Origin of the sequence: Pseudoalteromonas sp. SWYJZ19 (genome assembly GCF_015864375.1) — a bacterium.
Classification (GTDB): Bacteria; Pseudomonadota; Gammaproteobacteria; order Enterobacterales; family Alteromonadaceae; genus Pseudoalteromonas; species Pseudoalteromonas arctica.
Map to the genome: position 1 here is coordinate 1 of NZ_JADYXI010000018.1, position 97,459 is coordinate 97,459.

Sequence of the window (97,459 nt, forward strand, 5' to 3'; positions counted from 1 at the left end):
ATACAACGCCAAACGCGTTTTATGTGATAGTGAAACACGCGAAGAAGTTAATATGACTAAAGTAGATATTACTTAGAAAGACTTAAAAAATATTATCAGATATTTTCCAAATTCAGTTAGTTTGTAGCGATACGAATTAACGCCCAAATTTGCTTGGTGACAATAGCGTTTTGGACCCACCTGATCCCATGCCGAACTCAGTAGTGAAACGAAACAGCGCCGATGATAGTGTAGCATTTGCTATGTGAAAGTAGGACATTACCAGGCTTAAAATTGCAGAAAGCCCGAATTTAACGATTCGGGCTTTTTTACGTCTGCAGAAAAGTAAAAATAGCACAATTAATGTACACTCATCCAACACCCATCATATAGGTCGGGCGAGCGTAGCGACTCCCGACGCTGATATACTGCGTAGCGTACCGACTTTATATTGTAGAGCGTCTGAATCTAATGATTCGGGCTTTTTTACGTCTGCAAAAAAGTGATTTAGGGATTCCTCTAGAGCGAAGGACTTCTTAGTAAATCATTTATATCGATCAGCAATAATATTTAATCAATTTGAGGGATTAAATCTGACGCTAACTGCGTTAAAAATCTCATATATGAAACAACTGAATAACGAATTCTTGCCCTTCTTTTATCGACTCCGCTTAGTTATTGCTCTAATCTCAATTTATGATCTGTTCAATTATGTAGTTTATAAAATGTGACAGAGCTCGTTTAGATAAAAATAGAATAATAAGGGTTTAATAATGAGTGAAATTGATAATCATCCACATGGCATTTTTTGTTGGTCAGAACTTTGTACGCATAATTGGAAAGATGGTAAGGCGTTTTATACATCATTATTTGATTGGGGGTATGACGATCAACCTATTGGGGAGGACATATATTACACCATGCTACAAAAGCAAGGTGGTGATATAGCCGCTATGTATGAAATGCCTAAAGAGCAAATTAGTGAAGGGATCCCAAGTCATTGGTTGGCTTACATTGCCGTCGACAATGTTGATGATTGTGCGCTAAAAGCTAAAGAACTAGGTGCTGAAGTTATTGCCGGTCCTCATGATGTTATGAATGCAGGACGAATGTTGATGCTAAAAGATCCTGTAGGTGCCACTGTTGCACTATGGCAAGGCAATGAGCATAAAGGTTGTAAGTACTTAGGTGAATTAAACACTCCTTATTGGCATGAGTTAGCAACCAGAAATAGTAAAGTAAGTAGAGACTTTTACTGTGCTTTACTAGGCTGGGAAAGTGAAATAAAGCCAATAGAAGGTATGAACTACACTTTATTTTTGGTTGATGGACAGCCAATTGCCGGTATGCTTGAGATGACAAGCGACTGGCCTGAAGATATTCCTGCTCATTGGATGATTTATTTTGCAGTAGAGAGCTGCGATGCAGCAGTAAATAAAGCCGCTAGCCTAGGTGGACAAGTATGTGTTCCTGCAACAGATATCCCCGATGTTGGTCGTTTTAGTGTTATATGCGACCCTCAAGGTGCTGTATTTTCGGTGATCGAATCTGTTATAGATGACGTTTAAACAGTTACATTAGCTTTAGCGTTAATTTACTCGCTAGTTTGTTATAATGCTCGCCAATTAAATCGTCAGAAAGTGCAGAGAACGCAATGGAATTTGAACAAAATAGCAATTTAACCCTTCCTTTATTTCTATTAGATGAATCATTAAGTAATAGAGATTTAGAGCAGCCTGATTTTGAAATATCAATTGGACTTGATGATGAGTTACTTGCTCAAATTTGCCAAAATCCAAGTGAAGATAGCAGTGTAGCTATTACCGTTAGCGGTTATGAGTTGCTTATAACTGATTCTCTGTATTTAAGTATATTAGAGCAAGAGCATGATGCGCAGATAACATTAACGCATGGGCCTCTTTTAAGTATTGTTTTGAATACTGAAGGTCAAAAAACATTCGTTTCCCCTCAAATGGATATGATGCCTACCTTCGATTTAGGTGACGAGGACGAATGAAAAAAATAATAATAAGTACATTCGTATTAATTATCCTTAGTGGCTGTGCTTACTTAGGTAATGCACATTACGATGATTTATTTGGCCCTGAACAAGCGCAAGAACGTATCGTTCCACATTCTACCCTTGCTGGAGCTGATTTTTTACAAAACGTAAAACCAGTACTCGATACCCGCTGCGTCGTTTGCCATGGTTGTTACGATGCACCTTGCCAGCTTAAGCTCTCATCCCCTGAAGGTATTGATCGAGGTTTGAGTAAAGAGCTCGTTTACGATGGAACTCGTTTATTGGCAACGACCCCAAGCCGTTTATTGTTTGATGCAACCAATACACAGCAATGGCGAGAAAAAAACTTTACGCCAGTGCTAAATGAGCGCGTACAAAGTGAAGAAGCAAACTTAGCGGGAAGTGTTTTATTTAATAGTTTAGTGTTAAAGCAAAGCTATGAATTACCAACTAATGAAGTGCTAGATGATGAATTTGATTTTTCATTAGGGCGTTCGCAAACCTGTGCAACAATGGGGGAGTTTGACCGATTAGCTGACGAGCAACCTCATGGCGGTATGCCTTATGGTTTACCTGGGGTTTCGCGCGAAGAGTTTAATCATTTACAGAACTGGCTTAAAAATGGCGGTAAAATGTCACATATTGAGCCACCAAGTAAGTATGATCAGAATAAAATAAAGGGCTGGGAAGCATTTTTAAATCAAGATAACTTAAAGTATCAGTTATCAGCACGTTATATTTATGAACATTGGTTTTTAGCACATATTTATTTTACGTCAGAAAACCCACAAAGCTTTTTCAAACTAGTTCGCTCAAGTACGCCTCCTGGTGAGGAAATAAAGTTAATTAATACACGTCGTCCATACGATGACCCTAAAGTTAGCCGTGTTTATTATCGTTTTATGCAAGAGCGTACAACCATACTTTCTAAAACGCATTTACCACTTGAGCTTAATGAAACTAAATTACTGCGTTTGTACGAGCAGTTTATTGCGCCAGATTATACAGTTACGCAAATGCCGAGTTATGAGCCTAAGTCAGCATCTAACCCATTTAAAACTTTTGAAGTTATTCCTATTAATTCTAAATATCAATTTATGCTTGATGAAGCAGAGTTAATTATTATGGGCTTTATAAAAGGGCCTGTTTGTCGTGGTCAGATTGCTTTAAATGTTATAAATGATCACTTTTGGGTGGCATTTGCTGATCCTGATAAGGTTGCGACTCCTGCTGTAGGGGAAATGCTAATGCAACATGAAGAAGCTCTAGAACTTCCTGCCGCAGAGGAAAGTAATGCGTTACCTATTTCTAGCTGGGTTAAATATTCAGTTCGTGAGAAAAAATATTTACAGGCAAAAGTTGAGCTTGCAAACGAAATGTTCAAAGGTGGCGAGCATCTTACAACTGACTTGCTTTGGAAAGGTGATGGGCATAATAAAAATGCTGCACTGACTATTTTCCGCCATTTTGATAGTGCAACTGTTGTTAAAGGTTTTATTGGTCAAGAGCCTAAAACCACGTGGATACTTGATTATGCGTTATTTGAACGTATTCATTATTTGCTTGTGGCAGGCTTTGATGTATACGGAAATATAGGCCATCAATTGGTTACACGTTTATATATGGATTTTTTACGTTTAGAGGGAGAGCAAAACTTTTTAGCTCTATTACCTGAGCACAAGCGTAATCAAATCAAAAAGCAGTGGTATCGTAATTCACCACCTGACTTATCTAAGTTCTTTAAAAGTAACCGAGAATTTAGCCAGCCCAGTGGTATTAACTATGAAACTGATGATCCACAGCATGAACTATATACCTTGATTAAAGAAGCCTTAGCGCCAGTTTTAAGTGAAAAATACAACTACACTGAAGTGGCAAAGCCGTTAAATGTAATAAGTGAAATGCCAGCAAAAGCGGTTAACTTATTACCTCAGCTTTCTTTTATACTTGTAAAGCAAGAAGATAATAGCCATAAGGGCTACACTATTATTCATCATAATGCGCACTACAATATATCTAGTTTATTAAACGAAGATGGCCAACGTGCTTATGATGAAGATACTGCGACTATTGTTCCTGGGTTTATCGGAGATTATCCAGCAGCTATTTGGTATTTAAATAACGAGCAGCAAGTAAATGCTTTTGCCGAGCAATTGCCTATGATGCAAATAGAAGCTGATTATGGTGCATTGAAATCTAAGTTTGGTATACGACGTACTCATCCACAGTTTTGGCAATACAGCGATATATTGCACGATACAGCTAAAAAATATCGTGGGATAGAATATGGAATGTTCGACTATAACCGTTTAGAAAATAGATAGTTAAATAGTTTTATTTTATTAGCCCAACTTTTTAGTTGGGCTTTTTTATTTAATAATCATTATTTAAGCTGCTTATTAGTTCTAAAAAATTGAGCTACACTTAAAACAAAAACAGGGCTTAGTATGTTTAAAGTTGTCGCGAATATCCGTACTCGTTACCGATGGGCATTAATAGCAATAGCACTATTAATAAGCACATCAGCATCACTTATGCAGTATTATTTTTCGGTGCAAAAATATGACGCAAAAATAATAAATATGGCTGGTAAGCAGAGAATGCTTTCTCAAAAAATAGCTTGGCATAGTAATGAGTTATTATTATCGGCAACAAATATTTCTGAGCATACTAAAGCGTTAAAGACATCAGTCGTATCATTCAAAAAAACTCATAATTACTTACTTTCAAAAAATGCTAATGGAGAGTATCAGTACCTTACACCTAAGCTTATTAAGCTATATACGTTAGCTCCTCATAAACTAGATTCCCAAGTTGCAACATATATCCAGCAAGCGGAAAATTTGCTTTATCAACAAGGCCAAGTAGATAAGCGTATATTCTCTGTAACTGAGGTTGAAGAGCTATTAAAGCAACTAGATCATGCAGTGAATTTATTTGAAGAGCAAGCTGTCCAAAAATTGAACTGGGTATCTAATCTTGAATTATTATTTTGGCTTATGGCGATGTTTTTACTACTTGTAGAGTTAAGGTTTGTATTTATGCCAATGGAAAAAGAAATAGGTAACGCATTGTCTAAATACCAAAAGCAAAAAGAGTTCGCTCAACAAGTGAGTCAAAATAAAGAGCATTTTATTGCCAGAGCAAGTCACGAATTTAGAACTCCTTTACAGGGTCTTATTACGTCTATTGAGGAGTTAAAGGTTTCTGATACGCAGCAAAGCGTTAAAACCCAAGCTAATTACTGTGCACTTAGGTTAATAGCCATATTAGATGAACTGCAGGACTTGCAAGCTTTAAGTACAGGTAAGTGGGTACCGCAATTTAAAAATGAAAACCTTCTAGAGTCGTGTAATAAAGTACTAATGGCTTACGAGCATGCTTGTCAGCAAAAAGGCCTAAAACTAGTTAGTTGTTTAGATGAATCATTAAATTGTGTATGTAAATTGGATCATCAACGTTTGCAGCATACGCTTACAGAATTAATCAGTAACGCTATTAAGTTTACGACAGAGGGTGAAATTACTGTCTCTGCAAAGCTTTTTAATAATGAACTTTGTGTCACTGTAAGTGATACTGGTTGTGGTTTTTCGAAAGAGATTACTGATCTTGAATTTGACTCATTTAAACAAACAAACCATTTTCAAGGATTAAGAACAGGTCTCACTCGGGTTCAGTATGTTGTAAAGGCGTTGCACGGTGAAATTACCTTCAAAAATAATGAAGCCCATGGGGCGCTGGTATCTTTGCACTTACCAATAATTGCCAGTAAAGCTCTCCCAAACCCTCGTAAAATAAATGACAAACTAAAGTGTTTAGTCGTTGAAGATAATCCATTAAATACTATATTACTGACCCGCATACTTAGCTTATTAGGTTTAAGCTATGATTGCGCTGAAAACGGCAAAGTCGCGTGCGATATGGTGAGTGAAAATCAATACGATATTGTTTTTATGGACTTAAATATGCCAGTAATGGATGGGTTTGAGGCGATTAAAAAAATACGCTCTGATCTTAATAAAGTAATGCCAATTATTGTTATAACAGCAAATACTTCACAAAATGATATAGAGCGAGTTTATGAATACGGAGCTAACCTCCATATTCATAAGCCAATAAGCCAGCAAGCAATTAAATACGCATTAAATAGTATTAGCGTTGCTAGGGCGTGTTGATCTTTGGTAGTTGAATTTGCAGCAGACTGTTTGGTTTTTAGGCAAGGCAGAGCCTATGTAGTGTGGTTATTCCCCATAAATAGGCGATAACGCAGCATAAATACCAAACATGCGCTGCCCATTGGGTTCTTTCTAGGGACGATTAACTCTTTGTTGCCTACATGGATGTAGGTAAGGGGCGTGAGCAGGACGCGGAAGCTTTGCTCGGTTTTTACTTAGCCCACTAGGTTACAAACCTCGCGCCGCGATTTAATCGCCCTTAGATTGAACAAATTTCAATCCACAAAGATCAACACGCCCTAGTGAAATAAATTAATTTTGCAGATAACAAGCTTGCTAAGCTCTTTTAATATGCGTTAACTTGCTGTTTTAAGGTTTATTAGGAAAAGTTAGTGCAGTCAATTACGCTTGAGCAATTTAATGGTTACTTACAAGGGCAAGGCAAAAGTCGTTACGACATATGCAACCTAGATTGGCAAGTGAATCTAGGAGAACATTGGCTGCTTCTAGGTGCTAATGGAGCCGGTAAATCTGCACTGACAGCTGCGTTAGTTGGTGAAGCTAAGTGCGAAAGTGGTAAGCGTATAAGTAGTATTAATAAGCTTATGCTCGTGTCTTCAGATTCGCATAAACAGTTACTAGTTCAAGAATTTGAGCATGAAAAGCACTCCCTCGTTAAAGACCTTATTTTTACAGGGCATAGTAATAATGATGAGTTATTAGCGCAGCTAATAGAATTATTTAAATTTAGCTCATTACTAAATAGGCATTTTAGAGACCTTTCAACGGGTGAAACTCGTAAACTCCTACTTATAAAAGCACTCAGCTCCCATAGTGAGTTAGTCGTACTTGACGAGCCATTTGATGGACTCGACGTACAATCTTGCCAGCAACTTAATAAAATACTCATAGAGCTTAGCCACACGATTACTTTTGTTTTTGTGCTAAACCGCTTAGACGAAATGCCTTCATTCATTACTCACTATGGTTATGTAAACCAAGGCTGCTTGTTACATACTTTAGCAAAGCCAAGTAGTGAGCAATTAAGTGACTTACTAAAACTACTTCATTTAGAGCATACTTCATTGGATGTGCCATCTCCTGATACCGAACAAGAGCAAAAGACATTCACTGGTAATACCTTAGTTAAATTGAGTAATGCTAAAGTTAGTTATAGTGACGTAAGCATATTCAAAAATCTCAATTGGACTATAAAAAAGCATCAGCATTGGCAGCTTACTGGAGCGAACGGTTCAGGTAAAACATGCCTATTAAATTTAATAACAGGTGATAACCCACAGTGTTATAACAATGACATTGAAGTGTTCGGTTTTAAACGCGGAACCGGGGAGAGTATTTGGGATATAAAACAGCATATTGGTTTTATATCTAACGCGCTACATATGGATTATCGCGTAAGTATATCGGCTTTAAATACTGTTATATCTGGTTTTTATGACAGCATAGGTTTATATCAAAAGCCGAGCGACGCACAAGTTAATATTGCTCAACAGTGGCTGGCATTTATTGGTTTAAGTGACAAGCAAAACACCTCATTCACCCAGCTTTCGTACGGCGATCAACGTATGCTTTTAATTGTACGAGCTATGGTAAAGCATCCAACGTTACTTATTTTAGATGAACCTTGCTTAGGATTAGATGAAGCAAACAGGCAACGTGTACTGCTACTAATAGAGAAAATTTGTGCTGCTAATACAAGTACTGTGATTTATGTAAATCATCATGCGGCAGACAAAATTAAAAAAATAGAGAATTACTTAAAAATGGAAGACTTTAATTAAAAGCTCAGAGAAAGGTTGAGCGAAAATTCACTCAACCCATTTTTATTTTAAAGACGAGTAACGCTAAAGCCTTTATCTCGTAGCTGTTTAAGTAACCCGTGTTTTTCAGGTAAATGCAGAGCACCTACGGCAATAAATAGTTGCTCGTTTGCTAAACGCGGTGTGAGTTGTTTAACCCAATTATTATTGCGGTTAGTTAGCATTACTTGCTCGCTAATTTCACCATAATTACTGTCATCAAAACTCATGTTGTAGTAATCGGTTAGTGTATCCATATCCCCGTTTTTCCAGGCATTAACTAATTTGATAAAGTAAGTATTAATATCGCTTAGCTGCTCAAAGGTTTCTTCAATCATTTCATTGCTTAATAGCGCCATGCCATCAAACATTTGCAGTTGTTGCTCTAGAGTTTCAAGCTCACCAATTTTTATTTTATGTTCTTTAGCGTAAGCAAGTACTTGCTTGTCTATGCCGGTTTTATCTGAATATCCTGCATTTTGAAATTCAATTTGCATCATAGTCACCATAACAGCCCAAGGCTTTAAGCCATTAAACATAGCAATATCAATCGACTTTTTAGCAAAGTAATTTTTTAGCTTGGTATAATTTTGCTTTGAAAGCTCAGTTTGTAATGTTTTACCGTCACTTAGCATCATAAATGGCATTGAGCGCTGTTGCATTTCAAGTGGTGTAAGTTTGCTTATATCAACTTCAACAATGACTTCTTTGCTTGCGCTAATTGCATCGGTTACATTTTTAGGTAAGCCTTTCATGCTGGCATCACCAACGTGTACAGTGCCAAATAAGTAAGAGCTGACGCCATTTTTTTCTATTTTATATAAGGCGGGAGCTGCATAGCTGTTAAGGCTAAATGTTATAAGTAATGCCACAATAAAAAAGTGGCTAATACGGGTAAGAGCATTCATGGTTTGTCCTTAAAATCTCGAAGGTTAGTAGTGTAAATACTAACCTAAATTTACTTCAGAGGTAACGTTAATATAAACGTTAACGTATTGCTTTCGGTATTACTGGCCGTGATAGTAAAGCCATTTAAGTTACATAAGCTCTGTACAATTGATAATCCTAAACCATGGCGCTGGTTATTAGTTCTAGATGAATCTAGCTGATAGAGCGGGTCAAAAATAGCAGTGAGCTGTTCACTACTTAGTGGTTTATTTACTTTGTTACTAACAGAGATGGTCATGTTTGTGCTGTTATTTACGGCAGTTAATTTAATTGGTGCCTCAGGGAGTCCATAAAATAGTGCGTTATCGATTAAGTTACATAAAATGGTATTTAAACTAAATTCGTCAGCATTAAGTGTAAACTCGTCAGTTATCTCATTATTTAAACGCGCTTTAATAGTTGGGTGCTTAAAGGTCAGCTCATCAACAATTTGATTTACTAGGTTATTTAGAATGATATTTTGTGCATTTAATTGCATTGCACTGCTACTTGAGCGCTGCAACAGTAATAGGTTGCTAACAATCGTTTTCATACGCTGTGAAATATTAAGCACATCACTGGTATAGGTGTCGCTAATGCGTCTATCGTCAGGGTAGCGAATAGCCACTTCTGAGAGGCTTATTAGTTCAGCTATTGGGGTTTTAAGCTCGTGTGCAATGTCGCTTGTTAGGCGTTTTTCATTACTATAGAGTTGCTGATTAACGGTAATAAACTTATTTAGCTCGTTACGTATAGGTTCTATTTCTTCTACTTTAAAGTCGCTTTCTATTGTTTGCGCAACACCGGTAATATCGAGTAACTTAATTTGGTCGTTTAAGTTGTGTAGCGGGTGCAGACCTTTATTTACAATACGTGTCACTAAATAGCGCACACCAAACACACCAAGTACACAGGTTAAAATAAAGACCACATCAATAATAATCAGTACTTTATTAAGTTCGGCTGTCGGCGCTGCAATCGCAAGAGTCATGGTATTAAAAACAGCAGAGTGAGTGGGGTTTCTATCGTCTTTTTGGGCTACAAAGTGACTTATAAGTGCGCGGCCATCACGCCCGTTAGGAAGCTCGTAATCTATAATTTTAGATTCGTTTATCGGCATTTCTAAAAAAGGTAGGTTAGCATTTTCATAAAGCTCTAATGAGTCCGAGCGCTCAAACACATCACGGCCATGCCATAATTGGTAAAACTCCGTGGCATCGGCTGCTTCATACTCCGACATAAACTCACCAGCAAAATCAAATTCAACCACGTTGTTGTCATCTTCAACTAAGGTTTTTAAGTAGTTAGCTTTGTTAGTTAAAGACTGATTGAACTGATCTTCCACCCAAGTATCAACACTTAAATCAACGGTTAAAAATATGGTGAACAAAATAACTGAGATCACAGCGCTAATATTATTAACGAGTTTACGTTTTATTGAGTGATTTTTATTTTTTTGTTGCGACATAACCAAATCCACGTTTATTTTTTATCGGGAGCTCGCCATCAAACTGTCTTACTTTTTTACGTATGGTTGAGATGTGTGCTTCAAGCGCATTTTTAGAGAGCATATCAAACTGACCTACCACCGCTTCACTTATAAGCTCGAGCCCTAATACTCGCTCTGGGGCGTTAAATAAGCATTCTATTATTTTGTATTCATTACGCGTGAGCTCAATGGCATGTTGCTTGTAGTGAAGAGTTTTAAGTGACAGATCTAATACGCAATCACCTACGGTAAGGGTATTTTGTTGGTTTTGCAGTGAACCACGACGAAGTAATGCAAGGACGCGAGCATGGAGTTCTTCAAACGAAAATGGCTTAGTTAAATAATCGTCAGCACCTTTCATAAGGCCGCTAATTTTATCTTGAGGCTCACTTCGTGCAGATAAAATTAGCACACGGCTTTGGCTATTACTGCTGCGCAGTGCTTGTAAAATACTCATGCCATCAACACTTGGTAGCATTAAATCAAGTACGAGGAGGTCGTAGTTTCCACTCAGTGCCATACTCAACCCTTCTGAGCCATCACCAGTTTCATCTACGGTAAAACCAAGGTTGCTAAGGCCAACTTGCAAGCTGCGTCTTAATGCTTCAGAGTCTTCAATAACGAGGATTTTCATGTTTACTCGGTTTATAAAAATAGCCTTGTTACTTTAACAAGGCTTTATTATCAAGTCACTGCAAGAATAATAACTAATGGTACCAGCCATTTGTGTAGGCTAAATTACCCAAGTTCGCGTGGGCTAGGGCTTTTTTAACTAACTGTTCATCGTTTTCACATGGCACAAGCTGGTTATTGCTATACGTATAGGTGGTTGCTGATTTTTGTGGTTGTAACACCACCACTTTATTATCGTGCATGTAGGCAAAGTTTTTGTCGTATTGCATCATTGCGCGTTGTTTGTTGTCGCTAATTGGCTTTGATAAATCATGACCTATCATAGGGTGCTTACCACTTGCGCCAATTAAAGACAGTAGAGTCACAGGAATATCGAGCTGGCTGGCTAGTTGGCTATCTCGTTTATGGGTAATATTTTTACCAAAAATAACGGCCGGAATTTTAAAGTGATCAACCGGTACTAAACTCGCCCCAGATACACGCGAGTCGTGATCGGCAATAACTATAAATACAGTGTCGTCCCAGTAGCTCGATTTTTTAGCTTTTTCGATAAACGTGCCTAGTGCGTAATCGGCATACTTTGCTGCATTATTACGGGTTTGTTTTTGTTTATCGTACAGCGTTATTTTATCGTCAGGAAAGTCATACGGGCTATGATTAGAGCTTGAGAATATAAGGCTAAAAAAGGGTTTGTTTTGATTTTTAAGCTTAGTAAGTTCTATGTCGGCCTGGTCGTACAAGTCTTCGTCTGATGCGCCCCACGAGCCATTAAAATCTATTTTATTAAAGTTATTTGTATCTACGATACTTTTAAAACCGTTGCCTAAAAAGAAGCTGCGCATGTTATCAAAATGGCTTTCGCCACCATAAATAAACTGCGTGTTGTAATTTTGCTTCGCTAAAAAATCAGCAATGGTAAAAAAGTCGCGTTGTGATTTATCAAGCTTAACAACCGCACGCGAAGGTGTGGGTGTAAACCCTGTAATTACCGCCTCAATCCCACGCACTGAACGTGTACCCGTGGCGTATAAATTATCAAACCCCCAGCCTTGTTTATAAAGGGCGTCTATATTAGGTGTAAGCGGTAAACCGCCAAGCGTGCCTACATAACGAGCACCTAAACTTTCTTGTAAAATAATGACTAAATTTTTGGGTTTACCTGTATTACTTGCGCCATGAAACGTTTTTGTAGGGGCGGTTGCATCACTAAATGTGCCTTGCGTATTTTGCATGTTACTACGCACAATGCTAAGCAATTCATCGGTGGGCATTTTACCGTAATAGTCTTGGCTTGATTGCTCATTAGAAAGTTGCTTAACTGCAAACGCGACGCTATAAAGGGAGTTAAGGGTTAAGTCGTTAAGTAAGTGATCGGTAGAGAACGAGACCATGGCGGGGTTAAGTGGTCTGTGCCCTAATGAGTTGCGGGCGCCCAAAATAGTTAAGCATACTAAAATGAGCGCTAAAATTGATTGGTTTAAGCCTGTTAGTGATGACTTGCTTTGCCATTGATTGCTAAATACTTTACTTGCAAATTTACAGCTTAAAACAAGTGCTATAACAACAATAAATACTTCTAACTTATAGCCTGAAAAAATCATTTTTGAGACTTCTTTAGGGTAAATTAAATATTCTATAAATAAGCGGTTTGGGCGTAAATCGTACTCGTTTATAAACGTAGGCGTAATCACTTCAAAAAAAACAAGTAAAGCAGACATCGTCACTAAATAAATTTTAATGAGGCCGCGTACTTTATTTTGCCAACCTACGCTTTGCATCAGTAAAGTAAGTAGTAATGCGGGCATAATAATGTAGCTTAGAGTGGCTATATCAACTCTTAAACCACCTATAAATATAGACAACCACGCATGCGATCCAAATACACGCTCCCCTTGCCATACACTTAATCCAAAGCGAGCAAGTGTTAAAAAGCTAAGTGCCAAAACAGTAAATACAACAAAAATCCATACAGGGCCAAGTGCATTTTGTATTTTAGGTATAAAAGTTAGCTTTATGCCCATAACACAGCCCACCAAATAAGAGCGGCAATTAGCATAGCTATAAACACGCTTGCAGAGGCAATATCTTTAGCTAGCCCCGAAAGCTCATGGTATTCGCTGCCAATCCTATCAACTACAACCTCAACGGCTGTATTTACCAGTTCAGCAAACAATACAAAAAGCAGGCTGGCTATAAGAAGTAATTTATCGCTTAGTGCAATTTCTTGTAGCCACACAAACACACCGAGTAACGAAAACAGTACTAGCTCTTGTTGAAACGCGGCTTCAAATCGACTCATCCATTTTAAGCCGTTAAAAGAATGGCTTAAGGTAAAAATAAGGCGCATTAAGCCTTGGCGTTTTATAACGGTTTTATTGCTCATAATTGTATTTCGCTTGGTGTTGTTTGGCAGCTAGCAAGTAAATCAAGCGATGCCTGATATGTTTTGCTCTTAATGCCAATTAAATTTAAAAGGGTGTGAAAAATATTGTTGTGTGAGCGCGCAGCGCGGGTGTCTAAATTAGCTAAACAGGTATTAGTAATGCGCTGGTTATGCTCATCAGCCCACATATAAAGGGGGACATGTGTTTGTGTACTTGGGGCAAAGCTATACGGAAAACCATGCAAATAAGCACCGGCTTCGCCAAGTGATTCACCATGATCAGAGACATATAAAAACTGCTTATCTATGTTGTTTGGCAGCGCTTTTAATTGCTCAATTACCTGGGCGTTAACAAAGTCGCTGTACGCAATTGTGTTGTCGTAGGTATTAACTAATTCATCGAGTGAGCAGTTTTGAATGTCGTTTCTATCGCACGTAGGCGTAAATTGCTTAAACTTATCTGGGTAGCGTTTAAAGTAGGTTGGCCCGTGTGAGCCCATCATGTGTAGGACAATAATGGTGTTAGCTTGGCTTAAATTAGCGAGTTTGCGTTTAAGTGGAGCAAGAAGTGCTTCATCAAAACAATATTTCCCATCGCAAAGCGTTGATGGGGTGGTTGGTATATCAATATTAACAACACGTGTGCATACGTTTTTACAGCCGCTGTTATTATCAACCCACAATACATCGCTGCCAGCTTGTTGTGCTAAGTCAATCAGGTTTTGTTGGTTGTCAGCTGCTAATCGATCAAAGTTATCTTGTGTTTGCAGTGAAAACATACACGGCACAGACACAGCAGTAGCGGTGCCACAAGACGCCACATTATTAAAATACGTCACATTGTACTTTTGTGTGTAAGAATTTGTGTTGCGCTTATAACCTTGATAAGCAAAGTTTTCTGCTCGTGCGGTTTCGCCAACAACCATAACGGTTACGCTGGTGGTGTTAGGCGCAATAAGAGTGGGTGTTGCATCTATATTTTTAAATTCTATATTGGTATACAGCAGCTGATCGCGCATATATTTATAACCGCTAGAGAGGTATTGAAACGGAATAATTTCTTTTTTCAAAATGCGGTTGTTACGACCAGTGGCTGCGTAATCGGCGTAAAAGTTAGCGACCACTAAAGCAATTAGCGTTAAGCAGGCAATAATAAGTTTTATGCGGCTAATCGCTTCTTGATGAGGGCGAGTAAAGTGTATTTTTACTTTGCTTAATATAAAAACAGGTAGCGCACAAAAAAGTAGTAAAAAGGCTATGAGCTGCGGGTTTAAATAGCTCAGCGCTTCGCTTGAATCGGTTTCGAACGTGTTTTGAATCATTGAATAGTCAAACACAACACCGTAATTTAATGAGCCGTAAAGCACGGCGCTCGAAATTATCAGTAAAAGATAGTTAATTGGTTTTAATAACCATCTAACCGACACTATCGAAAAGAAAATAATTAAAAGGCATAACAAAAGTAGCGGGACTGAAAGTAAAAATAGCCATGAAAAAGATGCAAGAGAGGTTATGGCGCTAAACGAACCTTGAATAAAAGGAATGTTTATAACTAAACAGTAATAACAGGCAATCATCACTACAAAGGCATTTGCACTACAGTGAATGTAAAACCGTTTACTACGATTTGGCTTTTTTTGTGCTGGTGTTTGACTAATTACGTTCATATTTAGGCTCGTTTAAAATAACAACGCCATGCTATGCAACAACACTTAAGAGTCGCTTAAGAGAACCTACGCATTACCTGAAGGTGATAAATAATTTTATTTATAAAAATATTCTTAAAAATTAATCAAACCTTAAATAAGGGATATAAGAATAGTGAATTTCTGAGAATAAAATTAGAGCATAAAAAAACCACTACTAGCTTGTATAATGAATTTTAAAACCTGATAAATTGCCTTTTAGTCTTTTTGTTAGATTAACTTTGGTGTTGACTTAAAGGGCCTAGCGCGGTACTAATATAAAAAGAGAGCGAAGGAATAACCTTCGCGATAATTGAACAAAATTTGGTATTAATTACATGCTTACAAACGCACTTAACCTAGTCCTGATTATTATCGTGGTGATTATTCCCGCGAGGGCTTCGTAGTGCTTTAAAAACTTAAGCATTAAAAAAGCCCTCCGCACTTAACCGTTCGGAGGGCTTTTTAGTTTTAAGGGCAAAGTTTTTAGCGTAAAAATGTAATTGGGTTGTCACTGAGGAATGAGGGTTTATTAATGACAGGCGCAGAACTAACAATCGACTTATTGGCCAAACACGGCGTAAATGAAGTATTTGGCTACCCAGGCGGAGCTATTATGCCAATTTACGATGCGCTGTATGGCGCGCCAGTCAAACACTACCTTACTCGTCATGAGCAAGGTGCAGGGTTTGCAGCTGTTGGTTATGCTCGCAGCACGCGTAAATTAGGTGTGTGTTTTGCAACATCGGGCCCAGGTGCAACTAACTTAATAACTGCCCTTGCTGATGCGATGATGGACTCAGTACCATTATTGGCGATCACCGGCCAAGTGCCTACTGCAGCTATTGGTTCAGATGCGTTTCAAGAAATAGATGTACTAGGTATGTCGCTTTCGTGTACTAAGCACAGCTACATGGTAGAACGAGCGGAAGACTTAGCAGAGATATTACAAGAAGCTATTCATTTAGCGCAAAGCGGCCGACCAGGTCCTGTACTTGTCGATATCCCAAAAGATATTCAAATGGCGCAAGTACCTTTTAAGCCTTGGCTTGCAGCTGATGAATACTTACCACAATTAGATTTAAATCAAGTTGCTATTGCTAATCAATTACTTAGTGAAGCAAAGCAGCCTGTAGCGTACGTAGGCGGTGGTGTACAAGCCGCTGACGCGCAAGACGAGTTAATGCAGTTTTTAAATAAAACGCAAATGCCGGCTGTATCAACACTTAAAGCATTGGGCAGTGTACTACCTGATTACGAACACTACTTAGGTATGTTAGGTATGCATGGTACTCAAGCGGCTAATATTGCTGTGCAAGAATGTGATGTGCTTGTATGTATAGGGGCGCGCTTTGATGACCGCGTAACGGGTAACTTAGCTAAATTTGCAGCTAAAGCTAAAGTAATTCATTTAGATATAGATGCCGCTGAAGTAGGTAAGCGAAAACCTGCTAAAGCTTCATTAATTGCTGATTTAAAAACCTCTTTACCAGCACTTGAGTGTTTTGTAACACCTAAAGCTTGGTGTGACACAAATAAAGAAATGAATATTAAGCACGCGTGGCGTTACGACTACCCAGGTGAGAAGGTTTATGCACCTTATTTACTTAGTCAGCTTAGTGAGCGTATGCCAAAAACTGGCGTTGTGTGCTGTGATGTTGGCCAGCACCAAATGTGGGTCGCGCAGCATATGAAATTTAGCCACCCGAGTAATCATTTAAGTAGTGGTGGCGCAGGCACAATGGGCTTTGGTTTACCGGCCGCTATTGGCGCACAAGTAGCACGCCCTGATGACTTTGTAATTACCGTATCAGGCGACGGCTCAATCATGATGAATATTCAAGAGCTTGCCACGATTCGCCGTAACAATTTACCAGTAAAAATATTAATTTTAGATAACCAGCGCTTGGGTATGGTTCGCCAATGGCAGGAACTGTTTTTTGAAGGACGTTACTCTGAAACTAACCTTTCGGACAACCCAGACTTTGTGCAACTAGCTGCTGTATTTGGTATTCCAGGGCAAACAATTACCCACGCTAACCAAGTTGATGATGCTATTACAGCATTAGTTAACAGCAAAGGCCCGTACATAGTACATGCTTGTATTGATGATAAAGAAAATGTTTGGCCACTTGTACCACCTGGGGCTGCTAACGACGAAATGATGACGGAGAAAGCAAAATGAAACACAGCCTAACTATTGCATTAAAAAGCCAAAGTATAGCGGTAGAACGCTTTTTACGAGTGGTGCGTCATCGTGGTTTTAACCTAACGCATTTTCAGCTCAATATAGATGATGGCTTATACAACGTAGCCATGACGGTAGATAGTGATAAACCTATTCATCTATTAACCAGCCAGCTAAACAAGCTGGTGGATGTAAAAGAAGTCACTTTACAAAATTTACAGCACCAACAGGCTGTATAATTACGAATTACAAAATAATTTACGAGTAACTGAGTCACTCGGTTATTCACCAATTTTAGAATGAGGAATGCCCGCTTATATTGCGGCAAAAACTGAGGTAACTATGGCTAAATTAAGAAGTGCAACAACAACTGAAGGACGTAAACGTGCAGGCGCAAGAGCATTATGGCGCGCAACAGGTATGACAGACTCTGATTTTGGTAAACCGATTATTGCCGTAGTTAACTCGTTTACACAATTTGTACCAGGGCATGTACACCTTAATCAGCTTAGTGAGCTTATGGGTGAGACAATAACCCAAGCCGGTGGCGTTCCAAAAGAATTTAATACCATTGCTATTGATGATGGCATTGCGATGGGACACGGCGGTATGCTTTATTCATTGCCTTCACGCGATTTAATTGCTGACTCGGTTGAATACATGGTAAATGGACACTGCGCCGATGCGATGATCTGTATTTCAAACTGCGACAAAATCACCCCAGGGATGATGCTGGCAGCGCTACGTTTAAATATACCGGTGATATTTGTATCGGGCGGTCCAATGGAGGCGGGTAAAACTAAACTTGCTAACATCGACATTAAACTTGATTTAGTTGATGCCATGGTTAAAGGCGCAGATGAATCGGTAAGTGATGCAGATTCAGAGCAAGTAGAGCGCTCTGCGTGTCCTACATGTGGTTCGTGCTCAGGCATGTTTACTGCAAACTCAATGAACTGTTTGTTAGAGGCTATAGGTTTGGCACTGCCGGGTAACGGTACCACGCTTGCTACCCATAAAGACCGTAAACAACTGTATGTTGAAGCAGGGGCTCGTATTGTTGATTTATGTCGTGAGTATTATCAAAAAGATAATCAAGATGTATTGCCACGCGCAATTGCCAATAAAACAGCCTTTATGAATGCAATGGTTGTTGATATTGCAATGGGCGGCTCGTCAAATACCGTATTACATTTACTCGCAGCAGCGCAAGAGGCCGGCGTTGATTTTGATATGTCGCACATTGATGCGCTTTCTCGTAAAACACCGTTTTTATGTAAAGTTGCACCAGCAACACCAGAGTACCATATTGAAGATGTCCACCGTGCTGGTGGCATGATGGCTGTTGTACGCGAGCTTGGTAAAGCGGGCTTAGTTGATATGTCGGTTAATCATGTAGCTGGGTCAACAATGGCTGAGCTTGTTAAAAAATGGGATGCAACTGACCCAACTAACGAAGTAGCGCGCAAATTTTACCGTGCGGGTCCTGCGGGCATTCGAACTACTAAAGCAATGAGCCAAGAATGTCGTTGGGATGAAGGCGATAATGACCGCGTGAATGGGTGTATTCGAAGCGTTGAACATGCTTTTCGCCAAGACGGTGGTTTAGCTGTGCTTTCGGGTAATCTAGCGGTTGATGGCTGTGTTGTAAAAAGTGCTGGCGTAGTTGATGAAATGCTACATTTTGAAGGCACCGCCATTGTATACGAATCACAAGATGATTCAGTAGAAGGGATTTTAAATAACGAAGTAAAAGCCGGCGATGTTGTTGTTATTCGTTACGAAGGCCCTAGAGGCGGCCCAGGTATGCAAGAAATGCTATACCCAACAAGCTACTTAAAATCGAAAGGCTTAGCTGAAAAATGCGCACTTATTACTGATGGTCGCTTTTCGGGTGGTACTTCGGGTTTATCAATTGGCCATGTATCGCCAGAAGCGGCGAGTGGTGGTGCAATCGCTTATGTTGAAAATGGCGACAAAATCATTATTGATATCGCAACACGTGAAATCACATTAGCGCTAAGCGATGAAGAACTTGAGGCACGTAAACAAAAGCAATTAGCACGCGGAAAAATGGCGTACAAGCCAGTTGATCGTGAGCGCTATGTCTCGTCTGCTTTAAAGGCTTATGCATTACTTGCAACAAGTGCTGATAAAGGCGCTGTGCGCGACTTAGCTAAATTGGAGGCGCTTAGTTAATTATGGTCTCTCAAGAGCTCGATTATTTTCGCGCTATTATTCAAGCAAACATGGAGCCTTTGGCTAAAGTTACTGAGGTTAGCGAAATGGCTGAACTCAGTAAAAAGCTAGGTAACCATGTTTGGTTAAAGCGTGAAGACCAACAGCCCGTGTATTCATTTAAGTTACGCGGTGCGTATAACAAATTAAATAAATTACCTAAAGGCTCAGTGGTTATTACTGCTTCTGCGGGTAATCATGCTCAAGGGGTTGCATTAAGTGCATCTCACCTTGGGCATCAAGCAACTATTGTAATGCCAGTAACAACGCCTGAAATAAAAGTCAGCGCAGTGCGCGCACTTGGCGGTGAAGTTGTATTACATGGCCATCACTTTGATGCTGCAAAAGCACATGCACTTGAGCTTACAGAGCAACGAAAAGGCATATTTGTTCCACCGTTTGATGACCCTGACGTAATTGTTGGTCAAGGCACTGTAGCACGCGAGCTAATGCAGCAACTAAACGAGCTTGATGCTGTGTTTATTCCTGTTGGCGGCGGCGGTTTACTTGCTGGTATGGCGGTTTACATTAAATCGTTGCGTCCAGATATAAAAGTAATTGGCGTAGAAGCCGACGAAAGTGCGTGTTTACAAGCAGCACTTGAAGCTGGTAAGCCAGTAGAGCTTGATCGCGTTGGTAGTTTTGCCGATGGCGTAGCGGTTAAAATTATTGGCACTGAAACATTTCGTTTAGCGCAAAAGTTTTGCGATGAAGTCGTAACCGTTACTAGCGATGAAATATGTGCAGCCATGCAGGATATTTTTGTATCTACGCGTGCAATTGCAGAGCCATCAGGTGCACTTGCAACGGCTGGGCTTAAAAAGTGGAGTCAGCAGTCGGGGTTAAAAGGACTACATTTAGCGGCTGTGCTTTCGGGTGCTAATTTAAACTTTGATCGCCTGCGTTATGTTGCAGAGCGCACTGCGCTGGGTGAAAAAAACGAAGCGCTATTAGCCGTTACTATTAAAGAAGAAAAAGGCAGTTTTAAACAGTTTTGTGCTTCTTTAGGTGGCCGTGCTATTACTGAATTTAACTACCGTTATGCAGGGCCTGGTGAAGCACAAATATTTGTGGGCATTGCTCTGCGCCAAGGCGAGCAAGAGCTTAATGAGTTAAAGCAAGACTTAACAAATAACGATTATCAATTTTGCGATTTGTCGGATAACGAACTCGCTAAATTACATGTGCGTTATATGGTTGGCGGAAAAGCACCAGAGCAATTACATGAACGTTTATTGCGTTTTGAATTTCCTGAGTATCCGGGTGCGCTTGCACGCTTTTTAGATACTTTAGGCTGCAATTGGAACATTACCTTATTTCATTATCGTAATCACGGTGGTTCGATGGGGAATGTACTGGCAGGTTTTGCAATTGAGCCGAGTCAGTATGAGATGTTTAACGAGCATTTGAATCGCTTAGGTTACAGTGTACAAGATGAAACACAAAACCCGTGTTTTACCCAATTTTTAACATCAAAACCGCAAGCAGAAAAAGCCGAAAAACTCGCCTCAGTATAATCCTTCTTTAAAGGCTGGCACCTAACTAGGGTGCTTGCTTTATTACACGTTTTACATATAGTTACAGGTAATCGTCATACTTTTTGAGGACACCTATTTGCTATTTAAAGGATTAATCATTGGATTGTGCTTTTTTTGCAGCCATATCGCGGCGCAAGAATCAGTCACATTACAGCTAAAATGGACACATCAGTTTCAGTTTGCTGGCTACTATATGGCTAAGCAAAAAGGCTTTTATAATGAAGCGGGCCTTGATGTAACTATTAAACAAGCTAATCCAATGAAACCTGATACCTTTGGTCCTGTGGCCAGTGGCGAAGCACAATTTGGTGTAGGGCATTCAGGTATTTTACAGCAACGTATTAATGGTCAGCCTTTTGTTGCAATGGCAGCCTTATTGCAGTTTTCACCTTATTGCTGGATGGTAAAAGACACGTCTGATATTTTTCACCCTCGTGACTTTGTTAATAAACGTATCACTGCTGTGAGCAAAAATGACGGCACCGAGCTACTTATTATGCTTAAACGCAGTGGCGTTGATGTAGATAAACTCAAAGTTTACAATGGCGAAAATTTTAACCAGGCTTGGATTGAAAACAAGCTAGATGCTATGCAAGTTTATGTTACTACAGAGCCTTATTATATGACTCAACAAGGCGTAGCTCATCGGCTTGTTTGCCCACAGCGTTATGGTATGGATGTATATAGCGACATTTTATTTACCAGCGAAAACATGCTTAAGCAAAATCCACAAACGGTCGAAAAATTCTACCAAGCGAGCCTAAAAGGTTGGCGCTATGCAATGATGAATATGGATGAAGCCATTGCAGTCACCCAGCAAAACTATGCACCGAGTAAGAGCTTTCATCAGCTCGCCTTTGAGGCTGAAGTACTAAAAAGTTATATAACCCCACCCACTACCAGTTTAGGGCATATGTCGATAGCAAAGTGGCGTTTAATTGCTGACTTATATGGCATACAGCAAAACGAATTTGACGAAGTGAAATCTCACTTTATTTATAAATACCAAGAGCCAGAAAAGATGCAATTATCATGGATGCTTATAGCAGCTATTTTGGTGAGTATTATTTCAATACCTTTGTATTTACGGCTGATTTTTAGCCAAAAATAACTGCTTAATGAGAGCTCACTGAGCTGATATAATTAATTGTCTTTTTATTTTTTAAGCTGTTATGACTTTAGCCGAGCAATTTTTTGCACTTGATTCACTTTTGATGCGCCATCGTCAGTATTGGCAGTGCACCGCATTTGATTTTGACACTATTCCTTGGCCAGAGCTGCAAGGCATACTTAACGAACTAACTGATGATCAGTTAACCGTTCTTGATAACGATCAAAATCAGCTATACCAATTTTTTAGCCAACACATAAACCAACTTGATGAACTTGCTAAGCTATGTGACTTACCTAGCTCTGCACACTCACGAGTTGATTATCCGTTTTGGATAAGTAACGGCATTAAAGGTCGTAAGTTTGATCAGTTACAAGATTTTGTATCTGCACTACCTACTACTAAGCAACCGGTTTTAGAGTGGTGTGCGGGTAAAGGACACTTAGGGCGAATGCTTGCTTTTAATGGCGCAAGTGATGTGCATAGTATTGAACTGCAACAAAGCTTATGCGAGCAAGGACAAAAAAGTGCACAGCAACAAGGCTTGGCAATGCACTTTAGCCAAGCTAATGTATTAAAAGAGGATATCACTCAATTTTTTAATGCTGATATGCATGCCGTAGCGCTACACGCATGTGGTGGTTTGCACCAAGCATTTATGCGCCAAGCAAGTTTAGCGAAAGTACAACAAATTAGCTTTTCACCTTGTTGCTATCATTTATTTACGGCTAATGAGTACCGTGCAATGAGTGAGGTTGCAAATAAAAGTGAGCTTAACCTAACGCATCGCGATTTAAAGCTCGCATTACAAGAAACCGTTACAGCGCCTTCTCGTCTGGAAAAAGTACGTAAAACAGAACTAGAATGGCGACTTGGTTTTGATGCACTTAGAAAATCGATTACTGGCGAGCAATATTATGTAAGCGTACCTTCGGTTAACAAAGCTATATTCTCAGATTCGTTTAAATCATTTTGCGCATGGGCTGCGGACAAAAAGGCAATAAACCTACCTCAAGATACTGATTATAATAAATATTTAGATGTTGGTGTTGCTCGAAAAAAAATAACTGACCGAGTTGAACTGGTTCGACATGTGTTCAGAAGAGCAATTGAAGTTTGGCTTGTGCTCGATCGTGCTTTATATTTGCAACAGCAAGGCTATCAAGTAAGCGTTAAAACGTTTTGTGAAAAGCAGTTAACGCCTCGTAATATTTTGATTCTTGCTAATATCCATTAAATTTCCGTCCTCGACTTAATAAGAGATGCAATGAGAAAGTTAAAAAATTTATTCGATAACAATAAACGTTGGGCTGCACGTACAAGCGAAGCTGATCCTGAGTTTTTTAAAATTTTATCTATGCAACAAAATCCAGAGTATTTATGGATTGGTTGTTCAGACTCTCGTGTACCTGCTAATCAAATAGTTGATTTATTACCAGGCGAATTATTTGTGCATCGTAACGTTGCAAACGTGGTTGTACACACTGACCATAACTGTTTGTCGGTTATGCAGTACGCTGTAGAGGTTTTAAAAGTAAAACATATCATGGTAGTAGGTCACTATGGCTGTGGTGGCGTACAAGCCGTTTTAAACAATGCAAAATTTGGCTTTATTGATAATTGGCTACGCCATGTAGGGGATGTAAAAGAAAAGCATCTTGAACAACTTGATGCAATGCCAGAAAGCGAACGTTTAAGCCGCCTTATTGAGCTAAATGTAATTGAGCAAGTGCGTAATGTATGCCGTACTAACATTGTGCAAGATGCGTGGGAGCGCGGCCAAGAGCTAAGCGTTCATGGTTGGGTTTATGGTTTAGAAAACGGCCATCTTCATGATTTAGAATCTGTAGTAACGTGCGCGAGTGAAGAAACGCAAAGCTACAAAAAAGCAGTGCAGCACGTACTTAATAAAGTGGGCGAAAATAAATAAATTTATGACTAAAACGGCGATATTAATAGGTGCTACAGGTTTGGTCGGTAATGAGTTGCTACATAAGCTACTTAAGAGCGATCGTTATACCAAAGTGGTTACGTTAAGTCGTCGGGCTTTGCCTATTACACACGCAAAGCTAGTTAATCACGTTATTGATTTTGAAAAATTAACTCAATACGTTGAGCTTTTTAAAGGTGACGTATTGTTTTCGTGTTTGGGCACAACCCGTAAACGGGCGGGCTCTACACAAGCTCAGCGTAAAGTAGATTTTGATTATCAGTTTATAGCGGCGCAGTTAGCGGCATGTAATGGTGTTACGCATTACTGCTTAGTGTCATCAAGCGGGGCGAACACGCACAGTAATAGTGCTTATTTGAAAATGAAGGGTGAGCTTGAGCAACATATTAAAGCACTCCCTTTTGATAAAATAAGTATTTTACAACCGTCTTTATTATTAGGTGATCGTGAGCAATTTAGAGTGGCAGAAAAGATAGGTAGTATTATTTTTCCTGTTATTACACGGCTCCCGTTTTTAAAGCGTTACAAACCAATAACAGGTGAGCAAGTTGCGCAAAAAATGCTGAGTGTGAGTTTAGCGCAGCAGGCTAAGTTATTTTATTATGTGCTAGATGAGCTATTTGAATAAACTTGGTAAAACGCAAAAGGCAGCCTAAGCTGCCTTTTTTGTACATTAAATTAATACCAATTTTATTAAAAAAATGCTCATTCTAGCGTATTAAATAACTCACTAACTACGTTAAAAATTATTTATATAGAACAACTATGTACCATAACTTTAGCCTTGTTATTGAGCTATTTTCTTATCGCTATAATAGAACACTAATTTAATGCAATTGGTATAATTATTCAGCGTCAGTTTTAGTGCTAAGTTGTTGCTCAAGCAATGCAACTTTAGCTTCAAGTTCGGTTAGTTTTTCGCGAGTACGAATAAGTACTTGGCTTTGCACATCAAATTCTTCACGGCTCACAAAATCCATCTCAGCAAGCTTGTTTTGTAAAACTTGCTTTGTTTTACCTTCGAGTGTCTCTGCTAGGTTTTTTACACCTTGTGGCATATTGCTAGTAATTTGCTTAGCAATTTCTTCAAGTTTTGCTGGGTTGATCATATTTGTCCCTTCGATGCGGCCTAAAATAATAATAACTAATATTACCTTATACCCACGGTATTTAACACATGATCATCTTTACCTTAATTAATTAAGGCAATTGCTATGCTCGCAGTAATGGTTACGTTAAAATTGCGCGTCTTTTAAATTTCTTTGGTCGTTATGAAACTCAATCCTAAACAAGATGAAGCCGTAAAATATATTAGTGGTCCATGCTTAGTACTCGCAGGCGCAGGCTCTGGTAAAACCCGTGTTATTACGAATAAAATCGCTTATTTAGTGAAAAAATGTGAGTACAAAGCGCGAAATATAGCCGCTGTTACTTTTACCAATAAAGCAGCCAAAGAAATGCGTGAACGAGTACTGCAAACGCTCGGAAAGCAAGACGCTAAAGGTTTATGGGTATCAACGTTTCATACACTCGGTTTAGAAATAATAAAAAAAGAGTTAAGCACATTAGGGTTTAAACCCGGCTTTTCGTTATTTGATGATCAAGATACCAATCAGCTTCTAAGTGAGCTCACCGAAGATGAGCTAAAAAAAGACAAGGACTTACTCAAACTACTTAAAATGGAAATTGGTAGTTGGAAAAACGAATTAGTACTGCCAGAGCAAGCAATACGCGAAGCGCGTGATGCGCAAAAGGCATTGTTTGCACAGCTGTATGCTCGTTATCAAAATCAACTGCGTGCTTATAACGCACTGGATTTTGATGATTTAATTATGATCCCTACTTTGTTACTTACTAATAACGCCACATCTCGTGAGCGCTGGCAGCAACGCTTTAAATACTTGCTGGTGGATGAGTATCAAGATACCAATACAAGCCAATATCAACTTGTTAAATTGCTAGTAGGCGAGCGTGCCCGTTTTACTGTGGTAGGTGATGACGATCAATCAATTTACTCATGGCGTGGTGCTCGCCCGCAAAACTTAGTGTTATTAGGTAAAGACTACCCAGGGCTTAGACTTATAAAGCTTGAACAAAACTATCGAAGTGCAGGGCGAATACTAAAAGCGGCTAACATTTTAATTGCGAATAACCCACATGACATAGAGAAAAAGTTATTTAGTGAACTAGGTTATGGTGAGCCGATTAAAGTAATAGGGTGCCGCGATGAAGAGCATGAATCTGAGCGTGTGGTTGCTGAAATAATTTCACATAAGTTTATGAAGCGTACCAGCTATAAAGATTACGCGATTTTATATCGTGGTAATCATCAAGCACGTGGCTTTGAAAAATCATTAATGAGTAACCGTATCCCTTATAAAATTAGTGGCGGGATGTCATTTTTTGCTCGTTCAGAAATTAAAGATATTATGGCGTATTTACGTTTGCTAGTTAATCAAGATGATGACAATGCATTTTTACGTATCGTAAATACACCACGACGCGAAATAGGCACGGTCACACTTGAAAAGCTTGGTACGCTTGCTAACGAAAAGCACATGAGCTTATTTGCTACCTGTTTTGATAACGATTTAGGCTACAGACTAAAAGGGCGTGGTTTTAATGCGCTTGCTGGGTTTGCACGCTGGGTTGTTGAGCTATCCGATAACGCAGTACGCGGTGATACGCTCGAAGCTGTTAAAGACTTAGTGCGTAATATTAATTACGAGGCATATTTGTACGAGTCGTCACCGAGTGCAAAAGCCGCTGAAATGCGTATGAAAAACGTATCTGAGCTGTATCGCTGGATCACCGATATGTTGACCGGTGATGCCGACAACGAGCCAATGACATTGGCTGAGGTTGTTAGCAAGCTAACCCTTCGCGACATGCTTGAGCGTAACGAAGAAGAAGATGAAACCGATGCAGTGCACTTATCAACACTTCATGCATCAAAGGGCTTAGAGTATCCATATGTATTTATGGTAGGCATGGAGGAGGGCTTACTTCCGCATCAGGTAAGTATTGATGAAGATAACGTAGATGAAGAACGCCGCTTAGCTTATGTCGGTATTACTCGTGCGAAGCAGGAGTTAACACTTACTTATGCAAAAATACGTCGTCAATTTGGTGAAACCTCACAAACTGAGTTAAGCCGATTTGTACAAGAGTTACCGCAGGACGATCTCGCGTTTGAAAATAAAAAGGCGCCAAACACGCAAGCAGAGCGAATGGAAAAAGGCCAAGCAAGAGTCGCTAACCTTCGTGCAATGTTTAAAAAGCCTGAGTAATACCTCAGGCTAATTTTATAAAGACTGGGTTGCTTGTATTTCAGGTAACTCAGAACACACTAGAGCGTGTTGTTTTCCCACAAAAAATGCCAAACCGTGCTTGTCTAGTAAAGCTCTAAAATTAAGTATTGATGGGCCTTTAGCAATTACTTTCATTGCTTTGAGCTTCGTAATTGCTAGCACCCCTTGTAGCTGAAAATCGTAACTTTCTTGTTGTAAAACACGTTTACTAAAGGTCGAGCTAAGTAGCAGATAGTCAAAATTAATATCGGTTAGTAAATTAAGTTCGCATCGATCTTTAGCAAAATTGTTTAAACCAATTGAATAACCAAGTTGTGATAGCTTTTTGAGGTTTTCTATTTGTGTTGCGCTTGCGTGACGAATTTCTTGCTCATCAAATAGCAAACAGAGCTGGCTATGTCCTTGTTGTTTATTTAGCGTATCTGTAAATAAAACAAATTCGTGCTCCTCGAGTAGTAAACCAGAGCAAGGAACCAGCGCCATAGTTACATCTGCGGTAATTGCTTGTGCATAAGCGCGTTGTAATAACTGTAACTCTATCTCAAGGTGCTGTTCTTTATCTGATGCAAACTTTTTCAAAATATCAAAGCTAGTAAAGCCAAGTATTGGGTGTTCACCAAATGCTTCAAATAAAGATTCAGACTGATGTTGTTCATCAAGCGTAATTATTTCTGAGCTTCTAAAGCTCATAGGTAATATATCAAGGTGATGTTGTGCTTTTAGTGCCTGCGCAGGTATTGATTGTGTTAGTAGCGGATGAAATAGCTCGTAGCGATTTTTTCCGGAGTTTTTAGCGTGGTACATTGCGGCATCGGCATCACGAATAATTTCATCCGTATGCATATAGCTTTTCTTTGAGTAGGTTATTCCTATACTAGCACCACTTTGAAGTGATTCGCCTTTAAGGAAAAAAGGCTTTTTCATTAAATCGATAATACGATTAGCAACATCTTCTGCTTGTTGAGGCTCAGTTAAGTGCGTTAATAAAATAACAAACTCATCGCCACCTAAGCGTGCTAGTAAATCATGTTCGCGTATACACTGGGCAAATAACTCACTAACGTTAATTAAAAACTGATCGCCAGCATGGTGACCAAGTTGGTCGTTAATGTCTTTAAATTTATCTAAATCAATAAATAAAACAGCAAAATTATGTTCAGGAAAGCGCTGATAATGTTGTAGTGTTTTTTCAAGCTGAGTTAAAAAGAGGCTGCGATTAGGTAAGCTAGTAAGAGAGTCGTGATGTGCGTCGTGATAAAGCTGCTGCTCTATTTTTTTACGCTCATCTATTTGCATTTGTAAGTGCAGATTTGTTTGACGCAGTTCTTTGGTTTTTTCGTTTACTCTAAATTCGAGTTCTTGATGGCTTTTTGCAATCGCTTGATTGGTGAGCTTTGTTTGTAAAACCGCTGCAATTTGATGAGATACAAAGGTAATTAACTCGCAATCATCCCGGCTGAAAATATGTTTGTTATCGTAAGCTTGGCAAACAATAAGGCCGATAACACCTTGAGCTGTTTTAAGTGGAGCGCCTAACCAACTAGTGGCCATTTGCTCTTTTTGTACAGGCTTAGCTCTTTGTACTACACCGCTTTCTATTAATTCTTTTGCTCTACACGGGTGTATAAGTTGCGTTTCTTCAGTGCTTATTACCAGTTCACTATAACCTTTAGCAAAGCGTCTTGGTTGTGTGTTTTCTTTAAATTCATCTACACAATAAGGGAAGCTTATCCAGCCAGACTCTTTATCGTAAAGTGCAATATATAAGTTTTCTGCGTAGGTAATTGTTTTTATTATTTCATGTATCTTAAAGTAAGCATCATCAAGGTTTTTAGCTTGCGTTGCTATTTCAGATATTTTAAACAGAATTTGTTGGCGTTGAAGTGCGCGTTTGCGTTGTTCTATTTCAAGGTTTAACGCGTCGTTACTTTGAGTGAGTGCTCGGGTACGAATTTTAACTTCTGACTCAAGGAGCTCTCTTTTTTTTACACGCTCTATTGCAGTTGCTAAATAAAGCGACATAAACTCAAGTAATTGTATTTGTTGTGAGCTATAGCCCTGTTTTGTATCGTAACTTTGCGCTGCTAAAACACCGATAATATTGTGTTCTTGGTAAACTGGAACACCTACCCAATGCTCTGCTGGAGTGCCTAATGCTTTAAATAAGCCTTCTGCTGCGGCATTTTGCATTTGCTGCTTGGTAAAACATGTGGTTTTACCCTGTTTAAATACATAACCAGTGGCGCCTTCATCAAAGCTATTTGATTGGTTAAGGGCGACGGCAATACCATCTTTTTCATCTGAAAAGTAAGAAAGTTCTAGCGATTGACTGTATTGATTTGATAGCACCACATAAAAACTTTTACTCGGCACATATTTTTGTAAAATGTCGTGGATAGCGGGATAAAGTAGGGTTAGCTCGGCAACAGTACTTGCTTGCTCTGATAATTGTATCAGCGCATTTTGTAAGTGATGTGATTGTTTGTATTTATTGAGTAATGTTTTTAGACGTTTATTTTGATACGCCAATTTACTCGATACTGAGAGTTTATCTTCCAATGATCTAACCGGCTATTTTTATTGTATAGTTATTAGCCTTATACTTTCACTTTTAGCGCTTATCGTCAAGTTGATATTCGTACTATCATACTGGCTAGAAACACTATTTTAGGTATTAAAAAAGGCTTACCGAAGTAAACCTTTTTTGTGTATTTCAGCTGTATTTACTTAGATGTCATGAAGTCGATAGCAGCGCTTATCTCATCATCAGAACAATCCATACAGGTGCCTTTTGGAGGCATCGCATTAAAGCCATTTAGTGCATGCTCAAGTAAAGTGTCTTTACCTTTAGCTATACGTGGAGCCCAATCGTCAGGCGATTTAGGCGCGCCTAGTGCACCAGTACCGTGACATGCAAAACATGCACCTTGATAGACTTGCTCACCAGAACGAGGGCCTGTAGGCGCCGCTGCTACAGCAGCTTTATCGCCTTCAAGGTATACAGCACCAACCGGCGCGAGACGTGCTTTAATTGCATCTTCAGTCATAGAGTTATCATATGGCTGTGCGTATGCAGTGGTTGCTAGCATTAATAATGCTGCAGCTGTTAATTTTTTCATTTTGCCTTGCTCACTTCGATTTGAACGTGATCAATCACGATTAAAGATGACGGAAATTAAACCGATTATAACTCTCTGAGCCAATTTATAAAATGCTAAGAGGCGTTTTTATTAATAAAACTGACTACTTTTTGCGTTAACGCAATAAAATTTAATTATTTACTGTTTTTTGTTAAGCAATTTAATAAGCGCAAACAGTCATACAATTAACTTTTAGATCCTAATATCAATTTATTGATAATACGCTACTAACTAGTTTTTCGATCCCTGCATCGGCTTCAATAATCGATTGCGCAAGCATATAAGCTGGGGTTGTAACTAGCTTATTTGGCTGATCAATAACAACATCATCTACTGCACAATTTATATGTTTAGCGCCTAATGTGCTTAGCGCTTGTGCTGTCTCTGCATCGTTACCAATCGTAAGTACAGCGTTATCGTAAATAAATGGGATCAAAGCGGGTGCAATACACATATAACCAGCAGGCTTATTTTCTTTTGCAAATGATTTACAAGCATTAAGTACGTCTTCATTAATATTTGCTTTTGCGCCTTTAATTGCAAAGTCACATAAGTTTTTTGCAGCGCCAAAACCGCCAGGTACAATTAATGCGTCAAACTGAGTTACGTCTAATTCAAGCAGCGATTTAATGTCACCCCGTGCAATACGAGCCGCTTCTGTTAATACATTACGTTTATCAGGCATTACTTCGCCCGTTAAATGGTTAATGGTATGAAGTTGTTCAATATCCGGTGCAAAACACTGATACGTTGCGCCATTTTTGGCTATATGTAATAAAGTTAAAATTGCTTCATTAATTTCACTACCATCGTACACACCAGACCCTGCTAATATTACCGCTACGTTTTTCATGCTTTTGTGCCCCTAAAGTCTTTTTTATAAGTCGATCGGATGAAGTCTAACATGCTCAAAATTTCTCGCGAAAATAAATTTTTAGTACAAAAATCATTCTCTATGCAAGTTGTATTGCGGTTTATGCCATTTGCGATCACTTTGCCTTTAAAAAAATTATAAAGGATCGCTATGATCTTCGATCCATTGTGCTAGAATACTCCTCCGGTTATTTAAATGGACGCGAATAATCAAAGTGAATAACAACACAAGCAGTCGTTAGAAAACCTTTTTCCACATTGGTTTAAAATAATAAAAAAAGAACCTCGTATTATCTTTTTTAAATTAAAACATACAGTTAAAGTATTTTCTAAGCATTTTATAATGCTTTGGAAGAATAGCTCGTGGCTGTTATCTACACACTTATCCACAGCTTGCTATAGTTTTAATAACACGATAAGCAGTAATTCACTGTCGTTTTATTTACTACCTTATGGCATGCTTATAATTACCTTAATTTTTTGCATTTAGGATCCAAATTCACCATGGCTCAGATCCCCGAAAACCCACTTATTTTAGTTGATGGCTCGTCATATTTATTTCGTGCTTATCATTCTCCGCCGCATTTAACTAATTCTAAAGGTGAAGCTACGGGCGCTATTTATGGCGTGATCAATATGCTTAAAAGCTTGATCAGACAATACGATCCATCACATATGGTGGTTATATTTGATGCTAAAGGTAAAACGTTCCGTAACGATATGTATAGCGAGTATAAGGCAAATCGTCCGCCTATGCCGGATGACTTACGCACTCAAATAGCACCGATACACAGTATTATTAAAGCGATGGGCTTTCCGCTAATTAGTATTGAAGGCGTTGAAGCTGATGATGTTATTGGTACATTTGCACGTATAGCATCAGAGCAAAAACGACATGTACTCGTCTCTACTGGCGATAAAGACATGGCACAGCTTGTTAATGAACACGTTACGCTAATAAACACGATGACTGACAGTATTTCAGATCCCGTTACCGTGGTTGAAAAGTTTGGTGTAGGCCCTGAACTTATTATTGATTACTTAGCATTAATGGGTGATAAGGTCGATAATATTCCGGGTGTTGAAGGCTGTGGTCCTAAAACGGCAGTTAAATGGTTAGAAAAATATGGTTCTCTTCAAGGTGTAATGGATCACGCCAGTGAGATTAAAGGTAAAATAGGCGAAAAGTTAGCAATTGCTCTTGATCATCTGCCTTTAAGCTACGAACTTGCGACAATTAAGTGTGATGTTGAAGTTGAATCTGATCTTGATACATTCAAACTTCAAGAGCCTAACAAAGACGAATTAATTGCATTATATGGTGAGTGCGAATTCCGTCGTTGGTTAGCTGAATTACTTGATAATCCTAAAGATGCTGAAACACATTTAGCTGTACCTACCGAAGCTACTGAATTACCAAAAGTAGAAGATGCTCATTACGAAACTATTTTAACGCAAGTGCAATTTGATACGCTAATAGAGCAATTAAATAGTGCTGAGTTATTTGCATTTGATACTGAAACAACCAGCCTTGATTACATGAAAGCGCAATTGGTGGGTATGAGCTTTGCCGTAAAAGCGGGTGAAGCTGTGTATTTACCGGTAGCGCATGACTACCCAGGTGCGCCTGAGCAATTAAGCCTTGAATTTGTAATGCAAAAGCTAGGTCCAATTTTGGCAGATGAAAACAAAGCTAAAGTAGGGCAAAACCTTAAATATGACAAAAGTGTATTAGCGAATGCAGGTTTTGCGCTAAATGGTATTAAGTTTGACACCATGCTTGAGTCGTATGTATTTAATAGTGTAGGCACGCGTCACGATATGGACTCGCTAGCACTTAAATACCTAGGTCATAAAAATATTAGCTTTGAAGATATTGCTGGCAAAGGTAAAAAGCAACTTACCTTTAACCAAATTGAACTTGAAAAAGCAGCGCCTTACGCCGCAGAAGATGCCGATATTACTTTGCGTTTACACGAAGTGCTTTGGCCAAAAATAGCAGCTGATGAAAAGCTAAAATCGGTATTTGAAGATATAGAAATGCCACTTATTAGTGTGATTTCTGATATTGAACGCACCGGTGTTGCGATAGATAGCAATATGCTTGGAGCGCATAGTCAACGTTTAGGTGAGCGTTTAATTGAGCTTGAAAAAGAAGCGTTTGAAATAGCAGGCGAACCATTTAACTTAAGTTCTCCAAAACAGCTACAAGTACTGTTGTTTGAAAAGCTTGGGCTGCCTATTATTAAAAAAACGCCTAAAGGTGCACCTTCTACCGCAGAAGAAGTACTGCAAGAACTTGCTCATGATTATCCGCTACCTAAAGTAATTATAGAGCATCGTGGTTTATCAAAGCTTAAATCAACGTATACCGATAAATTACCATTAATGGTGAATGAGAAAACCCAGCGTGTACATACGTCTTATCATCAGGCAATTACAGCTACGGGGCGCTTGAGTTCAACTGATCCTAATTTACAAAATATTCCTATTCGTTCAGAAGAAGGACGTCGTATTCGTGAAGCGTTTATAGCCGCAGATGGTTATAAAATTGTTGCTGCCGATTATAGTCAAATTGAGCTACGTATTATGGCGCATCTTTCACAAGACAAAGGTCTATTAAATGCATTTGCTAACGGCTTAGATGTACATAGTGCAACTGCCGCTGAAGTATTTGGTGTAGAGCTTGATGATGTAACTACCGATATGCGCCGTAAGGCGAAAGCAGTAAACTTTGGCTTAATTTACGGTATGTCGGCATTTGGTTTAGCACGTCAACTAGATGTGCCACGCCACGAAGCGCAGCATTACATAGATAAATACTTTGAGCGTTTTCCAGGTGTATTAGAGTACATGGAAACAACACGCGAAAAAGCAGCTGAAAATGGCTACGTTGAAACAATATTTGGTCGTCGCCTACATTTACCAGAAATAAACGCACGTAATGGGGCGCGTAGAAAAGGAGCCGAACGTGCTGCTATAAACGCACCAATGCAAGGTACTGCCGCCGATATTATTAAAAAGGCAATGCTGAGCGTTAACCGCTGGGTACACGAACAAGCGCCAAATACAATTAAGCTGCTTATGCAAGTGCACGATGAATTAGTATTTGAAATCAAAACAGACTGCGCACCACAGTACACAAAACACATCTGTGAACTGATGTCGCAAGCTGCTGCGCTAGATGTACCACTTATAGTTGAAGCTGATGAAGGTGACAACTGGGAACAAGCTCATTAATGCAATTTGAGCATTTTAATTAAAGCGCCTTTTGGCGCTTTTTTTATGTTTAATAAAAATGGCGAATAACAGCGATTCAATCAGGTATATGCAAGCTTTAGTTAAAATAAGGTTAATTTAAGCAACTATTTGTATTAAATAGTTATATGTTCGTCAATTCGAGCTGTTTTACAGGAATATGATTGTATTTTAATGCGTGCTTTTGTTAAAGTCCCGCCTGTCCTATCCTGTAGGACATCCTGTTGATGATGCATCTGAAAGGGTGCAACAAATTGATAGCTTCTCCCCAGTTTGCTATACCGGCCTACCAACTTGTTTGGCGGGCCGTTTTTTGTTTTACGCCTGAAAATCCTATCTAATTAATTCTTTATTGCGCTATACCAATTGTATTATTCATTCGTCATTTCGAGGTGGTTTGGGTACATCGCAGGTGATACCATCGAAGTGATATTATTTTTATTCTTTTCATTTTATTACTAAGGAGTGCGTTATGTTTAAAGCATTAGCTATTGCAGGTTTTTCTTTATCAAGTTTAGTTATTTCTAATGTTGCTCAGGCCAATTGGCAGCTAGTGAATGATAAAAGCCAACTAAGCTTTGTTTCAATTAAAAAAGATTCGATTGCTGAAGCTCACCATTTTACTAACCTTGAAGGTATGCTTTCTGATAAAGGCGAGTTTAGCGTTAATGTTGATTTAACATCAGCTGAAACTCTAATTCCTATTCGTAATGAGCGTTTAACGACATTTTTATTCGAAGCGGCTAAATTTCCAAATGCTGTTTTAACTGCAAATTTAACTAAAGAACTGAGCAATATTAAAAAGCCTGGTCAATATGTATTAAAGGGTATTAAAGCTGAGCTTGATTTTCACGGTAATAAAAAGCCATTGGCAATTGATGTACTCGTTAACAGCACGCAAAGTGGTGATTTAACGGTATCATCATTAACACCTATTATTATTAATAGTGATGATTTTGGTGTAACCGAAGGCGTTAAAAAGCTGCAAGAGCTAGCGGGCTTACCTTCAATTGCAACAGCAGTGCCTGTTACATTCGCAATTACACTTAAAAAACAGTGATTTCTTTAAGTGAGCTTAGCAAGCAATTAAGCGAGCCAAGCAAACCTTTTGATAGTTGGCAGCCTAATCATTGTGGTGAACTGCCAATTGTCATTAATCATAAGGGGAAATGGTTTTACGATGGCAGCGAAATAACACGCCCAGCCATGGTGAAGCTGTTTGCTTCTGTTCTATGTAAAGAAGGTGAGCAATTTTATTTAAAAACACCTGTCGAAAAAATAACAATAACGGTTGATGATGCGCCGTTTATTATTGTTGATTGGCGTTTTGAAAATACAGTGCAAGGGCAGGTGTTGTGTTGTATTGATAATTTAGCTAGGCACTGGTTGGTGAGCGCTCAGCAGCCTTTAGTTATAAAAGACTATAAAGGGTCAAAAGTACCTTATCTAAAGCTACCTTATGGCTGTAGTGCGCGTGTTGCGCGAAGCGTATATTATCAGTGGGCTGAAAAAGCCGAGTCTGATAAACTCGGCTATTTTATTAAATCTGCAGGAAAGCAGTTTTATTTATCGTAACGCCAGCGTTTAAGCCTCTGGGTTAGTTTCGTCTGTGATTGTTTCATCGGTAGGTGGTACAGCAATAACAGGACCTAAAAACCATTCATCTAGTTTTTTAGCTACTTCTGGTAAACCCGTGCCTTTTAATGATGAAAATGCATGAACTGTAATATCCCCATCAAGCGTGCTTAATTCACGACGAACTTGCAGTACTTGTGATTTACGAGGGCCTTGCTTTAATTTATCGGCTTTAGTTAATAGTGCCAATACTGGAATTTCACTACCAATAGCCCAATTAATTAAATCGCGGTCTAAATCTTTTAATGGATGACGAATATCCATTAAAATAACAATACCTTTTAGGCTTTGACGCTTTTGTAGGTATTCGCCTAGCGATTTTTGCCATTTCTTTTTCATTTCGATTGGTACTTTAGCAAAACCATAGCCTGGTAAATCGATAAGGCGCATATCGTCAACATCAGCTAAATCGAATGTATTGATTAGCTGAGTACGTCCAGGTGTTTTACTTGTACGTGCTAGCTTCTGATCGGTTAATGCATTTAATGCACTCGACTTACCTGCGTTGGAGCGACCGGCAAACGCAACTTCAATTCCCGTATCAGCAGGTAATTTAGTAATGTCGGGAGCGCTTGTTACGAAAGACGCAGTATTATATTTGATACGAGATTTGAGCACAGGCTCTCCTAAAACTTAAATAAATAACGTTGAGTAAACCAAATTCACTCAGGGCGCGTATTTTATACTATAAAGGATGTATTAAAAAGCGTATTTAACCACCTAAAAACAGCACCTATGGTACATTTAAAACATGTTAAAGCTTAATCTAAGTCAAAACCCTGTAAATTATAAGCTTAATATGTGTAGAAAACGTGCCAGAGAATTTATTATCGTGTAGAATATATGTATTACAACATCACGATTGTAGATGATACAGGGTCGGAAACAGAGAATTCACCATGAAAAAAATAGCACTATCTTTAACAATATTGCTTGGTGCGTTGTCAGCAAGCAACGCAACAGCATTTGATGGCGATGTAAACGCAGGTAAAGAAAAATCAGCAACGTGTGCGGCTTGTCACGGCCCAGACGGTAATGCGCCGGTTAATATTTACCCTAAAATTGCAGGTCAACATCCAGATTATATCCTTAAGCAACTTCAGGATTTAAAATTAGGTATGACGTCAGGCGGCAAAGAAGGGCGTATGGATCCAGTAATGAGCGCTATGGCTATGCCACTTAGCGAGCAAGACATGAAAGATCTAGCTGCTTATTTTTCTTCAATGAACATGACTGAAGGTGCTACACCTAAAGATGTTGTTGAAGTTGGCGAGATGCTTTTTAAAGCAGGCGATGCAGAACGTGGAATTCCATCATGTGCAGCATGTCATGGCCCACGTGGTAATGGCTCGTCACTTGCTAAGTTTCCAAAAATTTCTTTTCAGCATCCAGGATATATCAAGGCTCAACTTGAAAAATTCCGTGATGGTACTCGTCATAATGACTTAAATGGCATGATGGGCGATATTGCAAAAAAATTAACAGATAAAGACATCGAAGTACTTTCTCAGTATTTAGGTGGCTTACACTAAAGTCGTATTTATTTAGCAGTTAATAATAAATAAACTACAATGTGTTAAAAAAAGCAGCCTAGGCTGCTTTTTTTGTGTCAAAAATTAACGATATCGTCCGTTTTAATGTAAGACATTGACCATGTCTGGTTGTAAGAAAAGTCTTCTTTTTATTTTTGATTATTGATTAACTTATTGTAATTTATGTTTATTTTTATATCTCAATGTAATAAAGATAATAAAAGTTATATAAACCAGTTGTAACAAAATCATTAACGAGTAAATTAACCACTGTCGCAAAACAACAATAACAAAACGGAAATAACTATCAAGGAAAGTAACGCGGCATGACTACATAGCATAAGATTAGTGCTACTAAAGGAAATAATAAAAAAGTGTCAGGATGACCGAAAATAATAAAAAACTCATGGAAGTTTAATAATAAAAACAAAATGGAATGTAACAAGGAACGTAAAAATAATAACAATACGGACTGATAATAATAAAAATAATAAAGACTAAAAAAAGTCGAAGGGAGAAGTGTCCAGATAATGGCGCTCAGATTAGCAGGCGGTAGAGATGTTTTCTCTACCGCCTTTTTATTTGTCCTGTTACAATACCCACCGTTTAAAATTAGCGATTAATTAGCTAAGGCGCTTTTAAATGAGAGACCCAACCTCTAAGCGCAAACTGAATTCTTCTGGCTAGGCCAGCACTGCGATGCCCATTAATTTGCGCTTCGCTCAAAACCTCTTAAGTGAGATGATCAAGATATGAGTAGAACTAAAAAGTCACGCAAAAGCCCAGCAAACGGACCTGTTCGTTTAAGCCAAGATAAGCTTAAAGAAATGCGCGCATTAAAAGAGCAGCGAGTTAAAAAAACCAAAGGTGCTAAGCCAGGTTCTCGTAACGCGCCAGATTTACTAGATAGCGAAAGCCATAATGCTGGTCACGCGCCGAAAGATAAGCGTGTAGGCAGTAAAAAGCCGGTACCATTAATTGCAACTGCGCCTGGGCCTAAAGTTGAAATGAAACGCAACTTAAAGCCAACTATTGAGCTGAAAAAGGTAATCGAGCCTGAATTTACACCTGAACAAGAGCTAGAAGCACTTGAGAATGACGAGCGTTTACTTAAACTAGTAGAGCGTCATGAAGAAGGTGAAATGCTAACTGGTAAAGATGCTAAGTACTTTAATAGCCGTATTGCTCGCCATCAGGCGTTATGTGAAATTCTTGGTATTGAAGACGAGGATGAAGACGAATTTGAAGATGACCTTGAAGATGATATTGAAAGCAAAGGCAATTCTGATTTCGATCAATACTTATCTGACGATTTAGCCAACGAATGGTTAGATGAAGACGACAAATAGTAAGGATAAATAATGAGTACCGCGGTAATTTTAGCCTTACTTTTAGGCGCTGCTATAATAGTTGGTCTGGCATTTTATGCGGGTCAGTTGCTGTATAAGTTAAATGCGCAAAAAAAGTTAATTGCTAAAACGCAGGCTGAACAAAAGCAAAAGCTTGAGAAGTCGCGTTTAAAGCGAAATGCCAAACTAGCCGATAGTATTCATTTAATTGCGCGTGCAATGAATGAAGAGCAGTGTGAGTTTTCTGAAGGCTGTTTACGTATTTGGGTACTTATGTCTCAATATGGCTTTGAGAGCGAGCGTGATTTAACGACACAATATCCTGGCATTTATAAAATGTACCGGGTAGTTAAAGAAATGCCGACACACGATGCACGTAAAAAATATGCTAAAAAAGAAATTTTTAAGCTAGATAAAGCTCGCTGGCAAGCTGAAGAAACACTTAAAGATGAAGTTAAAGCCGATTGCGCTAAAATTATCATCGAGTTTAAAGCCGCTCCTGGCAGCGATAAAGTGGTTTTTAACTAGCTTTAGTTTTTCGAGTACTCAAAAAAAGCAGACCTTGGTCTGCTTTTTTTATGCGTAAAAATTTTCATACTAATTGCATTAAATTAGTGATCTGCTAAATCACTCGCGAAAAACGCGTCGCATTTATTTGTTTTTGTAAATGAGCGTCAAAGCACATGCAAATAATACGAATGAATAAGTTGCCGCGTGGCGTTACGCTAATTTTATTATCATTTATAGTGACTAGTTCATCTTTTATAAGTGGCGTAAGCGCAATTAACGCATCCTCAAAGTAGTCATTAAATATAAGCGCATGCTTTTCGCTAAAGTCTTGTATATCTAATTCAAACTGGCAAATGAGCTGCTTAATTGCATCAGCACGAATTACATCATCATGCGTTAAGTGCATACCTTTATTAAGAGCACAGCCGATTTGTGTTTCGATGCTGTGGTAATAATGTTTTAATTCTTTTTGATTTTGTAAAATGGCACTGTCAATTTGCGAAATTGATGACACGCCTAAGCCTAATAAATCACAATTTCCATGGGTTGTATAACCTTGAAAATTACGATGTAACTTGCCTTCATTTTGCGCAATAGCTAGTTCGTTATCGGTTTTTGCAAAGTGGTCCATACCAATAAATTGATAGCCTGCTTGCGTCATCTGCTCCAGCGTGTTTTTAAACATAGTGAGTTTATTATGTGCACTGGGTAAATCTGCATCTTTAATCTTACGCTGTGCGGCAAAGCGCTCTGGTAAATGCGCGTAGTTAAACACCGATACTCGGTCAGGGCTTAACTCAATAAGTTGCTCTATAGTTTGCTTAAAGCTCTCTGGCGTTTGCAGAGGAAGCCCGTAAATCATATCTGCATTAATAGATTGAAATCCCAGCTCGCGAGCTTGTGTAATTAATTGCTTGACCGTATCTGCATTTTGCGGGCGATTAACAGCAAGTTGCACGTCGTCGTTAAAGTCTTGAATCCCAAATGAGACACGGTTAAAGCCAAGCATCCTTAAATCAACGAGCATATTATCGGCAAGTGAGCGTGGGTCTATTTCAATGCCGCGCTCTGTTGTGCTTGTAAAATTAAAGTGCTGCTCTAAAAGCTTAATTAGACGAGTCATTTGTTTTGCGGTTAAAAAGGTGGGAGTACCGCCACCTAAATGTAATTGCTCAACCGTGTAGCTTTTAAATAAAGGCGCTTGGGCAGTAATTTCTTTTGCTAAAAAGTCGAGATACGTATCTGCCTTAGATTGATGGCGGGTAATTATTTTATTACAGCCACAGTAGTAGCAAAGCTGACTACAAAACGGGATATGAATATATAGAGAAAGTGAACGGCTCGTTGATGATTCTACAGCGCTAAGTAGGTCTTGTTGTTGATATCCATCACGCAGTGATAGAGCTGTGGGATACGAGGTATAACGCGGGCCAGACACATTATATTTGTTTATTAGGGTTTGATCCCATTGTGGAAGTTTAATCATCACGCGCACCTAAGTATTTATTTAGGGGGTGATTATAAAAAAGTACGCAGTGATGCGGTTTGATCTATAACAAAAAAGGTGCCGAAGCACCTTTTTTAATAAAATATCAATTAATGCGGTCTAATTAATACGTAACAGTATGGGCATCTTTGAGATATTGAAATAACTCTTTATAACCTTTACCCGGCTTTTCAGCTTTCGCTTCTTTTGCCGCATTACGAACCAATTGACGCATTTGCTGACGATCAAGAGACGGAAACTGTTCAATAGTCTCATTGATAAGGTCATCACCTTGTTCAATTAGGTCTGAACGTAATTGCTCAATTTTTTTGACCAATACTTCAGCTTGGTTATTTTTATTAAGCATTACATCGATAATCGCTCTAATAGCGTCAATGTTTTCTACAGTACGCAACGTTTTAGCGATGTAGTTTAAGTGACGGCGGTACGCGTCACTTTTATTACTTATTTTATCAGCAACAACCATTGCCGCTTTTAAATCGTCATTTAATGGCAGGCGTTCGCGCTGTTTTTTACCCATTTTGGCAATTTCAGTACCTAACTGATGAAACTCTTGCGCTTCGCGCTTAAGCTCCGTTCTTGATACATATTCAATTTCTTCTTCAATTTCAGCAGGCTTGCCTTTTTTCTTTGCCATGGGGTGCTCTTAAATAAAAATAACTTTTGCCATTATACATGAATATGATACTTAGGAATATTAGCTGATGTGATGCATTGAGTGTGTTAGCATTTAAATATAAGAAATGCGTGCATTATGCCTCTAAGGCTCAGGACTTAATTTATGAAAAGCCAACAAAACGATCCAATTTATTCTCAAATATCGCAAGTTAAAGATGCGGTAGCAGAAGTACTCGAACATGCCAAAAAATTAGGCGCAACAGCTGCAGAAGCGGCTATGTCTAGCACGTCTGGTTTATCGGTTAGTACACGAATGGGTGAAGTAGAAACCATTGAGTTTAACCAAGACGGCGGCTTAGGCATTAGTGTATATGTTGGTAATAATAAAGGCTCAGCATCGACAGCTGATTTAAATCCAAAAACATTGCGCATGGTAGTCGAAAAAGCGATTGATATAGCCAAATTTACATCGGATGACCCATTTAACGGCGTTGCTGATAAAGAATTGCTTGAATTTAATCCTAAAGATTTAGATTTATACCATCCTTGGGATGTAAGCCCTGAAGAAGGTATTGAGCTTTGTCATGCTGCTGAGCAAGCTGCATTAAACGCAGATGAGCGCATTGTTAACTCTGATGGTGCGAGTTTTTCATCTCACCAAGGATTACGTGTTTATGGTAACAGCCATGGTTTGATAACTGGCTTTCCACGCACTCGTCATAGCATTAGTACTATGGTAATTGGTCAAGATGGCGAGCAGATGCAACGCGACTCTGCTTATACTGTTGCCCGCGACCAAGCGGGTTTAAATGACGCAGCGGCAGTTGGGCTTGAAGCAGCAGCTGAAACATTGGCTAAATTAAATAGCCAAAAGTTAGGCACAATGAAAGTGCCTGTTATTTTTAGAGCCGATATTGCAAATTCATTATTTGGTCACTTAGTGTCGGCAATTGGTGGTGGTGCGCTTTATCGTAAATCAAGTTTTTTACTTGATAGCTTAGGCACACAAGTATTTAGTAATTGTGTGAATATTGCCGAGCGCCCACATATTTTAAAAGGGTTGGCGTCGTCACCGTTTGATAGCGAAGGCGTTAAAACATTCGATAGGGAAATTATTCAAGGCGGCGAGCTACAAACTTATTTATTAGCAAGTTATGCCGCGCGTAAAATGAATATGACCCCAACAGGGCATGCTGGCGGTATACATAACTGGCTTGTTGAGCAAACTCATAACGATTTAACTGCACTATTAAAAACGATGGGCACCGGCTTATTAGTTACAGAGCTAATGGGGCAGGGCGTAAATACCGTAACGGGTGATTACTCTCGTGGTGCTGCTGGTTTTTGGGTTGAAAATGGTGAAATCCAATATCCTGTAAGCGAAATTACCATTGCTGGTAATTTAAAAGATATGTTTAAAGGCATATCTGCTATTGGTGGTGACATCGAACGCCGTGGTGGTATTCAAACTGGCTCAGTATTAATAGAGCAAATGCAAATAGCCGGCGCGTAGTATTAATACGCAGTGTATACTTAGACCTAGAGTATTATCTCTGGGTCTAAGTGAGCTTTTACGAGGTGTAAAATGGCTAAAGATAGATATGCACCAAAACCGCTAACCGATATTATGGCGGGGTTAAATAATCGTTTATCAGCTTATGCAGGCAAAAGCCAAGCACTTGATACACAGCAAACCCTATTAAAAGATTTTTTGGGTCCTAAGTTGGGTGATAAATGCCGAGTCAGTAATTACCGAGACGGCACGCTAATGATAGAGGCTGTATCTGCACCTATCGCGCTTAGACTTAATTATTTGAAAATGGATATGCTTTCACATTTTAGAGCTGCCGGAATGGCAGAGCTCGGGCAAATAAAAATAACTGCAAATCCTCAAGCAACTCAGAGATTAAGCACAGCGAATAAGTCGGGCAGTCCTGCAGTTACCAACTCACGTAAAATGAGTGAGCAAACAGCGGATTACTTAAACGCGATAGCATCTTCTGCACCCCCTTCTTTAAAAGAAAAACTAGAGCGTTTAGCGCTTCACGGAAAAAATAAAAGTAAGTCTTAACTACCCACCATCTTGTTATTGGTGGGGCTAATTTGGCAGCTCACCGCATTCAAAATACTTTGTTACATATTCCATTTTATTGTTGGCTTAATGAGGTTTATGATGCTGCGTGGGCTTTATATTGATCGAAAGCTCTTTGATACCCATTCCATTAAGTAAAAGCGTGTAGGCAGTGCTATTTTTACTCCTGCTATATTCAAGAATTTAATGGAGTTGGTATGTGATACCAACCTGCATAAGTCTTTGATCAATTTAACGAATTAAATTGCACTATAACGTCGTTAAAAATTTTTTATTTAGAGCAACTAGATACAAAAACTTTTGCCTGGTTCTAGCGTAATTTTCTTAACGTTAAATAGACCCCATATATAAGCAGATTGGTATGATTCAATTCTAACTAACAAACGGAATAATTATGAATAAAGTAACAATGGCTGCTGCAAGTATCGCACTTGCGCTTGGCTTGGTAGGTTGTGGTGAAAAACAACAAGAAACTAAAGTAACCGACACTCCAGTAGTAACAGCACCCGCTGAAAAACCACTAGAGCTTGGTATTGAACTAGCTAATATGGATAGTTCAGTACGCGCACAAGACGATTTTTATTACCATGTAAATGGTCAGTGGTTAGCTAAAACTGAAATACCAGGTGATAAGTCTAACTACGGTTCTTTTTCGCAGCTATATGATGAGTCACAAAAAGCGATGAAAATTGCCCTTGAAAACGCAGCCGCGAATAAGGCCGCTAAAAAAGGCAGCGATGAGTATAAAATTGGCGCATTTTATAAAAGCTATATGAATAAAGATGCGCGTAATGAGCTAGGTATTACGCCATTACAACCGTCATTAGATACAATTGATAGCGTTAAATCTAAAGCTGATTTAGTGGGTTTAATGGCTAAAATTCAAAAACAAGGCGGTACTTTACCGTTTGGTTGGTTTGTAAATAACGATGCTAAAAACTCAAGCGAGTATGCATTGTATTTATCTCAGTCGGGTCTTGGTTTACCAGATCGTGACTATTACTTAAAAGATGACGAAAAATTCACTAAAATTCGCGCTTCTTACGAGCAATACATCACTGATGTTTTAGCTAAGTCAGGCGTTAAAAATGCAGCAGAAGCTGCTAAGAGCGTACTTGCATTTGAAAAAACACTAGCTGATGCTCAGTGGAGCCGTGTGCAAAGCCGTGATGCAACTAAATCTTATAACAAGATGACAGTAGCAGATGCAAGCAAGTTGATGGGTGACCTTGATTTAGCTGCATTCTTTAAAGATGCAGGCGTGAGTGCAAGTGACATTATTGTACGTCAACCAAGCTACTTAGAAGCACTTGCTACTATTTACAAAGACACTGATTTAGCGACGTGGAAAAACTACTTAAAATTTCATTTTGTAAGTGGTTATGCAGAGCTACTTAGTGAAGATTTAGTTAACCTTAACTTTGACTTTTACAGCACAACACTTCGTGGCGTAGAAGAACAAGCACCTCTTTGGAAGCAAGCGGTTGATGCATCTAACAGTGTACTTGGTGAAATATTAGGTAAGGTATACGTTAAAGATAACTTCCCGCCAGAAGCAAAAGCACGCATGGAAGAATTAGTTGATAACGTAATTAAAGGTTACGGTGTTGCTATTGAAAATCTTGAGTGGATGAGCCCTGAAACAAAGCTTGCAGCGAAAGAAAAACTAGACAAATTTACACCTAAAATTGGTTACCCAGACACGTGGAAAGATTACTCAGAGCTGGATATTAACTCAGATGAGCTAGTAGGTAACTACATTCGTTATAGCGAATGGGCATACGCAGACATGATTGCTAAATTGGGTAAACCAGTTGATCGCTCTGAGTGGCACATGACTCCGCAAACAGTAAATGCGTATTACAATCCAGTAAACAACGAAATTGTATTTCCAGCAGCTATTTTACAACCGCCATTCTTTAATTTAGAAGCGGATGATGCTGTAAACTACGGCGCAATTGGTGCAGTAATTGGGCATGAGCTTGGTCATGGTTTTGACGACCAAGGTGCTAAATACGACGGTGATGGCAACTTACGTAACTGGTGGAGTGAGACTGACCTTAAGCAATTTGAAGAGCGTACAGCGGCTTTAGTTGCACAGTATAACGAATATAAACCGTTTGAAGATGCAAGTGTTAATGGCGAGCTAACGCTTGGCGAAAACATTGGTGACTTAGGTGGCTTAACGGTTGCGCATAAAGCGTATATGCTGTCTTTAGGTGATAAAAAATCACCAGTGATTGATGGTTACACAGGCGATCAACGCTTCTTTATGGGTTGGTCACAAATTTGGCGTCGTAACTATCGCGATGAAGAGTTACGTAATCGTTTATTAACAGACCCTCATTCACCAAGTCACTACCGTGTAATCGGTATCTTGTCGAATATGCCTGAGTTTTACGAAGCGTTTGACGTAAAAGAAGGTGATAAAATGTATATCAAACCAGAAGATCGCGTAAAAATTTGGTAATTTACTAAATAGACTGATTTAAAGTTAATAAAAAACCAGTAAGTTTTTAGCTTACTGGTTTTTTTGTATCTTGAATTTGTAAATAACCTGAACTATGGATAATAAATCTACCTCAAGCAGCTATTTTCAGCGCTAACTGCGTTGAATTTACTTGCAATAGGCCAGCTATTGACGCGTAAATTCGCCTTGTTTTCACTAAAAATCTCTGACTAGAGAAAATAAATTTAAATATCACCATGATTCAATACGTTAATAAATCTCTTAACCAGAGTTCAGGTTAAATAAGCTTTAGCTCATTAAGTATTGGTGCATCCATTTTTTGTTACTGAGTATGTTTTTATAAAGCGCGAGTTGGTTTTGTGCTCGCTCTAAATTATGCTCTGCATGAGCCACTTTAAAGTACACATCGTTATTTAGGTAATCAGTTAAAAAGCGCACACTTAACATGAGCGGCATTATTTTAGCGCCTAGCAGCAGGCTTTCTTGTTCTTTTGTACTCATGCTACTTTTTAATGGCGTTACATAGCCTTTAACAATGGCTGAAAATATATCTTTTCGAATAATAACGTTGTGTAAGTTTGTTGAATCCTCGGCTTCGGGGGAGCAGAAAGTGCGTACCATGTCGCCAAAATCATAAAGCCTAAATCCCGCCATGCAGGTATCTAAATCAATCACTGCTTTTGCTTTGTGAGTTGCACTACAAAACAGCATATTATTTATTTTTGTATCGTTATGACACACTCTAAGTGGTATCTGCTTAGCTATACTACTAAGCTCGGTAATTAAATGCTGCTGCGATAAGCAATATTCTATTTCGTCAGCGCAGTGCTTTACTCTATTTACAGAGTTATTTGTGATTGCGGTATTTAATTGCTCAAAGCGCATCGCTAAGTTATGAAAATCAGGGATTACAATATGTAGTTGTTGTGCATCAAAATCTTGTAATGCATGGGCGAATACGCCAAAGGCGTAAGCCGCTTGCTCGCTCTGTTGCGCATTTTTAACAACGTCTTCGCTGTAACTGTCACTAATATAGCTAAGGACGCGATAATGCGCGCTATCAATTTCTATTAAGTGTTCGTTGTTTTGTATGGCTATATGCTTAACTGTTTCAAGGGGGTAGTTGCTTTGTAGTTGTTTGGTATTTAAATGCTGCTCAATTAGTTTTGCATTACTTACTAACTGAGCAGGGTATTTAAATACCTCAGTATTAAGTTTTTGCACAATAAACTGTTTATCAATACACGTAAGTAGCCATGTACTATTTATATGGCCGCTACCAATCACACTAACTTGAGTTAACTCAGGATTTAATGCTAATTGTTCGCTTAGCTTATTTTGTATTGAGATGTTCATTGTGCTCACTTGTACCTAGTTTGTTATGCGTATCGGGCTACTATTTTCTCGATAATTTCAGCATTAGCTTCAGGAAAATCATAATTTTCTAATTCACTAATTGCTACCCATTCACTAGGTTGTCCTTCAGCGCCATGTGCTTCACCGCTAAAGTTACTCACTACGTGCACATCTAATTTAACGCACTTATCGCCGTAGTCATGTTCAATCACCATAAGTTGGCTAGAGCTGTGAATTGTTAATCCAACTTCTTCAATAAGCTCGCGTTTAAGTGCAACAAAAACACTTTCACCTGCTTCTACTTTGCCACCAGGAAATTCCCATAAACCGCCTTGATGTTGTTCATCTGCGCGTTTACAAATGAATATAGCGTTATTTTTCTTAATAACACCAACAGCTACATGTACAATTTCTATAGTCATTACTTTAAAACTCCATAAAAAAAAGCGACGCTAGCGCCGCTTTTTAATAAGCTAATAACAATACTGGGCTATTTTAATTTACCGCAACATTGTTTGAATTTTTGACCTGATTTACAAGGACAAGGGTCATTACGACCTACTTTTGGTTCTGTACGAGCCATTACAGTAGCTGTTTCTGGTGCTGGCGCTTCGCCACCTACTTGCTCAGCTTCTTCATGTTGGTATTCGCGAGGAGCATTTTCACTTTTACGGTGTTGCTCTTCTACTTTTTCAACATCTTCTTCTGCGCGTACTTGTACTTTACTTAGGATGCTTACAACATCTACTTTCAAGTTTTCAAGCATTTCAGAAAACAGCTCAAACGATTCACGCTTATACTCTTGCTTAGGATTCTTTTGCGCGTAACCACGTAAATGAATACCTTGACGTAAGTGATCCATAGCAGCAAGGTGATCTTTCCAATGCTGATCAAGACTTTGTAGCATAATCGCTTTTTCGAATTGACGTAAAACAGAATCGCCAACTTGCTCTTCTTTTTGCTTGTATGACTGCTCAACCGCCTGCTCAATACGCTCACGAAGTTTTTCTTCGTATAGTTTATTGTCATCTGCTAACCACTGAGTGATTGGCAACTCAAGTAAGAAGTCTTGTTTTAAACGCTCTTCAAGGCCAGGAATATCCCACATTTCAGCAAGGCTTTGTGGTGCAATGTATTGATCAATTACACTAGCAAGAACATCACCACGAATTGCTGTGATAGTCTCTGAAATATCGCCTTCTTCAAGTAGCTCATTACGTTGAGAGTAAACAACGCGACGTTGATCGTTTGCTACATCATCGTACTCAAGCAATTGCTTACGAACATCAAAGTTACGTGCTTCTACTTTACGCTGTGCATTTTCAATCGCACGGTTTACCCATGGATGTTCAATTGCTTCACCGCGTTGCATACCTAGTTTACGCATCATATTAGTCATGCGTTCACCAGCGAAGATACGCATTAGTGCATCGTCCATCGATAGGTAGAAACGACTAGAACCGGCGTCACCTTGACGACCAGAACGACCACGTAATTGGTTATCTATACGACGAGATTCGTGACGTTCAGTACCAATGATATGTAAACCGCCAGCATCAATTACCGCATCATGGCGAATTTTCCAAGCAGCTTTAATTTCAGCAATTTGCTCAGCAGTTGGGTTTTCAAGTTTTTCAACTTCACTGTTCCAGTTACCACCTAACACGATATCGGTACCACGACCGGCCATGTTGGTTGCAATTGTTACTGTACCTGGTAGGCCAGCATCTGAAACGATATCTGCTTCTTGCGCATGAAATTTGGCATTAAGTACGTTGTGCTTAATTTTTTCTTTGCGTAAAAACTGCGATAAATACTCAGAGCTTTCAATTGAAATAGTACCTACAAGTACCGGTTGTCCGCGGTCTTGACAGTCTTTAATGTCAATTAAAATTGCTTCGTATTTTTCTTCTTGTGTTAGGTAAACTAAGTCGGCGCGATCATCACGAACCATTGGCTTATTAGTTGGCATAACAACAGTATCTAGGCCGTAGATAGATTGAAACTCAAAAGCTTCAGTATCGGCAGTACCTGTCATACCTGCTAATGTTTCGTATAAACGGAAGTAGTTTTGGAACGTAATAGATGCAAGTGTTTGGTTTTCGTTCTGAATATTTACACCTTCTTTAGCTTCAACAGCTTGGTGTAAACCTTCTGACCAACGACGACCTTCCATTGAACGACCAGTATGCTCATCGATAATGATTACTTCGTTTTCTTTTACTACGTAATCAACATCTTTTTGGTATAGCTTGTGGGCACGAAGGGCGGCATAAACGTGACTTAGTAGCGTAATGCTTGCTGCTGAGTAAAGCGAATCGCCTTCTTCAATTAAGCCGCGTTCAGTAAGTAGCTCTTCTACTTTAATTTGACCACGTTCTGTTAAATGAACTTGCTTAGACTTTTCATCAATAGTGTAATCGCCGTCGCCTTCAACACCTTCTTCGTCTTCTTTTTCTTGAAGTTCAAGTAAAGGAACGATGGTATTTATTTCAGTGTATAGCTCAGAGCTGTCCTCAGCTGGGCCTGAAATAATAAGCGGAGTACGCGCTTCATCAATTAAGATTGAATCCACTTCATCGACTACGGCATAAAATAATGGACGCTGAACACGTTCATCAATGCTAAAAGCCATATTATCGCGAAGGTAGTCAAAACCAAATTCGTTATTTGTACCGTACGTAATGTCAGCAGTATAAGCTAGCTTCTTCTGCTGTGGCATCATACCCGGTACGTTACAGCCTACAGTAAGGCCTAAAAATTCAAATAACGCACGGTTGGTTTCAGCATCACGTTTAGCAAGGTAGTCATTCACAGTAATTACGTGAACACCTTTGCCTGTTAAGCCGTTTAAATAAGCGGGTAGGGTAGCTGTTAGTGTTTTACCTTCACCGGTACGCATTTCTGCAATGCGACCTTGATGTAAAACCATACCACCTAATAACTGCACGTCGAAATGACGCATGCCATTTACACGCTTTGACGCTTCACGTACCACAGCAAAAGCTTCAGGTAGGATATCGTCAAGGCCTTGTCCGTTATCGTAACGTTCTCTAAACTCAGCTGTTTTAGCTCTTAAATCTTCATCAGAAAGCGCTTCAAGTTGCGTTTCTAGCGCATTGATTAGCGCGACCGTCTTTCTTAAGTTTTTAATAGTGCGGTCATTGCGACTACCAAAAAGCTTGGTAAATAAATTAGATATCATGATAAAACCGTTACAATGTATTCTTTGTCAGCCGAGTATCGGCTAACCCATTTTTAACAATTGGTAATTAATATGTGCTTTTAAATAACACTTAGAACATATTAATTAGCAATATTGTATTAAACCGCTCAAAAAGCACTGTTTATTACGTGCGCTACTATACCAGACTCTGCCAAACAACAAACTATCTCAATAAAAAGATCTGTGTATAAAATCGAAAAATTTGATCTGGTTCGTAAAAATAACTTTGTATTACTCAATTACAGTAAAAATAGCAGCGAACTGTAAAGATATGGTGCTAAATAAATTAAAAACAAGGGTTATAGCTGCGCTTAAGTTTGACGCTTAAACACAGCTATTAAATGAGTGTTTTATAATTTAAATTGGTTAACCGTTTTGTTAAGTGCCGCAGCTAGATCACTTAAGTCACGAGCTTCGTCAGCGAGGGTATGTGCATGATCAGCGGTACTGTTCACTAAGTTATTAATTGCCGAAAGGCTCGTATTAATATCTTCAGCAACGACTGTTTGCTCCTCAGTTGACGTTGCTATTTGATGACTTTGGTCTTGTACTTTAGTGACCGACTGCGCAATATTGTGAAGTGAGCTAAGTACTTCTTTAGTTTGCAGTACTGAGCCCTCGGTTTGATCTTGTCCTTGTTGCATCATCACTGAGGCCTGTTGAGCTATTTGCTGCAAGCGCGAAATCATATTACGAATATCGTCAGTTGATTCTTGTGTGCGACTTGCTAGTGAGCGTACTTCATCAGCAACAACGGCAAAGCCTCGACCGTGTTCACCGGCACGAGCTGCCTCTATAGCCGCATTAAGTGCAAGTAAGTTGGTTTGATCGGCTATTGAATTAATTACATCGACTAATGCACCAATATTATTACTTTCTTGCTCAAGGCCTGCAACCACTTTAGATGCTTCGCCAATATGCAACGCCAGTTCAGTCATTACTTTTTGCGCCTGTGTAGAACGGCTTGCACCTTCAGCTGTAATTGCCTGAACTTCTTCAGCTGCATTATTTGTATGTTGTGCATTACGTGATATTTCAAGCACAGTAGTCGCCATTTCAGTTACCGCGGCGCTGACGCTATCAACTTGCTGCTTCTCTTGCTGAATTTCAGAATTAGTTTGCTCAGAAACATGTCTTAGCTGAGCTGCTGCATTACTTAGCTGTTCTGCTTGCGCTGCGGTTTCTAGCATCATGGCGCGTAATTTATCAATAAAAGTGTTCATATGATTGGCCAGCTGTCCCACTTCATCTTGGCTATTAATATCAATTTTTTGAGTAAGGTCGCCTTCACCCGATGCTATATCACGCATAATGTGCGTAAGTGTTGTGATGGGTTTTGAAATCATATGGGTAGCCCATAAAATCATGGCTAATATAATAATTAAGATAATAACTACTGCAGTTGTTGTTGCGGTTACTGCGGCATTTACGGGCTCTTCAATCATGCTAGTAGGAATAAGTAGACCTACATACCAATCTATATAAGGCTGATCTAGCTGTAAGCGATGGTAAACCACATAAAACTGCTCACCTTTAAAAGTAACCATTTGGCTGCCTTTAAGGTTATTTCGCATTTGTGTATTTAATTCTTTAAAGCCTGCTGTATCTGTAAATTGTTGCTCAAGCGCATCGAGTCCTTCTTTACCGTTTGCACCTTCATCTGTAATTGAAAGTTTGTGTCCAGTGGCTTTTGAAAAGTGAACTACTTTTTGATTTCCATCGAGTAAAAATCCATAACCTTGGCCGTTAAAGCGAATATTTTCGACCATGTCGTTAATTTTGTTTAGTTGTAAATCAACACCGCCCATACCAATGAGTTTACGCTGTGCGTTATAAACAGGTTGTTGTACTACTGCAGATGCTACGCCTGTGGTTAAATCAACAGAGATTGGACCTACATAAAGTTTGTTAACTTGCATGGCTTCTTGCCACCAACCACGCTTGTAGGCGTAATAAGGCTGGCCGTTGTAGTGACTTGTACGTTCATTTTCTTTAAAGTATTCACCGGTGGTTGCTGAGGCAAAAAAGGCCGATAAAATGTTTTCGTCGTTTGAGCTTAAACGCACAAAGTCTTGGTTTACTTCGTTGTAACCTGGCGCGCTTTCGAGTGCTTGATCGCGAGTATCCCAATTTTCAAAAAAGTTGATTAAATGTGGGTTATTAACAAAGGTTGATACCATTTTACCGTACATTGCAAAGTAACTTTGCATTGAAAGTTGCTCGGTCTGTAGATAACTTTGTGCTTCGTTTTCTATGTTTTCTCTAGAGAGGTTGGCAATGTGTTTAACAAAGAATGTTGAGGCGATAATTAGTAAAACGGTAATTGTTCCACCAATCAATAATAATATTTTCTTCCGTAATGATAAATTATTTAGCATGAGTGCGCATATTTTTATTATTTATGAAATTATATCTAATCATATCTTACTTAAAATCTCTATAAAGTTAGATAGAAAGAACTAATTATGCGTTTAAAATAAAGGCTTATACAAAAATGACAAATAAAAGTAATAAATTAGTAGTATTAGGTGCAGGTTGGTTAGGACATGCTTTATGCGTAAGTGCGCAAAAAGCTGATTGGCAAGTACAAGGAACGCATAGAACAGATATACACGAGTTTGATTTTGAGCGTCAGTTTACACTTGAAGATGGGCAATTAAGACATCAAGTTGATTTACAAAATGCTTATTGGGTATGTGCTATTCCACCACGTAGCAGGGACAGTGAAAGTAATTATCCTGAAACACTCACCGCAGCGCTTAAGCTCTCAAAGGAGTTAAACGCAAAGGGCTTTTTATTATGCTCATCAACCGGGGTATACGATCAAGAGCCTGGTGTATATAGCGAAAGTTGCGATATTTCATGCACAAACGAGCGCCAAATAAAGCTCTATGAGGCAGAAGAGCAAGTACTTGAGCAAGACGGGAAAGTGCTGCGTTTAGCTGGATTACTAGGGCCTAATAGAGAACCGGGTCGTTTTGTGGCAGGCAAAGAGCTTAATACATCAAGTGAGCAAGTAGTAAATATGGTGCATCAACAAGATGTAATTAATGCTGTTTTTGCGGTGATAGAGCACTGGCAAGTAGGGCAAAATATTTATAATGTTGTTAATCCTGCGCACCCAAAAAAAGCTGAATACTACGCAGTGAAGTGTGCAGAACATGGTGGCGAGTTACCACGCTTTACCAGTGATGATAAAGCTGAGCGCAAAGTTATTGGCTCAGCTATTGAAGCGCTAGGCTTTACTTACCAATATGGTATTTAATATGCTGAAGGCAGGGGGCTGCTCTCTATGAAGTCGCATAGCTTACCTTCACTTAGTAATGTATTAGCAGCTTCGATATCGGGAGCAAAGTAGCGGTCTTTATCATAATAACTCACATGCTCGCGTAATAACGCTTTAGCGCTTTGCACTTTATGTGATGGTTCAAGCGGCTTTCTAAATTCTAGCCCTTGAACCGATGCTAACCATTCTATTGCCAAAACGCCTTGGGTATTATTGGCCATTTCATCTAAGCGCCTTGCTGCAAAGGTTGCCATAGATACATGATCTTCTTGATTTGCAGATGTAGGCAAGCTATCGACCGAAGCCGGATGTGCTAATGATTTGTTTTCTGACGCAAGCGCTGCAGCGGTAACTTGAGCAATCATAAAACCTGAATTTACCCCGCCGTTTTCAACTAAAAATGGCGGTAATTTGGATAGGTTTGAATCGATAAGTAATGCAATTCGCCTTTCTGCTAATGCACCAATTTCGGCAATTGCGATAGCTAAGTTATCGGCGGCCATTGCAACTGGCTCTGCATGAAAGTTACCTCCCGATATTATGTCGCCTACATCGGCAAAAACTAGCGGATTATCGGTTACACCGTTTGACTCACATAACAATACTTCTGCGGCTTGGCGTATCTGAGTTAGGCAAGCTCCTAGCACTTGAGGTTGGCAGCGAAGGCAGTATGGATCTTGTACTTTTTCACAATTTACGTGGGAATCACTAATTTGAGAGTGCGTATCGAGTAGCTCTCTAAATACTTGAGCGGTGTCTATTTGTCCGCGCTGACCACGAATATCATGAATACGTGCATCAAATGGCGCGCGACTACCCATTGCTGCTTCTATGCTTATCGAGCCGATAACGCAGCTTTGTGCATATAAGTTCTCGCTTCTAAATAGGCCTTGTAGTGCAAACGCAGTCGACGCTTGTGTGCCATTTAATAATGCTAAGCCTTCTTTAGCTGCAAGGGTAAGAGGTTCAAGCCCCGCTATTTTTAACCCTTGTGCTGCACTAATTATTTTTCCTTTATGTCGCATTTGACCTTCAGCTAATAAAGGTAGGCACATATGCGCAAGAGGGGCTAAATCCCCCGATGCCCCCACAGAGCCCTTTTTAGGCACGCACGGATATACTTCGCTACTAAGCAGCTGCATAAAAAATTGGATTATTTGCAGGCGAATACCCGAGTAGCCGCGCGAAAGCGAGTTTACTTTTAAGGTGATCATTAACCTTACTGTGCTGTCATCCATGTATTCGCCAATGCCCGCAGCGTGTGAAAGCACAATGGAGCGCTGTAATAATTCAAGTTCGTCGTCGGCTATTTTGGTATTAGCTAATAACCCAAACCCGGTGTTAATCCCGTATACAGTGCGGTGCTCATTAATAACGTTTTGAACGGTTTGCGCGCTTGCTGCTATTTGCGATTCAGCATGCTTTGCAAGGCTTAACTTTACCGGTGAATTATTAATTTTTCTCAGTGTGTTTAAATTAAGTGAGCCTGGTGTGAGAGTAAGTTCGAACATGATCATTCCTCGTTTAGCATAGGTAGGTCTAAATTTTGTTCTTTGGCGCAGTTCTTTGCTATGTCGTACCCAGCATCAGCATGGCGCATTACACCTGTTGCAGGGTCGTTCCAAAGTACGCGAGCAATACGCTCTTTAGCTTCATTTGTACCATCGGCAACAATAACCACACCAGAGTGCTGACTAAACCCCATACCTACACCGCCACCATGATGAAGAGACACCCAAGTAGCGCCACTTGCCGTATTAAGCAGTGCATTGAGTAATGGCCAGTCCGATACCGCATCTGAGCCATCTTTCATACTTTCTGTTTCGCGGTTAGGGCTGGCAACTGAGCCCGAGTCGAGGTGGTCACGACCAATAACGATAGGGGCTTTAAGTTCGCCATTTTTAACCATTTCGTTAAAGGCCAATGCAAGGCGTGCTCTATCTTTTAAACCTACCCAACAAATACGTGCAGGTAGCCCTTGAAATTGAATGCGCTCACGCGCCATATCAAGCCAATTATGCAAATGTGCATCATCAGGAATAAGCTCTTTTACTTTTGCATCGGTTTTATAAATATCTTCTGGATCGCCCGATAATGCTACCCATCTAAATGGGCCAATACCTTCACAAAATAAAGGGCGAATATAGGCGGGTACAAACCCAGGAAAATCAAACGCGTTGGTAACGCCCTCGTCAAACGCCATTTGGCGAATATTATTGCCATAGTCTGTTGTTGCTGCCCCCGCTTTTTGCAGCGCCAACATCGCTCTAACTTGGACTGCCATTGATTGTTTAGCCGCTTTTACTACCGCTTTTGGATCTTGCTCACGCATTTTTGCTGCGTGCTCCATTGTCCAGTTTTGTGGTAAGTAACCATTTAATGGATCGTGAGCTGATGTTTGATCTGTGACTACATCAGGTGTAATACCTGTTTTAACCAGTGTACTAAATACATCGGCAGCGTTACCAAGTAGGCCAACTGATAGGGCTTCACCTTTTATGCACGCGTCGGTTATTAATTGCAGTGCGTGTTCAAGGTTCGTTGCTTTTACATCAACGTAGCCTGTTTTTATACGAAAATCGATACGGCTTTCATCACATTCAACAACTAGCGCACTAAACCCTGCCATTGTAGCGGCAAGTGGTTGTGCACCGCCCATACCTCCAAGGCCACCCGTTAATACCCACTTGCCTTTAGCACTGCCTGAAAAATGTTGCTTTGCCATGGCTATAAAGGTCTCGTAAGTGCCTTGTACAATGCCTTGCGAGCCAATATAAATCCAAGAACCCGCTGTCATTTGTCCGTACATCATCAAGCCTTTTTTATCGAGCTCGTTAAAGTGCTCCCAATTTGCCCAGTGTGGAACAAGGTTTGAGTTGGCAATAAGTACACGAGGGGCATTACTGTGGGTTTTAAATACACCAACGGGTTTTCCTGATTGTACAAGCAGAGTTTCGTCGCTTTCGAGTCTATCGAGGGTTTCTATAATTTTGTCATAACTTGGCCAATCACGAGCTGCTCGGCCAATACCACCATATACAACAAGTGCATGAGGATGTTCTGCTACTTCAGGGTCTAAATTATTCATTAGCATGCGCTTAGCAGCTTCAGTTTGCCAGCTTTTAGCACTTATTTTATCGCCATGAGGTGCACGTATTACGCGACTTGTGTCGAGTCGGTTGTTCATGTTTTGCTCCTGTTGTATATACAAGGTGATTTGTTATAAAAAAAGCGCAGTAAGCGCTATTGTTTGTTATTTTTTAAATGTTAAGTGACCACCTAAGCGATATTTACTGCCTGGTGATACAAGGCGCGCAAAGCTTACAATGCCGTTAATAGACCATGTGCGTCGAATAACTTGTAAGCATGGCTCTTCGTTATATAAGTTTAACCATTGGCACATTTCGCTGTTTGGCATAATAGCCTCTACGGTATGCCTCGCTTGGGTAAGTGGTGCAACACTAGATAGATACTCATGAGGTGTAAGCGTGCTAAAGTCTTGTTGTAAGTAACCAGCCGCAAGTGCAGGGTTTACAAAACGCTCTTCTAGCTGCAAGGGGCTGTCGTTTTCGTTATGCACGAGTACACTTCGATATACAACACTGTCAATCTCAACACCAAGTGCAATGGCAATAGGTGCGACTGCATTTATTGATTCAAGTATAAGTACACTACAGGTGTAGTTGCCGTTACGTTCCTTTACTTCATCAGCAATGTTTTTTATTTCGAGTAACGATGACTGCGATTTAAATGTGGCTACAAATGTACCTAACCCTTGGCTGCGGGTTAAAATACCTGCCTCGGTTAACTCGCTTAGTGCTCGGCGGGCTGTCATTCTGCTGACACTAAATTGACTACTTAGTTCGTTTTCAGAGGGAACACGTTGGTTTTCTTGCCACGTACCGCTGCGAATTTTATCAACAATGAATTGTTTTATTTGCGCAAATTTAGGTGTCGTCATTAAATTTATGGTTACATTAAAAATAAACTATATAAATAAGATGACACAATTACCTTGTATATACAAGATGGGTTGTTAGACTATATTTTCATCACTCTGGGCGTAAAAAGGGCTGTAAAATGCAAAGCACAACAAAAAATTATGAGTTAGAAGAAATTGACTTACTTTTAACTGATGCCAATATTGCCACTATGGATAGCAATATAAATGCCCCTTATGGCGCAATCGAAAATGCTGCTATAGCTATCAAAAATGGTAAAATTGCGTGGATTGGAGAGCAATCAACATTGCCCAGTTTTGATGTGTTTGCAACGCCGACATTGAGTATAAAAGGGCAGTGGTTAACGCCGGGCTTAATAGATTGTCATACACATTTAGTGTTTGCAGGTTCAAGGTCGCAAGAGTTTGAGCAGCGCTTGCAGGGTGTAAGTTATGAGCAAATTGCAACGCAAGGCGGTGGCATAGCAAGTACGGTTAAAGCGACGAGAGCAGCCGATCGAGAGCAATTATTTGTTGATGCAAAAGATCGCTTAAATACGTTGTTAAAAGAAGGTGTAACCACTGTTGAAATAAAGTCAGGCTATGGGCTAGATACTGAAAACGAGATAAAAATATTAGAAGTAGCTCGTTTATTAGGTGAGCATCATCCTATTGATATTAAAACTACTTTTTTAGGGGCGCATGCTCTACCGCCTGAATACAAAGGCCGTGCTGATGAATATATTGATTTGGTATGTACTGACATGCTTGATCAGGTAGTGGCTAATAATCTTGCTGATGCAGTCGATGTATTTTGTGAAAATGTAGGCTTTAGTTATTCGCAAACCAAACGTGTTTTCCAGGCGGCTAAAAAGCATAACCTCCCAGTAAAATGCCATGCTGAGCAGTTATCTAATCAACATGGTGCTGAGCTGGTGGCGCAGTTCAATGGCCTTTCGGCAGATCATATTGAGCATCTCGATGAAGAGGGTGTAAAAGCCATGGCAAACGCTGGGACGGTCGCGGTGTTATTGCCCGGTGCATTTTATTTTTTAAGAGAAACACAATTCCCACCTATTGAGTTACTTAATCAATATAAAGTACCTATAGCTATTGCGAGTGATTTTAATCCTGGCACTTCACCGCTGTGCTCAGTGCACTTGATGATGAACATGGCATGCACATTGTTTAGATTAACACCCGAGCAAGCATTGGCAGGTGTTACTCGCAATGCTGCTAAAGCACTAGGGTTAGACGACCGTGGTATTTTAAAGGTTGGTGCAAGAGCTGATATTGCGCATTGGCAAATAAGTCATCCATCACAATTAAGTTACCAATTTGGCGTAAATAAACTGTTAAATTTATGGATTTTGGGTAGAATTAACTAGTTTGTATTATTTTTGCCCACATATAATCTGGTTTAAACTTTTTTAGCGAATACGGATGCCGTTAATTTGAACATACTAACCGACAGTAACTTCCCAATATTTTTTAGTGGTGCACTATTGATGGCGATGATTGCCACTTTATTTTCCGTTAAAAATGCCAGTATTAAATTTAGCTATTTATGCACAGCAGCTGTTGGTTTGGCTATTTTGAGTACGGGCGCAGCTTGGCTTGCCATTTTACTTGCCTTTGGATTTTGCTTTCATTTATGGCAAGCCTTTGAGCGAAATAATTGGAGCATGATTATTACCAGCTCAATGGCTGGTCTTTTATTTGTTGTTCTATTTTCAGCTCATTTATTATTGGAAGTTCCGTTATTTTGGGTTGTGTTAGCAATATTATTATTAGCTATTGTTGGCTTTTTAAATGACGAAAGCGCTGAAATAGAAGTCGTGATAGAGCCAGAACCTACAGGTGATACATTTATAGAAGAGTCTCCGCTTTCGGTTTTTGCAGATAGAAAACAGTTACGCCAAGGTTACTATGCATGGTGCGACAACAAGCAAGTAAATGCAGCGTTAATCGTTATTCGTCTTGAAGGGTTTGAGCAAGTTAACCAGCATATAGGACGTGACTTTGGCGATATACTTTTAGCACAATCGGCTAATCGAATAAAAGAACTGCTTTCAAGTGACGAAATAGTGACTTTAGTTGGGCAAGAAAAGCTAGCCCACTTAGGGGGCCTTAACTTTGCATTTATTTGTAGTTTCGCGAATCAAAAACATTTACATGAGTTGGTTATTGAACAAATACTGGGTGCAACACTTAAGCCATTTAATGTTGCTAACTGCACTGTAGAGGTAAAAGCGAGGGCGAGTTATGTTGATTGTAATGAGCAAGACAATAACTTTGATAATTTAATATCGTACGCATACCTAGCACTCGATAGCCACCCAAATCGCAAGGTTGTGCCTTATCATCAACAAATGATGATTGAACTGCGAGAGCAACAAGCGCGACTAAAAGAATTAGCAAATATTGATTTTTCGAGCGAATTAGAACTCTATTTTCAACCTATAATTTGTAACGAAAACGGTCAAATTGAGTTTTTAGAATTACTACTGCGTTGGCAGCATCCTAAGCAAGGGATTTTATCTGCTAATCGTTTTATTGACGACATAAGAATAGCTGGGCTTGGTTATCCGCTTGCTAAATTTGTAATGGAGAGAGCCGCTGAGCTTGCAATGGCGCTTAGAGTAGAAGGTATTTCCATACCGCTTAGCATTAACGTATTTGGCCCTGAAATGCTAAATGAAGAGTTTGTTGAATTTGTTGATGTTGTTATAAATGAACATCACTTAGAGGCGGGAGACTTAATTGTTGAATGCCCTTTACATATTTTTGCTGGTTTAGATGACAAAGGCCGAGGCATGATCGCAAGGCTTAATAACATAGGCTTAAAAGTATGTGTGGATGGACTTGGTGATAACCCGGTACTACTTTCTAAGTTGCCAAGTTTAGCGGTTGAGTATATTAAGGTTTCACCTTCACTTACCGCTGACTTTAGTAATCAAAACAATATACGCAGTTTAGTTGGTGGAATGGTTGATATGCATAGCCAACAAAAAACAAAAGTGATTTTTGAAGGAGTAGAAACACTTGAGCAACTTAAGTTTGTAAAAAGCTTAAAAGGTTATGCTGCCCAAGGTTATTACTTTGGTCACCCGCTAAGTAGTATCGGTTTAATGAGCTGGCTAAAAGAGTGGCGATCGGTTCAACAACGTTAAGTGTTTTCTTTGGCTTGTAGGTAGCTATTTACAAGTGCACTAATCACTTGCCCTACATGGGCAGCACCGGCATCTAACCCGTTAGGATGCTGGTTAGGCGCTGCTTCACATAAGTGTAAGTACTTAGAGTGCCGGTGGCTTGCAGCTAAATGCACAAAGTGCTCAGTGTCACTCACACTAAATCCGCAATATGTATACGCACTAACTGGCATATAAGTAATACTATCTAAATCAACTTCAACACCCAGAGGTAAATCATTAAAATTACTTAGTGCATTTTCAATTGCCTGCGTTAGTGTAATTTTTCGCTTAACTTGTATAGATTGATAGCTATCAAATTTAAAGTTAGCTTCACTCATTGCATCTATAATTGCTTGATTATTTTTTAATTCATGTAAGCCAATAACATGGTAATTACTTAGATGTTGCTCGTTATACGCGTAGCGAAAACCATTACCACTATGGCGACCTTCACATTCTCTAAAATCGGCATGAGGGTCAAAATTGATAGCATTAACAGGCGTGTTTTTTGACTTACTTAGCGCGCGAATAATACCTAAGCAATTATTGTGACCTCCGCCAATGACGATTGGCTCAAGCCCTGCTTTAAAAATAAGGCTTAATACTGACTCTACGCGTTCATCAAGTTGTTGGCATAAATCTCGTAATTGAGTTAACTGCTGGGCTTGCTGATTATTAAGTTGGTTGCTTTGCGCCATTAAATCATCAGTATTTACTTCACCCAATAAAAGTACTTTTTGAGTGGCGATAAATTGATTATGGGGTTGGTTTAAAAAACGTTTTAAAAAAGCAGACCATGCTTCGTTTGCACCGCCATTTCCTAAATTTGCTTTTGGGCCAATATCTTCGCAAATACCAAGAAGTACGTAGCGAATGCCAAATTGAGCTGCGTCAATAAGTGCTTGTTGCAGGTTTACTTGAGTGTCTAGCAAGGCCATTGATTGCCATGCTTTTTTTTCATTTACGCGGTTAGAGCAAAGTGCTCTAACCGCGCTTTCATCATATACTTTTAAATGGGAGGTCACGTTATACTTCTACAACTTCCAATTCTAATTCTTCTGCAGATAAAACAATGCCAGTACTATCGGCATAAATAAAGTCATCATCAAAAAATGATACACCGGCAAAGTTAACGCCTATAGCATCCTCGCCAGCACCTTCACTGTCAGCTGCAACAGGGATAGAAGCAATTGCTTGAATGCCTAAATCAAGTTCTTCAAGCTCATCAACGTGGCGTACTGCGCCGTAAACAACAATACCATTCCAGTTATTTTCAAGTGCAAGTTCGGCCAATTCAATATCAATAAGTGCACGGCGAGTTGAGCCACCACCATCAATAAGAAGCACTAAGTCTGTACCGTCTTGAGAAAGTAATTCGCGGATCAGTTCATTATTTTCAAAACATTTAACCGTTTTAATGCGGCCACCAAAGCTGTGTCGACCACCAAAGTTGATGAACATTGGCTCTAGCACGTCAACCACATCAGCAAAGTGGTCACATAAATCAGAAGTGCTGTAATCCATTATTTTATCCTCAAAAGGTACATTAATTTATACCTCAGTATACCCTCCTTATAAGCAATAACAACGACTTAATCGCAGTAAATTTAGACAAAACAAGCGCTAAATCATTAATCGCAATAATAGTGTCTTAAAAGCGTCACTCAATTGTTATTTACAACACATAAGCTAAATCGGTGTTCATATATTATGCAATGAGGGGGAAGTGATGGATAACAATAATATGTTTAAAAGGGCAGCTCTGCTAGATGAGCAATTATTTTTAACTCTGTTTAATTACAACTCACCGAAGTGGTTTAAAACAATGGCGTTTGGCTTATCTAAAAGCGGTGATGGAGGGCTTTACATACTTGTGTGTTTAGCGGTGTGGTGGCTTAGTAATAATGAGCAGCAACAATTATTACCTGTAACGATATTAGTTGGTTTTGCTATAGAAAGGCCCATTTATTTACTGGCCAAAAATAGATTTGCCCGCATCCGTCCATGCGACTGCTTAGTAACAAATGCTTACATAGTACCAAGTGATAAATTTAGTTTGCCCTCGGGCCACAGCGCTGCAGCGTTCTTAGTTGCGATTATACTAAGTCACTTTTTCCCTGAATATATATGGCTACTACTTAGTTGGGCTGCTGGTGTGGCTATTTCTCGTGTTGTATTAGGCGTACATTTTCCTGCTGATATTATTATAGGTGCGATTATTGGCAGTGTTTGTGGCTTATTCGCATTAGCGCTCGTGGTACCTGTATGAAAATATTGTATGGAGTGCAGGGTACCGGTAATGGTCATATAACGCGGGCTAGGGTTATGGCAAGCTGCTTTAATAAACTTGGTATTGATGTTGATTATGTGTTTTCAGGGCGAGCAAATAAAGATTACTTTGATATGCACGAATTTTCAGATTATAAAGCGTATCGGGGCTTATCGTTTAGTACTGAAAATGGGCAAGTCAAAAATTTAAAAACACTTAAAAACATGCGAGTTTGTAAGCTGGTGAGTGATATAAAATCGCTTGATATAAAACAGTACGATTTTGTACTTAATGACTTTGAGCCAGTCACAGCATGGGCTGCAAAACGGGCCGATATACCCGTTATCGGTATTAGTCACCAAGCCGCATTTTTGTCAGAAAACGTACCTATATTTGGTCGTGGTGTACTTAGAAAATCGCTCATCAAGCATTATGCACCAGCATCTACCTACTTAGGCGTACACTGGAAGCCATTTGCAAATAATATAATCCCGCCTTTTATTGCTCATCATAATCATGAGAATCCTGTCGCGGTACTAAATAAGGTATTGGTATATTTACCGTTTGAAAACTTAGATAGCATTGTTGATTACTTAAAAGACTTTCCCGAAAAAGAATTTTATTGTTATCACCCAAATGCCTGCAATCAGTCTTTTGGACATATACATTTGCGACCCCCCTCACGTTCTGGTTTTTTAAATGACTTAGCAAACACGAGTGGCGTTATTGGTAATGCGGGGTTTGAGCTTGCCAGTGAAGCGCTTAAGTTAGGTAAGAAGTTACTATTAAAGCCTTTAGATGGGCAGTTTGAGCAAACCGCAAATGCACAAACTTTGTTTGCCATGGGCATGGCGCATGTTATGAACTATTTAAACCCGCAAGCCCTTGATGACTGGAATAGCGCCCCGCAAAATAAGCAAATAAATTACCCTAGCGATCCCGAGCCTTTAATTGATTGGTTGGTTAAACAACAGTGGAATAACACACAATCGTTACACAAAGGTTTGTGGGATAGTGTCGCTTTATAGCCATCATAATTAAGTAGCTTAGAATAACCAATAATAAAAAGTTAAATTAATGAGTCGCTCCTGAGCTATCAGCTATAATACAAATGCATATTTAAAAAAGGCGTTAGCGATGAGTTTTTTACAAAACTTAACAATCAAACGACGTTTACAGTTAAACGCAGTCGTTGTTGGTTTAGCAATGGTGGTCCTTTTATGCGTAATAATTTATGAAGCGAGAACAACGTTAAGCTTAAATAAAACAATTCAGCTTGCTGAAGAGCTTAATATCCATGAATTAGAACTGCGTAAACATGAAAAAAACTTTCTTTTTTATAAACAAGAAGAAGCATTAGACTTATTTGAACAAGATTATAACCAGCTTAAAAGTAAAATTGCTAAGTTGAATGTAATTATGCAAGAGCAGGGTATCGAAACCCAAAAAATAAGTAATCTCGATAATTTGGTAAGTGCTTATAGCAATGACTTTATGAGTGTTGTTGTGCTACAAAAACGCATAGGATTACACCCAAAAGATGGGCTGTATGGCGAACTAAGAAGTGCAGTACACGAGGTCGAAAGCTTGCTCAAAGAGCAAGATAATTACAAACTCTTATCTTCTATATTACAATTAAGACGGGCTGAAAAAGATTTTATGCTACGTTTTGATCTTAAGTATTTAACTCGATTTGATGAAGGGGTTGATACTTTAAAGCAGCAAATCGCTCAGGCTCAATTTGATACGGGGTATACAGCTCAATTAAATGGCTTTTTAAATTCCTACCAAACGCAATTTCAAGCATTGGTCCAGGCACAGGTTGAATTGGGCTTAGATTTAAATTCAGGAGCACTTGGAAAAATGCGTAAAAGTGTTGAACAAAGTGATGCAATCGTTGCGCAGATACTATTAAGCACTAAGCAGCAGGTAGATAAAAGCGTTGAACAGGCACAATTTTTAGCCATTCTTATTTTTGTGATTGCTGGCATTATTGTTTTAATGTTGGTTTATTTCACGAGCCGCTCGATTATTGTGCCTATAGAGCGGGTTTATCACACCATTAACGACATTCGTCGTAATAATGATTTAAGCGTGATGATAGAGCAAACAGGTAAAGACGAAATTACCACCATGACGGTCGACTTTAATAGTTTAATAGGCGATTTTAAAAACTTAATTAACGAAGTTAATGGTGCTTTAAATACGCTTAACATAGCAACAGAGCATTTATCAGAAAGTACCGCAGCAACAAGCTCCGGTATGCAAGAGCAATTACATGAAGCCGACATGGTTGCAACTGCAGCCACCGAAATGCAGGCGACGATTCAGGATATTTCACATAATACTGAAGCGGCTGCTAAAAAAGCAGAGTCAACAAACTTAAGTGCTCAACAAGGGCGCAGTGAAGTTGACTCTACCGTTAAGCACATTAGAGCCCTATCTGATTCGTTAGGGAATGCATCAAATGTAGTATCGCAACTTGAAAAAGATGGCGAAACAATTGGTTCAGTGCTTGATGTAATTCGGGGGATTGCAGATCAAACAAATTTACTCGCACTTAATGCGGCAATAGAAGCGGCACGTGCTGGTGAGTATGGTCGTGGTTTTGCTGTTGTTGCAGATGAGGTTCGTTCATTAGCGAAGCGTACTCAAGAGTCCACGAGTGAGATTGAAGGTATTATAAGTACCTTACAGCAGCGTACTCAAGAAGTGGTGAGTATTATGCACAAATGTCGTTCTCAAGGCGATGAAAGTGCCTCGCAAGCAATTAAAGCAGGTGAGTTATTAGGCGCAATTACTGAAGATGTACAAACAATAATGGAAATGAGCTCTCAAATAGCGGTTGCTATTGACGAGCAAAGCCAAGTGGCATCAGAGGTTAATAAAAATGTAGTAAGAATTCGCGACATTGCGCAAGATGCAACTGAACATGCTGCTAAAAACGCCCAAACTAGCGAAGAAGTATCTGAGCAAGCTAGAGTGTTATTTAGCGCTATTGATAAGTTTAAAGTGTAACTAACCTGAACTCTGGATAGTAAATATTTTAACCAGGGTTTAGGTTAACTAATCTAAAAATACCCACCTAAAGTTACCAATAAGGTTTAAGGAATAAACTTTATTGGTACACTGTTTTTGTTTTGTTCGTGCTCGGCTACGCGTGCCGAATATTCATCGCTCAACGTTTGTTGCTGCGCTTGTAGTTTTTCAAAGTAACTCCAACTGAACAGTCCGCTATTGTGACCATCATCGAAATCTAAACGCAGTGCATAATGCCCAACAGGTACTATGTTTTTTATACCTACAGATTGTTTATTTAAAACCAATTTCATAGGGCCAGAGCCATGGCCTTGCACTTCAGCAGAGGGAGAGTGAACGCGTAAAAATTCACAGCTAAAGACTGCTTGGCTATCGTCGTCAAAATAAACATCTAAATTTTTACTCACGCTGTGGTAATGCACTTTTGTAACGTGTTTCATTTTATATACCCCATTAAAAAGCCCCCAATCTGGAGGCTTTTAGTATAACGTTTATATTCGTTTTATAGAATGAAGCGGCTTAAGTCTTCATCTTCAACAAGTGCACCTAGATGTTTTTCAACGTAAGCGGCGTCAATAACAAGTGATGAACCTGCTTTTTCAGAAGCATCGTATGAAATTTCTTCCATCAATCTTTCCATCACAGTATGCAAGCGACGAGCACCGATGTTTTCGGTTTTTTCGTTAACTTGCCACGCAGCCTTAGCAATACGCTCAATAGCATCATCACTAAACTCAATCGTTACTTGCTCAGTTTTAAGGAGCTCTCGTTGTTGCTCAGTAAGCGATGCATGCGGCTCTGTCAGGATACGTTTAAAGTCATTTGCAGTTAGTGGCTCAAGTTCTACTCGAATCGGTAAGCGACCTTGTAGCTCAGGTATCATGTCTGATGGTTTAGACATTTGGAACGCACCTGAGGCAATAAACAACATATGGTCAGTTTTAACCATACCGTGTTTAGTGTTTACTGTTGAGCCTTCAATTAGCGGTAGTAAGTCGCGCTGAACACCTTCTCGGCTCACATCAGGGCCTGAAGAATCACCACGTTTACAAATTTTGTCTATTTCATCAATAAACACAATACCGTTTTGCTCTACTGCAAAAATAGCTTGTTCTTTTAGCTCTTCAGGGTTTACTAATTTAGCGGCTTCTTCTTCTGTTAATAGTTTGAAGGCTTCTTTAATTTTTAACTTACGTTTAGTGCGTTTATCGCCGCCCATGTTTTGAAACATGCTTTGTAACTGGTTGGTCATATCTTCCATACCAGGAGGCGCCATAATTTCTACGTTTGATTGAGCTTGCGCTAGTTCAATCTCGATTTCTTTATCATCTAATTGACCTTCACGTAATTTTTTACGAAATGTTTGGCGAGTAGATGAAGTATCGTCGCGTTGGCTTTCGCCATATTGATCTTTAACCGGTGGTAAAAGTGCATCTAAAATACGCTCTTCTGCTGCTTCTTCGGCGCGATGTTTAAACTTTTTAGTTTGCTGTTCGCGAGTCATTTTAATTGAAACATCAACGAGGTCACGTATGATCGTATCTACTTCTTTACCAACATAACCAACTTCAGTGAATTTAGTCGCTTCTACTTTAATGAATGGTGCGTTAGCAAGTTTTGCTAAACGGCGGGCAATTTCTGTTTTACCTACGCCTGTTGGACCAATCATTAATATATTTTTTGGTGTTACTTCACTGCGTAAATCTTCATTTAATTGCATGCGGCGCCAGCGATTACGAAGCGCAATAGCGACTGCTTTTTTAGCTTTAGCCTGACCTATAATGTGCTGATCTAGCTCGTGAACAATTTCTCTTGGGGTCATATCAGACATAATAGTTCCTATTATAATTCTTCGATTGTTTGGAAGTTATTAGTAAATACGCAGATGTTGCCTGCAATAGTTAAGCTTTTCTCTACTATTTCACGAGCGCTTAAATCTGTATTTTCTAAAAGGGCGGTTGCAGCTGATTGCGCAAAGTTACCACCACTACCAATTGCAATTAAATCGTTTTCTGGCTGAACTACATCGCCATTACCGGTAATAATTAAAGAGGCTGTTTCGTCTGCTACAGCGAGCAGCGCTTCGAGTTTTCGAAGTGCACGGTCACTTCGCCAATCTTTAGCCATTTCTACTGCGGCTTTAGTTAGGTTACCTTGGTGCATTTCTAATTTGCTTTCAAAACGTTCGAAAAGAGTGAAGGCATCAGCAGTACCGCCGGCAAAACCAGCGATTACTTTGCCATTATAAAGACGTCGAACTTTGCGGGCGTTGCCCTTCATTACGGTGTTACCAAGTGAAACTTGGCCATCGCCGCCAATTACAACTTTGTCGCCGCGGCGAACACTTACGATAGTAGTCATGTTATTCCTCATCATCGAGCTGCAGAGGCAACTCGTAAAAAACGATTATGATGAGGTTATATGGGTGAATGGTTTATTTTCAAGTCCAGCCCCAAATTCCGCAGCCGACTATTTTTACACGTTTAAGTTTGTTTTTATCGCTTTCGGCTTGGCGTTTGGTTTTATAAGGGCCTAAACGTACTTTATACCAAGTGCCATTGCTGCCTTCAGCCTGTTTGATCTCAGAAATGAGCCCTGCAAATGCGATTTTAGCTTTTAATGATTCAGCTTGTGCATGAGTTCTGAACGAACCGCATTGCATAACATAAGGACCTTTTTGCTCAAGTTCTTTTACTTCAACTTGAATCTCGTGGTTTCTAATTTCTTTAATAAATTCCGGTGTACGTGGAATAACAACTTCTACTTTTGCGGGTGCAGTTGGGTTAGCTTGTTTTTCGACAAGCTTTGGATCGGCATTACTTTTTATAAACCATAGTGTGTAGGCAAAACCACCTACAAGTAAGATGGCTATAACGGCTAAAAGAATAGGAAATGGTTTTTTAGCGGGTGCGTTTTTTTTACTGTTTCTGCCTGCAGGCTTTTTATTAATATAATCGTGCTGTGCCATGGTGTTATTTTGGCCTTAACCTAAATCATGTCTATAGGGTCTACGTCTAAGCTCCAGCGTACTTTTTGTGCAAGTTTACTGGTACTTAAATAATCAACCATTTGCGCAAGGTACTGATGTAATATGCGACGATCTTGCGCTTGAATATGCAATTGAAAACGATACATACCTGCGACTCTTTCAAGTGGGGCAGGGATCGGACCGAGCAATTGTATACCAGATACCCCATTCACAGGAACCAAATCCGTCAAAAAATCGACGACTAGTTTAATACTATGTCCTTGTGCACGCACAATGGCCATATTTGTAATGGGCGGTAAGTCAGCATCATCGCGCTCACTAAGAGCAAAGCGGGCAAAGTCTTGGTAACCATTATTAACTAAGTCTTGCAAAAGAGGATGTTCTGGAAAGTGTGTTTGTAATAACACTTGACCAGGCTCACCTGAACGTCCAGCACGCCCCGCTACTTGGGTGACTAATTGCGCTAAATGCTCTGTCGCTCTAAAGTCGCATGAGTATAAGCCGCTATCTACATCTAAAATTATAACAAGGCTTACATCTGCAAAGTGATGGCCTTTGGCAAGCATTTGTGTGCCCACTAAAATGCGTGCGCCGCCTAGGTTTATTTCATCAAGTGCTTTTTCAAGGCTACCTTTACGGCGAGTTGAATCGCGGTCTATACGAGTAACAGGTGTATCAGGGAATTCGGTCGATAAAAACTCTTCAATTTGCTCTGTGCCTTTACCGTTAGGAAATATTTGCGTACTTCCACAGTCAGGGCATTGGTGAGGGACAGGGTACTGGTCGCCACAGTGATGACAGATCATTTGCCCAATCGCTTTATGAAATGTAGCGCTGGTACTGCATCGTTTACACTCGCTCAACCAACCGCACTCATGGCAAATAAGGGTGGGTGAGAAACCTCGGCGATTTAAAAATACCATAACCTGTTTACCGCGATTTAAGTGCTGACGCATAGTAGCAAGACTTGCATGTGCAATACCTGCTTGGTCGGGCTGACCTTTCATATCGAGTAACTTAAACTGATTGTCAGTCGCTGTTTGCGCACGCTCCGTTAAACTTAATAGCTGGTATTTGTTATTAATTGCTTTGTGAAGTGTTTCAAGCGCGGGTGTGGCGCTGCCTAATATAAGCGGGATTTTATGCTGAAAAGCTCTGTAAGCGGCTAAATCACGAGCATGGTAACGAAGGGTATCTTGTTGTTTAAATGACGAGTCGTGTTCTTCATCAACAACAATCATACCGAGTTTTAAAAATGGCAGAAAAATACTCGAACGTGTGCCAATAACTATCGCACAACTGCCTTTTTCGCAAAAACGCCATGTTTGTAAACGTTCGTTGTCGGTAAGTGCTGAGTGCCAAAGCATAATGGGTGTATCAGGAAAGCGGCGGCGAAAACGGTTTACGGTTTGTGGTGTTAGGCCGATTTCGGGCACGAGTACGAGGGCTTGCTCGCCACGTTTGAGTACTTCTTCTAGGCACTGTAAATACACTTCGGTTTTACCGCTGCCCGTTACGCCTTCTAATAAGAAGCTGCTAAAGCCAGTACTTTGATTTATAGCTGTGCAAGCAACCGCTTGTTCTTTATTAAGTACTGGTTTACTACCGACGGTTGGAGCAACACTTTGCCATTGGTTATCGTGCTCAATAGTTTGTGTTATGAGTTCTTTATCTATTAAGCTATCTATTGTTTTTTTACTAAAGCCCAGTGCTTTTAACTCAGTTAATGATGACTTACCTGATTGCGATAACTGCTTTAATAGGTTGAGCTGTGTTTTAGCTTTTAATGACGGTACTTTTGCACCTTTTTCTGTCAGGGCAACCATATTAATACTGGTTTTATCAGGCGATTCACCTTGGCGAAGTGCACCAGGTAGCGCTATATGAATAGTTTCGCCTAATGGATAGCAATAATAGCGGGCAGTAAAGCTAAGGAGTTCTAAATGCTGGGCACTTAAAATAGGGGCGTCGTCTATTACCTCTATAATATTTTTAATTTTATTTAAAGGGACGTCGGTACTGCTTTTAATACCCAAAACAACCGCTACTTTTTTTTGATTACCAAAAGGTACCAAAACTCGCATGCCAGGTAGTAAGGGAATTGATAAGCCACTGAGCTGTTCTTCTATTTTATAATCAAAGGTGCGTGGAAGCGGGACTTTAATAGCAACTTCAACAAAACTCATAACAACTCAACCCGTAAAATTAATGCTGTAATGTACTAAAAATAACGCTAAAAACCTACTAGCAATAGTGCTTGAGAAAGAGATTGTTCACTTTTTTGGCAAAAATATAAATAAATACTTGTGTGGGGGGAGGTTGTTGGATAAAATCCGCCACCAACAAATTTGTTTTAACGACGTATGGTGCCAAACTCCGGGTTTGGAGAGCGATGCGGCCTTAACTAGAGGTTCCTATGAAAGAAGGTATTCACCCTAAGTACGAAGTAATTTCTGCAACATGTTCATGTGGAAATAAATTCGAAACTAGCTCAACTCTTTGTAAAGACATTCACTTAGACGTATGTTCTGCGTGTCACCCGTTTTACACTGGTAAGCAAAAAGTTTTAGACACTGGCGGACGTGTTGATCGCTTCAACAAGCGCTTTGGTGCACTTGCCAGCAAGAAGTAATTATTGCTGTTTAGTTAAAAAAAGCACCTTAGGGTGCTTTTTTTGTGCCTAAAATTTGTTATTTATTATCTTAAACTAACCTACATAAATCTTTGAGCAATTTAACGAATTAAATTGCACTATAACGTCGTTAAAAAATTTTTATTTAGAACAACTAGATACAAAAATTTTTGCCTAGTTCTAGCGTAATTTTCTTAACGTTAAATAGACCCCATATATAAGCAGATTGGTATTATTTCGTTGATTTTAACTATCCCCTCCTTTTGCATAACTATTTCCTATTCTTATTCTGAGTATGCATAATCCTTTACAGACAAATCGATAGATATTCTCTATATTTTAAATAGTACAATTTTTAACTAGGTTGATAAAAGTATCTAACGTGGGCTTATCTGTTTTTAAAGTAGGGTAGTAGGCTGTTATTCTAAGTTTATGCTGATACTTTAAGTATACATTTTATAAGATTTTGATAGGCATAAAAGCACCTTAAAACTTACTTTTTAGGTGAATTTTTATTTATTAAATGTTGATATAATCCTGCAAAGTTACTGAAAAACCTCTTAAAATTATAGGATATAGCATATAACAGGATAGACCTGATATTGCTTGGAATTTAAAAATAATAAGGGTATCGTACCCCAAGACTCCATCTCTCACTTTAACTTAAATTGCAGGATACCATCGCGTTATGTCTGACTTTCGTGAACAAGCACTACATTACCACTCACATCCCGTACCAGGTAAAATTAGCATTGAGCTTACAAAACCAGCTGAAACGGCTCATGATCTTGCACTTGCGTATAGCCCAGGTGTTGCCGAACCTGTACGTGAAATAGCTGCAGATCCTGCAAATGCTTATAAATATACGGGTAAAGGTAACATGGTTGCGGTTATTACTAATGGTACTGCAATTCTAGGCCTTGGTAATTTAGGTCCTTTAGCGTCTAAGCCTGTAATGGAAGGTAAAGCGCTATTGTTTAAACGTTTTGCAGGGCTTGATTCTATCGATATTGAAGTTAAGCACAAAACAACAGAAGACTTTATTAATACGGTTGCCAATATTGCCGACACATTCGGTGGTATTAACCTTGAAGATATTAAAGCACCAGAGTGTTTTGAAATTGAAAAAGCATTAATAGAGCGTTGTAGCATTCCTGTTTTTCATGATGATCAACACGGTACTGCCATTGTAACGGCTGCTGGTATGTTAAATGCGCTGGAAGTACAAGGTAAGTCAATTGAAGATGCAATTATTGTATGTTTAGGTGCAGGCGCTGCCGCTGTTGCGTGTATGGAGCTGTTAATTAAGTGTGGTGCACTGCGTGAACACATTTATATGCTTGACCGCAAAGGTGTTATTCATACCCGCCGCGATGACTTAAATGAATATAAACAGCTTTTTGCTAACAATACCGATAAGCGTACATTGCAAGATGTAATTGCAGATGCTGATGTGTTTGTGGGTGTTTCTGGTCCTAACTTATTAGCGGCTGAAGATTTAAAGCTAATGGCTGCAAAACCAGTTGTGTTTGCATGTTCAAACCCAGATCCTGAGATTGATCCTGCACTTGCGCACGGCGCACGCAACGATTTAATCATGGCAACAGGGCGCTCTGATTACCCTAACCAAGTTAATAATGTTTTATGTTTCCCGTTTATTTTCCGTGGTGCACTTGATGTACGTGCAAGTGCTATTAACGATGAAATGAAAATTGCTGCAGTAGATGCTATTCGAAGTATTGCCAAAGAGCCAGTACCTGCAGAAGTTTTAAAAGCCGCTGGAGTAGATAAACTAGAATTTGGTGCGCAGTATATTATTCCAAAACCAATGGATCCACGTTTACTGCCGCGTATAGCAAGAGCTGTTGCACTTGCTGCAATTGAGTCAGGTGTTGCACAAATTGAGCTACCTGAAAACTATATGCAGTAAATCTATACAGTAGAGCTATGCAATAAAATTTAGACATAAAAAAACCTCAGTAATTACTGAGGTTTTTTTGTCTTTGTAATATTTATTCTTCGTTTAAAACGGGTACTTCTAGACCCATTTCTTGCATTATTTTTTTAACTTCTTCTGGTACTTTTTCGGCGTTATCTTTACGTAAGTCATCGTCATTTGGTAAAGGTTGGCCAGTAAAAGCATGCAAAAATGCCTCACATAGCAATTCACTATTTGTAGCATGGCGAAGGTTATTGATTTGACGACGTGTACGTTCGTCAGTTAATACCTTTAATACATTTAGCGGGATCGAAACGGTGATCTTTTTAACTTGCTCTGATTTTTTACCGTGTTCTGCGTATGGGTGAATATACTCACCATTCCATTTAGCCATAAGATGTATCGTTGCCTCAGATTATTAATTTCTCACACGGTATAAAAAGCGTGTAAATATGCGTGAAATTCTATCGATTTAAAAAAGATAGTCAAATAATAGATACCGATCTATCTTAATAAGCCTATTGTAGGTGTAAAGATAAGCACACTTTTGTGAGCTAAAATGTGTTATTCGCAGAAGCCCCTTCTACTTTTAGCCATCTAGAGCTTTAAAATACTTTGACTTATCAAAACGGATAACTTACTCTTTTAGACGTCTAAACATCCAAATTAATCAGGTGACGAATATGAGCGAAAAAAACAAAGCGACCATTGCTGTACGTAACGGCGTTGATGCTGATAAACATCATGGTGCGGTGGTACCGCCAATTTATTTATCGACTACTTATTCGTTTGCCGACTTTGATACTAAGCGTGAGTATGATTATGGTCGTAGCGGTAATCCTAATCGTGATATTTTAGCTGAGACGCTTGCTAAGCTTGAAGGTGGCGCTCGTGGCATAATTACAGCTACAGGCATGGCTGCCGTGCATTTAGCTACTCAGCTACTTAATAGTGACGATACGTTAGTAATTCCACATGATTGTTATGGTGGCAGCTATCGTTTATTTACATCTTTACAAAAACGCGGACTACTAAAGCTCGAAATATTAGATTTAACAAAAGAAGAAAGCCTTCAACAAATTTTAGTAATTAAACCTAAGCTTATTTGGATAGAAACCCCAAGTAACCCAGTACTTCGTTTAACAGATATTAAAGCGGTGACCGATGTTGCAAAGCAATGCGGTGCATTGGTGGCTGCAGATAACACGTTTTTGTCGCCTGCTTTACAAAATCCTCTTAAGTTTGGTGTAGATATTGTGGTGCATTCAACCACTAAATACATTAACGGACACTCAGATGTAGTAGGCGGCGCTGTTATTGCCGCAACACAAGAGTTAGGCGATGAGCTTGCTTGGTGGGCTAATAACATTGGTATTACGGGTGCGCCTTTTGATAGCTATTTAACGCTTCGTGGTTTACGTACTTTAAATGTGCGCCTAAGGCAGCATCAAGAAAATGCACTGGCAATAGCTAAGTATCTTGAAAGCTCTGAATATGTAAGCCAAGTTTACTACCCAGGTCTTGAGTCACATCCTCAACATGAGCTGGCTAAAGCACAGCAACTTGGTTTTGGTGGCATGGTGAGTTTTGATATTAAAGGCGATATAAACGACGCTGCGGCATTTTTAACTAGCCTTAAAACGTTTAGTTTAGCTGAGTCACTAGGTGGCGTAGAGAGCTTAATTTGTCACCCTGCAACTATGACGCACGCAGGTATGGAGGCAACAGCACGTTTAGAAGCGGGTGTGGGCGATACGCTTATTCGTATTTCGGTAGGTATTGAAGATATACACGATTTAGTCGCTGATTTTGAACGAGTGTTTGAACTTGTAAAACCAGGGCAAAATAAAAATGTTGGCCGTGTAGGCAAAGGAGCAGGCACTCCTGGTGGTAACGTTAAATTAAGTGCAGCCCGTCCGGCGCTTTGGTAAGTAATACCAATCCGCAATAATACCTAATCAATTTGAGGGATTAAACCGCACGCTAACTTCGTTAAAAATTTCTCATATAGAACAACTAAACAACGAAATTTTTGCCTTGTTATCGACACGGTTTTCTTATCCTCAAAATAGACAACTTAATTAAGCGAATTGGTATAAATATGGTCAATTGTGTACATAAATTTGGTGGTTCAAGCTTAAGCTCAAGTGAGCGCTATCAAAGCGTAGCTAAAATAATTATTGGGCATACTCAGACGGGCGACTGTGTTGTGGTATCGGCTGCGGGTAAGACAACCGATACGCTAGTATTACTTTGGCAAAGCTATCAAAAACAAGATACTCAAGCAGTCGCTGATATTTTACTGCAGTTAAATAACCATCAAAGTGATTTAATAGAGCAGCTATTAGAAGCCGATTTAAAACGAAGTGCACTTAAAACACTAAGTATCGAACTTAGCTATATTGCAGAACTTGCTCAAGCTGAGCAGCTAAAAGAGGCTGCATTGCTTGCACATGGCGAACTGTGGTCAGCACGTTTACTCGCTACTTATTTACAGCAGCTAAATATTGAGGCATGCGCTCAAGATGCACGTACTCTTTTTACCTTAAATGATGGCGAATTAATGCATGCGCAAAATGCGCAGCAATGTGGGCAGTTAATTTTGCCTAATAAAATAAATGTTGTTACTGGGTTTATTGCCGCAGATATCAAAGGCGAGACAGTAACGCTTGGCCGAAATGGCAGTGACTACAGTGCAACACTACTTGCAAATTATTGCCATGCTAAGCAAGTATGTATTTGGACTGATACACAGGGGGTGTATAGCACTGATCCTCGCAAGGTACAAAAAGCGATTAAGTACGGCAAAATTTGCCGTGGACAGGCTAATTTATTAGCTCGTTTGGGTAACCCTGTATTACATGCAAAAACACTATCGCCACTTAAAAACACAGATATTAAGCTAGCTGTTCGCAGTAGTTTTGACGTACAAGCAAGTCCAACAGATATAGTAAAAGAAGGTTCAGCGAAGAAAAAGCGCTTTATAACCACGTTGCAAAATGTTGACCTATTAATGGTTGAAGGGTTAAGTGAAGGTGAGGTTGCAAGTGTTAGTCAGCTTATTCAGCATAGCCTTCATCACTTTAACCATAATGGTGAAGTGTATTTAGTAGTACCGGCTGCACAAACATATCAAGTTATTAATTACTTTGCGGGTAGGGCAAATATTAGCGAGTCAAATTTAAACGGTTGTGCAATTGTAGCGCTTGAGCAAGACGTTAATACATTAAGCTTACAAGCATTAGATTTATTAAAACTCCACAGCATAAAACCTCGTTTTGTCCATCAAGATACTGGCTATGCTTTATTGCTTACCGATCAATTTATAGATAGTGATATACAAAGTGACTTACACGATAAGCTAATTAATAAAGGCCAAGAAATCGCAATTATAGTTGCGGGGCTTGGTAACGTTGGCGACGTTTTCATTAAACAGTTATCGGCACAATTTGAGCGTTTATCGGATGACTTTAGTATTAAATTAGTCGGTCTAATTCGCTCTAAAAAAATGCTGTTTAATGCAAGTGGTATTAATACACAGCAATGGAAAACTCAATGGCAGCATGAGGCAAATAGCTATCAATCTGCAGATTTACTGAATGCTATAAATGAGCTCGATTACGAGCATAAAATTGTAATTGATATTACCGCAAGTGAACAATTTAGCTTGTTATATCCAGACTTTGTAGATAGAAACTGTCATTTAATTAGTGCTAATAAATACGCTGGAACAGCACCTACTACTTGGTATAAAGCACTTCGTAGTAATATTAAAGAACGTAATTTACATTGGCGATATAACACCAGTGTAGGCGCTGGCTTACCTATTAACTTTGCTTTGGCTGATTTGCAAAATAGTGGCGATAAAATAACACGTATAGAAGGTGTTTTCTCAGGCACGCTTTCGTGGTTATGCAGTAAATATGATGGAACAAGGCCATTTTCTGAGTTGCTACTGGAAGCTCAGAAAATGGGATTCACAGAGCCAGACCCTCGCGAAGATTTATCTGGGCGAGATATGCAGCGTAAGCTACTTATTTTAGCTCGAGAGCTAGGTGTTGAGCTTGAACTTGACGATATTAGCTTATCGGCATTGATGCCAGATGAACTTGCGCTGGGAAGTTGGGATGACTTTTTAAATAAAAAAGCACAGCTAGACGCGTTCATCGAAGAGCATGCAGTGACAGCAAAGTCTAAAAATTTAGTACTTAGATATACGGGCTTGTTAGAAATCACACAAGGTGAAGTAATTGCTAAAGTGGGAATAGCGTATGTGCCTAATGGCGATGCATTAGCAAACCTTACACCTGGCGATAATATTTTTGTAATTAATAGCAAATGGTATAGCGATAACGCATTAGTGATTCAGGGGCCAGGAGCGGGTAGAGAAGTGACCGCCGCGGGTGTGCACTCTGATTTATATTGGCTTGTTCAAAACTTAAAATAAACCTTTGGTTTAAACAAAAACGGCAGCTTAAATAAGCTGCCGTTTTTGTATTACATACATATTATTAAAATAGCTCTTCTTCTGTTTTAGTGTCTTCTTCAAATATATCGTTAGGCTGAGATAGCACATACTTTGTAGGTGCAGTACCTTTTTCAAAATATTCAAATCGACTCGTGTAATCATTTTTATGGCTAAGTAAGCCGGTAGCTAAATCAATACGAATAGAAACAAGTCCCTCAGGCGGCTCAATTGGGGCTTCAGGCTTGCCTTCAAGTGCCGCTTTCATAAATTCAACCCATGCTGGCTGCGCGGTTTTAGCGCCAGATTCCGCACCTGATATTTGGCTGCTATCTAGGTTGTTGTTATATGTAGAGCGACCAAGAGCGTTGCCCGGATTATCAAAGCCAACCCAAACTGAGGTCATCACATTACTATTAAAACCGCTAAACCAGGTATCTACTGAGTCATTAGTTGTGCCTGTTTTACCTGAAATATCGCGACGATCTAGCGCTTGTGCTCGCCAACCGGTTCCACTCCAACCTGTTTTATGAGCCCAGCTACCACCCCCCCAAATTGCACTATTCATAGCATCAGCAATTAAAAATGCATTTTGCTTAGAAATAATTCTCGGCGCACATTTTTTCGTTTGCTCCATTTCATCATCACTATTATGCATCGAGAGAGCATTGTGTGTTGGCAAAGGCTCTTCGTCACAGGCAAGAGCAGGGTTTGCTTTAAACAATATATTGCCGTAAGCGTCTTGAATTTCTGAGATAAAGTAAGGTTCAATTAAATGACCGCCATTGGCAAATGTGCTCATGCCTCTTGCAAGTTCAAGCGGGGTAATAGAAGCACTACCAAGTGCTAATGATTCACTACGATTAATGTCAGCGTCTTTAAAACCAAATTTTAGTAAGTGATCAGCTGTACGTTGCAATCCAACACCACGTAGTAAGCGCACCGAAATAACGTTTTTAGACTGCGCTAAAGCACGGCGAATTCGAATAGGACCGTTGTAAACAGCAGGGCTGTTTTTAGGGCGCCATGCTACGCCTTGGCTCTTATCCCATTGGTTTATAGGTGCATCATTTAATATAGACGCAAGCGTGTAACCTTTTTCAAGTGCTGCTGAATATATAAAAGGTTTTATATTAGAACCCACTTGACGCTTAGCTTGTATCGCTCGGTTGTATTGACTTTGCTCAAAGCTGTAACCCCCTACAATAGCTTTTATTCTACCGTCTTGTGGATCGAGGGATACAATAGCGCTTGATGCTTCTGGTATTTGGCTTAATAAGTAGCTGTTATCTTCGTTTTGACGTACCCATATTTGCATACCTGGCGTTAAAATATCAGTAGCTGCTTTTGGAGCAAAGCTTTGGCGGTAGCGAGTAATATACTTACGCGCCCATTTTAAACTATCCCAACTGAGAGTTGTTTGCTCACCGTTTTTAAGTAGTACTGTAGCTGTTTTATTATTAACACTGAGTACTGCTGCAACTTTTAAAGTGCCTAACTCATTTACGCTCTGTAATTTATTGAGTATTTGTTGCTCAGTTAAAGCTGGTTGTGTTTCAGGATTCCATAAAACATCAGTTGGACCTCTAAAACCATGACGCATATCGTAACTGTGTAAGTTATTTACAAGTGCGTTTTGCGCTGCTTTTTGAACCTTTGACTCTACTGAGGTAAAAATTTTAAAACCAGAGTTGTAAGCTTTATCTACCCCATAGCGCGAAACCATTTCAGCGCGCACCATTTCAGAGATATACGGTGCGTATAAGTTTATTTCTGCACCGTGAAAATAAGCTGTAATAGGTTGGCTAGTTGCTTCGTTATATTGCTCTTGTGTTATATAGTCTTCGGTCAGTAAACGGCCTAAAACTACATTTCGGCGCGCTTTTGCACGCGTTGGGTTACGAATTGGGTTTAAAGCTGAAGGTGCTTTAGGTAAACCTGCAATCATCGCCATTTGCGCAAGTGTTAAATCTTTTAGCTCTTTACCGTAATAAACTTGCGCTGCTGCACCAATACCGAAAGCACGATTACCTAATTCTATTTTATTAAGGTAAAGCTCTAAAATTTCGTCTTTTGTTAACACTCCTTCAATATGAAGCGCTATAAATATTTCTTTAACTTTACGGATATACGCTTTTTCGCGTGTTAAAAAGAAATTACGAGCAAGCTGCATAGTAATAGTACTTGCACCTTGTTTTTTCTCGCCAGTAGATATAAGAACAACAGCCGAACGTACTATACCAATAGGGTCTATGCCTATATGATCGTAAAATCGATTATCTTCTGTCGCTAAAAATGCATTAATGAGTGTTTGAGGAATTTCATCAATAGTCACTGGAATACGACGTTTTTCACCAAATTGATTGATTAAAAGCCCATCTTTAGTGAATACTTGCATAGGAGTTTGTAATTGCACGTCTTTTAAAACTTGCACACTGGGGATATCAGGTTTAACGTAGTAATAAAGACTGATCAAAGTAATCAGACCAATTAACACACAAATGATAAAAAATTGTAAAGTTCGTTTTAATAAAATCACTTATATTTCCCTAAATGGACTCCCAATTGCGAGTTTTGACTGCTAGTATATATTGATTAAAAAATGAATAATATTTTTTCATATAAAAATTATAACTTGTTTATTATTAAAACAAAGGCCAAGTTGAAACATGCTAAGTCAACTATTTCAAAAACCGTCCCAAATGATGGTAGGAATTGATATTGGATCACACTCTATTAAGGCTGTGCTTTTACGTGAAATTGAAACTGGATTTCGACTCGAAGCACTTGCAATTGAGCCGATGCCAAAAGGCGCTATGAGTGAGCGCACAATTCAAGATATTGAAGCGATTGGTAACGTAATTACAAAATTAAGAAAAAAATTACCAAAGTCGTTAAAATCTGCAGCAGTGGCTGTTTCTGGCCAAACAGTCATTACAAAAGTGATCTTCATGGATGTATCGTTAACTGATGCTGAACTTGAGTCGCAAATTGAAATTGAAGCCGATAGTTTAATTCCATATCCTCTTGATGAAGTGAGCCTCGACTTTGAGAAGCTTTCGACGAATGAGGCCGATCCTAGTAAAATGAATGTTTTGCTTTCAGCTGCTCGTACTGAGAGTGTAGAAGCGCGAGTTGGCGCTTTAGAAGCTGCAAATTTAGAAGCTAAAATAGTTGATGTAGAAAGCTATGCGTTAAGTCGTGCAATGGATGTGTATTACCAACAATTACCTAGCGACGCATTTAATAAATGTGTGGCTGTGGTTGATATTGGTGCGGTTTTAATGCTCGTGAGCGTTGTTCAAGCAGGGGAAACAATTTATACACGTGACCAAGTTTTTGGTGGCGACCAATATACAAATAGTATTGTTGCTTATTATAATAAAGGATTTGATGAAGCTGAAATTGGTAAAACATCAGGTGATTTACCGCCAAACTACACATTTGAAGTATTAGCCCCTTTTCAAACTTCGTTACTCCAACAAGTGCGACGCGCGGTGCAAATGTTTTTAACAACCAGTGGCAAAGAGCAAATCGACTATATTGTATTAACGGGTGGTACATCGATGATTAAAGGTATTGACCGATTACTCATTGAAGAACTAGGTATTCACTCTGTCGTTGCTGAGCCTTTTGAAAATATGGAAATTTCTCCAAAAGTAGATCGTAATGTAATGCAGCGTCACAAAACGCAGTTTGCAATTGCGACAGGGTTGGCATTAAGGAGCTTTTCAACATGCCACATATAAATCTACTTCCTTGGCGTGAATCGCAGCGCGAAGAATCGAAAAAGAAATTTGTAACTATACTTATTGGTGTCGTTATACTTTGTTTTGCGAGTATGTACTTATTAAGCTCTTTTTATAGTGCATTAAAAGACGGTCAAAACTTAAAGAATAACTATTTAAGCTCAGAAATTAGCATGCTAGATAAAAAAATAAGTGAAATTAGAAGTTTAGATAAAAGAAAAGAAAACTTACAACAGCGTATGAGGCTCATTGAAGAATTACAAAGCAGCCGTAATTTGGGTACGCAAATAATGGATGAAGTTGCCAAAATAGTGCCGGGTGGGGTTTACTTAACAAAACTCGAGCGCAGAGGCAGCCAAATACATGTATTGGGACGTAGTGAATCTAATAACCGTTTATCAACAATGCTGCGCCAAGTACAAAGCTCATATTTACTAGAGAATCCTTCAATGCAAGGCATTGTTGCAGGCGATCAATCTTCGCGTTTACTTAGTGATTTTAATATGGAATTTTATGTAAAACCATTTGATAAAATTGGTGAGGTTAGCGATGAGCCTTGATTTTAAAGCACTGAGTGAAATTGATTGGAATGAAATAGAGCTTGATAACATTGGCGATTGGCCTATTGCAGTTAAAGCAATTTGCTGTACGTTTGTTGCCGGACTTGTATTGTTTTTTAGTTATAGCCTATTAGTTTCTGATGAAATTGATAGTTACCACAGTGCAGTTGCGAAAGAGGTCGAGTTACGCACAACTTATCGCACTAAATACGCAGTCGCGAGTAAGCTTGAGATCTACCGTCAACAAATGATTGAAATGGAAGATAAGTTTTCACAATTATTAAAACGTTTACCTACCTCTAACGAAACCCCTGGTTTACTTGATGATTTGTCGTATGTTGGCACAACAAGTGGTCTGACTTTTTTAAAAATAGGTTGGTTACCAGAAGTCGAGAAAGAATTTTATACTGAATTACCGATTAAAATAGAAGTGATAGGGACCTACCATGAATTTGGTGAGTTTGTGGGTAAAGTAGCTCAGTTACCACGAATTGTAAGCTTACATGACTTTTCTATTTTATCATCGGGCGATAAACAGTTAACATTTAGTGTTGTTGCAAAAACATATCGCTATGAAGAAGGGGTTAAAAAATGAAGCTCCTTCGCGTAGTACCTGTAGTAATGGTGTTTGTTTTGAGTGGTTGTAATGATGATACGTCTGAGCAAAAAGAATTTATTGATCAAGTAAAAGCAAGCACAACACCAAAGGTTGAATCAATTCCTGAGCTGACAAAGTTTGAAATATTTGAGTACAGTGCTGGTCAGCTACGTAGCCCGTTTGTAGCGCCTCAGCCTGAGATAATCCAAAATAAATTAACGCAAGTAAAAAACTGTTTGCACCCAGATCAAGAGCGTCGCCGCGAACCGTTAGAAAAATACCCGCTAGATAACTTAGCAATGAAAGGCACAATTGGTTCTAGTGGACAAATATGGGCATTAATAACAGCAGCTGACGCTACTTTGCATCGTGTAACGGTAGGGAATTACCTTGGTAGTTATGATGGCAAAGTAAAAACAGTAAGTAACGACTATATAGAGTTAGTGGAATTAATCCCTGATGGGTCTGGCTGTTGGAAAGAGCGCTTGACTAAATTAGAAATGTTAGAGGCGGCAACAGATGGCGCAAATTAATAATAAAAAAGGTAAAAATAGCATGCATAAGGATGTACTTTGGCTTCATCGTATTTCACAAACATTACTGGCTGCTGTTGCTTTAGTCACTGTAAATTCAGCCGTTGCAGGGCCGTTACTTTATGATGTTCGTTATAATCCATTACTTAAAGGCGAAACTGAGTTACAGCTTGTTTTTGATGAAGAGTTAACGCTTGAGCCAAAAGTTCAGGTGTTTAATAGCCCAGCCCGAATCGAAATGTTTTTTGATACCGCAGAGTTAGAGGTTGGTTTAAATGATGTTGAAGTTAATCAAGCTGGAATTAGCAGTGTTACTAATGTTTTAACTAACAGTGGTTTAAAGGTAACGGTAAACTTAGATAGATTAAAAATTTATGAAACTGAAGTTCATAACAACTTAGTATCAATACGCGTGTCTGATAATCCTCTTACAGAATCTGAAAATGAAGATGTAGCGATGGACTCAGGTGATGTAAGTGGAAATTACATCAACCGTATCCAATCAATTGATTTTAGACGTGGTGAAAAGGGCGAAGCGAAAGTACTCGTATTTTTACAAGACACTCAAGCTGCAATTGAAGTCCATGAAAGTGGCGGTAAAATTTACGCTGACTTTCATCACACCGATATTTTAGATGACCTACTTTATGAATTAGATGTATTAGATTTTGGTACTGTTGTAAGTAATATCGAGACTTTTAAAGAAGACGGATTAAGTCGTGTCGTTATTGAGCCAAACGCTCAGTTTACATTTACGTACCAGCAAATAGATAATATTTTAACGCTGACGGTAGAAAAAGATGAAACGCAAAACGCCTATTTAGATGGTGGCGTTGAGTATCAAGGTCGCCCTATGACCTTAAATTTTCAAGATATCTCTGTGCGAGCAGCACTACAAATTATTGCGGGCTACAATGACTTTAACTTAGTAACCAGCGATTCAGTAACGGGTAACATAACGCTGCGCTTAGATGGCGTACCGTGGGATCAAGCGCTTGATGTAGTACTGCGTATTAAAGGGCTAGATAAGCGCATGGATGGCTCTATTTTAATGGTAGCACCTGCAGAAGAACTAGCTGCACGTGAAGCTAAAGATTTAAAAGCTAAACAGCAAGTTGAAGACTTAGAGCCTCTGTACAGTGAATACATTCGATTAAACTATGCTAAGGCCGAAGATTTTGCTGATTTATTAAAAACAGATAGAAACAGCATTATAACAGCCCGTGGTAGTGTATCGGTTGATCAGCGTACAAATACCTTATTAGTAAAAGATACGGTAAAGAGTATAGAAAATATCCGCCGCATGATTGAAACACTCGATATTCCAGTACAGCAGGTTGTAATAGAATCTCGTATGGTAACTGTGCGTGATAATGTTACTGAGGACTTAGGCGTACGCTGGGGCTTTAGTGACCAAGGTAGTAGTGTTGGTATTTCAGGCTCACTTGAAGGCGCAGAAGGCATTTATAACGCGACATCAACTTCAAATGCGCCAAGTATTTCAGATCGATTAAATGTAAATTTACCTACATCAAACCCAGCAGCGAGTATTGGCTTACACATAGCAAAACTGGCTAACGGAACGTTAATTGATTTAGAGCTAAGTGCGCTTGAAAAAGAGAACAAAGGTGAGATTATTGCAAGCCCGCGCATTATTGCAGCAAACCAGCAAAAAGCGCGAATAGAGCAAGGTACTGAAATTCCTTACACTGAGTCAGCTTCAAGTGGTGCTACTACCGTAAGCTTTAAAAAAGCGGTACTGAGTTTAGAAGTAACGCCTCATATAACCCCGGATAATAAAGTAATACTAGACTTAGTGATTACTCAAGATACACGTGGTGATACCGTACAAACGGGTACAGGTGAAGCTGTGTCTATTGATACCCAAGAGATCCAAACACAAGTATTAGTTGAGAATGGACAAACCGTAGTACTCGGTGGTATTTTCCAGCAGCAAATCATTAATACTACAAGTAAAGTACCAATTTTAGGTGATATTCCTTATGTAGGAAGACTATTTAAAAGCACAAGTGAGTTTAATGAAAAGCGTGAATTACTTATTTTTGTGACACCAAAAATACAAATTGATTAAAATACAGTGGTTTTATGTTAACCAACGGGTGATTATTTAGATTAATTGCTCGTTATATGGCTTTTTATCCTAATTGACTTGAAATACCCCTGCAATTACTGAGATAATCCCCTCCTTAATTTTGGGGCCAGGTCGTTAGGCGGGGTTTTATTTCAAATTTTAGAGTTTGTTTGTACTAAAAGATATGGCTGAGAAACGTAATATATTTCTAGTTGGCCCCATGGGGGCTGGCAAAAGCACGATTGGTCGTCACATCGCTGACCAATTACACCTTGAATTTGTTGATTCTGATCAAGAAATCGAACGCCGCACAGGTGCAGATATTGCATGGGTATTCGATCTTGAAGGTGAAGAAGGCTTTAGACTTCGAGAAGAGTCTGTTATTGGCGATTTAACCGAGATGCAAGGTATTGTACTTGCTACCGGTGGTGGTTCAGTAATGAGCAAAGAAGTTCGAAACAAGCTTTCGGCTCGAGGTATCGTTGTATACCTAGAGACACCTATAGAGAAGCAAGTTGCACGCACGCAACGCGACAAGCGTCGTCCATTACTGCAAACTGAAGAAGCACCTCGTAACGTACTAGAGCGCTTAGCAGAAGAACGCGAGCCACTATACAAAGAAGTTGCTGATTTTGTTGTACGTACCGATGAGCAAAGCGCTAAAGTTGTTGCTAACCAAATCATCGAGAAATTAGATTTTTAAAAACCAATAATAAAGGAATAGCCAAGCATGCTTAAATTAACTGTTAATTTGGACGAGCGAAGTTATCCTATTTATATTGGGCAATCTGCACTTCAAGATAATGGCCGCCTGGTTCACCACATTGGTGATTGTCGGCCTATCATCATTACTAATGACACAATAGCGCCTTTATATTTGCAAAGGTTACTTGATTCATTAGCTGATCTAAATCCGCTATCTTTTATTATTCCTGACGGTGAGCAATATAAATCACTTGAATGGTTTGAAAAAATATCAGCATTTTTACTACAAAATAACTGTGGCCGAGATACGTGTTTAATTGCGTTAGGTGGCGGTGTTGTAGGTGACCTAACTGGTTTTGTAGCGGCTTGTTATCAGCGCGGCGTACCGTTTATTCAAATACCAACGACAGTGCTTTCACAGGTTGATTCATCGGTAGGTGGAAAAACGGCAGTAAATCATCCGTTAGGTAAAAATATGATAGGGGCATTTTATCAGCCTCAAGCGGTTTTTATTGATACGCAAACATTACACACTCTACCTGCACGAGAGTTTGCAGCAGGTATGGCTGAGGTAATTAAGTATGGTCTGATTTACGATACCGAATTATTTGCCTATTTAGAGCGAAATGTGACTAATTTACAGCAATTAGATGAAGCATGCTTACAGCATATCATTTTTAGATGTTGTGAAATAAAAGCGCTTATAGTTGCTCAAGATGAAAAAGAACACGGCTTACGGGCTTTGTTAAACTTAGGCCATACATTTGCCCATGCAATTGAGGCACAGATGGGTTATGGCGTTTGGTTACACGGCGAAGCTGTTGCAACAGGAATGGTATTAGCAGCTAAACTTGCCAAGACACGCCAAGATTTAAGCGCAGATGAAGTTGATCGAATTATTAAGCTGCTTGAGCTATATAATTTACCAACAGAAATTCCAAAGCAAATGACTAGCGAGCAGTTTTTAACGCATATGCGTAAAGACAAAAAGAATAAAAAAGGCACTATCCGCTTTATTCTACCTACCCAATTTGGCCAGTGTGCATTAGTTGATAATGTATCTGATGATCAAGTTAGAGACTTAATCGAGCAGTAAATGCAGTCACAAATTTTACCAAGCCGTGCGGCTTTGGTGGATAGAATCGCACTGCAATTTGAGTACGGGCAAAATTTAATTGTTTTACTTGGCACTTCTGGGCTAGGTAAAAGTTACATGCTCGAAACCTTCATTACAGATAAATACAACGACTTTAATAAAGCCTTCGTGCAAGTAAGTGCGCAAATGACTGATGCTCAGCTAATGAGTGAGTTATTAGAGCAAAGCTTTAACTCTCCCCTGATTGATCATAACTTAAGTTTACCTGAAAACTATTACCAATTACTGCAGCAGCAACCATGCGGGCCATGTTTATGGGTACTTGATGGCGGTAGGCAATTATCTGATGAGATGTTAATTGAGCTTGAGTTACTTTCTAAAAACAGCCCAAATACGCTATATATTATAATAGCTTCACAGTCCAAACTGGCTTTAAATAACGCTGTTGAAATTTATCTGGAGCCGCTAACGCTTCGAGAAAGCAAGATGTTATTGCAGTGGTACTTTACAGACTTACCCTATGATGAAGACCCTGTATTTAGTACTTTTTTAGCTGAGGCTCATGGTAATCCAAGCTTATTGCTTGCTTGGCAACCTAGTGAGCACATAGCCGATATTATTGTTAAAGACAAAGTGTCTTGGCGATTACACTTATTGATTTTGATGTTGCTGATTATGCTTTTAATTATTGGTCTGCTTTATAAGTCGGATATGACGCAGTGGTGGCAACAGTATTATCAGCAAGAAGAAACACAAGTAGTAAATACAGCAATATCTATAGAGCAAGTAAGTGAGCCGGCTATAAAGAAAAATGACTCAATAATTAACTTAAATGAACTTGAAGTAGTTGAGCCAGATATTAAGCCAGAGCGTGTACACATTAATGATGTGCCTGCCATAATGCAAAGCCTTACCGAACCTGGCAACACCGTTAACGTATTAGACAATGATGTTGATGATAGTACTAATAATAAAAGCAGTGTATCAAGTGACGTTAAATCTGAAGCTCTAAAAGTAAATACAGCAGAGCAAACCCAGATCAGCCAAGATAATATATGGTACATGCAGCAAATAGATACAAATAGTGTTATTCAATTATTAGCCGTAACTCAGCAGGAAGTTAGCGATAATTTTATTGCTCAATTCAATCTACAGCAGCAAACTCATACTTACCAAACAAAGCGAAATAATAAAATATGGTGGGTTGTTACATTTGGCAGTTTTGAAAGTATAAACGAAGCAAAATCAGCAATGGATACTTTATCTGCTGAGGTTAGAAAAAATAAACCTTTCTATAAAAAAATTAGTAAAATAAAGCAAGAAATAGCACTCGTTGATCAGTAAAACACACTGCTTTAGTGTAAAATCGCGCAACACCAGATTGAAGTAAAGAGCCAATGCAGCAAAAGAGTAGAGCCTTCCTTAAATGGGCCGGCGGAAAATACAGCCTAGTTGAAAATATTAATGCGCGATTAAACCAAGCTAGCAAGCATGCTGATACGTTGGTTGAACCTTTTGTTGGTGCAGGCTCTGTGTTTTTAAATAGTGACTTTAAACACTATATTCTCAATGATATAAATGCAGACTTAATTAACTTATACAAAGAGCTAAAAAGCTCTCCAGATGAGCTGATTAGTGACGCTAAAAAGTTATTTGTAGATTTGAATAATCACGCAGATGCTTATTACGAATATCGTGTACAGTTTAATCAAAGTCGTGATGTATATGAACGTTCAATATTGTTTTTATACATGAACCGCCATGGTTACAACGGACTCTGTAGGTATAATTTAAAAGGTATTTTTAATGTGCCTTTTGGTAAATATAAAAAGCCTTACTTTCCTGAAAAAGAAATGTATTTTTTTGCTGAAAAAGCACAAAAAGCAACCTTCACCTGTTTAGACTACGATGACGTTTTTAAGTTAGTACCTAACAATGCTGTTATTTATTGCGACCCACCTTATGTACCATTAAGTAAAACGGCTTCGTTTACCTCTTACGCTAAGGGCGGGTTTAATTTAGATGATCAGGCTAATCTGGCTAATCTGGCTGAGAAGGCGGCGTTTGAAAACAACACGCCAGTGCTTATATCTAATCACGATACTGTATGGACTCGAAAAATTTATAGCCAAGCATCACTTGATCAAATACAAGTAAAGCGCACTATCAGCCCCAAAGGTGGCTCTAGAAATAAAGTAGACGAGTTAATGGCTATGTATTTAGCACCCAAGCAACCACTGCATAAATTGCGATAACAAAAGCAATAAATAGTGTAATCGCAATTAAAATAATAGACGTAGGAGAGTGTTGTTTAAAATCAACTTGGCGTTTATTTTCAGATTGAACACCAAAAAATGCTGCTAGCACACTTTGCAACGCGCTAATAAATTGCAGCATTATTTAAAATAAGGGTTTTAAAGAAGGAGTATTTTTAGAATCATCAGAACTAGTAAGTAGTTCTAGCAAATCGAGGTAATGAAACTGAGCGCTACGGCTATCGCCAGTTAACCACGAAAACCACGATGACTCTTCTTCAGCTTTAATACACGTGATTGTAGTTAATGTGTTTTGAGCACTTACCACTTGTGTATTATGACAATTACCCACTGAGCTTAATTCTTGCTCAGAGCTTGAATCAAAGCTAAACGCCCCGATAAGCAGTAATGCCGACGCAATTAATATCCCAGTTTTAAAAGCACGCATGATGAAATCCAATAATTTGTTACTTTTTTAATCATAGCAAATATTGATTAAATATCAAACTTAAAGTTACCTGAAATAGGGGCTATTACGCCATATTACTTGGGTAACATCTTCAATTAAGTTACATTAACGCAATACACTATTTATTGATGGAGTTAATCATGTTTAACCCAGAGCAAAAATATTTAATTGCCCCTTCTATTTTGTCTGCTGACTTTGCAAAGTTAGGTGAAGATGTTGACAAAGTACTCGCTGCGGGTGCAGATGTGGTTCATTTTGATGTAATGGATAATCACTATGTACCTAATCTAACAATTGGCCCAATGGTGTGTAAAGCACTTAGAGATTACGGCGTAACAGCGCCTATCGACGTGCATTTAATGGTTAAGCCTGTTGATAGCCTTATTCCACTGTTTGCAGAGGCAGGTGCATCAATTATTACTTTTCATCCAGAAGCTAGCGAGCACGTTGATCGTACAATACAGCTGATTAAAGATCACGGCTGTAAAGCAGGCTTAGTGTTTAACCCTGCTACAAGCTTAAGTTATTTAGATCATGTTATTGATAAGCTCGATACCATTTTACTTATGTCGGTAAACCCAGGTTTTGGCGGGCAAAGTTTTATCCCTCATACGCTTGAAAAATTACGCCAAGCAAAACAGCGTATTATTGAATCAGGTCGAGATATTCGCTTAGAGGTTGATGGTGGTATTAAAGTCGATAACATTGCAGCAGCAGCTCAAGCGGGGGCAGATATGTTTGTTGCAGGTTCTGCTATTTTTAACCAACCAGATTACAAAGTTGTGATTGATCAAATGCGTGAGCAGCTTGGAAGTGTAAAATAATGAAGTACGATATCGCCTTATTTGATTTAGATGGTACCTTGGTTGATAGCGTTTACGATTTATATATAGCCATAAATCTCACATTAACTGACTTAGCATTTCCGATAGTAAGTCAGCGTTTGGTTGAAAGCTGGGTAGGTAATGGTGTTGAAGTGCTAGTTAAACGCGCCTTGAGTGGCGATATGCAAGTGAGTGAACATTTAGATGAATCACTCAGCAGCAAAGCTATTACGCAGTTTTATAAACATTATGAGCAACATGTGGGTGAATATAGTGTGTTGTACCAACATGTAGAAACTGGGCTTGCAGCACTTCGCGGTATGCCCAAAGCATTAGTCACTAATAAGTCTCGTGTGTTTACAGAGAAGTTGCTTGATAAACTAGCACTAGCGAGCCATTTTGATGTGATTGTATGTGGTGACGATATGGCAAAAAAACCATCTCCAGAGCCATTGCTATTTGCCTGTAAAAAGCTAAATGTTGAACCGAATAAAGCAATAATGATAGGTGATTCTAAAAGCGATATACTTGCAGCTAAAGCCGCTAACATAGACGTAATTGCACTTAATTACGGCTATAACCAAGGTGAAAACCTTGCAGATTATAATCCGCAGTACCTATGCGATAACTTCTTAGATATAATACCTGTTCTAACGCAGCGTTAAATATTATTAATTAAGCTAAATAAAGGAAAATCATGAGTAAACCAGTAGTATTAAGTGGCATGCAGCCAACCGGTGGTATGACAATAGGCAACTATGTTGGCGCTATTAACCAGTGGGTTAAGCTACAGGAAGAATGTGATAGCTACTTTATGCTTGCAGATTTGCATGCGATTACGGTACGCCAAGACCCTGAATTACTTCGCGCTCGCGTACTGGATGGAGTTGCGTTATATACAGCATGTGGTATCAATCCGGAAAAATCTGCATTATTTGTACAATCTCAAGTGCCTGAGCATGCTCAACTTGGTTGGGTTTTAAACTGTTATGCGCAAATGGGTGAGCTTAATCGTATGACGCAGTTTAAAGATAAGTCAGCAACGCACGCTAATAATATTAACGTGGGTTTATTTGCTTATCCAGCTCTGCAAGCGGCGGATATTTTATTGTATCAAGCAGATAAAGTACCTGTAGGAGATGATCAAAAGCAGCATTTAGAGCTGACTCGCGATATTGCTACGCGCTTTAATAATGTATATGGCGATATTTTTACGCTACCAGAACCGTATATTCCTGAATTTGGTGCTCGCGTAATGAGCCTACAAGATCCACTTAAAAAGATGTCAAAGTCAGATGAAAACCCAAATGGTTTTATCATGATGCTAGACGAGCCTAAAAAGATTGAGAAAAAACTTAAAAAAGCAGTAACAGACTCAGACGAACAAGCGCGTATCTACTTTGATCGCAAAGAAAAGCCGGGTGTATCAAACTTGCTTACTTTATTAAGCGTTGCAACTAAGCGCTCAATTGAAGACTTAGTGCCAGAATACGAAGATAAAATGTATGGCCATTTGAAGAAAGATACCGCTGATGCTGTTGTAAGCATGATTGAACCTATTCAAGCTCGCTTTAAAGAGATTAGAGAAGATCAATCGCTTCTTAATAACATCATGAAAAAGGGCGCTGAAAAAGCGAGTGCTCGAGCTGAGGTTACATTAAAAGCCGTTTATGATGCAGTTGGATTTATTCCACGCCCATAAGGATAGCTTTACCACTTATGTAAAAATGCCGCTTACTTCAAATAAGCGGCATTTTTTATATAATACTAATTAACATTAAAAAACCAAATATAAATAATAACGACATTGCTTGTTTGTCTGTCTTGTCCATTATTCAGCGTCTTTAGTTGTTATTTTAACGCTCTCTTCAACATCAACTAGAGAAACTTTATAGCCCTTGTTTTCAAGTAAGGTAAGTAAACTATCTTGTCCTGCAAGGTGGGCAACTCCAACAAGTACAAACTCATTTTTGTCGTTGTTAAACATGGCTTCTACTTTTGGTAACCAATCATTATTTCTATCTATAATAAGTTGTTTATAGCTATTCGGATCATTTTGCTGCATATCTTCAAGTGCCATTTTATTCAGTGTGTCTGTATCACCTTTGCGCCAGGCAGTTAAAAGTCCTTTAAACATATCGCCATAGTTGTGAAGCTCGGCTAAGTTACGTTTAATGAAATCGTTTTCGTTGCCTTGACCCATTGTTTTAAAAAGCTCTAACTGAAATTCCATTGTTTCTAAGTAATTTTTTGTTTTGTTATCTTCAGTCGCTTTTTTAGTAAAGTAAGCATCAACCCCTTCACCCATTAAATTTTGCTTTTGAAGCTCCATCGACATTAAAACAATACTAACCATAGCAGGGCGAAAACCATCTAACTTAGCTAGGTTAGCGCCAAACTCGCTAAGCTTATTTTCAAGTGAAGCCTTAATCTCGGGTTCTAGCTTTTGACTCAACGTTTCGTTATTTGTATACGATAGCGCACCTAACATTTGCATTTGTGCATTGGTGTCGGCTGGGTCAGGTAACGGTGCTTCTAAAATAATTGTATCTGCTTGTTCATAAGCATGGTTAAACTCGGCGGGTAGTGGCATTTCAGCTTTAGGTAGTATGTGAACTGTACCGCCAATAAATAGTGAGTCATTGCCATTACTTACTTGCCATACAGAGCTTTGAGCCTGTGCTGTATTTGCTAAAAGGCTACAACTAAGTAATACGCTAGCAGACACTAATTTTTTTGTGAATTTTTTCATGATCATTCCTTAATATAGCTTTTAATTTGATTTTTTTAGTTCGATAACACATTGCTGAAATATGCAGTTATTGACGATGTTACCTTTGAAAGATTTTTATCAATTTGCGAGTTTATTTTGCTCATTGAAGAGTCAAGCTCAGCTGATATTTTTTCATCTATTGAAGAAAGTAATGTTTGCTTATCAACATTACTTTTTAAAGGCTTAGAAGCGTCTATTTTGATTGTGTTTTGTAGCTCTTGATTAACAGGGTTAATTGCCTCTATGCTTTCATCAATCATGCATTTCTCAAAATTATTTTGAACGGTATCTTGTTTAGCGTCAGCTGCAATAACTGAAGTAGTATTAAAAGCCGTTGCTAGTAGTAAAGCTGGTAGTACTTTTTTCATTGTGTTGTTCATAATTAAACCTTTTATATTTTTTAAATGCAGCCAATTTAGAATCACAAATGATTTTTACTAAGCTGCTTGTTGATGACGGTTTAAAGAATATCGCTGAATTTGCATTGAGTCGCTTATCTAGTTATGAGCAATTAATAAGTAAGGTTTTTAATAACTTTAATTGTTTAAAATTAGTGGTTTAGTTTAAAACCTTATTTGATGATATAAGGTTTGTGGTTGCAGTTACTACACAAAAAAATGTACCTGTGATAGGGTTAGTTAAAATAAAAAATAATTAAAGACTATGAATTATCAAATCGGACCTTGGCAATTTATAAGTAATCGCTGTGTGATTACTTCAAACCATTTAGAAAGGGAATTAGATCCACTTTTAGTAAAGTTATTACTCCACTTTATAGATAAGCCTCAACAAATCGTTTCCCGCCAAGAGCTTATTGAGAGTGTGTGGCAACAGAGCTTTGTTGATGATAATGCGATTAACCGTGCAATCTCAGAGTTAAGAAAGCAGCTTGCCCACCCAATTGAAAAAGCGCCGCTTTTAAAAACGCATTACCGTAAAGGATATAGCCTAACAGTAATACCTGAGCGTTTAACGCAAGCAAACGTTTCGAAAGAGCCTGCAAATATTTTGCCTGACTCACCGGGTATTTCTGCCAAAAATGAAGAAATAGCTAGTGCAACTATTTCGAAACCAGTTCAAAAAAAGAATAGTAAAAAGTTTTTGATTTATTCTTTATTCGTCATTATTTTCCTGTGTTTTTTAGTATGGTTCGGGTTGTTTTTTATTAATGCACCTTCTAATGAAAAGATTAAACAGATCACGGTTAATAAGGTAGCAAGCACGTGGAATATAGGCAGTGAGGTTCATCCTGAGATGTCCTCAGATAAACAATATTTAGCTTATACAAATGTTGAACCTGAAAATGACGTAATGCATGCATTTGTAAAGCGACTATCTGATCAAAGGGAAGTTGAAATTACCTATCCTGGCTTTCAAGTATCCATTTTATCGTGGCAGTTAAATCAGCGCTCTGTGTTGTTACAAGCTACCAACTTAAAGCAGCAAAAGTGTGAAATGGTACTCGTTGATTTAAGCCAGTTTCCTGTTATAGGAGAGGCTACTTTAATTAAGAAGTGCGACCTTAGATACACAGGTTATGCGCAAGTAGACGAAAGTAGTGAGCATATTTATTACACCGAATATAAAAATGAGCATGAGGGTTCAGGTTTATATAAATATGATTTAGAACTTAAGAAAGAATTCATAGTGATTCCACCACCAGGCGTCATGTATGGCGTAATCATGCCTCGTTTATCTCATTCTGGTAGTAAAATAGCATATGTACTTAGTCAAAAGGGTAAGCCTTTTTCTGTATTTAGCTACAATTTTGAGACCCATGAAACCAAGCGGTTATTTAAAGCAAAGAAAAGCATAATTAGCTTCGCGTTTGACTGGCTTGCAGACGATAAAGGCGTGATTGTTTTTGAAGACTCTGAGCTTTCAACCATTGTGTTTGATGAAAATAATATCATTAAACGCACACTAACGGTTACCCCAGCAATTTCACCTTATTATATTGCAGTTCAATCTGCTAATAGCCTTTTTTACTCAGCAAATAAAACACAAGCATTTTCGTTAATTAAAGCGACTAATCTTTTTAGCGATGTTCCTGAGTATGAAGCACTCTACAAAAGTGATGAAGACGACTACAACATTGTAGAAGTCATTAATGAGAAAGGGCCAGCGCATATTTTTGTATCCGAGCGCTCTGGCAGCAGTCAGTTGTGGTTATCTCAAAACGGGCTTACAAAGCAACTTAGTAACTTTACTTATGAAGGGAAATCTAACTTTGCTATTGGCGGACTAAGAGTATCGAGTAAGCAAGATCGTGTTTTATTAAGAATTAATAATGATATTGCATTTTTTGACGTTATGTCGAACAAGCTCTATACCATAGCTGAGTTTAAAGGGCGAAAAATACTAAACTATGTATGGTCTAAAAATAATGAAAGTATAATTTATTTAGAGCGAAGTGGTTCAGAAAATCTATTTGCTCAGTTTAATTTATTAACGCGAGACACAACTATATTAGAGGGTGTTAAAGCTAACAAATTAATTTCAGACGTTGACGGCACTAATTATGCGATTACAAATAATCAGTTAATTAAACTATCAGATAAACAGAATTGGGAATTGCCTAAAGACGCGCGACAAGCGCAACTTTTTGCCATTAATGGTAATTACCTCTACTACTCTGATGCTATTTCAAGAGTTGCTCGGCTTAATTTAGAAGATAAAACAGTAAAAGATGTGCACGTGGATTTTAAACCCATCGCATTTTTTATTAGTAATAACAATCAGATTTTCTTTACAGAATCAAAATATAAAGATATGCAAATAATACAGATAAGTTGGAACGACTAGGGCGTGTCTATCTTTTTAGATTAAGTTTGTAGCAGTGTGTTGTTTTTCTTTAATAACATTTTCGATTGTTATACCAATTCGCTTAATTAAGTGATCTATTTTGAGGATGGAAAAACGTGTTGATAGCTAGGCAAAAAATTCGCTATTTAGTTGTTCTAAATGAGAATTTTTTAACACAGGTAGCGACACGTTTAGCCCCGCAAAATGATTAAGTATTATTGCGGATTGGT

General features: G+C 39.0%; 79 protein-coding genes and 1 rRNA gene. 47 read left to right on the top strand and 33 right to left on the bottom strand.

The annotated features are described in order from the left end of the window. The first annotated feature begins 152 nt into the window (after positions 1-152). From rrf to I6F45_RS16055, 6 genes are all read left to right on the top strand, one after another. A 5S ribosomal RNA gene (gene rrf, locus I6F45_RS16030) occupies positions 153-267 on the top strand. A 485-nt stretch (positions 268-752) separates the two neighbouring features. Beyond that, positions 753-1,547: a VOC family protein gene (locus I6F45_RS16035; RefSeq protein ID WP_197161121.1), complete on the top strand. Its 795-nt coding sequence runs from the start codon at positions 753-755 to the stop codon at positions 1,545-1,547. Positions 1,548-1,633: 86 nt separating this feature from the next. Continuing rightward, positions 1,634-1,996, top strand: coding sequence for a hypothetical protein (locus I6F45_RS16040; RefSeq protein ID WP_165728076.1), 363 nt, complete (start codon positions 1,634-1,636; stop codon positions 1,994-1,996). Continuing rightward, positions 1,993-4,326 carry a fatty acid cis/trans isomerase gene (locus tag I6F45_RS16045; RefSeq protein ID WP_197161125.1) on the top strand — a complete coding sequence of 778 codons (2,334 nt, stop codon included), beginning with the start codon at positions 1,993-1,995 and terminating at the stop codon, positions 4,324-4,326. The genes I6F45_RS16040 and I6F45_RS16045 overlap by 4 nt, the downstream gene beginning before the upstream one ends. 123 nt (positions 4,327-4,449) lie before the next feature. Then, positions 4,450-6,177: a response regulator gene (locus I6F45_RS16050; protein WP_197161129.1), complete on the top strand. Its 1,728-nt coding sequence runs from the start codon at positions 4,450-4,452 to the stop codon at positions 6,175-6,177. 392 nt (positions 6,178-6,569) lie between these two features. After that, positions 6,570-7,979: an ATP-binding cassette domain-containing protein gene (locus I6F45_RS16055; RefSeq protein ID WP_197161132.1), complete on the top strand. Its 1,410-nt coding sequence runs from the start codon at positions 6,570-6,572 to the stop codon at positions 7,977-7,979. A gap of 47 nt (positions 7,980-8,026) precedes the next feature. Here the strand turns inward: I6F45_RS16055 and I6F45_RS16060 are convergent, their stop codons facing one another. The 6 genes from I6F45_RS16060 to I6F45_RS16085 form a co-directional block, all read right to left on the bottom strand. Further along, a complete protein-coding gene (locus I6F45_RS16060; RefSeq protein ID WP_165728080.1) occupies positions 8,027-8,905 on the bottom strand; it encodes a TraB/GumN family protein in 879 nt (292 codons plus the stop codon). A 50-nt stretch (positions 8,906-8,955) separates the two neighbouring features. Next, positions 8,956-10,392, bottom strand: a complete 1,437-nt coding sequence (locus I6F45_RS16065) for a sensor histidine kinase (RefSeq protein WP_197161136.1) — start codon at positions 10,390-10,392, stop codon at positions 8,956-8,958. After that, complete coding sequence (locus I6F45_RS16070; protein ID WP_197161139.1) at positions 10,373-11,047, bottom strand: response regulator transcription factor; 675 nt, start codon at positions 11,045-11,047, stop codon at positions 10,373-10,375. The genes I6F45_RS16065 and I6F45_RS16070 overlap by 20 nt, the downstream gene beginning before the upstream one ends. Positions 11,048-11,120: 73 nt before the next feature. Beyond that, positions 11,121-13,067 carry an LTA synthase family protein gene (locus I6F45_RS16075; protein ID WP_197161142.1) on the bottom strand — a complete coding sequence of 649 codons (1,947 nt, stop codon included), beginning with the start codon at positions 13,065-13,067 and terminating at the stop codon, positions 11,121-11,123. Continuing rightward, positions 13,058-13,429 carry a diacylglycerol kinase gene (locus I6F45_RS16080; RefSeq protein WP_197161145.1) on the bottom strand — a complete coding sequence of 124 codons (372 nt, stop codon included), beginning with the start codon at positions 13,427-13,429 and terminating at the stop codon, positions 13,058-13,060. Before I6F45_RS16080 ends, I6F45_RS16075 begins: the two co-directional genes overlap by 10 nt. Continuing rightward, positions 13,426-15,096, bottom strand: a complete 1,671-nt coding sequence (locus tag I6F45_RS16085) for a phosphoethanolamine transferase (protein ID WP_166378252.1) — start codon at positions 15,094-15,096, stop codon at positions 13,426-13,428. The genes I6F45_RS16080 and I6F45_RS16085 overlap by 4 nt, the downstream gene beginning before the upstream one ends. A 553-nt stretch (positions 15,097-15,649) precedes the next feature. Here I6F45_RS16085 and ilvG point away from each other — a divergent pair. The 8 genes from ilvG to I6F45_RS16125 all read left to right on the top strand — a co-directional run bounded on the left by ilvG (position 15,650) and on the right by I6F45_RS16125 (position 24,768). Beyond that, the gene (gene ilvG, locus I6F45_RS16090; protein ID WP_165728086.1) at positions 15,650-17,299 is read left to right on the top strand and encodes an acetolactate synthase 2 catalytic subunit; all 1,650 of its coding nucleotides are present in this window, start codon (positions 15,650-15,652) and stop codon (positions 17,297-17,299) included. Beyond that, positions 17,296-17,541, top strand: a complete 246-nt coding sequence (ilvM, locus tag I6F45_RS16095; protein WP_165728087.1) for an acetolactate synthase 2 small subunit — start codon at positions 17,296-17,298, stop codon at positions 17,539-17,541. The genes ilvG and ilvM overlap by 4 nt, the downstream gene beginning before the upstream one ends. A 103-nt stretch (positions 17,542-17,644) precedes the next feature. After that, positions 17,645-19,501: a dihydroxy-acid dehydratase gene (gene ilvD / locus I6F45_RS16100; protein ID WP_010553830.1), complete on the top strand. Its 1,857-nt coding sequence runs from the start codon at positions 17,645-17,647 to the stop codon at positions 19,499-19,501. Positions 19,502-19,503: 2 nt separating this feature from the next. Continuing rightward, positions 19,504-21,057, top strand: a complete 1,554-nt coding sequence (ilvA, locus tag I6F45_RS16105; RefSeq protein WP_197161148.1) for a threonine ammonia-lyase, biosynthetic — start codon at positions 19,504-19,506, stop codon at positions 21,055-21,057. Positions 21,058-21,154: 97 nt separating this feature from the next. Further along, positions 21,155-22,189 carry an ABC transporter substrate-binding protein gene (locus I6F45_RS16110; RefSeq protein ID WP_024594413.1) on the top strand — a complete coding sequence of 345 codons (1,035 nt, stop codon included), beginning with the start codon at positions 21,155-21,157 and terminating at the stop codon, positions 22,187-22,189. Between the two features lie 61 nt (positions 22,190-22,250). Then, positions 22,251-23,426 carry a methyltransferase gene (locus I6F45_RS16115; RefSeq protein WP_197161150.1) on the top strand — a complete coding sequence of 392 codons (1,176 nt, stop codon included), beginning with the start codon at positions 22,251-22,253 and terminating at the stop codon, positions 23,424-23,426. Positions 23,427-23,456: 30 nt separating this feature from the next. Next, positions 23,457-24,119, top strand: a complete 663-nt coding sequence (gene can, locus I6F45_RS16120; protein WP_007582103.1) for a carbonate dehydratase — start codon at positions 23,457-23,459, stop codon at positions 24,117-24,119. Positions 24,120-24,123: 4 nt separating this feature from the next. Then, positions 24,124-24,768 (top strand): NAD(P)H-binding protein, encoded by a 645-nt coding sequence (locus I6F45_RS16125; protein ID WP_165728091.1) that lies wholly within the window; start codon positions 24,124-24,126, stop codon positions 24,766-24,768. 217 nt (positions 24,769-24,985) lie between these two features. Here the strand turns inward: I6F45_RS16125 and ubiK are convergent, their stop codons facing one another. After that, positions 24,986-25,249, bottom strand: coding sequence for a ubiquinone biosynthesis accessory factor UbiK (gene ubiK, locus I6F45_RS16130; RefSeq protein WP_007582099.1), 264 nt, complete (start codon positions 25,247-25,249; stop codon positions 24,986-24,988). Between the two features lie 162 nt (positions 25,250-25,411). Here ubiK and rep point away from each other — a divergent pair, with 162 nt between their 5' ends. Beyond that, positions 25,412-27,430, top strand: coding sequence for a DNA helicase Rep (gene rep, locus I6F45_RS16135; RefSeq protein ID WP_197161152.1), 2,019 nt, complete (start codon positions 25,412-25,414; stop codon positions 27,428-27,430). 15 nt (positions 27,431-27,445) lie between these two features. Here rep and I6F45_RS16140 read toward each other — a convergent pair whose 3' ends face one another. The 3 genes from I6F45_RS16140 to elbB all read right to left on the bottom strand — a co-directional run bounded on the left by I6F45_RS16140 (position 27,446) and on the right by elbB (position 31,444). Next, positions 27,446-30,010: a sensor domain-containing diguanylate cyclase gene (locus tag I6F45_RS16140; protein WP_165728092.1), complete on the bottom strand. Its 2,565-nt coding sequence runs from the start codon at positions 30,008-30,010 to the stop codon at positions 27,446-27,448. A 164-nt stretch (positions 30,011-30,174) separates the two neighbouring features. Next, positions 30,175-30,570 (bottom strand): c-type cytochrome, encoded by a 396-nt coding sequence (locus tag I6F45_RS16145; protein WP_007582093.1) that lies wholly within the window; start codon positions 30,568-30,570, stop codon positions 30,175-30,177. A 226-nt stretch (positions 30,571-30,796) separates the two neighbouring features. Continuing rightward, a complete protein-coding gene (gene elbB / locus I6F45_RS16150) occupies positions 30,797-31,444 on the bottom strand; it encodes an isoprenoid biosynthesis glyoxalase ElbB (RefSeq protein ID WP_007582090.1) in 648 nt (215 codons plus the stop codon). A gap of 524 nt (positions 31,445-31,968) precedes the next feature. Between elbB and polA the strand changes: the two genes are divergently transcribed. The 3 genes from polA to I6F45_RS16165 all read left to right on the top strand — a co-directional run bounded on the left by polA (position 31,969) and on the right by I6F45_RS16165 (position 36,297). Then, positions 31,969-34,704, top strand: a complete 2,736-nt coding sequence (gene polA, locus I6F45_RS16155) for a DNA polymerase I (protein ID WP_165728094.1) — start codon at positions 31,969-31,971, stop codon at positions 34,702-34,704. A gap of 490 nt (positions 34,705-35,194) precedes the next feature. Beyond that, positions 35,195-35,782 carry a YceI family protein gene (locus tag I6F45_RS16160; RefSeq protein WP_007582084.1) on the top strand — a complete coding sequence of 196 codons (588 nt, stop codon included), beginning with the start codon at positions 35,195-35,197 and terminating at the stop codon, positions 35,780-35,782. Further along, positions 35,779-36,297, top strand: a complete 519-nt coding sequence (locus tag I6F45_RS16165) for a DUF1285 domain-containing protein (protein ID WP_165728095.1) — start codon at positions 35,779-35,781, stop codon at positions 36,295-36,297. The genes I6F45_RS16160 and I6F45_RS16165 overlap by 4 nt, the downstream gene beginning before the upstream one ends. A gap of 9 nt (positions 36,298-36,306) precedes the next feature. On the opposite strand, the gene yihA is transcribed toward I6F45_RS16165, so the two are convergent. After that, positions 36,307-36,975: a ribosome biogenesis GTP-binding protein YihA/YsxC gene (gene yihA, locus I6F45_RS16170; RefSeq protein WP_007377272.1), complete on the bottom strand. Its 669-nt coding sequence runs from the start codon at positions 36,973-36,975 to the stop codon at positions 36,307-36,309. A 281-nt stretch (positions 36,976-37,256) separates the two neighbouring features. Here yihA and I6F45_RS16175 point away from each other — a divergent pair, with 281 nt between their 5' ends. The 3 genes from I6F45_RS16175 (at position 37,257) to I6F45_RS16185 (ending at position 39,766) form a co-directional block, all read left to right on the top strand. Further along, positions 37,257-37,889 carry a c-type cytochrome gene (locus I6F45_RS16175; protein WP_007582080.1) on the top strand — a complete coding sequence of 211 codons (633 nt, stop codon included), beginning with the start codon at positions 37,257-37,259 and terminating at the stop codon, positions 37,887-37,889. 752 nt (positions 37,890-38,641) lie between these two features. Beyond that, entirely contained in the window at positions 38,642-39,238 is a 597-nt protein-coding gene (gene yihI / locus I6F45_RS16180) for a Der GTPase-activating protein YihI (RefSeq protein WP_197161154.1), read from the top strand. A gap of 12 nt (positions 39,239-39,250) precedes the next feature. Further along, positions 39,251-39,766, top strand: coding sequence for a DUF2489 domain-containing protein (locus tag I6F45_RS16185; RefSeq protein WP_197140513.1), 516 nt, complete (start codon positions 39,251-39,253; stop codon positions 39,764-39,766). Between the two features lie 94 nt (positions 39,767-39,860). Here the strand turns inward: I6F45_RS16185 and hemN are convergent, their stop codons facing one another. Together hemN and yjgA are read right to left on the bottom strand one after the other, a co-directional pair. Then, positions 39,861-41,234 carry an oxygen-independent coproporphyrinogen III oxidase gene (gene hemN, locus I6F45_RS16190; protein WP_165728096.1) on the bottom strand — a complete coding sequence of 458 codons (1,374 nt, stop codon included), beginning with the start codon at positions 41,232-41,234 and terminating at the stop codon, positions 39,861-39,863. Between the two features lie 124 nt (positions 41,235-41,358). Next, entirely contained in the window at positions 41,359-41,892 is a 534-nt protein-coding gene (gene yjgA / locus I6F45_RS16195) for a ribosome biogenesis factor YjgA (protein ID WP_007582068.1), read from the bottom strand. 144 nt (positions 41,893-42,036) lie between these two features. Here yjgA and pmbA point away from each other — a divergent pair, with 144 nt between their 5' ends. From pmbA to I6F45_RS16210, 3 genes are all read left to right on the top strand, one after another. Further along, positions 42,037-43,386: a metalloprotease PmbA gene (gene pmbA, locus I6F45_RS16200; protein ID WP_007582066.1), complete on the top strand. Its 1,350-nt coding sequence runs from the start codon at positions 42,037-42,039 to the stop codon at positions 43,384-43,386. Positions 43,387-43,458: 72 nt separating this feature from the next. After that, positions 43,459-43,944: a DUF721 domain-containing protein gene (locus I6F45_RS16205; protein WP_024589904.1), complete on the top strand. Its 486-nt coding sequence runs from the start codon at positions 43,459-43,461 to the stop codon at positions 43,942-43,944. Positions 43,945-44,359: 415 nt separating this feature from the next. Further along, positions 44,360-46,435: a M13 family metallopeptidase gene (locus I6F45_RS16210; protein WP_165728097.1), complete on the top strand. Its 2,076-nt coding sequence runs from the start codon at positions 44,360-44,362 to the stop codon at positions 46,433-46,435. 288 nt (positions 46,436-46,723) lie between these two features. Here the strand turns inward: I6F45_RS16210 and I6F45_RS16215 are convergent, their stop codons facing one another. The 4 genes from I6F45_RS16215 to I6F45_RS16230 all read right to left on the bottom strand — a co-directional run bounded on the left by I6F45_RS16215 (position 46,724) and on the right by I6F45_RS16230 (position 53,395). Beyond that, positions 46,724-47,791 carry a phosphotransferase enzyme family protein gene (locus I6F45_RS16215; RefSeq protein WP_165728098.1) on the bottom strand — a complete coding sequence of 356 codons (1,068 nt, stop codon included), beginning with the start codon at positions 47,789-47,791 and terminating at the stop codon, positions 46,724-46,726. A gap of 23 nt (positions 47,792-47,814) precedes the next feature. Then, positions 47,815-48,213, bottom strand: coding sequence for an 8-oxo-dGTP diphosphatase MutT (gene mutT / locus I6F45_RS16220; RefSeq protein WP_007582062.1), 399 nt, complete (start codon positions 48,211-48,213; stop codon positions 47,815-47,817). Positions 48,214-48,281: 68 nt separating this feature from the next. Then, positions 48,282-50,996 (bottom strand): preprotein translocase subunit SecA, encoded by a 2,715-nt coding sequence (gene secA / locus I6F45_RS16225; RefSeq protein WP_007582061.1) that lies wholly within the window; start codon positions 50,994-50,996, stop codon positions 48,282-48,284. 371 nt (positions 50,997-51,367) lie between these two features. Beyond that, on the bottom strand, positions 51,368-53,395 hold the full coding sequence (locus tag I6F45_RS16230; protein ID WP_165728099.1) for a methyl-accepting chemotaxis protein: 2,028 nt from the start codon (positions 53,393-53,395) through the stop codon (positions 51,368-51,370). A 116-nt stretch (positions 53,396-53,511) separates the two neighbouring features. On the opposite strand from I6F45_RS16230, the gene I6F45_RS16235 reads away from it, so the two are divergent. Further along, on the top strand, positions 53,512-54,282 hold the full coding sequence (locus tag I6F45_RS16235) for an NADP-binding protein (protein ID WP_165739475.1): 771 nt from the start codon (positions 53,512-53,514) through the stop codon (positions 54,280-54,282). Here I6F45_RS16235 and hutH read toward each other — a convergent pair. The 3 genes from hutH to hutC all read right to left on the bottom strand — a co-directional run bounded on the left by hutH (position 54,279) and on the right by hutC (position 58,264). Further along, positions 54,279-55,814 (bottom strand): histidine ammonia-lyase, encoded by a 1,536-nt coding sequence (gene hutH / locus I6F45_RS16240; RefSeq protein ID WP_165739477.1) that lies wholly within the window; start codon positions 55,812-55,814, stop codon positions 54,279-54,281. The two genes, I6F45_RS16235 and hutH, sit on opposite strands and share 4 nt — an antisense overlap. 2 nt (positions 55,815-55,816) lie before the next feature. Further along, positions 55,817-57,490, bottom strand: a complete 1,674-nt coding sequence (hutU, locus tag I6F45_RS16245; RefSeq protein ID WP_007582046.1) for a urocanate hydratase — start codon at positions 57,488-57,490, stop codon at positions 55,817-55,819. A 66-nt stretch (positions 57,491-57,556) separates the two neighbouring features. Beyond that, entirely contained in the window at positions 57,557-58,264 is a 708-nt protein-coding gene (gene hutC, locus I6F45_RS16250; protein WP_007582045.1) for a histidine utilization repressor, read from the bottom strand. A gap of 119 nt (positions 58,265-58,383) precedes the next feature. Between hutC and hutI the strand changes: the two genes are divergently transcribed. Together hutI and I6F45_RS16260 are read left to right on the top strand one after the other, a co-directional pair. After that, complete coding sequence (gene hutI / locus I6F45_RS16255; RefSeq protein ID WP_197161156.1) at positions 58,384-59,631, top strand: imidazolonepropionase; 1,248 nt, start codon at positions 58,384-58,386, stop codon at positions 59,629-59,631. A gap of 120 nt (positions 59,632-59,751) precedes the next feature. Then, positions 59,752-61,416, top strand: coding sequence for a GGDEF domain-containing phosphodiesterase (locus I6F45_RS16260; RefSeq protein ID WP_197161174.1), 1,665 nt, complete (start codon positions 59,752-59,754; stop codon positions 61,414-61,416). Here the strand turns inward: I6F45_RS16260 and I6F45_RS16265 are convergent. Together I6F45_RS16265 and rraA are read right to left on the bottom strand one after the other, a co-directional pair. Next, on the bottom strand, positions 61,413-62,462 hold the full coding sequence (locus tag I6F45_RS16265) for a formimidoylglutamase (RefSeq protein ID WP_165728105.1): 1,050 nt from the start codon (positions 62,460-62,462) through the stop codon (positions 61,413-61,415). The genes I6F45_RS16260 and I6F45_RS16265 overlap by 4 nt on opposite strands. 1 nt (position 62,463) lies before the next feature. Next, positions 62,464-62,961 carry a ribonuclease E activity regulator RraA gene (gene rraA, locus I6F45_RS16270; RefSeq protein ID WP_002959955.1) on the bottom strand — a complete coding sequence of 166 codons (498 nt, stop codon included), beginning with the start codon at positions 62,959-62,961 and terminating at the stop codon, positions 62,464-62,466. Between the two features lie 205 nt (positions 62,962-63,166). Here rraA and I6F45_RS16275 point away from each other — a divergent pair, with 205 nt between their 5' ends. From I6F45_RS16275 to I6F45_RS16285, 3 genes are all read left to right on the top strand, one after another. Then, positions 63,167-63,706 (top strand): phosphatase PAP2 family protein, encoded by a 540-nt coding sequence (locus tag I6F45_RS16275; RefSeq protein WP_197161158.1) that lies wholly within the window; start codon positions 63,167-63,169, stop codon positions 63,704-63,706. Further along, the gene (locus I6F45_RS16280; protein WP_165739483.1) at positions 63,703-64,734 is read left to right on the top strand and encodes an MJ1255/VC2487 family glycosyltransferase; all 1,032 of its coding nucleotides are present in this window, start codon (positions 63,703-63,705) and stop codon (positions 64,732-64,734) included. The genes I6F45_RS16275 and I6F45_RS16280 overlap by 4 nt, the downstream gene beginning before the upstream one ends. 109 nt (positions 64,735-64,843) lie before the next feature. Then, positions 64,844-66,724 carry a methyl-accepting chemotaxis protein gene (locus tag I6F45_RS16285; RefSeq protein WP_197161160.1) on the top strand — a complete coding sequence of 627 codons (1,881 nt, stop codon included), beginning with the start codon at positions 64,844-64,846 and terminating at the stop codon, positions 66,722-66,724. Between the two features lie 86 nt (positions 66,725-66,810). Here I6F45_RS16285 and I6F45_RS16290 read toward each other — a convergent pair whose 3' ends face one another. The 5 genes from I6F45_RS16290 to priA form a co-directional block, all read right to left on the bottom strand. Then, complete coding sequence (locus I6F45_RS16290; RefSeq protein ID WP_010553804.1) at positions 66,811-67,185, bottom strand: gamma-butyrobetaine hydroxylase-like domain-containing protein; 375 nt, start codon at positions 67,183-67,185, stop codon at positions 66,811-66,813. 62 nt (positions 67,186-67,247) lie between these two features. Continuing rightward, the gene (hslU, locus tag I6F45_RS16295; protein WP_024594430.1) at positions 67,248-68,576 is read right to left on the bottom strand and encodes an HslU--HslV peptidase ATPase subunit; all 1,329 of its coding nucleotides are present in this window, start codon (positions 68,574-68,576) and stop codon (positions 67,248-67,250) included. Between the two features lie 11 nt (positions 68,577-68,587). Next, a complete protein-coding gene (gene hslV / locus I6F45_RS16300) occupies positions 68,588-69,106 on the bottom strand; it encodes an ATP-dependent protease subunit HslV (RefSeq protein WP_002958366.1) in 519 nt (172 codons plus the stop codon). 79 nt (positions 69,107-69,185) lie between these two features. After that, the gene (locus I6F45_RS16305; RefSeq protein ID WP_007582031.1) at positions 69,186-69,713 is read right to left on the bottom strand and encodes an SPOR domain-containing protein; all 528 of its coding nucleotides are present in this window, start codon (positions 69,711-69,713) and stop codon (positions 69,186-69,188) included. 20 nt (positions 69,714-69,733) lie between these two features. Further along, positions 69,734-71,920, bottom strand: coding sequence for a primosomal protein N' (priA, locus tag I6F45_RS16310; RefSeq protein ID WP_007582030.1), 2,187 nt, complete (start codon positions 71,918-71,920; stop codon positions 69,734-69,736). Positions 71,921-72,150: 230 nt separating this feature from the next. Between priA and rpmE the strand changes: the two genes are divergently transcribed. Beyond that, positions 72,151-72,366 (top strand): 50S ribosomal protein L31, encoded by a 216-nt coding sequence (rpmE, locus tag I6F45_RS16315; protein ID WP_007582029.1) that lies wholly within the window; start codon positions 72,151-72,153, stop codon positions 72,364-72,366. A gap of 688 nt (positions 72,367-73,054) precedes the next feature. After that, positions 73,055-74,296, top strand: a complete 1,242-nt coding sequence (locus I6F45_RS16320; protein ID WP_007582028.1) for a malic enzyme-like NAD(P)-binding protein — start codon at positions 73,055-73,057, stop codon at positions 74,294-74,296. Between the two features lie 82 nt (positions 74,297-74,378). On the opposite strand, the gene metJ is transcribed toward I6F45_RS16320, so the two are convergent. After that, complete coding sequence (gene metJ, locus I6F45_RS16325; RefSeq protein WP_007586263.1) at positions 74,379-74,699, bottom strand: met regulon transcriptional regulator MetJ; 321 nt, start codon at positions 74,697-74,699, stop codon at positions 74,379-74,381. A gap of 289 nt (positions 74,700-74,988) precedes the next feature. Between metJ and metB the strand changes: the two genes are divergently transcribed. Both metB and metL read left to right on the top strand, forming a co-directional pair. Continuing rightward, a complete protein-coding gene (gene metB / locus I6F45_RS16330; RefSeq protein WP_121954134.1) occupies positions 74,989-76,236 on the top strand; it encodes a cystathionine gamma-synthase in 1,248 nt (415 codons plus the stop codon). 170 nt (positions 76,237-76,406) lie between these two features. Then, positions 76,407-78,752 (top strand): bifunctional aspartate kinase/homoserine dehydrogenase II, encoded by a 2,346-nt coding sequence (gene metL, locus I6F45_RS16335; protein WP_165728110.1) that lies wholly within the window; start codon positions 76,407-76,409, stop codon positions 78,750-78,752. 64 nt (positions 78,753-78,816) lie between these two features. Here metL and I6F45_RS16340 read toward each other — a convergent pair whose 3' ends face one another. Continuing rightward, on the bottom strand, positions 78,817-81,309 hold the full coding sequence (locus I6F45_RS16340) for a penicillin-binding protein 1A (RefSeq protein ID WP_197119283.1): 2,493 nt from the start codon (positions 81,307-81,309) through the stop codon (positions 78,817-78,819). A 130-nt stretch (positions 81,310-81,439) separates the two neighbouring features. Here I6F45_RS16340 and I6F45_RS16345 point away from each other — a divergent pair, with 130 nt between their 5' ends. From I6F45_RS16345 to I6F45_RS16385, 9 genes are all read left to right on the top strand, one after another. Beyond that, positions 81,440-82,519, top strand: coding sequence for a pilus assembly protein PilM (locus tag I6F45_RS16345; RefSeq protein WP_024589891.1), 1,080 nt, complete (start codon positions 81,440-81,442; stop codon positions 82,517-82,519). Further along, the gene (locus tag I6F45_RS16350) at positions 82,507-83,079 is read left to right on the top strand and encodes a PilN domain-containing protein (RefSeq protein ID WP_007586268.1); all 573 of its coding nucleotides are present in this window, start codon (positions 82,507-82,509) and stop codon (positions 83,077-83,079) included. Before I6F45_RS16345 ends, I6F45_RS16350 begins: the two co-directional genes overlap by 13 nt. Continuing rightward, positions 83,069-83,674 carry a type 4a pilus biogenesis protein PilO gene (locus I6F45_RS16355; RefSeq protein ID WP_007586270.1) on the top strand — a complete coding sequence of 202 codons (606 nt, stop codon included), beginning with the start codon at positions 83,069-83,071 and terminating at the stop codon, positions 83,672-83,674. The genes I6F45_RS16350 and I6F45_RS16355 overlap by 11 nt, the downstream gene beginning before the upstream one ends. Next, complete coding sequence (locus tag I6F45_RS16360) at positions 83,671-84,210, top strand: pilus assembly protein PilP (RefSeq protein WP_007586272.1); 540 nt, start codon at positions 83,671-83,673, stop codon at positions 84,208-84,210. Before I6F45_RS16355 ends, I6F45_RS16360 begins: the two co-directional genes overlap by 4 nt. Further along, the gene (locus tag I6F45_RS16365; RefSeq protein WP_165740601.1) at positions 84,197-86,302 is read left to right on the top strand and encodes a type IV pilus secretin PilQ; all 2,106 of its coding nucleotides are present in this window, start codon (positions 84,197-84,199) and stop codon (positions 86,300-86,302) included. Before I6F45_RS16360 ends, I6F45_RS16365 begins: the two co-directional genes overlap by 14 nt. 184 nt (positions 86,303-86,486) lie before the next feature. After that, complete coding sequence (aroK, locus tag I6F45_RS16370; protein WP_004589350.1) at positions 86,487-87,005, top strand: shikimate kinase AroK; 519 nt, start codon at positions 86,487-86,489, stop codon at positions 87,003-87,005. Between the two features lie 27 nt (positions 87,006-87,032). Next, complete coding sequence (aroB, locus tag I6F45_RS16375) at positions 87,033-88,103, top strand: 3-dehydroquinate synthase (protein ID WP_010553793.1); 1,071 nt, start codon at positions 87,033-87,035, stop codon at positions 88,101-88,103. Beyond that, positions 88,104-89,447 carry an AAA family ATPase gene (locus tag I6F45_RS16380; RefSeq protein WP_169061033.1) on the top strand — a complete coding sequence of 448 codons (1,344 nt, stop codon included), beginning with the start codon at positions 88,104-88,106 and terminating at the stop codon, positions 89,445-89,447. A 53-nt stretch (positions 89,448-89,500) separates the two neighbouring features. After that, entirely contained in the window at positions 89,501-90,358 is an 858-nt protein-coding gene (locus I6F45_RS16385) for a Dam family site-specific DNA-(adenine-N6)-methyltransferase (protein ID WP_165740603.1), read from the top strand. Here the strand turns inward: I6F45_RS16385 and I6F45_RS16390 are convergent. Further along, a complete protein-coding gene (locus I6F45_RS16390) occupies positions 90,315-90,500 on the bottom strand; it encodes a DUF2970 domain-containing protein (protein WP_197161162.1) in 186 nt (61 codons plus the stop codon). The two genes, I6F45_RS16385 and I6F45_RS16390, sit on opposite strands and share 44 nt — an antisense overlap. A gap of 3 nt (positions 90,501-90,503) precedes the next feature. After that, the gene (locus I6F45_RS16395; protein ID WP_007586287.1) at positions 90,504-90,806 is read right to left on the bottom strand and encodes a hypothetical protein; all 303 of its coding nucleotides are present in this window, start codon (positions 90,804-90,806) and stop codon (positions 90,504-90,506) included. Between the two features lie 161 nt (positions 90,807-90,967). Here I6F45_RS16395 and rpe point away from each other — a divergent pair, with 161 nt between their 5' ends. Genes rpe through trpS form a run of 3 tightly spaced genes read left to right on the top strand, consistent with a single transcriptional unit; the run spans position 90,968 to position 93,353 of the window. Then, positions 90,968-91,651 carry a ribulose-phosphate 3-epimerase gene (gene rpe, locus I6F45_RS16400; protein WP_197140480.1) on the top strand — a complete coding sequence of 228 codons (684 nt, stop codon included), beginning with the start codon at positions 90,968-90,970 and terminating at the stop codon, positions 91,649-91,651. Beyond that, positions 91,651-92,316 carry a phosphoglycolate phosphatase gene (locus tag I6F45_RS16405; RefSeq protein ID WP_197140478.1) on the top strand — a complete coding sequence of 222 codons (666 nt, stop codon included), beginning with the start codon at positions 91,651-91,653 and terminating at the stop codon, positions 92,314-92,316. The genes rpe and I6F45_RS16405 overlap by 1 nt, the downstream gene beginning before the upstream one ends. Positions 92,317-92,348: 32 nt before the next feature. Next, on the top strand, positions 92,349-93,353 hold the full coding sequence (trpS, locus tag I6F45_RS16410) for a tryptophan--tRNA ligase (protein WP_165740607.1): 1,005 nt from the start codon (positions 92,349-92,351) through the stop codon (positions 93,351-93,353). A 129-nt stretch (positions 93,354-93,482) separates the two neighbouring features. Here the strand turns inward: trpS and I6F45_RS16415 are convergent, their stop codons facing one another. Together I6F45_RS16415 and I6F45_RS16420 are read right to left on the bottom strand one after the other, a co-directional pair. Next, on the bottom strand, positions 93,483-94,403 hold the full coding sequence (locus I6F45_RS16415; RefSeq protein ID WP_197161164.1) for a TraB/GumN family protein: 921 nt from the start codon (positions 94,401-94,403) through the stop codon (positions 93,483-93,485). A 35-nt stretch (positions 94,404-94,438) separates the two neighbouring features. Then, the gene (locus tag I6F45_RS16420) at positions 94,439-94,804 is read right to left on the bottom strand and encodes a hypothetical protein (RefSeq protein WP_197161167.1); all 366 of its coding nucleotides are present in this window, start codon (positions 94,802-94,804) and stop codon (positions 94,439-94,441) included. Positions 94,805-95,087: 283 nt separating this feature from the next. Here I6F45_RS16420 and I6F45_RS16425 point away from each other — a divergent pair, with 283 nt between their 5' ends. Then, entirely contained in the window at positions 95,088-97,229 is a 2,142-nt protein-coding gene (locus I6F45_RS16425) for a transcriptional regulator (protein ID WP_197161170.1), read from the top strand. Positions 97,230-97,459 lie beyond the last annotated feature (230 nt).

Bases quoted from the DNA above. Each gene is read 5' to 3' on its own strand.
- I6F45_RS16115 (WP_197161150.1), top strand. From the start codon at position 22,251: ATGACTTTAGCCGAGCAATTTTTTGCACTTGATTCACTTTTGATGCGC.
- I6F45_RS16050 (WP_197161129.1), top strand. From the start codon at position 4,450: ATGTTTAAAGTTGTCGCGAATATCCGTACTCGTTACCGATGGGCATTA.
- I6F45_RS16125 (WP_165728091.1), top strand. From the start codon at position 24,124: ATGACTAAAACGGCGATATTAATAGGTGCTACAGGTTTGGTCGGTAAT.
- I6F45_RS16350 (WP_007586268.1), top strand. From the start codon at position 82,507: ATGCCACATATAAATCTACTTCCTTGGCGTGAATCGCAGCGCGAAGAA.
- aroK (WP_004589350.1), top strand. From the start codon at position 86,487: ATGGCTGAGAAACGTAATATATTTCTAGTTGGCCCCATGGGGGCTGGC.
- metL (WP_165728110.1), top strand. From the start codon at position 76,407: ATGGTCAATTGTGTACATAAATTTGGTGGTTCAAGCTTAAGCTCAAGT.
- elbB (WP_007582090.1), bottom strand. From the start codon at position 31,444: ATGAAAAACGTAGCGGTAATATTAGCAGGGTCTGGTGTGTACGATGGT.
- pmbA (WP_007582066.1), top strand. From the start codon at position 42,037: ATGAAAAGCCAACAAAACGATCCAATTTATTCTCAAATATCGCAAGTT.
- I6F45_RS16405 (WP_197140478.1), top strand. From the start codon at position 91,651: ATGAAGTACGATATCGCCTTATTTGATTTAGATGGTACCTTGGTTGAT.
- rraA (WP_002959955.1), bottom strand. From the start codon at position 62,961: ATGGATTACAGCACTTCTGATTTATGTGACCACTTTGCTGATGTGGTT.
- I6F45_RS16145 (WP_007582093.1), bottom strand. From the start codon at position 30,570: ATGAAAAAATTAACAGCTGCAGCATTATTAATGCTAGCAACCACTGCA.
- I6F45_RS16160 (WP_007582084.1), top strand. From the start codon at position 35,195: ATGTTTAAAGCATTAGCTATTGCAGGTTTTTCTTTATCAAGTTTAGTT.
- I6F45_RS16065 (WP_197161136.1), bottom strand. From the start codon at position 10,392: ATGTCGCAACAAAAAAATAAAAATCACTCAATAAAACGTAAACTCGTT.
- rep (WP_197161152.1), top strand. From the start codon at position 25,412: ATGAAACTCAATCCTAAACAAGATGAAGCCGTAAAATATATTAGTGGT.
- ubiK (WP_007582099.1), bottom strand. From the start codon at position 25,249: ATGATCAACCCAGCAAAACTTGAAGAAATTGCTAAGCAAATTACTAGC.
- ilvM (WP_165728087.1), top strand. From the start codon at position 17,296: ATGAAACACAGCCTAACTATTGCATTAAAAAGCCAAAGTATAGCGGTA.
- polA (WP_165728094.1), top strand. From the start codon at position 31,969: ATGGCTCAGATCCCCGAAAACCCACTTATTTTAGTTGATGGCTCGTCA.
- I6F45_RS16260 (WP_197161174.1), top strand. From the start codon at position 59,752: ATGGCGATGATTGCCACTTTATTTTCCGTTAAAAATGCCAGTATTAAA.
- I6F45_RS16290 (WP_010553804.1), bottom strand. From the start codon at position 67,185: ATGAAACACGTTACAAAAGTGCATTACCACAGCGTGAGTAAAAATTTA.
- I6F45_RS16080 (WP_197161145.1), bottom strand. From the start codon at position 13,429: ATGAGCAATAAAACCGTTATAAAACGCCAAGGCTTAATGCGCCTTATT.
- I6F45_RS16205 (WP_024589904.1), top strand. From the start codon at position 43,459: ATGGCTAAAGATAGATATGCACCAAAACCGCTAACCGATATTATGGCG.
- I6F45_RS16175 (WP_007582080.1), top strand. From the start codon at position 37,257: ATGAAAAAAATAGCACTATCTTTAACAATATTGCTTGGTGCGTTGTCA.
- ilvA (WP_197161148.1), top strand. From the start codon at position 19,504: ATGGTCTCTCAAGAGCTCGATTATTTTCGCGCTATTATTCAAGCAAAC.
- I6F45_RS16230 (WP_165728099.1), bottom strand. From the start codon at position 53,395: ATGCTAAATAATTTATCATTACGGAAGAAAATATTATTATTGATTGGT.
- metB (WP_121954134.1), top strand. From the start codon at position 74,989: ATGAGCGAAAAAAACAAAGCGACCATTGCTGTACGTAACGGCGTTGAT.
- metJ (WP_007586263.1), bottom strand. From the start codon at position 74,699: ATGGCTAAATGGAATGGTGAGTATATTCACCCATACGCAGAACACGGT.
- hutC (WP_007582045.1), bottom strand. From the start codon at position 58,264: ATGACGACACCTAAATTTGCGCAAATAAAACAATTCATTGTTGATAAA.
- I6F45_RS16285 (WP_197161160.1), top strand. From the start codon at position 64,844: ATGAGTTTTTTACAAAACTTAACAATCAAACGACGTTTACAGTTAAAC.
- I6F45_RS16045 (WP_197161125.1), top strand. From the start codon at position 1,993: ATGAAAAAAATAATAATAAGTACATTCGTATTAATTATCCTTAGTGGC.
- I6F45_RS16380 (WP_169061033.1), top strand. From the start codon at position 88,104: ATGCAGTCACAAATTTTACCAAGCCGTGCGGCTTTGGTGGATAGAATC.
- hutI (WP_197161156.1), top strand. From the start codon at position 58,384: ATGCAAAGCACAACAAAAAATTATGAGTTAGAAGAAATTGACTTACTT.
- hutH (WP_165739477.1), bottom strand. From the start codon at position 55,814: ATGTTCGAACTTACTCTCACACCAGGCTCACTTAATTTAAACACACTG.
- I6F45_RS16070 (WP_197161139.1), bottom strand. From the start codon at position 11,047: ATGAAAATCCTCGTTATTGAAGACTCTGAAGCATTAAGACGCAGCTTG.
- aroB (WP_010553793.1), top strand. From the start codon at position 87,033: ATGCTTAAATTAACTGTTAATTTGGACGAGCGAAGTTATCCTATTTAT.
- hutU (WP_007582046.1), bottom strand. From the start codon at position 57,490: ATGAACAACCGACTCGACACAAGTCGCGTAATACGTGCACCTCATGGC.
- I6F45_RS16385 (WP_165740603.1), top strand. From the start codon at position 89,501: ATGCAGCAAAAGAGTAGAGCCTTCCTTAAATGGGCCGGCGGAAAATAC.
- I6F45_RS16320 (WP_007582028.1), top strand. From the start codon at position 73,055: ATGTCTGACTTTCGTGAACAAGCACTACATTACCACTCACATCCCGTA.
- ilvG (WP_165728086.1), top strand. From the start codon at position 15,650: ATGACAGGCGCAGAACTAACAATCGACTTATTGGCCAAACACGGCGTA.
- I6F45_RS16215 (WP_165728098.1), bottom strand. From the start codon at position 47,791: ATGAACATCTCAATACAAAATAAGCTAAGCGAACAATTAGCATTAAAT.
- I6F45_RS16060 (WP_165728080.1), bottom strand. From the start codon at position 8,905: ATGAATGCTCTTACCCGTATTAGCCACTTTTTTATTGTGGCATTACTT.
- I6F45_RS16360 (WP_007586272.1), top strand. From the start codon at position 83,671: ATGAAGCTCCTTCGCGTAGTACCTGTAGTAATGGTGTTTGTTTTGAGT.
- I6F45_RS16040 (WP_165728076.1), top strand. From the start codon at position 1,634: ATGGAATTTGAACAAAATAGCAATTTAACCCTTCCTTTATTTCTATTA.
- I6F45_RS16425 (WP_197161170.1), top strand. From the start codon at position 95,088: ATGAATTATCAAATCGGACCTTGGCAATTTATAAGTAATCGCTGTGTG.
- I6F45_RS16415 (WP_197161164.1), bottom strand. From the start codon at position 94,403: ATGAAAAAATTCACAAAAAAATTAGTGTCTGCTAGCGTATTACTTAGT.
- I6F45_RS16305 (WP_007582031.1), bottom strand. From the start codon at position 69,713: ATGGCACAGCACGATTATATTAATAAAAAGCCTGCAGGCAGAAACAGT.
- yjgA (WP_007582068.1), bottom strand. From the start codon at position 41,892: ATGGCAAAGAAAAAAGGCAAGCCTGCTGAAATTGAAGAAGAAATTGAA.
- I6F45_RS16395 (WP_007586287.1), bottom strand. From the start codon at position 90,806: ATGCGTGCTTTTAAAACTGGGATATTAATTGCGTCGGCATTACTGCTT.
- hslU (WP_024594430.1), bottom strand. From the start codon at position 68,576: ATGTCTGATATGACCCCAAGAGAAATTGTTCACGAGCTAGATCAGCAC.
- yihI (WP_197161154.1), top strand. From the start codon at position 38,642: ATGAGTAGAACTAAAAAGTCACGCAAAAGCCCAGCAAACGGACCTGTT.
- rpe (WP_197140480.1), top strand. From the start codon at position 90,968: ATGTTTAACCCAGAGCAAAAATATTTAATTGCCCCTTCTATTTTGTCT.
- I6F45_RS16355 (WP_007586270.1), top strand. From the start codon at position 83,069: ATGAGCCTTGATTTTAAAGCACTGAGTGAAATTGATTGGAATGAAATA.
- I6F45_RS16035 (WP_197161121.1), top strand. From the start codon at position 753: ATGAGTGAAATTGATAATCATCCACATGGCATTTTTTGTTGGTCAGAA.
- mutT (WP_007582062.1), bottom strand. From the start codon at position 48,213: ATGACTATAGAAATTGTACATGTAGCTGTTGGTGTTATTAAGAAAAAT.
- I6F45_RS16365 (WP_165740601.1), top strand. From the start codon at position 84,197: ATGGCGCAAATTAATAATAAAAAAGGTAAAAATAGCATGCATAAGGAT.
- ilvD (WP_010553830.1), top strand. From the start codon at position 17,645: ATGGCTAAATTAAGAAGTGCAACAACAACTGAAGGACGTAAACGTGCA.
- rpmE (WP_007582029.1), top strand. From the start codon at position 72,151: ATGAAAGAAGGTATTCACCCTAAGTACGAAGTAATTTCTGCAACATGT.
- priA (WP_007582030.1), bottom strand. From the start codon at position 71,920: ATGAGTTTTGTTGAAGTTGCTATTAAAGTCCCGCTTCCACGCACCTTT.
- I6F45_RS16235 (WP_165739475.1), top strand. From the start codon at position 53,512: ATGACAAATAAAAGTAATAAATTAGTAGTATTAGGTGCAGGTTGGTTA.
- I6F45_RS16085 (WP_166378252.1), bottom strand. From the start codon at position 15,096: ATGAACGTAATTAGTCAAACACCAGCACAAAAAAAGCCAAATCGTAGT.
- I6F45_RS16280 (WP_165739483.1), top strand. From the start codon at position 63,703: ATGAAAATATTGTATGGAGTGCAGGGTACCGGTAATGGTCATATAACG.
- I6F45_RS16210 (WP_165728097.1), top strand. From the start codon at position 44,360: ATGAATAAAGTAACAATGGCTGCTGCAAGTATCGCACTTGCGCTTGGC.
- I6F45_RS16420 (WP_197161167.1), bottom strand. From the start codon at position 94,804: ATGAACAACACAATGAAAAAAGTACTACCAGCTTTACTACTAGCAACG.
- I6F45_RS16075 (WP_197161142.1), bottom strand. From the start codon at position 13,067: ATGGGCATAAAGCTAACTTTTATACCTAAAATACAAAATGCACTTGGC.
- I6F45_RS16345 (WP_024589891.1), top strand. From the start codon at position 81,440: ATGCTAAGTCAACTATTTCAAAAACCGTCCCAAATGATGGTAGGAATT.
- hemN (WP_165728096.1), bottom strand. From the start codon at position 41,234: ATGATTAAACTTCCACAATGGGATCAAACCCTAATAAACAAATATAAT.
- secA (WP_007582061.1), bottom strand. From the start codon at position 50,996: ATGATATCTAATTTATTTACCAAGCTTTTTGGTAGTCGCAATGACCGC.
- I6F45_RS16275 (WP_197161158.1), top strand. From the start codon at position 63,167: ATGGATAACAATAATATGTTTAAAAGGGCAGCTCTGCTAGATGAGCAA.
- hslV (WP_002958366.1), bottom strand. From the start codon at position 69,106: ATGACTACTATCGTAAGTGTTCGCCGCGGCGACAAAGTTGTAATTGGC.
- I6F45_RS16390 (WP_197161162.1), bottom strand. From the start codon at position 90,500: ATGCTGCAATTTATTAGCGCGTTGCAAAGTGTGCTAGCAGCATTTTTT.
- can (WP_007582103.1), top strand. From the start codon at position 23,457: ATGAGAAAGTTAAAAAATTTATTCGATAACAATAAACGTTGGGCTGCA.
- I6F45_RS16185 (WP_197140513.1), top strand. From the start codon at position 39,251: ATGAGTACCGCGGTAATTTTAGCCTTACTTTTAGGCGCTGCTATAATA.
- trpS (WP_165740607.1), top strand. From the start codon at position 92,349: ATGAGTAAACCAGTAGTATTAAGTGGCATGCAGCCAACCGGTGGTATG.